Raw genomic sequence first — 113552 nt, forward strand, 5'->3', positions numbered from 1 at the left:
TAATCCAAGACCCAAACTGCGCCAAATGATCTGACGACGGACAGCTTCGAGCGATACCGAGATCGATCAGTTTGTTTGCCACCACGACCACCGTGACAACCAGCAGACAATGCAACAAGGGAACGTCGGGATAGAACATGGCGTCGCCCACGGCCGAGCCCAACGCGATGACCAGCAGAAACTCCACAGTGGAAAGCTGTCCGATTGCCCTGCTGCCGAGCCATCGCAGCAACGCGAGAGTGTAGCTATAGATAATGACCGTGCGGATGACAATTTCCAGGAGGAAGGTCGGCGGTTCATTCCCGATCAGCATGCCCTGCCAGTCAATTCCACTCATCGCTGCCCTCTACGTGATCGAGACTAGATGTTTGGCCGCCATATCTATGAAGGCTCGCTGATTTCGACCCACGCAATGGAGATGGATTGCAGCTGGGCCTAGGCCAGCAAGCGCCTCTATCTCATCACGATGGCAAGCGGGATCCGACGAGATTGCCACGCATTGGCGAAGGCGTTCCTCCGTGACCATCTTCCCAACAATATCGAAGTCGCGTGGCTGGCGCAGATCCCACGCAGCGTCACCGCCAACTGATGGCGCGCTCCATTGGTCCAATGCCTCAGCGATTGCTGTCTCCTCCTGCGGAGCCCAGGACAAGGCATGCTGGATGTGGACCGGTTTGCCCTCTCCGCCGTTTTCTCGAAATGCATCGACCACGCGACTGACGGTCTCGATGTCGCCACCTGTTGTAAGAAGCCCATCGGCCCACTGGCCGCAAAATGCAGCGGTCGCCGGTGTTACCGCAGCGCCCAGCAACGGAATCGGCTTCAAAGGTCTGGAATAGAGCTTGGCCTCAATCACTGTGACCCTCCCACGGTGGGTCACAGTGTCGCCGCGGAATAGGGAGCGAAAAATATCGACGCATTCACGCAGCCTGGCATTGCGTTCGGCTTTCTCCGGCCAATACTCGCCGGTGATCGCCTCGTTGATTGCCTCGCCGGTGCCGAGTGACAGCCAAAGGCGACCGGGGAACATTTCGCCGATGGTGGCGGCAGCCTGTGCCAGCACTGCGGGGTGATAACGATAGCCCGGGGCAGAAATCATCCCGAACCCAAATCTTGTTGCCTGCATTGCAGCCCCGAGCCAAGACCAGGCGAACCCCGACTGCCCTTGGTGCTCACTCCAGGGATGGAAGTGATCGGACGACTTGGCACAAGCAAAGCCAGCCCTTTCGGCTTCCATGACCAGGCTGAGCAGTTCACTAGGGGCAAACTGCTCGTGGGAGGCGTGATAGCCGATAAGCGTCATGCAACCTCCTCCCAGTTGTCGAGCAGTTCTTGAGTGGTGCAGGCCGTGAGCTGCTGCCCGAAGCGGCTGTGGAACACGGTAACTGCGGCGTCATGGGTCTGGTCTGCGGATCCAAAGACCGCATCCGTGCATAGGATAGTGCGGTAGCCCAGGTCTACCGCACCCAGAACTGTGGCCATCACGCAAACGTCCGTCTCACCGCCAGAAACGACGAGCGTACCGACGCCGTCTTCTCGCAGCGTCTGGTCCAGATCGCCGAAAAGCCAGGGGGAGTATCTGTTCTTGTCGAAATGCTTGGCCGGCGGCACATACCGGGCGAGCGTCGGCACAATCTGAAGCATGTCAGGACCCAGTCGCGAGGTCACCATGGAGGGCCAACGATCATAATACTCGCACCACGTTCCCGTCTCATCCTCCACACGAGCGGGGGGTATGAACCGGGTGAAAATGGTGCTGGCGGGGGCACGGTCGACGATGGCTTCAATGGCTGGAAGAACTTTGCTCAGCCATGGGGTGTGCCAAGCGGTATCGCCGGCGAACATGTTCTGTACATCGATGCAAAGATGGGCAAGACGTCCGTGTCTGTCAGACATGGTGCAGACCCACCGGGGAAGCGGGCAATGCCCTTTTGTGAGCAGTGGCGCGATAGCGGGCGAGAATGATGTCCGCAACTCTGGGCTCTATGGATTTGCCTTCAAGGAAGTCGTCGATCTGCTCATAGGTGAGCCCGTGCGCGTCCTCATCGGGGCGTAGCGGCGCGAGATCCTCCAGATCTGCAGTGGGTATCTTTTTGACCAAGCTCTCAGGCGCTCCAAGATGGGCAGCGAGGGCCCGAACCCGCCGCTTCGTGAGCCCCGCGAGTGGTAAGAGGTCAGCTGCGCCGTCGCCGAACTTGGTGAAGAAGCCCATAACCGCCTCGGCGGCATGATCGGTACCGATGACGAGCGCCTCTGTGCCGCCGGCGAGGGCATATTGGGCGATCATGCGCTGGCGGGCTTTGACATTGCCACGCAGGAAATCGGCTTGGGCGGCGCTGGCCGAGGCAAACCCTGCCCGGCGCAGTGAATGCCACGTCGCATCAGTGGCAGGTGCGATATCGACTTCGAAGGTCAAATCCGGATCTATGGTGGCGAGCGCGGCATCAGCGTCAGCGGCGTCGGCCTGCCTACCGTAGGGCAAGCGCACGGCGATGAAACGGGCATTGAAACCGGTTGCGCGCAGTTCTTTGACCGATTGCTGAGCGAGGATGCCGGCGGTAGTGGAATCTATGCCGCCGCTAATCCCAAGTACCAAATTGTGAAGACCGGACCGCAACAGATAGGACTTGAGGAAGGCGAGACGGCGGGTTGCTTCATGCGCAACGTCGAATGACGGCTCTACGCCTAGCTCGCGAATGATGTCGAATTGACTGGTCATGCTTCGGGATTGTTGCTGTGCGGCATCGGGTTGGCGGGATGATCGCAGTGGCAACGGGCGCCCGAGGCAAACGGTTCCTGCGGATGCACGTGGATGTTGGCGCAATAGAACATCGAACGCGGCGCCATCTTGATCGCCTCGATGCGGGAAACTCGTGACGGATAAAAACACTCGGAGACGAAACTGCCCCGGGGAACATCCGCGGGGCCATCAAACTAGGCAGCCTTCGCGCTGAGCGCTGCCTTGGCTACGTTGGAGAGCTTTTGAGCGGTGGCGACCTCCTCCTGCAGTGTCGCATCGAACAATGCGACGGCCCCGTTGGGGGCCTGCTACTCGGCCCAAGTTGTTAGCGATGCCGTGACGGGCGATCTCATAGTGTTCGACCGCCTGGGCCGCAGCCACTAGGCCCGCGTCAATCGCAACGGTAGCCCTGGGGATGGATTCCGAAACGATCCGAAAATGCAGCCGGGGCGGAACGTTTGCCCTCCATCGCTATTGGTGGTTGACCATCATGCGGAGGAGATCATGGCAAGACGTCCGAAAACGACCGGCCTCGAAGAAGTCACGTATGGCGACCAGCCCCTGCGCCGCGGCCAGGGCGGGGAGACCCATCAGATTGCCGAGGACGGTTACGATGTCCTCACCACCCAGCAGGGCATTCCAGTCGCCGATGACCAGAACTCGCTTAAGCAGGGCGCGCGCGGCCCGACGCTGCTTGAGGACGCACACTTCCGCGAAAAGATCTTCCACTTCGACCACGAGCGTATTCCCGAACGGGTCGTGCATGCACGCGGCTATGGCGCGCACGGGTTTTTTGAGACTTACAAATCGCTGAGCAAGCTCACCCGCGCCGATATCTTCCAGCGCGAGGGTGAACAGACCCCCGTATTCGTGCGCTTTTCTACCGTCGCTGGTTCGAAAGGTTCGTTCGATTTGGCCCGCGACGTGCGCGGCTTCGCGGTGAAATTCTATACCCGAGAAGGAAATTGGGACCTCGTCGGCAACAATATCCCCGTCTTCTTCATCCAGGATGCCATCAAGTTTCCCGACATCATTCACTCGGTGAAGCCGGAGCCCGACAAGGCGTTTCCGCAGGCGCAAAGCGCGCATGACAATTTCTGGGATTTCATCTCCCTCACTCCTGAATCAATGCACATGATCATGTGGGTGATGTCGGACCGGGCTATTCCGCGCTCATTCCGCTTCATGCAGGGTTTTGGGGTCCACACCTTTCGGCTGGTAGATGGCAAGGGCGCGTCCAACTTCGTTAAATTCATCTGGAAACCCAAGCTCGGCATGCAGTCGGTGCTGTGGAACGAAGCCGTCAAGATCAACGGCGCGGATCCAGATTTCCATCGCCGCGACCTCTGGAGCGCCATCCAGACCGGCAATTTCCCTGAATGGGAATTGTGCCTGCAGGTGTTCGACCAGGATTTTGCAGATAGCTTCGACTTTGACGTGCTTGATCCGACCAAGCTCATTCCCGAGGAACTGCTTCCCGCCCAACCGGTCGGTCGCCTCGTGCTTGACCGCATGCCGGAGAATTTCTTCGCCGAAACCGAGCAGGTCGCCTTCATGACGCAGAACGTGCCACCGGGTATCGAATTCTCGAACGACCCCCTATTGCAAGGCCGCAATTTTTCCTATCTGGACACGCAGCTCAAACGGCTTGGAAGTCCCAACTTCGCGCAATTGCCGATCAATGCGCCTAAGTGCCCCTTCCATCACCTTCAGCAAGACGGCCACATGGCCATCCAAAACCCGCGCGGTCGTGCCAATTATGAGCCCAATTCTTGGGGGCCGGATATCGGCGGCCCAAGGGAATCCAGAGAACAGGGTTTTGAAACCTTCCCACAGGAGCCCGAAGGTCCCAAAGTTCGCCTGCGCCCTGAGAGCTTTGGAGATCACTATAGTCAGGCACGGCAATTCTTCATTAGCCAGAGCCTCATCGAGCAACGCCACATTGGCGACGCCCTGGTGTTCGAACTGAGCAAATGCGAGTTCCCCGCTATTCGCGAGCGCATGGTTGGACACCTACGCAATATCGATGCCGATCTTGCTCAGACCGTCGCCGACGGGCTTGGCCTCAAGACTCTGCCACCTGCGGCGCCCCCTAACCAGAAACCACGCACAGACCTGCCGCCGTCAGATTTGCTGAGCATTCTCAAAAACCCGCCGGCCTCCTTTGCCGGCCGCAAGATCGGCGTTCTCGTCACCGATGGGACAGACGCAAAGCTGCTGGCGGGCCTTGAAGATGCCGCCGCTGCCGAGGGAGCCAGCGTCGAACTGATTGCCCCCACAGTAAGCGGGGTGACACTAAGCGACGGGACCATGAAGCTGGCCCATCACAAGATTGATGGTGGCCCTTCGGTGCTATTCGACGCGGTCGCTGTCATCCCATCCGAGGAGGGCATTCTCGCTCTCCTCAAGCTTCCCCCAGCACGCGACTTCGTCAGCGATGCCTACGCCCATTACAAGTTCATCGCATTTGCCTCGCCGGCCACCAAACTTTTCGCTAAGGTTGGGATACCGGAAGATCTCGATGACGGCTTTATGGCAATGGACACCCCAACAGCTGCCGACGACTTCGTCGCACTCTGTCGCAACCTGCGGTTCTGGGATCGCCCCGACGGCGCCTAGCGCCGGCAGAGCCGCTGCAATTCCAGGGCGTCGCCAATAGCGGCGCCCGAAGCGGTATTGTCGAATATACACCACGATCCGGTTGCTGCCCTACTCAGCATCTGCTCATAGGCGGCAATTTGGTCGGCCGAATAGGCCGAATAATAGATTCTGGGCGCACCATGCAGCCGGACATAGACGAACCCGTCCAGCTTTACTGCAGCCCGCAGTTCGTCCAGTTGCGGATCGGCATAGACTCGATCAATACCAAAGTCAGAGAGCATGGCAATTGCATAGGGCGCAGCCCAGCTCCGGTGTCGCGGTTCCACAACGATACGTCCCGCGACACGCCGCCTCAATTCTCGGAAGAATGCCGTATCTCGTGCAGTGTCGGTCGGTAGTGATGGCGGCAGTTGCACCAGAACCGGCCCAAGCTTGGCGCGTAGCGGCGCGACATCGCCTAAAAATATATCCAGTTCGGCCTCTCCTCCATGAAGCCGCAGGTCATGGCTGATGGCTTTGGGGAGTTTGACCGCAAACCTGAAATCATCCGGCACCGCATCGTGCCAGCGTCGCCACGTCGCCTCCCGATGCCGGCGATAGAAGCTTGAATTGACCTCAGCGCCCGAAAAGACCCTTGCATAACGTTCAAGGCCGCTACCTTCGGCCTCGAAGTGATCGGACAGTGCGGAGGGAATGCTCCACCCCGCGGTTCCTATGACGGCGCCCGCGCGATCAGGAGAAACGGGTCGCCTCCGGTTCCGTGGGCAAACGACCCTCGGGGGTCATCTGATTTACCGCGTCGGGCAGCGTTTCCGAAAGTCGCTTCAACAACTCCTCCCTCGACAGCCCTGTCTTTTGCGTCAATTCGACAATGGTGTCTTCACCTAGCGCTTCTTCGAGGTCGGATGCTTCGACGGGTGCGTTGTCGCCTGTATTGATCCAGCTGTCGGCTTTGTCGCCGCGACCTGTCTGGCGGAAGCGATCCACCAAATCCCCAAGCCCGCCGCTAAGAACGCTGCCGCTCGCGGCACCGCCCAGCATGCCGCTAAGCCCGTTGAGAATATCGCTCAAGCCACCCGACTGCCGATTGGGATCAGCCGGATTGCCGCTCTTGTTTCCGAGTCCACTCAGCAGCTCACCAAGCTTGTCACGGTTCTGGTATCCCGCGACGGCGAGCAGGCCGAGTAGCGCGACCATTGAGGGCATTCGTGCCATTTCGTTCCTCCTTGCGTTTGGATCAAGCGCGGCGACGGGCGATCATGCCCCAGACGAATAAAACGATGATCGCGCCGACAATGGCGCCAATCAGGCCTGCGCCGTCGTCCGGCCCATACCAACCCAGAGCCTGGCCGAGAAATGTCGCGACGAAGGCGCCGACGATCCCCAGGATGGTGGTCATGATGAAGCCCGAGGGCTCGTTACTGCCCGGCATTATGAACTTGGCGATGATGCCAGCGACGAAACCAATGATGATTGTCCAGATGATACCCATGCCACACTCCTGATGTTACTGCCTGCAACGTGCGCGAGAGCATGACGTTCCTGCCTCGGTTCACAGAAGAGCGCTAAATCTCGACGGTTGCACGACGACGCTACGGTCAGAAACGTCTCGCGCACCACCTAGGGCGTGCGGCTATCCACGGCATGCGATGCGTCCGCTGATCGGAGCTTTATCAAGAGAAGGTTCTCGACTTCGCAGAGACGGCGTTTGGTCACGCCGAGTTCCTCGCGAGCTTCCACGCCAGGCGGCGGACTTTTGTGGAGGTCGGTCGCCGCAAGGCGCTATTCAGACCATTCTCAAAATCGCCCCCGGTGTGCCAGATATCTATCTCGGTGGTGAAGATTGGGAGCAGAGCTTCGTCGATCCCGACAATCGACGGGCATTGGATTTTGCGGCCCTCGCCCGGCGGCTGGTCGACCCAACTGCGGAGACAGATGCCAACTCCTTCTGACGCAGAAACTTTTCCAAATCCGTCGCCTGTGGCCGGCACCTTCACTCAAGGGACATATGAGCCGATCGCTGCGGGCTCAACCGTCTTGGCTTTTCGCCGATCCCACGGCCGCGAAGCCTGACGGTGTTTGCCGGCCTCTCGCCTATGCACAAGTCTCGATTGTCCGCACTTAATTTGACCGGAACTACCCTGGGAGGATCTCAAGAGCATCCATTTTGGACTCTTGGAGGGAAGCAACGCCCTTGCGAGTGCTATGTATTAATAACAGGGACCGCGAACCCATTGATGGCGGCTGCGAAGGATTGGTCGTGATAAGCGCTGGCGCGCGGCGCCTGACTTAGCGGACCTGTTCACTGTCCCACCGGGTTCCTGACTATACATACCAAGCCCCCGCAATGGCGATTGTGATGAGGCAATGTCCGCTGGGCGCTTGCGAACAAAAGGGGAATAGCTTCCCTTGGAGGCTTACCTCTGGGGAAACGATTCGTGCCTGCCGACACAAGTTATCTCGATGTGCTCAACACCAATCAGCGTGCGGCCGTCATCCATGGTGTCGGGGATCCCGTCCCAAAACCGCTTCTCGTTATCGCTGGCGCAGGGTCGGGCAAGACCAATACGCTCGCTCACCGCGTCGCCCATCTCATCGCCAATGGCGCTGACGCCCGACGCATCCTGCTAGTGACCTTTTCTCGTCGCGCAGCGAGCGAAATGGCGCGGCGCGTCGAGCGGATTGCCGGCAAGACGCTGGGCATCACTTCGGGGGCAGTGTCGGACGCCTTGACTTGGTCAGGGACCTTTCACGGGATTGGCGCCAGGCTCTTGCGCGAGCATGCTCACCAGATCGGCCTCGACCCCGCCTTTACGATCCATGACCGCGAAGACTCGGCGGACCTGATAAACTTGGTTCGCCACGAGCTGAAATTCAGCGACGCGGCCACGCGTTTTCCTACCAAGGGTACCTGTCTCGCGATCTACTCCCGGGTAGTCAACGCAAAGGCTGATCTTGATGAGGTGCTGAAGGCGGTCTTTCCGTGGTGCGCGATGTGGTCGAGGGAATTGCGCACTTTGTTCGGCGCGTATGTTGAGGCAAAGCAGCAGCAAAACGTGCTCGATTACGATGACCTGCTGCTCTATTGGGCCGGCATGATGGCCGAGCCCACGATCGCTCGGCAGGTTTCGGATTTGTTCGATCATATCCTGGTCGATGAATATCAAGACACCAACCGGCTGCAGGCCTCGGTGCTGCTCGCTATGCGACCCGATGGTCGTGGTCTGACGGTAGTCGGCGACGATGCCCAGTCGATCTATTCGTTCCGGGCGGCTACGGTCCGGAACATTCTCGATTTTCCGGGTGCCTTCACACCCGCGGCGGATATTGTCACGCTCGACCGGAATTATCGCTCTACCCAACCGATCCTTGCCGCGGCCAATGCCGTTATCGAACAGGCGTCGGAGCGCTTTACCAAGAACCTTTGGTCGGAGCGCGCTTCAGAAGCAAAGCCACTGCTTGTGACCGTGAAGGACGAAGCCGATCAGGTGGGCTATGTGGCAAAATCGATTCTTGCAGCGCGGGAGGCGGGAACGCCGCTCAAACAGCAGGCAGTGCTGTTCCGTACATCAAGCCACTCTGGTCCTCTTGAGATTGAGTTGACGCGTAGAAACATTCCATTCGTGAAGTTCGGGGGCCTGAAATTCCTCGATGCAGCGCATATCAAGGATCTGCTCGCTATTCTTCGCTGGGTGGAAAATCCGCGCGATCGCGTTGCGGGTTTTCGTGTGTTGCAACTTATGCCCGGCGTCGGGCCTGGCACAGCGGGCCGCGCCCTCGATGCCGTCGGTGCGCATGCTGATCCAGTTTGGGCCTTCTCCGAGATGCCTGCCCCCGTTAAGGCGGGTCAACATTGGTCAGATCTTGTGGCGCTGGCCCGGCGCATTTCGGGCAAGGAGGTATCCTGGCCGCTGCAAATAGCCTATGTCCGGCAATGGTATGAACCGCTTCTCGAGGCAGCATACGAAGATGCGTCAGTGCGCGTCGCCGATATTGCGCAGCTTGAGCAGATTGCTGCCGGCTATGCCAGTCGCGAGCGGTTTTTGACGGAACTGACACTCGATCCGCCTGATGCAACCAGTGATCGGCCGGGCGTTCCTCTTCGCGACGAGGACTATCTTGTGCTTTCCACTATCCATTCGGCCAAAGGGCAGGAGTGGAAGTCGGTGCACGTTCTCAACGTGGTGGATGGGTGCATTCCTTCGGATCTCGGTACCGGTTCCACCCACGAGCTCGAAGAGGAGAGGCGTCTCCTTTACGTCGCCATGACGCGTGCCAAAGACGAATTGCATCTCATTGTGCCGCAGCGCTTTTATGTCACGCAACAGACCAGAAGCGGGGACCGCCACCTCTATGCGCAACGCACGCGGTTTATTCCAAGGTCGATGACAGCGCTGTTCGACGATATTCTCTGGCCGCCAGTAACCCCGATCCGTGACGACATTCGCCCGGCTCGTCCGGCCGTCGTCGACATCGCCGCCAAGATGAGGGGGATGTGGTAATTGCCAATGTTATCTCAGATTTAGAAAAATGCGGGACGGACCAATGCTGCCGATGGCAAATTCATTGGACCTCTGCCATGGTTTATCAGTTAGCGACGTTAGCTCTCATTAGCTGCGGTTAGCGAAGGTCCTATTTCATGGGCACTGCAAGACGACCAGAGACACTAACGGCACTTCTGCCGGCATTGCCGATGCCGTCGAGGCCGATGGTTAAGCCAAAGTCAGCGCCGCTCGGCATGCCGGCATCAATACTGGCTTTGAGGCGCGCCTGACTATTTTCAAGCAGAAGATTTGAGCCGAAATCGGCGACCCCTTCGAGCACTAGTCCCAGGTCGACGGCAATTTCGCCCGCTGCAAAGCGATATGAGACGGCAGGGCCGATCGCGATTTGCCCGACGCCGGTCGTAATGGAGGGAATGGCAATCCCCAGCGCGTCGAGATAAGCGTCGCTTGTCTCGCCAAAATAGCCCAGGCTGGCCCGCGGGGAGAACGTCCATGGCCCCGAGGTCCATTGCCCCTCGATGGCGGCGCTCAAGAGCCAGCGCGTCGCTCCGAAGCCGTCTTGGTAAGATCCGGAAGGACTAATGTAGTTGTCGGAACGGCCAAAGCCGGCCAGAAGGTCGAGATAAAGATGCTCGTATAGCCCTATGGTCGCATAGGGCCCAACTACCCAGCCTGAGCCAGATACAGAGCCCGGCAACCCTGCTTCGCCTTGTATCATATGATCAAGTTGCACAAAGCCGCCCACCAGCAGGTCGGAACCAACAAGATAATCAGCCCCTATGCTTGCCAGCACTAACTGGCCATCTCGGGGAGCGTTGATCTGAGTGAAGGTGCCTTCCATCCAGATGTCGAATGGACTCGACTCAATATTACCGGCTGCGGTCTGAATTGCGTTGAGGCTGGTCGATGACTGGAGCGTGCTTCCGCGGGCTATTGCAGGCAGGTAGTTCATAAGCATCTGGCCGATATCGGCTCCGGCCGAAATTCCGTTTAGCCGATTGATGCGGCGCTGCATGTCCGGTTGATTTGAAAGAATCATCGACGCCCGCATTTTGATGAAATCTTCGATAAGCGCCGTCGTTTCTTCGCGAGAGCTAATGAAGGTGAAGACGCATGTGAGGCTTTCGCTGGCATCAATGACAATATTTGCCGAGCGGCCGGGGATATCGACGCTGCTGTCACTGTCGTTGCAGGCAATCCCCGTCAGTGCAGTGCCGGCATCTCCCAGGTCATTTGCCGTGACGCGAAACGATCCAGCAGGCAGATCGATCGCGGTGCTGTTGCCGAGCCCCCCTGTTGTTGTGACAGTGAACGCATTGAGCAAAGGCTCAGGCGAGGTGAAGCCGAAAGTGCCGTCGACGTTGGATCGCACTGTGACGAATAGCCTGCCCGTGGCCCCTACAGTCAGGCTATAGGTTTGCGTTGCAGAAAAGGGACCGACGCCAGTCGATGTGTCCGTGGCCGTGACGGAAAAATTAAAGACCCCAGACGGGGTTGGCGTCCCGGACAAAGTTCCGGACGAAGACAGGTTCAGTCCTGGCGGAAGGGAGCCGGCAGAGACAGCAAAGGTATAGGGGGCTGCGCCACCGCTGGCCGTCAGGGTCTGAGAGTAATAGGATCCGGAATTGGCCGCCGGCAGGTTCGCGGGTGCTATTGCTATGGTGGGCGTAATAACCGTCAAGGGGAAATACCCTGCCACGCCGAACGGCGATCCCGAACCGGTCGTTGAATCTCGGGCAAGGATGGTTACGAAGAATGCCCCGGAGGTCGTCGGGGTGCCGGAAATCGTTCCGGCGGAAAAGGTCAGGCCGGTCGGCAGAGCCCCAGCAATGATTGAATAGGTATAGGGTGCTGTGCCGCCACCAGCGACCACTGTTTGCGAATAAGGCTGGCCCGCGGTGGCTGGAAGTAGGCTGGAGGGCTGCAGGGTAAAGTTCGGTGCGTAGATGTCGAGGCTATGGATCTGCGTACCCGTATGAGGCCCCGTTCCGCCGCTCGCATCCGTGGCTGTGACGCTGAAGGAAAATGAGCCGGTCTCGGTTGGCATGCCCGAGAGGAGGCCAGAGGGGGAAAGTGTCAGACCAGCGGGGAGCGAGCCTGCCACCGCATAGCTGTGAGGCCCCGTTCCACCGCTGGCGGCGATGGATGCGGAATAGAGGGCGCCCGCCCGCCCGTTTGGCAGGCTTGCCGGCGACAGCGTAATGGTGGGTGGGGCGACGGACAGGCTATATGCCTGGGAGCCGGTGATGGGGGTGCCGCCGGTGGAATCCCGGGCCGAGATGGTGAAGTTGAAAGTGCCGTCTTCGCGGGCCGTTCCCGAGATTGATCCGTTGGACGCCAGCGATAGTCCGTCAGGCAGCGCGCCCGAGTCGAGGCTGAAGGTGTAAGGCGCAGAGCCACCGGACGCTGAAATCATTTGCGCATAGGACTGCCCAACGGTTGCCCCAGGCAATGTTGGCGAGAGGCTCAGACTGGGTGGCGCGATCACCAGGGTATAGGGAATCGATGCCGAGTATGGGCCGTCGCCGGTCGTGGAATCCGCAACAATTACTGAGAATGTGTAGGATCCCGCCGAAAGAGGCACTCCCGATACCAGCCCGCCCGGCGTTATGGTGATGCCAGGCGGCAAGGTGCCGGAGACTGAGAAACTATAAGGTGCGGTGCCGCCGAACGCCGACAGACTCTGCGAGTATCCTGTGGCGACCACGCCTGGGGGGAGAGCGCCGGGGGAAACGGAAATCGTGGGCAACCCGATATTGAGGGTGTAGCTGTGCGAATCCGTTGCACCGACGAAGTCGGAAGCAAACACGCTGAAAATGAACGTGCCGCTTTCGGTGGGCGTTCCAGAAATCGTTTCGTTTGAAAATGACAGGCCTGCGGGCAAGGGGCCAGCAAGCGAGATGTGGTAGGGCGCGGTTCCGCCAAGCACAAAAAAGGACTGGTAATATGGGGTGCCAATAGTGGGATCGGGAAGGCTGGGTGGCGTTAGAGTGACCTGGGCCAAAGATGGGGCGATCAGGAGGAACGAGGTGACAAGGAGAGCGAACAGACGGACAAAACTGGCCTGGGTTGCGCTCTTCAAGCTCGCGAGACACAGCAAGATGTCCTCCCTCGAAGCCCGCGCACGGATTTTGGAATTTTCCGAAGCCCCCTCTGCCCTCCACAATCCTGCGATCATCAAATCGTTCTGCCCGGCTTCGTAGGGGTAAAGGCATATTCGCGCCAAGGTTGATAGTTCTGGCCGGCCGGCTAAAGTGCTGCCACCCCAAACTTTGCCTGTTTTTCGATGAGGATCATGCCTCCACGCGGCACAGAGGATGGCATGGGGGCGTTGGCACTCAGAGCCGATGCCCGCTTTCGCCAAACGGTAGTCCACTATTGCGAGAAGATGGTCGAACCTGCACCTGCAGGCTGGCCCGTGCGAAAACTGCTCAATCAGTTGGAGCGTTACTACTCGGCGTACATGCTGATCGGGCAATATTACGGCTGGCGTAACCATGGCGCTTCAGTCCCGAACCTGTCGCGATTACAGGCTACATCCGGCCAAAGTCCGCGACAGACCGCCAGCTTTTGCGCGACGCTGGAAGCGCGCGACCTCATTTGCGTCGAAGCTCTGGCGACCGATCGGCGACAGAAAATCCTCAGGCCTGCCGATAGCCTCATCCGTGAGGTGGGAAGATCGTGCGCTGCGTTCGTCGAGTCCTACGACGCCGTTACGGGAAGCGCCTTGGCCCCGCCGATTGAGCAAGATGCAGGCCTGCTGGGCGAGATGATTTACCTTTCGGCGACACGGGTGCGAGGGTCAGGAACCGTGATCGCCGAGTTTCCGATGGTCCTGGCTCTGTCCGGCTACGACTGCGGATATCCGCTGCTCGTCGCTTTAGTCCTGACCCACTACCGACGCAAATCGGGGAATGACAAGTTTTCTTTGACACACAGTGCTTTGGCGGACCGCTTTCAGGTTTCAGAGTCCCATGTCGGCAATGTGTTTGGCCGTCTGAGACAGGCAGGGGGCTTGGTGCCAGCGCGCGGAGCCGCGGATCCCGTCGTCACGGAAGAGCTTATCGACGAGTTTGAGCGTTGGTGTTCCGCGGAGATGGCGCACTATGCGCAGTTGGCTCAGAGGGCCAGGACCCTCTCCGATTCCAGTCATTTCCACGCTTAGCCAAGGCCCGCAACCGTAGGGCCTATTCGTTAGCTCGCCCAAACAGCAGCTCACTCCGACAGTCCCGGCGCGGTTGATACTTACCGATACAGGCTATTGAAGGGTGGTCGCCCTTGACCGCCGTTCGCCAGAAACCATCTCTTGCTTCGTCGATGTTTTCGACACTGAACCACATGTCGATCCAAATGTTTTTTGGTGAGAATAGCGATGGAAACTCAAGAGCTTAGAACTAGATCATCATACGCGTATGCGGTCGCCGAGTGGCAACCTGATATGGCTCGATACAGACGTGAAGTCGAGGAGGCGATCCGCACCCAAAAGGGCGATCCCCTTACCTTAGCCGAAATGGAATGCTCGCTGGATTTGGTAGATGCGGACTTGGCGGCGCTGCGGTCTGGAAAGCCAGACACCCGAACGTTGATGTCGGCCGACCTCGCGGCCGAAGTTCGAAGGGAGCTACAAGGCCTGATCACCACGATGCGATTGTATTGCAAACTGAACTAGGTGGGCTGCCTTCAAGCGGCGGCGCCCGAATAGGACGGGCCGCCTGTTCATGACATTGTTGCGAAGCTTAGAGCGGATACCACATTCCAAATATTGATCTGCGAAGGGTTGGATGCTCACCTTGATATTAACCGATATAGGTACGGCGCATCTTCCCATTATCTAGGCTTAGTCCTGAAATGGGGGGGAGCGACGGAACAATAGTCCCAGGGTTTTCATGTCGAAATCGCGTTTCACGGAGAGCTTCCCGCTATAGGCAGACCGCGCCAAATAGCATTTCGAAGGCGTGAGCAGATCCGGGATAAACTGTTTTGATCGTGACCGGGGAACCGGGCGGCGTTCCGCGATCTTTATGGTCGGTAAATGGAGATGACCATGAATCTGAACTGGACGACGCTATCCCCGGCTCAACGGACTGCCGTGTCATTGCTCTGTCGGCACCCGGTCTGTTCTCTGTCGCGGGAACTCGCGGAACAGCTGCTCAATCTGGGAATAGCGGAGGAAGCCGGCGACGGCAATTATTGCATCAGCGCTTTCGGCTCGACCCTCGCCCCACCGGCGCGCTGACCGCCAGAGAGCATACGGGCCTGCATTGCTGTTGAGGTGAGATGACCGTCATCGCAGAGGAAGTGGCAGTCGCATCTCAAGAGAGGCCGCATACCAGTGTGAAAAGTCTCCGGTCGGAGCGGGATGCTGGCGTTAGGCCAGCATCTCATTCATCGTTTCGATGATCTCGGCGCTCCGGTAAGGTTTGGAATAGAATACCGACCCATCGGGGATATCGGTGATATCGACGCTACGATGTCCAGAGACGACGATAATACGGATCGGTGGCCACCGATCTGCTACCGCCGCGGCAAGCATGAGCCCATCCATGGTGCCCGGCATATCTACATCGGTAATGATGATACGAATATCGCTTCGGGTTTCCAGAATCTTGACTGCTTGCGCCGCATTGGCCGTCTCGATCACAACAAAGCCCTCGGTCTCGAGATCGTCGACCAGCGCCATGCTGACAAGCGGTTCGTCCTCGACCACGAGGATGGTACTGGGGGATGTCATGGACCTTCCAGGGGTGTGAGGGGGGCCGGCAGTTGCAAAACTGACATCCTCGTCAACGGGCCTGGCTAGCTTACGATCCATCGCGTGACGATCACGATGAAATTCACGACCCTTCTGAGGGGACTGCATACGATGAACTCGGACAACCTTGAAGTTTGACCATGCCACACGACTTCCAGAATGACATCGACGCCATACAGAAAATTGCTGCCGTGCCAACCATTCTCGATGTCGTCTGCCGAGCCACCGGCATGGGTTTTGCCGCAGTCGCGCGCGTGACCGAAGAGCGCTGGGTGGCCTGCCAGGTCCTTGACGACATTCATTTCGGCTTGCCACCCGGCGGCGAACTCAAGGTCGAAACGACCCTCTGCCACGAAGTCAGGCAGCACCGTCGGGTCATCGCAATCGACAATGTCGCCGAAGATGCGACCTACAAGAGCCACCTCACCCCGCAAATCTATGGTCTGCAAAGCTATATTTCGGTGCCGATCATGCTGCCCGATGGACGGTTCTTCGGAACCCTCTGTGCCATCGACCCCAATCCACACAATGTCAACAACCCGCAGATCATTGGCACTTTCACGCTTTTCGCCGAGCTCATTGCCTACCATCTCGACGCAGAAGATCGGATCAACATAGCGGAGACGAAAGTCATTGATGGCGAGGCGTTCTCCGACCTCCGCGAGCAGTTCATTGCGGTATTGGGTCACGATCTGCGCAACCCCCTCGCGGGCTTGGAGGGTGGGCGAAGAGTGTTGGCTACGATGCATGACGACCCCAAGTCGGTTCGCATCCTTCGCCTGATGGGCGAGAGCGTGTCGCGCATGAGTGGCCTCATCGACAATCTGATGGATTTTGCCCGAGGTCGCTTGGGCGGTGGTATTGGCTTGCAACGCGTGGCCGATCAGCGGCTGGAACCTCTACTCGCCCAGATTGTCAATGAAATCAAAGCTGGCCATCCTGAGAGAGAAATCGAAATGCATTTCGACCTCTCGCGTGGGGTCGATGTAGATCGGGCACGCATTGGACAAATGTTCTCAAACTTGCTCGGCAATGCGATCACCCATGGTGCCCAAGACCAGCCAATTGTCGTAGAGGCAGCGATAACCGACGGTCGCCTCCTTCTGTCGGTGGCCAACGGTGGCCGGCCCATTCCTGCGGAGGCCCTCGATAGACTGTTTCAACCCTTCCAACGCGGCGAAGGCGAGAAGCGCTTCCATGGTCTGGGCCTTGGCCTTTATATCGCTTCCCAAATTGCCGCGGCTCATGGTGGCGCGATTGAGGTGTCATCCGATGCTCGGGAAACCCGCTTCACGTTCACCATGCCATTGTGACTGACACCTACGGGCCATGTGGATGCCCGTAGCGAGCAGCCAGCGGGCATTTCTTCCGACACTAAGGATCGGCTCCTCATCCTCATCATCAGCGACCACCCGTTAGACATAATCCGCTCGATCGAAAGCCGCGTAAATATCGGGCGGGACATTGCCATAATCGTATTGCTTTTCATCGGTTGGGAACCGCATCCACCGTCGCACCGGGGATGCCTGAGCGCTTCAAGTGCTAATGGTCAGTCTCTGGCGCCATGGCCGGTTATAGCAAATCGGTAATGGTCTCCAGACGACTGGAATAGGGGGCCCATCCACCGTTGGCGGTTCAAAAGCCGTCAGCCCGCCACCTACCCGGAAAGATTACTTCCACCTTCATCCTTGTTTGACGTTGACCGGTCTGGCGTTGCGGCTCCTACCCAGAGCATCTATCGGAGGCTGCGGTCGAGCGTGCCCCACCGTACCGGTCTGAAACCGATAGGCGATTGCTCTAGCAGCGGCGTCCTGGGGCGGTTGACTGGCAGGACTGGAGCGCCATCCTCGGGTGCTCTAACCGCCACTTCGTTCAAGGATCGAGGTGGCGTCAGCGACAAATGCCTGTGCGGCATCTTCGGGAGACCGAACGCCGAAAGCGATTTCCTGAGAGATAGTGCCGAGAGCCTTGCTGAACTCGCCCGCCGCTGGAGGCGGAGACGGCGGCAGGGAACCAACCAGATCACCGAGCGAGGCGACATAGTCCAGTGCAAGGCGGCTTGCCGGCGTCAGGTCGTTCGAGATGGCGTCACGCACAGCAGCGCTGCAGGGAATGCCACGCTCCACGCCGAGGACCTTGGCAGCTTCCAGATTGGTGACGAAGTACGAAATAAAGGCGACCGCCTGTTCCGCATTTTGCGACGTGCCGCTCACGGAGAAGAATTGCGACGGCTTGCGATAGTGACCGCCGGTCCCCTCGCCGATAAGGGGGTAGCTGGTCAAAGCCAGAGTGTCTGGGCTGATACCTTGATAGACGACCAGCTCATTGGAATTGATGGGTGTCGTCGCCGCCTTGTTCATGATGATCATGCTGGCCTCTGCCGATGCCGAGCTCAATGCCTGGTCTTCGGCCGAGACGATAATGCCAGCCTCGCGCAGGTCGGACCATAGCCTGAACCATTCGAGGAGAGACGCTTCGTCGAAGCCAAGCCCGCCTTCCGCCGTGAACAAGGCGGCGCCGCGCTGGCGCAGCCAGTTCTCGAACACGATGTCGCTGCCCGAGGAGTCGGAAAGGACCTTGATGCCGTTTCGGACATTGGCGCTGGCGAACGCCTCGCCCATGTCGCGATAGTCATCATAGGTGGTTGTCAGGTTCGGCGGCGCGATGCCGACTTCCTCGAATACCGTGGCGTTGTAGATCATGGATGCGGAATTGGCGCCAAGCGAGACGCCGTAAAGCTTGCCGCCGACCCGGCCGCCCGCGATCTGGTCCTCGTCGAAATCGGAGAGATTGAGCGTGCCGCCAAGATAATCGTCAAGCGGGGCGATCGCATTGCGCGAGGCGTATTCGACGATGTAGCGATAGTCCATTTGCAGGATATCAGGGGCATTGCCACCGGAGACCTGCGTTGCCAATCGTGTCCAATAGTCGTCCCAGCCGATGAATTCCCCTTCGATATCGGTGCCAGCTTCAGCACTGAACATATCGGCGACAGCATAGGTGCGGGTGGCGCGGTCCTGGCCGCCCCAGAATGTCAGGCGCAGCGGAGCCTGCTGCGCGAATGCCGGCTGGAGGCCAAGAGCGCCCGAAGCGGCGAGCATGGTGCTCCCGAGGAGAAACTTGCGACGGGGAATGCGAACAGACATGGAGACCTCCCAAATTGCTTGGGAGCTGCTCTCCGGCAACATCCCGTATCAACAAGCTTAGCACGGAGTTGCGCTCTAGAAAAATACGAAAAAGAGCGTTTAAGATAGATAAAACCTATCAGCGGGGACGAGGATGGATCGACTGCTGCATCAGTTCATCGCCATAGCCGAGACCGGCAGTATCAGGGCGGCGGCGGCCGTTCTCAATGTGACGCAGCCCACATTGACGGTGAATATGCGCAAGCTTGAAGAGGATATGGACGCCCGACTTTTCTCCAGGTCTTCGCGGGGGGTGCGGCTGACGCCATATGGAGAGGTCGTCTATGAGAACGCCCGTCTGATGCAGCGGCTCGACGACAATATGCGCAAATCCGTCAACGACATGCGGGCGCGATCAGAACGCGGGATCAGCGTGGGTAGCGGCTACTCGTGGTGGACCGTGTTCGTCCGCGACACGGTGCTCGATTACCAGCGGCTCAATCCCGGTGCACCGGTAGAAGTCAGTCTAGGCGACCAGATGCGCTGTCTGGACCAACTCCTGTCAGGCGATATTTCGCTTTTCGTCTCACACGAAATCCGGGGACTTAGCGCTAGTCTGGGGGCCCAATTCATCCGGCTGAGCCAAGTCTACAATGGTGTTTTCGTACGCAAGGAGCACCCTTTGCTGGGCAAGCCCCGCACCCGCACGGAAATTGAATACTATCCGATGGTCACCAGTTCATTGACTGAAAGCCGCCAGCAGCGGTTCTTTGACGAGCATTGGCGACGGGCGAGGGGCGAAACCTCGTTTGGCCAGGAGAACCATGTCTTTGGCTCCAACTCAATTTCGGCCTGCATCGACTACCTCACCCATACCGATTCCTTCCTGCGCATATCGAACGTCATCGCGCCATACTTTGCGGAGCGCGGCATAGCTGAGGTCTCGCAGTCCGAACCCCTGTCCATGATCCCGATGGGGATTTATGTTCTGGCGGAAAGGCGAGGCGAGAAACGGCTTGAAGCCTTGCTCACGGCGCTTATGGTCGCCAGCCAGGAAAAGCTACCTCCGCCCCGCGACTGAACGGCTGTGTTGGGGCCCAAGGCCGACCAACGACGCTCCTGACGCGGTTGGTTGAGGCACAGCGATAGCGGAAAGACCAAGCAGTCTATTTCCTCGTGCGGGGCCGGCTCGCCCCTTGGGGATGATCGATAAAGCCGATCTCGATCGTAAGGCTCGTCTTGGCGGGAATGGGTGAACGCTCTTTCTATTCGGCGCTGATCTCGGGCTAGCGGGCGGGAGGCGGTGATCCCGGGCAAGCCTCATTTTGAAAGCGCCTCAGATATGGACTAGTTTTATGGCTTGTCAGTGCTGGTCTTCGGCAATGGCCGGGGTGACCCGTGCAATGGCATCTGAGCGCCCTCAAAGACAGGAGTGACGCCGATATTGCTGCTCGCCCGACGCGGGGCAGGGGGAATGATCGATAACGCACCCTATCGACCGCACAACGGCTGATGCAGGCGATCGGCAGTCATGAAGGTGGTCGAGTGCTTTTCCTCGGTCTCGGCACACGGCTTGGCGCTGCCATGATCGTCGAAAACGTCGCCCAGACCATGGAACTTGCGCATCTGCCCTATCGCAAGGGGAGCACCATGACAAATGGCAAAAGCACGTCTTCGACGCCGGGGAACAGCTCACGGCGGGCCTTGGAGCCGGGCTATGTGGTCATCGGCGGCGCCAATGTCGCCAGGCTCGACAAACTGCCGCCAAAAGCCCGGCGCGGCGACAATACCAACGCTTTAAAGGGGCGGCTTCGCCCTGTGGTTGGACAGGACGCTCGTCGTCTAGGGTGGCGCCAAATGGCAGGCGTTGCCATCGATGCGTTCGACCCCATTTCGGCCGCTAGCGCCCGTCGGCTGGATATGAAATAGCTGACATTGTAGACGATGGCGGGATGGGGCAGAGTCCGAGGCAAATGCCGGTCTATGGAGATGCTAGCAATGCTGGAAACCCCTATTCTCAACACGGTATCGTTTCGTCGAACCGCTTACAGAGATCGAGATGCTATCGAGTTGACCCTGCCGAGCTCCGTCAACCAAGACCCGGCAACAGAGACACTAGTCGACCGAGACTTTATGGCTTGGTCTCGAGATTTCGACTTTACGGATGGCACTATCGAGCTTTCGGTGGCCAGTGTTTTGGCCAACCACGCCCCAGCTTATGCGCGTGGCTTCATCGGAGTGGCCTTCCGGATCGACGAGCAACAACGATTCGAGAGTATCTATCTCCGACCCGCCAATAGCCGCGTGGACGATCAAGTGCGTCGAAATCGATCGGTGCAGTACGTTTCCTACCCCGACTACACCTTCCCCCGGCTCAGGGCGGAAGAGCCTGGCCGATACGAAACCTACGTCGATATTCCAATGGAGGAGTGGATTGACCTGCGACTGGAAGTGGCAGGCTCGGCCGCTCGCCTCTTCGTCAACAGTTCGATTCACCCCGTCCTTGTCGTTACCGATTTGAAACTTGGGGCTGCGCAGCGTGGTGGTATCGGGCTTTGGATCGAGGCCGGGACAGTGGGATATTTCGCCGATCTTGTGGTCACCTCCATATAGGGCGTGAAGTGGGGCCGCTTTGGCTTGATTGTGTCCATTTGCAGACTGTCTGAATTTCCTGAAGAGTTTCGGCTGCCGCCAGGGGTGCGAAAGAGCCGAACGGAGTAGGACCGTTCTCGACCCCATCGTTTCCGTCAGCGCTTCGCTTCCGCAATCACAGCTTCTGGCCCGAAGTAGACGTCCACTCCTCGGCGCGCTAGCGTTTTAGGCTGAGCCAGCCATGTTTCTCCATGCTGTCGATTGTGTCGCGGACACTCCGGCGTTGGTCGGTGTACGCATATCGATAGACGCCGGGATATTTGGTCCGATACTCGTTTTTGTGGCCGAGCTTGCCGTAGATACCGCTTATGTCGGTGACGACAAAGCGCAGTAGCCCAAGAATCCAGGTGGGCATAACAAAGGTCGAGGGTTTCAGGCCACGCTCGCCATAGAGCTCGCGAATGATGCGGGGCAGCTCCACCATCTTGCCGGTAACGCCGAAGCAAAAATGGCGATGGCCATCGGTTGAAGGATTGTTCATCACCGCGATATGCATGAGAGCAACGTCGCGCACGTCGACCGAGTGACCCATCATGTCGAGCGAGAACGGCGGGTTACGATCGATCATTCCCTTGATTGTCTGGAGGCTATAGCGGGCCCAGGGCACAAGCGATGGCCCTAGAATGAAGCCGGGACAAACGGTGGTGAGGGGTACGTGGCGCGGGTTGCGGCGGGAATCGCGGGCCATTTCCCAAGCAAGCCTCTCTGCCAGCGTTTTCGACCGAAAATAGTCGATGCGGCCGGCCCCACCCGACAGATCAGTCCAATCGTCCTCGGTGTAGAGCGTTTTGGATCGCGGATAGCCATAGGCGATGGCGGCTTCGGAGCTGGTGACCACCACCTTGCGGACACTGGGCGTGGCAAAGGCCGCCGCGAGCACAAACTCGGTTCCGGATACGGCGCCACCCGTGCGGTCGGTCTCGGTGGGAACCGCCTGGGGGCTCGCGACGTGAAAGACCCAGTCGACGCCCTGCATTGCTTCGGCCCATCCGGAACGGTTGCGTAGGTCGGCTGCGGCCAACTCCACGCCGGGCAGGATGTCCAGCAACTGTCGGTTGCGCTCGTCGTAGCCGATATTGCGTACGGTGCCGCGAACGCGAAAGCCTTGGTCGAGCAGGTCCTTGGCGAGCCAGGACGCAACATAGCCGGAGACGCCGGTCACGAGGCACAAGTCCCCTGGTTTCATGAGGTTGGTCATTTTGGTGGTTTCCTTTCAGTTTGGGGGCGGCCGTCACCGGCCGCCCGAATGTTCATTTCAGCAGCGCCGCAACGGCCTCAGCCGCAGCCGCACCATCAGCGAGGCCGAGTTCGACGGCCTGCGGACGTAGGCTCGGATCGAGAGCGCCGGCGATCAGCGGTGCAGCGTTTTCACCGCCCGTGATGCGGACGACCTTGAGGCCCTTGGCTTCGAGTTCGGTCAGCGCAGTTTCCTCAACGGTGTTGGAGAGGGTCGGGGTCGGCAGGCCGATATAGATGATGGCGTTGAGCCCCTTTTCGGCGACGATTTCCGGCGAGAAGGGCGTGCGGGGCGCGTCCGTATAGTGGCGACCATTGATCTCGACGGCCGGCATAAAGCCGGGCACGGCGGCAGAGGAGGCGACGGCAGCGGCGAGAGACACGTTGTCGTCGCGGTCCCAGAGCACGGTCTTGCCGGTTTCGGCATCGACCGTCGTGACGCGCAGGTCAACCTGCTGCGGCCAGTCAGAACCGGACAACATGGTACCCACATAGCCAACAAGGTCAGCGCTCGAGATCGCCGTCTTCACCTCGACCGCGAGCTTGCCGATATGCTGGCCGCGCTCCTCGATCGTGCCGTCAGTGGAAAGAAGGGCCGCCATCAACTCGGGAGGAATGGCGGACATGCCTTCACCGGCCGGCACTGGTGCGGTGACGACCTGGCGGGTCCGCTCCTTCTCGACCTGGGCATCGAGGTCGATCCCCGAGGCGTAGTATTCGCCGGCGAACGCGCCAGCGGAGGTGCCGACGACGATATCGACCTTGTCGAAGGTGAGGCCGGCCTGGTCGGCGAGCGCGGCGAGAACGCCGGTCTCCCAGGCGATGCCAGTCTCGCCGCCACCGCCAAGGATGATGCCGATCCGTGGTGTATCAGCGGCGGCAACAGGAAGGGTGCCGAACAGTGCGGCGGCGAGCATTGTAGGGATGAGGTTACGGGCAATGGTCATGATTGGTCTCCGTTTTTCAGGCGAGCGGCATCGCGCTGCGAAACGCTGCGTTGATGGAACAGGGCGAGCAGGATCGCGCTCGAAAGAGCGGGATGCCTTCAGGCCTGCGAATGACGTGGAATTCAGTCTGGCGGTGTTGCCGCCGCTATAAGGTCATGTCTGTCAACTCGGTCTCCCTCTGGACACTGGTTGTTGCAATCGCCTAAGGTGGATAAAACCGCACTCAATACGATATTGCATGAAGTAAGAAAACACACTGAGTGCAGTTTTGCAATAGGTAAAGTTATGACGGATACAGAAGGACGAGAACCGCCCAAGGAAGGGCTCCGTGAGCGCAAGCGACGTGAGACTCGCAAGCGGATTGCCGTAGAGGCGTTCAAGTTATTCAGGGAGCGCGGCTACAATGCCGTCACGGTGGACCAGATCGCCGAGGCCGCAGATGTGTCCAAGCGCACCTTCTTCGACTATTTCCCCAGCAAGGATGATGTGGTTGGTACGTGGCAGGACAGTTTCGTCACAGCGCTTGCCGACGCGGTGGCTGCCAGGCCGGATGGCGAGCCCATCGGCAGAGTTGTAGAAGAGGCCATGATCGATGCGCTTATGGCGTCGATCCCGCCAGATGCGGAATTCATCAACGAACTCATCGAGAGCACCCCGAGCCTCAGAGTTAAGAATCAGTACAAGTACGTTGAGCTGGAATGGGCCCTGGTCGCTGCCCTGGCGGAGCGCTTCCCCGGTAAATCGGCACTCAAGATCAAGGCGTTTGGCATGGTGGCCGTTGGCATGCTCCGGCTCGGCGTTGAGGAGTGGCACGCCCGCCGTCTCGCGGTGGCGGGAGACCTCCGTAAGTTCAACGCGGAGATGTACGGCCTATTGTGGGAAGAAATCGATGAAATCCGTTCAGGGGGCAGATAGGGGCCTTTGTCGGCACAAGAGAAGTTCAAGAATGTCCGGCTCCTGCGCGAAGCGGCCAGTAAAGCCTCGAAAGTTGCCGGTCTGTCTTCACCTGCCATCGACGTTCGCGCACCAATAACGGCAGCTTCTTTATCGCGGTTTATGTCAAGGGTCGTACGGCGTCGTCTGCCGCCTAGAGGTGGCATGCCAGACCTGGAAGAACGCCGACGAACGGCACGCGTTAGAAATCAGCCGTTGCTGCTCGGCGTGAGGTCGTGCCGCACGGGGCTCGCGCTTCTCTTCGGGGTCGGCGCTTTGGCCGCCCCATGATGGGGTAAGAAAGGCGGAGTGGACCAATCTTTTGGGCGCCCTTACCGAGTGGGCAGGGCTGCTGCCAGTACGATCTCACGCCACCTTCGTCCCCGTGAGGACCTCTTTCCTGCCGAGGCAGAACCGCTAATGCTCCTGTAGATCGGCAATCAGGCGGCCGCGGCGGCGGGTTCACTACCCCAGCGAAAGCTGCGCAAGGTGCCGCGCAGATCGGCATCGCCATCGAGCATCTTGCGCTGCACCAGTTTGCGCGCCGTCAGCAGCATGCGCTTCTCCTGGCTGAACTGCGTCTTCACATGCACTGGTTGAACAGGCCCACCCGCATCATCTGAGCAATGCCGCGCGCGTCGTGTCGGCCAGACTTGTTGATCTGCTGCGCTTTCAGCAGCGACTTCATATGGCGTGTCTCGACGCAGATCACGGGCAGACCGGCTTCCGCCATACCGTTGACCAGCCACTGCGACAGCGGCCCGGCCTCGATCCCGACGCGGCCAGTTCACGCCAATTGACGTTAGCAGCGTGACGATGTCGTCCGGCTCGGACGGAACCTTCTGCTCGCATATTACCTTGCCGGCCTCATCGACGACGCACACCGCCGTCTCCACAACCGACACGTCCAGTCCAACAAAACAGGCCATCGCCGTTGCTCCTTCCCTCGATGTCGAGGCCAAATGCGACCTCGCCAGCATGTACATGAAGGGCTGCAGCCTTCCGATCTCAGATCTCGCCGCAGCCGCCGCGATACACCAGCTTTCAGGAAATCGGAATCCTGGCCTAGACGGCTGGATTGGGGCTGAATGCCGACCGTCAGCTGCGAGACTAGGATATGCAACATAACAAGCGGACGTCGGCGAGGTGCCCCACCCGACGATCACCCCCTACCAGCATTTTGCCCGTAGTCGACCGGTCGGAAGCACCGGCAGAGCATTGCGCCCAGCGCCACGATCACCCAGCCAATACCGATGCCAACCAGGTCGGGAGCGAGATCGGCGAGCCGCGGATTGTTGCCAATCGTGGGCATCTGCACCACCTCCCATCCGACACCCACCACGAACCTCAACAGCGCTGCCAGCCGGAGGCGGCCGGCCCCGACCGCTAGCACACCGAGCAGGAAGATCATGAGCATCGAGCTGATGTGCGGCATCTTGGTGGGCGCATTGGCAATAGCGAGCCAACTGATGTCCCAGTCGAAGATCAGTTCACGATAACCCCGGTGGTTCGCGCCGAAGCCGAACAGCGCGCGATGCTATGACAACGAAAGGCACCCAGCGTGCGGCGACCAAGATACTTCGCATGTGTTTTTCACTCGATTTGCCACGTCGTGAGTTCGGCGCGTTCTCGATATCCACGAATTCCCATTTCGTTCACCTTCGGCCACCAATCGCCAAGGAATATGTTCCGATGCAAGGACGCATGTAGGACGGCTCAGCGACAGGCCTGTTTATTCATTACGTCGCCGGAGCGATAGGGGAAGCAGAAGAAACCGTCGAATCGATCGGCAAAGAAATCGATGAATGTGCGAATATAAGGGTTGGCAAAGCGATGGGCGTGATGGACGACAGTAATCGAAGTCGGCGCGGTGGCCCAACCCGGTAGAACTTCAACTAGGTCGCCGGATTTCACGTGCTCTTGGGCAAAGAAATCTGGAAACAGACTGATACCCTGGCCTTGCATGACGCAGACCTTCGCCACCCAATCGTCGTTCGTACGGATCGGTCCGCTGGGTTCGAGCGTGAATACTTTGTCTTCGAAACACAGCTCCCAGCGCGCCTTATCGATGCCGGACGCGTTGCAGACGAGTTCATGGTCTTTGAGATCGTCGGGGCCGGTCGGCATGCGCTTCCGAGAGAGATAGTCCTGTGCAGCGTAGAGGCGTCGCCGATATTGGGATATCCCCCGCGCCACGAGATCGGCACCGTCTTCTATGCCCGGCAGTCCGCCGCAGACCATGCAGTCGAGATTCACCTCCTTCAAGAACAGGCGGGACGCTGGCATAACCTGCACGTCCAGCAACATGCCAGGATGGTCTCTCACGAACTGCAGGGCAAGCGGTGTCACGAGGTTTGTCGCCAATTGCTCGGTGACCCCGATCCGCAGTTCCGCCTTGTCCGATGGACGCAAGCCAGCAACAGCGTCGTGCGCCCTGGCGCAGGCGCGCTCCACTTCCTCCGCATGCGGGACAAACGCTCGACCCGCCTTGGTCAGTGCGATGCCCGTGCCGGAACGGGAAACGAGCGGCGTGCCAAGCTCGTCTTCGAGCCGCCGCAGGCGCTGGCTCAGTGTGGCTTTGGGCTGACCGCGGTCTCGCGCAGTCCGGGACAGTGATCCGCTATTGGCCATGTGGAGGAAGGCACGAATATCGTCGAGCTGCATGGGCGGTCCCGTTCAAATAAATGAACGAGATTCCATAAAATGAGCAGGCTGACAAGAAGCGGCTGCCGGAAATAGGCTCTTGGAAGACTGCATCGCGGAGTCGTTCGTTCGCAAAAATGAACGCTTGTTATTTGGAGGTCGTCATGAAATCCGTTCTGGCCATTGCCGCTTGCGGCATCATCACAGGGCTAGGCACATCGGCATTTGCAGCGCCGGCGAAGTTCATCCTGGACCAGGACTTCACCGGTCCGGGTGGCAGCGATGTTCAGCCCATTGTCCTGTTCCTCAACAACCCCGACATCGAACTTCTGGGCCTCACCGGAGTGACAGGGGACGACTGGGCGGCAAAGGGCGTCTCGCACGCGCTGCGCTTTCTGGAAATCGCCGGCCATTCCGAAATTCCTGTCTACCAGGGGGCCAGCATGCCCATCACGAATACCCCCGAGCGCATGGCGGGGTGGGAATCCCTCTATGGGCCGATCGGTTGGAAGGGTGCTTGGAACGATCCCGAAACCGACGGAAAATCCGAAACCTTCGATCCGATGACGGTTCCGACCCTGCCGGAGGGCAATCCCACTATCCCGCTGCAATCGGGGTCAGCCGTGACCTTCCTCATCGAGCAGGTGCACATGTTTCCTGGCGAGGTAACGATCGTCGCTGCCGGCCCGCTGACCAACATTGCCCTGGCTGTGCGCCAGGACCCCGAATTTGCTGGCCTGGTGAAGAGACTTGTCATCTCCAATGGGCCGCAGGCGGATTTCGACGCCATCACCGGGAAGGTCATGCCCACGGACGCATTCAACACCGTGTTCGATCCCGAGGCGGCACAGATCGTTCTCACGGCGGGCTTCAACTCCATTGTCGTTACCGGCCTTATCAATACGCGAGTTCCAGTAGACCAGGCTCTGGTCGACGAGATGAGCCAAAACGAATCCGAACTCAGCCGATATCTGGTAGAAAATGCCTGGATGGATTTGCCGCTCTGGGACGAGATCATCGCCGCCGTGGCTATCGATCCGACCCTAATTACAGGATCCTCGAACGCAAAAGCGGCGATCGAACTGGCCTTTGGGCGCTACTATGGGCAAATGATCGTGTTTCCAGAGGATGTATCGCCCGGCATCGGAACGGGAACGGTCGACATCGCTCTCGACTTCGATGAAGAGCGGTTTCGTACCATGTTCCTGGCAGCTGTTGCTGCCGTACAGTAGCAACAGCGGAAGAACTTTGGCCGGCGACACCCGCCGGCCAACCCATCAGGGACCGAAACTGCTTTTTGCAATTCGATGCTCAATACCTGCCTGTCCACTTTCCATCTGTGGACGCCCGGTTTTTGAAGGATAGCTCGTAGTCGGATGCTGCCATCTGTCCGGCCTCTGATGCAGCGCCAGAGGCTGCGGGCCCGCATGGGAGTTCGCGGACCGGACTCACCCACGGCGTGCTCAAGGCACAGTGGAAAGCCCTGGTTTTCCGACCCCGTCTCGCCGACTGTTGCACTATACCTTCCTTCGACCGACTCCGTCCCTGACGACCTCTGGTCCGCCTTGGCCTATGCCGCGGCTTCAACCGGAGCTTTGTATTCCTCTTGTTTGATGAGTAGTGCCCAGATGATGCACGCCGTCTTGTTGGCCAGGGCCACGGTGACCAACATGCGCGGCTTTTCGGGCCATCATCTGCTCAAGCCACGATCCTGCCGGCGCACCATGTCTACTCGCCCGCAGGACGACTGCACTACACCCGATGATCATGATGCGCTTGAGTGTTCGTTCGCCCATTTTGGAGATCGATCCCGGAATCCGCGACCCGCGATGGAACGGCGAACGTGTGCCACGGGGCATTCGCATCCCCCATGGTGGTTCCTGCATCGAACTACCGAGCTAACGTAGCGCTCAGATAGTCGACCATGCGGTCCAACGCTTCCTGACCTGCAGCCGTGTCTAGATTGAACTGATACTCATGCTCCAACGGCGCGTGATCCGGGGGGAAAAATAAGGCGTCGACCGGCACGCCGAGAGTTTCGAGCTTTGTGGCGAGCGCCACTGCCTGCGGCCCCAGAGGATCGGCATTGCCGCTGGAAATGAAGGCCGGCGGAAAGGCCGCCGTCGCGTATTGGGTGACCGAGACGAGCTTGAACTGCTCGTCGTTGAGGAAGTCCTTGACACCCGAATAGGCCCACAGAACCGTATTTATGAAGCCGCCAAACGGGCCGTCAAGCTTCAGGCCGTTGATATCATAGGCACCCGACACCAGAATGATGCCGCGAAGCTGGGCCCGAGTCAGCGCCGGTGCGATGCCGATCTTGCCGGAATAGTCCGCATCCGTGGAGAGGAGGGCCAGCTGCGCGGCTATCTGCGCCCCAGCCGAATCTCCTGCCAAAATGATGGCGTTCGGATCGATGCCGAGTTCGGCCGCGTGGGCCAAGAGGTATTTGAGGGCGTAGTTGACCTGGCGGACCGGAGTTGGGTAGGTAGCGCCAGGCGCGGTGGAATACTCCACGCCGACAGTTACATAGCCATAGCCGGCCAAAATCCTCAGATAGTTTGCGACCCCTTCCTTGCTACCGGCCACCCAGCCGCCGCCATGGACCCATATGATGGCGGGCAGTTGTGAGGCAGCGCCGGGCGGGTAATTGATGTCGAAAATCTCGTCCGGCCCTAGGCCGTAAGCCACATTGCCTACTGAGACGATCCCCGGTGGTACGTGCTTTTCAAGCGCGGCCTCGGATGCGGTATCGCCTCCGGCGAATGTCCTTTGGATAATGAGCACTGACGGCCACGGGCTCACCACGAAAGCAATGGCGATCGCGGCCGCCAGCACTACCAGCACGCCCCCTGTCCAGATCAGGAGTGGAAATACCCGCATCGTCCCCTCACATATCCCTCATGTAGCCAAGCATGGACAGCGGAAAATGGAAACAGTGGAACAGGACTGCCCGGTGCTGGCACGCTGCATGATGGCAGGCGTCCCCGCTTCCTATGCCGCGTTGGGCACGGCTGCGCCGGACAGGCTCGGCATCGGGCGCGGGAGCCGAGCTGCCGAGGGGCATGGCGGCGGATCGTCGTCATCGTCGTCGCTGCGCCGGCTGTCGATCAGCCGCCGCAGCCTCCTTGCAAGCGAGGGACGATGGCGGCGCTCATGGCCTTCCCCGCGCCGCCGGGGCTGCGGCCGCTCGGGAGCAATGCCATCGAGCCGCTTGAGGGCATCGAGTATGGAGTCGATATCCACGACATCGCCATTGTCGAGCTGCCGCAATGCCGGGGCGTCGATGACGGCCCGCGCGTCCGAAGCCCAGGACGCCAGGATGGCGCGCTTCTGGGCAAGCGTCAGGGTCGTGTCATCCACGACATCGTCGGGCCGTTGACCATAGCCAGAGATTGTGGGCTCAGGTGGCGTTTCATATTCGTCGGATGGATAGAAGTCGTCCTGCATTTCAGTGCACCTTCAATTCATCGTTCAGGTGGCAATGGAGAAAGCCTCGGGACTGGCGCCGGCCTCCCGGCGAAAATCCGATAATCCCTCGGATCGATCATGCGCGGGGTGCCTCTCGGCTTGGTCGAACTCTTCCTCGACCTTCTTCAAGGTATTGATCGCAAGCATTACCTCGGTCCGCATCGCCTTCAGCCGGCGCAGCGAGGCTGAAACGGTTTCGCCTCGCCGTTCCCGCTCTGTAAGCGCCGCCAGCTCGGCGTCGATCAGGTCGATCACGCATTCGGCCTCGACGATGGTCCAGGGATCGGGCGCTCCGCTCTTGAACGACTCGGCGGCGGCCCGCGAGATTCTGTCTGTATCGACTGGCCAGTCGACGAACGGGTCGGTTTGCTTCGATGCGTCGATCGCTATGGCATTCATATTGTCCTCCTGTAGCGAGAGGGCTTGTCTCCTTCAGCATTGGCGTTCGTCATCACCGGGGATGACGCTTGGTAGCGGCGCCCGGGTATCCCGGGCGCCACCGATGGGCTACAAGTCCATGCCGGCTCCGGCCGGCAGGGCAGGGGCGGCGTCCTTCTTCGGCTTTTCGGCCACCAGGGCTTCCGTGGTGATCAGCAGCGAGGCCACGGAGGCAGCGTCCTGCAGGGCGGTGCGCACGACCTTGGCCGGGTCGATGACGCCCTTGCTGACGAGATCCTGATACTCGCCGGTGGCGGCATTGTAGCCCCAGTTATACTCGTCCTTTTCCAGCAGCTTGCCGACGATGACCGAGCCATCCTCGCCCGCATTGAGGGCGATCTGCTTGGCCGGCACCTGGACGGCCCGCCGAATGATATCGACGCCGGCCTTCTGGTCAGGATTGTCGGGTTTCACCGCCTCCAGTGCCTTGAGGGCACGCAGCAGGGCCACGCCGCCGCCGGGCAGAATGCCTTCCTCGACTGCGGCGCGGGTCGCATGCAGCGCATCGTCGACGCGGTCCTTCTTTTCCTTGACCTCGACCTCGGTGGCGCCGCCGACCCGGATCACCGCGACGCCGCCGGCAAGCTTGGCAAGCCGTTCCTGCAGCTTCTCGCGGTCGTAGTCGGAGCTGGTCTCCTCGATCTGCTGGCGAATCTGGGCGACGCGGCCGTCGATATCGGACCGGGCGCCGGCCCCGTCCACGATGGTGGTGTTCTCCTTCTCGATCAGCACCTTCTTGGCGGTGCCGAGCATCTGGAGCGTCACATTCTCGAGCTTGATGCCCAGGTCCTCGGAGACGACATTGCCGCCGGTGAGGATGGCGATGTCTTCGAGCATGGCCTTGCGGCGGTCGCCGAAGCCAGGCGCCTTGACCGCGGCGATCCTGAGCCCTCCGCGCAGCTTGTTGACGACGAGCGTGGCCAGGGCCTCGCCTTCGACATCCTCGGCGATGATCAGCAGCGGCTTGCCGGACTGCACCACGGTCTCCAGTAGCGGCAGCATGGGCTGCAGGCCGGAGAGCTTCTTCTCGTGGATCAGGATATAGGGGTCTTCCAGCTCGACCCGCATCTTGTCCTGGTTGGTGACGAAATAGGGCGAGACATAGCCGCGGTCGAACTGCATGCCCTCGACCACTTCCAGCTCGGTCTCGGCTGTCTTGGCTTCTTCGACGGTGATCACGCCCTCATTGCCGACCTTGTCCATGGCCTCGGCCAGGAACTTGCCGATCTCCGCATCGCCATTGGCCGAGATCGTGCCGACCTGGGCGATCTCGCCATTGGAGGTGACCTTGCGGGCATGGCTCCTGAGATCGGCGACCACGGCGTCGACAGCCAGGTCTATGCCCCGCTTGAGGTCCATCGGATTCATGCCGGCGGCCACCGCCTTGGCGCCCTCCTTGACGATGGCCTGTGCCAGCACCGTAGCGGTGGTGGTGCCGTCGCCGGCCAGGTCATTGGTCTTGGAGGCGACTTCGCGGACCATCTGGGCGCCCATATTCTCGAACTTGTCCTCCAGTTCGATTTCCTTGGCGACGGTCACGCCGTCCTTGGTGATGCGCGGCGCGCCGAACGACTTTTCGATCACCACATTGCGTCCCTTGGGGCCGAGGGTCACCTTGACCGCATTGGCCAGCGTATCGACGCCGCGCAGCATTTTCTCGCGGGCGTCACCAGAGAACTTGACTTCTTTTGCAGCCATTTTCTGCTTCTGCTCCTTCAAACAAGAAAAGCGCCTCAGGCGGCCTTGCGGGCCGGCTCGACGCTCTCGATCACACCCAGAATGTCGGATTCCTTCATGATGATGAGGTCTTCACCATCGATGCGGACCTCGGTGCCGCTCCATTTGCCGAACAACACACGATCGCCGCTCCGCAGATCGGGAGCGACCAGTTCGCCCTTCTCGTTGCGCGCGCCGGGGCCGACGGCAATGACCTCGCCCTCCGAAGGCTTTTCCTTCGCAGTGTCGGGGATGATGATGCCGCCGGCCGTCTTTTCATCGGCCTCGATGCGGCGAACGACCACGCGGTCGTGCAGGGGACGGAGAGCCATCCATTCCTCCATGTCGAAACGTTGATGACAGAGCTTCCCCCGGCATCCCGGAGGAAGCGAAAAATGAATTAGGAGCGGCTCAAGCGGCTTCAAGAGGCTGAGGAAGATTTTTTAGCACTCACTTTCGTGGAGTGCTGATTTGTCGCCAACCCGTTGTTCGCGTTAGCCTAACTCGGCGTAAACTGATGGTGTGAGGACATGATCGACAAGGACTTCATCCGGCAGATCGACGGGTATGGGCTGACCACGGCGGAAATCCACTACAGGCTGCCCGATCAGCCTTCCTTGCTCCAGCTCTATGTCTGGCAGGACTACGACCTGGCGCCCGATTTTCCGACGCTGCAGGGGTTCCTGGACTTCTGGAAGCGCGAACTGGAAGGAGCCCTGCATTCGGTGCGTGTGGCCCATCAGCGACTGATCCGACCCAGTGAGTTCCGCGCCGTCAACGGCATCATAACGGTCCACTGACGCAGATATTCATCGCTACAGCGTCCGACATGCTGTGGCCCTGATCAAGATGCTCTCCTGCTCGAACTCGCTCTCCAGTCGGTGGCGATAGTCACTCCACCATGCATCGTCGACGTGTTCGACCATGACTTCGATGACAATGATGCGGTCGCGTTCGATCGTGGTCGCGCGCTTCCATAAGCCGTCGGCCGGCTCGCGCGTATAGGCGGTCGCCCCTCCAAAGCGGTCGGCAAGGCCTGCCACCAATCCTTCGATCGTTTCGACCGGGATAGGCTCGCCGCGGCCAGTGTCGAGCGGCAGAAGCACTTCGATAACATGCATGGATATCTTCTCCTCTTTTACGGGTCTTGGCTGTCGCGAAACGCCACTATCCTTCTCCAGAGTTCCGCCGCGAGCCGTTCTTCCTGATGAAATCTGGCCAGGAGTTCGTCCTCCTAAGCGTCCCAATGTCCGGCGAGGCGCATGCGGCGACAGCCCGGCCGCATGCCAGATGCACTTCCGAAGAAAGTTCGAACAGTTCTTCCCCATCGTCCGGACGAAGCGGATTGCTCATGGATGCCCGACGCGGCCGGCCGAAAAAGGCTCGTTCGATCGCGTCAACTCCCGCTCGCCGTGCGAAGCGAGGCTCATGCTTGGTGGAGCGAGGAAGGTGCAGCCATCCATCACGCGCGGAATATTGAGAAATTTTCTGCCGAACCTCTTGAAACCCGCTTGGCCTCTCCAAAATCAGTTCTGCCGGTGGCCCGATCGGGCCCGGCAAGTCTGGGAGGCGTTTCTCTTGGGCGCCTCTAGTATCCATGTTGCTCAAGGAGGATATGGCTATGAGGACTACCCTCGATTTTGCACCGCTCTATCGGTCGAGCATCGGCTTCGACCGTATGTTCAACCTGCTGGAAAATGCCAGCCGCGTTCAGACCATCGACAACTGGCCGCCCTATGACATCGTCAAGACCGGCGATGACGATTATCAGATCACCATGGCGGTAGCCGGCTTCGCCCAGAACGAGCTGACTCTTACCCATGAGCCCAATCTGCTCGTGGTCAGCGGACAGAAGGCCGGCGAGGACGATCGACAATACCTGCATCGCGGCCTGACCGGTCGGAGCTTCCGGCGCCGGTTCGAGCTGGCCGATCACGTCAGGGTCGCTGGGGCCAGCCTGGTCAACGGCCTACTGACCATCGATCTCAAGCGCGAGATTCCCGAAGCCATTAAGCCGCGCCGGATCGAGATCGGCACCGGCTCCGCAGCCACTGCGGCCGAACCGCGCCGGATCGAGGCCGAGCAGAAGGCCGCCTGATCGGAACACGTTGATGTTTCAAGCCAAACGCGCGCCGATGTCCAGTCCTCGGCGCTGCCGGAGGCCATGTCATGCAAAGGAGAAACCAAGATGAGTGTACGTGACCTGATCCCCTGGGGTCGCATTGGCTCTAGCCGGACCCCCTCGACCTATCGCGAGAGTGAGCATAACCCGTTCCTGTCGCTGCATCGCGAGGTCAACCGGTTGTTCGACGATGTCTTTCGCGACTTCGATGCGCGGCTGCCGGCGTTCGGGCGGTTTTCCGCCCTCGGTGCAACCTGGCCCAATGTCGAGATCTCCGAGAGCGACGGCGCGGTCAAGGTGACCGCCGAGATTGCCGGCCTGGACGAGAAGGACATCGAGGTTCTGCTCGACGATGGCATCCTGATCCTGCGGGGCGAGAAGCGCTCGGAAAGCGAGGACGGCGACCGGCAGTTCTCCGAGCGCTACTATGGCCGTTTCGAGCGGCGCATTCCGCTCGGCCAAGAGGTTGAAGAGGACAAGATTGCCGCCTCGTTCAGGAACGGCGTGCTGACCGTGACGCTGCCGAAGTCGGCGACCGCTCAGGCCAAGGTCAAGCGTATCGCCATCAATGGCCAAGGTCAGGTGCATTGATTGAACGAAAGGAGCCGGGCGCCTCGCCCGGCTCCCCCTAGTCTAGGGTCTATGGGATTCACAAATCAGCTTTGATGTGATTCACGCTGTGGATGGATCGCTTTGTGTTGACGGACGTCCAATGGGCGAAGCTCGAGCCTCACTGCCTTGGCAAGCCAATGGACCTGGGCGGAGCGGGAGGAATAAAAGGCCATTTCTGGAAGCGGTGCTTGGATTGTGCGCACCAGAACTGGCAGTCCGAGTTTCTCTCGACGGCGTTGCTCGTCGTCTTGTCGATATCCCTTCGCTCGCGGTTCGCCTCTCAGAGCCTTCGACATCCTTGGAACACATGAAGCTCTGATTACTCGCCCGGCTAATCCGAGGTCCTTTTATGGAAGATGTGCTCCTCCTCCTGATCCCTGATGTGGGGGTTGCATTGCGACTTTAACGGCACCTCATGAAGTCGCATGGGCGCCGCGTATATATTCGATATTGGCCTATTGCGCCGCAGGATCGATTATGATGCGCGTGTGTAGGCGAGAGTTTGGCACACTACCCCCAAACGGCAACCTTGGATTTCTATAGTATCGGGACCTGTTTGAGTAACCGTTGCGTCAGCGCTCATCCCACCTGCCGCAAGTGATCCCTTCCACTGATTGGCTCCGGTCTGTGGTGCCTGCATGACCTGCTGTCCCACGAAGGCCAAGTTCTCCGCTGTGGCGGATTCGCCTTCCAAGGTTATCAGTGTACCGCAGAGATCTGTCCCTGTGTCACCGCAGAGAGAGAACATAAAGGATGTGCCGAATTCGTCGATGAAGGTTCCGTTGGGGCCCTCCTCGGCAACCGTTACAGCAATACCAGTTTCCGCGGCTGCTGATGGCAGCGCTTCTGTGGACTCCTGAGCGAGAGCAGAGATCATTGCTGAGGAGAGTAGCGCGCCAGCGGTGAAAGCGACTGTCAGATTGTGCATGGAGACTCCGTTTGACGACGTCTGACGCACGCAGTCGAATTTGGTTGGGTGGGCTACTGCAACGAACCGAATAGCAAGGGGTTGCGTGGCAGATCGGTTACACGCCCATCGCCGGAAGGAAGGGCTCACTGAAATGCCGGTGGATTAAAACGGGGGAGATGGGAGCTTCTTGAGGCGCCGCATAAACCTGAAGGGCGCGATGCGGGGCGAAGAGCATGAGGAGCGACACCTCTGGGTGCAAGGCCTTGGCGCCGAGGATGACCCAGGGCGTTCGAGTGTCAGTGGCGAATAATAAAGAGGAACGAGTAGGGCGGGGCCCGTTTCCACGACAGCTTCCAATTTCGGAACAGAGTATCACCCATGGCCGACAAAACCCTCGACGACTTGTTCCTCGATACACTCAAAGACATCTATTATGCCGAAAAGCAGATTCTGAAGGCACTGCCCAAAATGGCCGGGGCAGCGCAGTCCTCCGAGCTCAAGGCGGGGTTTGAAAAACATCGCGACGAGACGGAAGGCCAGATCGAGCGCCTTGAACAAGTGTTCGAAATGCTCGGCAAGCGGCCCCAGGGCAAGACCTGCGATGCTATCCTCGGGATTTTGGAGGAAGGCAAAGAAATCATGGAAGAATACAAGGGCACGCCGGCCCTTCATGCTGGCCTGGTCGCTGCTGGGCAAGCTATTGAACACTACGAGATGGCACGTTACGGCACACTCAAAACGTGGGCGGGCCAGCTTGGCCTTTCAAATGCCGTAACCTTGCTGGACGCAACGCTGGCCGAAGAAAAGGCCACTGATAAGGCATTGTCCGGTATTGCTACGCAGAGTGCGAACGCAAAAGCCGCGTAATACGTCAACGCTGCCGTGTCAGCGGCGGCGTTCACTTTCCGACGCGGCGCTGGACGTCCACGCGACTGGCCTGTCCCGATGAGGTGGTCCGGTTTCAGTCTTTAATGAATGATCGGCTTATCGGCCATCGCCTGGGCAGATGATGGCACCGATCCGTGCGGCGGCGCCGACCAGATAATGTCTCCCGGTGCCGGCGGGGAACCCTGAGCCCCTCCCGCCGCCAGATGCGCTCGACACGTTAACCTCACCGTCCAGCTTTCGGACCGCAGCATCGCCGTGATCCGGCGATAGCCATAGCGGCCATATCGGGAAGCGAGCCGGATGCTGTGGGCGGTCAACGCCTCTTCATCAGGCCGCGTGGCTTCTTGCGATGGGTCGAACGGTGCTGGCCGAGAACCTTGCAGGCAAAGCGTTCCGAGATGGAGAACTTCGCCATCACGCAGCGACGACGGCGAGAAGGGCTCAGAAGTTTCCCGAGGCAGCCTCTTTCAGGATCAGCTTCTCGAGCGTCAGGTCCGACGCCGCCTTGCGCAGCCGGTCGTTCTCTTTCTTGAGTTCCTTCAGCCGCTTCACCTGGTCGTCCTTCAGGCCGCCGAACTCCTTGCGCCAGCGGTAATACGTGAACTGCGTCACGCTGATCGAACGAATCGCTTCTCCGACTGATCGTCCTTGCGACAACAATACATCGACCTGACGCAACTTCGCGACAATCTCTTCGGGCTTGTGCTTCTTCTGGGGCATTCCAACGTCCTCTCTCAGGCTCAATAGCCTAGTTAACGGAGGACCACTTTCCAGCGTGCAGACCAATATGACGCGATGTATCCGCCAAGCAGAGCTTAAGTGGAAGCTATTGGTCAGGCGTCGTGGGCCCCGACCTAGTCAGTGACAAAAAGCGACATTGTTGGGTGATCGACAGGCCACTGCCCATCTTGAATCCTCTGTCGGCAAGGCGGTGGAGCACCCCCGCTTATCTACTTTTGGGTGTTGACGAACTCGCCTACGAAAGCACCAAAGACCTTCGCGACTTCGACCGCAAATCCTTTGCGCTTGGGCGGCCCAGAAGGAACCTGAAGCTTGAGGTTCTCCGCTGCGCCGACTGCTCTCTTGCCAACTGCCGTCGCGGTGAGGCCGATCACAGTGCTTTCGCCATTTGCGCCCAATGGGAGTGCGTCGAAGGAGATGAGTCCTTGGTTGCCTAGCCAGGTTAGCGACAGGACAAAGTCTTCATCGAAGTCTGCGAAATCGTCATAGTCCTCGGAGAATGCATCGAAGATGTCTTCGGACGAAAAATGTTCATTCTTCGTCGTTACCGCCTGGGCTAGGAGGTATCCGCGGAGCGCTCCACGCTTGTCAGCTGTCGCTGCCACAGGAATTGACTCGTCACAGTTCTCGACATATTGAACACCAGCAGCATGGCTCGCGCCAGACCCAAGAAGAGCTACGCTTCGTTTCCTGCACTAATCGGTCGTTGGGACCGTCTCACCACATCTTTTGTCTCGCTAATCAAGCGGCCGGACTCCTTGGCGGTCTGTCTTGGGGCCGTTGAACGAACTTGATGTAGTCGCGGGAACGGTGGCCACTGGCGATGTCGTGGCGGACCTTTGTCGGTTGGCTGTCCCTGATGGGATGAAGAACGAGCTCACGATTGCAACCGTGCCAAGCGCCGGACGAAGTACGGCCATGAAGCGCTATATTGGTCTCGACGTCTCCATAAAGGAGACGGCAATGTCGATCCGGCAGGACGATAAGAGGATTTGGCGGGGCAAGCGCGTGTCCGACCCGCAACTGCTCGCGGCAGTGGTCCGCAAACGTACGCCGTGAATTTGGGCAGGGTGAAGACAGGCTGGCGCGCAATCAGCGGAGATAAGCAAACAACTGATGGCGATGGCTCGCCAGCGCTGTTCTTCTGCTCATGTCGGTACAGGGTGCCCGTTTCCTGCCAACACATCTAGTTGTGATATTTACACAGGAGTCGATCGCACCTTAAGGCGAGACTTGCCACGGATTAATGGTGTTCAACCCCACCGCCTCGAACGGACTTGTGTCGCGCGTGGCGACCATGAAGCCCCACGCTGCTGCCGAGGCGGCGATATAGCCATCTGCAATGCCGACGGATCGCCCTGCTGCCTTGGCCCGAGCCATGAGGTTCGCATAAGCTTGCGAAGCTTCCAGATCGAAGGGCAGAACGCGGTTCTGGAACAGGGGCAGTACCTCCTGTTCCAGACGACGGCGGAGCGTTTCTTGGCGCTTGCCGGCCGGCATCGCGGCGATGCCGAAACACACCGAAACGAAGTTCGGCCACGGTGACGGCTGACAAGTAGAGCGTGTCGATGGCCTGATCGTCGATCCACGCCAACACGCGCCAGTCCGGCGTCGGTTTCCACGGCTCGGAAATGACGTTGGTATCGATGAGGATCACTCAAACCTCATGGGCTCGGCCGGGGCCTTATCGCGGATCTGGTCGAAGTGCTTTACTTCCGCGGCGCTCAATCCGCCGGCCTCGTGGGCAATGGAGGCAAGCAACGATCCAAGCTTTACCCGGTCCGCCGGCCGCACCGCCAGTTCGAGGATATCGCGTATTTCGGCCTCGGTGCTGCGGCCGTGATGCGCAGCACGAACCTTGAGGGCACGATGCGTCTCTTCGGACAGGTTGCGAATGGTGACAGCGGGCATGATAGCACCTTTCGGGTTTTGATGATGTTGATAGCGATATCGTAGATTTGCTATCAGCTTTCAAGCCTGAGCCATAGGCATTTCTTATTGAATGTACATCGGAACCGGACGGGCGTGATCCTGGATTTACAGCAGTCTCAGCCTCTCTTCCTTCGAAGCGATCTATGTCAACTTTCGCGGCTGATCGCCCTATCCTGCTCTTCCTGGTCGACGCTGTTGTGGCCCTGCCACGGCTGCACGCCCCCTTGCAGCCTATGACCGTTCCTACGCCTGGGAGGGCGAGGGCTATGCGATTGCCGCTGGTGTCTATCGTCTGAGCGTCGAACCGAGCCGGCAATGGATACAGCATTCAACCCGTCGGAATTCGCGACCGCGGTCACGATGTGATCGCGCTCCGTTTGCCGTCATGCGTCTTGCCGCCATGTCGGCGAAGCGCAACCGCGATGGCCGAGACGGGTAGGGCGATCAACCGGACGCGAGAGCCCAGGTCACACCCTGCTATCTTTCGGCACTGGGCCGGTTCCAGGTTCGGTATCCCATTTGCGGAATGCCAGCGACCATAGGTTCTGCATCTGAGGTCATTGTCATAGTTCTCGTTTGGGCGGAACCGGCCGGGAGGGATCACGCGGCCGGGGCAGGGTAATCAGCGGCCGCCTTCGATCTTGCGGTTGCGCTGGTTAATGCCACCCGCGCCATAGGGATAATCGCCGACCGCGGGCTTGCTGGCTGCGTTCAGCTTTTCAATCTCTTCGGTGCTCAGCGCCAGATCGATCGCCCCTAGATTGTCCTTGAGCTGTTCGGTCGTACGGGCGCCGAGGATCACCGAGGTCACCGCCGGCCGCTGGGCAACCCAGGCCAGCGCCACCTGCGCCATGCTGACGCCGCGAGTCTTGGCGACATCCTCGACCACGCCGATGATATCCCAGGTCGCCGACTTGGCATTGCGGCGTTCATAGGCCTCGCCACCACGCTTGGGATTCTCGCCCAGGCGCGTGGCTCCGGTCGGCATCTCGTCGCGCCTGTATTTGCCCGAGAGCCAGCCGCCGCCCAGCGGTGACCAGGGCAAAAGTCCTATCCCGGCATCGAGCGACGCTGGAACGATCTCGTGTTCAATGTCGCGCACCAGCAGATTGTATTGCGGCTGCAAGGTCACGGGCGGCTGATAGCCATTGGCTCTTGCGATCCACACTGCCTTGGTCAATTGCCAGCCGAGAAAGTTGGAAAAGCCGTAATAGGCGATCTTGCCATTGCGGATCGAGTCGTCGAGAAACCGCAGGGTCTCTTCCAGCGGCGTCAGCGCATCGAAGGCGTGCATCTGGTAGAGATCGATATGTTCGACCCCGAGGCGCTTGAGCGAGGCGTCGAGCGCCTCGCGCAGGTTTTTACGCGACAGGCCCAGATGGTTAGGCCCGTCGCCCATAGGGAAACGGCCCTTGGTGGTGATCACCAGGTCGCGCAGGCCAGTCGGCTTGGTCTTGAGCCAGCGACCGACGATCTCTTCGGAAACGCCGGCGCTGTAGACATTGGCGGTATCGAGGAAATTTCCGCCTGCGGCGACATAGTCGTCCATCAACCGGAACGAGGTCGCTTCGTCAGATTCCGCGCCGAAGGTCATCGTTCCCAGGCAATAGGCCGAGACGACGGCACCGCTATTACCGAGCTTACGGTATTTCATGATCATACTCCACGTTTTGACGTTCGAGGCCTCTACATTGCGTTCAGCAGATGAGCGGCACGCCTCCGCCAGCCCTTGGGTGAGCCGAGGAACGAAGACCTCTTTGCGGTCACAGTGGACGACGAGATTTCATCGGGCAAATTGATTATATAGATAGGATTGATCTATAATGATGCACAATGAGGGGCGGACGGTGGACCTTCGGCAACTACAATATTTCGTGGTTGCGGCAAGAGCGGAGCATTTCACACGCGCTGCAGCCCAGCTCAATGTCGTGCAATCGGCCCTGTCGAGCGCCATCAAGGCCCTTGAAGAAGAACTCGACGCGCCCCTATTCATCCGCAGCACGCGCAAGGTGCGCTTAACGGCCGCCGGCAGGGCGCTTCTCGAAAGGCCGAAACGGTGCTGGAAGCGGCTCAGGATGCGCGCCGGACTGTTCATGATGTCACCCATGCCAAAGGTGGCAGGCTCACGATCGGAACCGTAGAGGGACTCCCGGCCTTTCTGGAACTGCCAGCCCTTCTGGCGCAATTCCACGATATCTATCCTCTTGTCGAGGTCCGCCTGATCCAGGGCGGAACGGTTCATCTTCTTGACGAGCTTCGAGCGGGCCTTATCGACTTGGCATTGCTGCCGGTGATTGACCCCGCCGAGGGCATCGCCACAACCATGATCGCCTGCGAAGATCTCGTGGTGATCTGCGCGCCGTCCCATCCGCTTGTAACCTCGGGCACCGTCACACTGGCGACCATCGGGGTGTTCACATTTGTTGACTTCCAACCCGACTGGGGTACGCGCCGTCTGATGGACGATGCCTTCCGTTCTGTTGGGATCGAGCGCAAGACGGCTTTTGAAGTCAGCGATCTCAATACCCCGTTCGAGTTGGTCACGCGGGGGCTGGGCATCGCCCTCGTGCCAGAGTCGGCGGCGCGCAATTATGGGCCAGCAGTGGTATGCCGCCCTCTGAACAGCCCAGACGTCTGATGGGAAGTCGTCGTTGCGCACCTGACCGACACCGTTGGGGATGCGGCGCCGGCGCGGTTTCTTGAGTTGCTAGCCTTGCAGCATCCGTTCTGACCAGAACGCTTGCCAACTCAAAGTGGCCTCTCGGCCGGACCGGTCGACGGGGGACCTGGGTTGGCTGCGGTATTTCGCCTGTAACTTTCATCGCCTCTATCTGAGCTTCTTGCGCTCCTTGGAACTAATCTACGCCTGCAAAGAGGCCGACAGCCTCCGACAGAAATCCCTCGGGCCTAGGCCTTCCGGCCAGAGATAGTGACAATGGCGCATGGGTTAAGGTCTATATGCAGGCGGAGGCCCCACGCTCGCGTCAGGCCTGCGAAACTTGCGCAGTTTACGCGGTCAATAGAGTTGATGGCTCCTATAGCTTTCGGCCCATCCAAATCGCCTCGCCTCTGTCGATCTCATCAAGACCGATGTGCGTGTAAAAGCCATAGGCACGATGATTAGTGAGGCTCAGTCCGAGGTGTAAGGCGGGAGCGCCGGCTCGGCGCAGCGACTCAAGCTCGATTTCGATCATCTTGCGCCCCCAACCGCCTGACTGCGCGGGCCGCAAGAGATTGATGTGAAGGTGCGCTGGATGAGTATGGGAGATTTCCGCATCGGAATGCTTGGGCTGCCGGATGCGGCTGAGGACCATCTCGTCGAGTTTTGCTTTAGGTTCTCGCCCTGCATATTTTTCGGCAAGCATCGGCCACCATTCCTTATCCAGGCGCTGCTCAAAAATGCGCGTGTCAGGCACACCAACGACGTAGCCCAGGATGTTGGTACCGTCGGCGAGGACAAAAGCGTGATCCGGCGCAAAATCCAGGTAGGGAACCGACCAGACCAAGCCAGGATATTCGGGATCAGAGTAGAGCGCCGTCGCATCCGAACCGGCATTGGCCGTCAGGAGGCAAATCGCGGAAAGGGCGTCGCGATCCTCGGGGCGGGCGGAACGTATCTCCAACGACATGGCAATGGCTCTCCTTTGCGTAAGAGCATAACCATCATTGCCATCACGCGGCGCGGTAAGTGTTATTCGAGATGAGGGACCATCCTGGGGGCGGTGCTGTCCACAAGCGCCGCGATCAGGGCGTTTGCAGCTCGGTGATGTCGACCCGGTCCGAGCGCGACGAATTCGACTTCTCCCAATGGGGGAAGGGTGGGAGCGTCCTCGACAACAACTAGTCCTTCCGGAATGAGCTTGGCGGAATGAGCAGCGATGCCGAGGCCTGCCATTGTCGCCGCCCGCAGTCCATTTAAGCTCCCGCTCGAACAGGCCATTCGCCAAGGACGACGTGCCTCTTCGAGTGCGGCGACCGCAAGGGTGCGAGTGATTGAAGGCGGTGCATAAGCAACCAGAGGTACTGGCGCGTCTGGATCGATCTTGAAGCCGGGCTTGGAGATCCAGGCGAGCCGTTCGGTCCAGGCCACTTCGCCGCGCGCATCGCCATTCCGTCTCTTGGCGAAGATTACATCCAGTTCACCGGAATCATAGCGATGATAAAGCGCGCTCGAGAGGCCAACTGCCAATTCCAAATCTACTTCTGGATGTTCGCTACGAAACGCGGTTAGTACGTCAGCAAGTTGAGACATGGCGAAATCCTCGGAAATACCGAGGCGCAATTTCTCGCGATGCGCATTGTCAAAGAAGTAACTCGCCAAACGATCATTGGCTTCCAAAACGCTTGTCGCGAAATCGCACATGGCATCGCCATCGGCGGTCAAGGTCACTGTGTGGGTATCACGCACGAAAAGGCGCCGCCCGACCAGTTGTTCCAGCTTTTGGACGTGTTGGCTGATGGTTGACTGGCGCACATTGAGGCTTTTGGCAGCCTCGGTGAAACTACGTTGCTTGGCCACGGCCAAAAAGGATTTCAGCAGGCTAGGCGGTACTTCCAGTGCCGACACGGCAACGTCTCTCGTCTTCTAATCGCGGATCGTGATGATCGATATAGGCGCACATGCGCTATCGATTATGGCCCCATTCCTTTACGCCGGAAAGCCTGTCTCCACGATCCGACACGGCATTATGTCCCTCGCTCAACGCCTGAAGCGCTTCGGCCTCGATTATTATCTCCTCCTGCTGCTCGGCACCGTGGTGCTGGCCACGCTATGGCCTGCCTCCGGCGCCGGCGCCGATATCGTAGACCAGATCGCCTATTTTGCGGTCGCGCTCCTATTCTTTCTCTACGGAGCCAAGCTCAATACGAGCGCCATCCTAGCGGGCGTCGCCAATTGGCGACTGCAGGGACTGGTCTTCGGCTTTACCTATGTGGTGTTCCCGCTCTGCGGTCTCACATTGGCGGCCTTGCTGTCACAATGGATTGAAGAAGAACTGGCAATCGGCATCGTCTACCTGTCCATCCTGCCATCCACGGTGCAGTCGTCCATTGCGTTCACCTCGATTGCGCGGGGCAACGTGCCGGCCGCAGTCTGCGCGGCATCATTGTCCAATATACTTGGCGTTTTCCTCACGCCCGCGCTGGTTGCCATTCTTCTGCATGCCTCGGGCGACGGCATTTCCCTATCGTCAATCGTAGACATAGGGCTGCAGATTCTCGCGCCCTTCATCGTGGGACAATTGCTTCGCCCGCTTATTGGGAGTTTCATCGGCCGTCACGCCGTCCTGACCCAGATCGTAGATCGCGGCTCAATTCTCATCATCGTCTATTCTGCTTTCAGCGCTGGGGTCGTCGCCGGCATCTGGCAGGAAGTGGGCGCCAGAAGCTTGACCATTATCGTACTCAGCGATGTTGTGATGCTCGCCTTTGTTATGGTGGGCACTGTGTGGGCAGGTCGTCTGGTAGGACTTGATCGGGCCGACAGGATTACCCTTCTGTTCTGCGGCTCCAAGAAGAGCCTGGCCAGTGGCCTGCCCATGGCCAACATTCTGTTCGCCGGACAGGCCGTGAGCATGATCATTCTGCCCCTCATGCTATTTCACCAAATCCAGCTCTTCGTCTGCGCGATCATTGCGCAGCGCGCCGGCCACCTCGCGAGCGAACGCGAATTACAGGCAGTCAGCCCCTGAGTGGGATGCAGGTCCGTGATGAGTGTTATCGCGTGCAACGGCAAGAGAGCTGCTGTGTACTGAAATCAGGCAAGCGACGGACCTGCACAATACTTCAGCATCCGTCCTCGAAAGGAATTAGGCGTGCGGGACTTCCATCTGACGGGGCGATCAGTGGCAATGGGTATGCGCGGCGCGGCGGCGTCATCGCATCAACAGGCCACCACAGCCGCGATCGATGTCCTACGCAACGGCGGCAATGCCGCAGACGCGGCCATTGCGGCTTCGGCACTATTGGGCGTTATCGAACCGCTTAGCACTGGCATCGGTGGCGACTGCTTCGTGTTGTATTGGAGCGCCCGGGATCAAAAACTCTATGGCCTCAACGGTTCGGGTCATGCACCAGCCGGGCTGTCTGCGAAATGGCTGGAGGCGCAAGGGTTCAGCAGTATTCCGGGCGACAGCGTCCATGCTGTCACCGTACCCGGCGCCGTGCGCAGCTGGGACCTGCTGCTGAGGCGCTTCGGCACACGCTCGCTTTCCCAGATGCTGGAGCCGGCGATCGAAGCGGCGCAGAACGGCTTTCCAGTCGCAGAACGGCTCGCCTGGGACTGGCGCATGTTTGCCGCAAAGCTGCTGCGCAACGACGCCGCACGCGAGCAGTTCCTTGTGGATGGCAAGGCGCCCGAGCCTGGCCGGGTGCTTCACTATCCGCTTCTGGCCGAAACGCTGCGGACCATCGCCCGCGATGGCGCAGATGCATTCTATTCGGGGCCGCTGGCCGAAAAAATGGTCGCCTCGCTCAATGCCTTGGGGGGACGTCACGACCTCTCGGATTTTGCCGAATGGCAGCCGAACATTGTCGAGCCCGTTAAAGTCGAATATCGCGGTGTCGACGTTTGGCAGATTCCGCCCAATGGCCAAGGTGTGACCGCGGCCATGATGCTCAATATCCTCAAGGGGTTCGGCCATTCCATGCTGGACCCGGTCGGAGCCGACCGCTTTCACTTGCAGATAGAGGCGTACCGCCTGGCCGCGGCTGCCCGTGATGCCTATGTAGGCGACCCCAATTTTGGCACGGTGCCGACCGCAGAAATGTTGTCGGAGGCTTTCGCCGAGAAGATGCGGGCACGGATCGACTTCAAGCGCGCGATGACGGACGCCGTGGCCGAGCCGATCGGGCCCAGCGACACAATCTACCTGACCACGGCCGATGCGGAGGGCAATTTCTGCTCCTTTATCAATTCGATTGCCGGGGCTTTCGGATCATTCATCGCCTGCCCCGAAACGGGCGTCCTCTTTCAGAACCGCGGGGGCAATTTCACCCTCGCGGCGGGGCATCCGAACCAGATTGCCCCGCGCAAACGGTCACTTCACACCATTATCCCGGGCTTTGCCACCAGGGACGGCAAACCCTTCATGAGCTTCGGTGTGATGCACGGCTTCTATCAGCCGATTGGCCAGGTCCAGGTGCTGCAGAACGTAGTCGATTTCGGCATGGATGTTCAGCAGGCGCTCGACATGGGCCGCGGCATGCGGACGCCGTCGGCCTTCGAGGCCGAGCGGTCTATCCCCAATACCACCCTGGCCGGTCTCATGGAGCGTGGACATGCCGTGCGCATGGCCGACATGGCCTGGGGCGGCGGGCAGGTCATCATGCCGGTCAATGGCGTGCTGCATGCGGGTTCGGACCCGCGCAAAGATGGTGTCGCCCTCGCATTTTAGGGCGGCTCAAGACCAGGGAACGACGGGCGTCTGAGGGGATGCCCGCCAACAAGTGAGGCAGGAATGACTTTTAAACGCTCTATATTGGCACTATTGGCGGCCACCTCTGTGCTGGCCTTCGCGCCAGCCGCCATAGCCGCAACGCTGACGGTCGGGATCCAGGAAGATCCCGATACGCTCGATCCGGCAACCGGGGGCACATATGGCGGTCGCCAAGTGTTTGCCGGATTGTGCGACAAGCTCGTCGACATCGACGCCAACCTCAACGTGCAGCCCATGCTGGCAACGAGCTGGACGTGGAATACGGACAGCACCGCGCTAACTCTCAACCTGCGCGAAGGCGTCACCTTCCATGACGGCACGCCATTCGACGCCGAAGCGGTAAAGTTCAATATCGAACGCGCGCAGACGCGCGAGGATTCGCGGCGCCGCGCCGAACTCGTATCGGTGGAGAGCGTCAGCGTGGATGGCCCGCTCACGGTCACTCTCAACCTGTCTAAGCCAGACGTCACCGTGCTCGTGGCGCTGACCGACCGCGCCGGCATGATGATTTCGCCCACCGCTGCCGAAACAGAAGGCGACAATTTCTCGGCCAGCCCAGTTTGTTCCGGGCCCTTCCAGTTCGCCGAGCGCAGCCAGCGCGAGTTCATCCGCCTGACCAAATTTGCTGACTATTGGAACGCGGACAACATCTTCTACGACGAGATTGTCTACACCTATGTTGAGGACGCTACGATCCGTCTGGCGCGCCTTCAGGCGGGCGATATCCAGGTAGCCGAACGCATCGCGCCGACCGACATCTCGGCGATAGAATCCAGCAACAACCTCTCCGTCTACCAGTCGAGCGGTTTGGGCACCTCATATCTCTCCGCTGGCGGACGGGACACCCCCTTCTCGACCGACCTTAATGTCCGCAGGGCCTTTGAGCTAGCCATCGACCGCAACGTCATTAACCAGGTTACCTATGCCGGTCTCTACGTGGCCGACAACCAGCTCGAGTCCAATGCCAGTCCCTATCACATCGCCGAATTCCCGATGCCGGAACGCGATGTTGAGGCAGCCAAGGCTCTGCTCGCCGAAGCGGGTTATACCGCACCTGTCCCCGTCGAAATTACTCTGGCCAATACCCTGTCGGACACGCGCGTCGGCCAGATCATCCAGTCGCTTGCCAACGAGGCCGGCTTCACGGTGACGGTGCTCCCACTCGAAAGCGCCACGGCGACCCAGCGCGTTTTTGCCGGTGAGTTCGACGTCTTCCTTTCCAATTGGAGCGGCCGGTCCGATCCTCATCTCAACATCGACACCCTGATCGGCTGCGGCCGCCCGGCGGTCGAGCAGTACGGCGGCTGGTGCACCGAGGAAGTTCAGGAATTGATCAACGCCGCGCAGGGCGAAAGCGACCAGACGGCACGCTACGACCTCTATCGCCGGATCACCGAACTCTATCTCGGCGATGTCGGCGTGATCGCCCTCTATCATCCGACATGGTTCTATGGCGCCGCCTCCAATCTTGACGGGATTGCGATCTACCCCGACGGCATCTTCCGCCCGACCGGCGTGAAGCCCGCCTCCTGAGCGGTTGTCGTCTAGGTCAAGATGGCCGGCACTTTCGTCGGCCGTCCACAGGAAGGTGTGCTGATGGTCGAGACTCAAGCCAGCGGAGCAAGTTCGTCTTCTCCCTTGAACGAAAAGGCTGCGTTGGCGGTGAGGGGTCTCACCATCAGCATTCCTACCGCCCGGGGCCCCTTGCACCTCGTTGAGAAGCTCGACTTCTCAATTGCCCCAGGCAAGACGCTCTGCATCGTGGGCGAAAGCGGGTCGGGGAAATCGATCACGGCCCTGGCGTTGATGCGCCTCTTGCACAATGCTCTGGACATTACGGCGGGCACTGTCGACCTCAACGGCACAGAACTTCTCGGCCTGTCCAACAAGGAAATGCGCAAGGTCCGCGGCGCGGGAATGTCTATGATTTTCCAGGAGCCAATGACCAGCCTCAATCCCGCTTACACGGTGGGCAATCAGATCGTCGAAGCAATCACGACCCATCGTTCCTTGTCGGCCGAGGCCGCCCGCACCGAAGCCGTTCGGCTCCTGCGCGAGGTCAATATTCCGGCGCCCGAACAGCGGCTCGATGCTTATCCGCATCAGCTTTCAGGCGGCATGCGGCAGCGCGTGATGATTGCGCTAGCGCTAGCCAACAATCCATCCGTGCTCATCGCAGACGAGCCCACGACTGCGCTCGACGTGACCGTGCAGGCGCAGATTCTCGAACTCATGCGTAACCTGCGCAGCAGATACGGCGCTTCGGTGATCTTCATCACCCACGACCTGGGCGTTGTCCGTGAAATCGCAGACGATGTCCTCGTGCTCTATGCTGGTCGCGTGATGGAATATGCCAGGGCGCAGGACATTTTCGAGAACCCCCAGCACCCCTATACGCTCGGCCTTTTCGCTGCCTTACCCAACGGGCGTTCCCGCGAACCCCTGACCGTCATTCCCGGCCTCGTGCCGATGGTCGGCCAGTTCCCTAAGGGCTGCCGGTTCTCGACGCGCTGTGCGCTGGCAACGGAAAAGTGCCGCATGGAGCAGCCCTTGTTGGAGGACTTCGGTAAGGGCCATCGCGTCGCCTGCTGGTATGCCCCCATCGAGAGTACGCGCCCATGAGCGACATGCTTTTCATGAACGTCCACGATCTTGTCAAACACTTCAAGGTCGCCAACAGCAGCGACGTCGTGCATGCGGTCGATGGCGTCAGCTTTTCCATCTATCGCAATGAAACCCTTGCCGTAGTCGGGGAAAGCGGGTCGGGCAAGACGACGCTCGGCCGTCTGCTCATCCGCCTTGTAGAGCCCACCTCCGGTGCCATCGAGCTCGACGGTCAGGATATTTCCAACCTCTCCGACGCGCGGATGAAGCCATTGCGGCGCCGAATCCAGATGATTTTTCAGGACCCTTATTCGTCGCTCGATCCGCGCATGAGCGTCGAGCAGACCTTGGGCGAAGCCCTTGCCATCCATGGTCTCGCCAAGCACAGTCGCAAGGAACGAATTGCCGAATTGTTGACTCTGGTCGGGCTCGACCCGTCGCTGGCTGGGCGGTTCCCGCACCAGTTCTCGGGTGGGCAGCGCCAGCGCATCGGAATCGCAAGGGCATTGTCGGTGGAACCCGAAATGATCGTCGGCGACGAACCGGTCTCTGCCCTCGATGTTTCAGTGCGCGCGCAGGTGCTCAACCTGCTGTCCGACATACGTGCCAGACTCGGCCTCACCTTCGTGATGATCACCCACGATCTGGGTGTGGTGCGGCACTCCGCCGATCGGATCATTGTATTGTACCTTGGTAAAATCGTGGAGATCGGAGCCGCCGACGATGTCTTCACCCAGCCGCGCCATCCTTATACGCGCGCCCTGATCAAGGCCACGCCGGACCCGTTCCGTCTACGAAGGGAGGCAACGGAAATCCTGGGCGGGGAGGTTCCGAGCCCAATCGCTCCGCCTTCGGGCTGCCGTTTCCATACGCGTTGCCCGATGGCGCGGGACATCTGCTCAAAAGAGGAACCTGCGCTGGAGACGCGCAAGCCGCGACATCTATCGGCCTGCCATTTCGCCCATGAAGTGGTGCCGCCGATAAGCCAGGAGCCGCCGCCCCGCCTCTACCAGCAAAGGCTCGACATCATCCGCGCCGCTTATGCCGGGAAGGACACGTGATGGTTCAATTCATCCTTCGTCGCATCGCGATCGCCATTCCTACGCTCCTCATCATTTCCTTTCTGATTTTCCTTTTGCAGGTCATGCTGCCCGGTGACCCGGCCCTGGCACTTGCTGGTGAGGATCCAAGTCCCCAGGCCATTGCGGCAATTCGCGAGAAGTTTCAGCTCGACCAGCCCATTCCCATGCGCTACCTCACCTGGGTGGCCAACGTCCTCCAGGGCGATTTCGGCATGTCGATCCGCACTGGCCTTCCTGTGCGTGACATGTTAATCCAACGCTTGCCTGTCACGTTCCAGCTGGCGCTCATGGCTATGATCCTGGCCGTGTTGATCGCCATCCCCGGTGGTATCATCGCAGCGCTGCGGCCCAATTCGCCGCTCGACTATACGGTGAGCAGCTTTACTCTTGCCGGCGTGTCGGTGCCCAATTTTTTCCTCGGCATCATGCTCATCCTACTGTTTTCGGTGACATTGGGATGGCTCCCATCGGGCGGCTATGTGCCCTTTGCCAGCGACCCTCTGGGCAGCATCCGCTCTCTGATCATGCCCTCGATCGTCCTTGCCTTTGCGACGTCCGCCGTGCTGATGAGCCATACACGCAGCGCCATGTTGGGCACGCTCAACCAGGACTATATCCGAACCGCTCGCGCCAAGGGGGTGTCCGAGCCATTGATCGTCATCAAGCATGCTCTGCGCAACGCGCTTATTCCGATCATCACGCTCGGCACCATCCAGTTTGGCGAGTTGCTTGGCGGTGCCGTTCTCACCGAGCAGGTCTTCGGCATTCCAGGCTTCGGCAAGATGCTTGTCGATGGGGTTTTCAGTCGCGACTATTCCATCGTCCAGGCCGTGGTTCTGGTGCAGGCCATAATCTTTCTTATCGTCACCGTGACGGCGGACATCCTTTATGCCGTGGCCAACCCCAAGTTGAGACACCAATGAATACGCTCACTCCCACGGTGCCGCCCGCCCGGTTCAATGTCTGGTTTGCGTTGCGTCGGATGGTCTCGGGCGCCAATATATATGTTGGCGGGTTGATCGTCGGACTCGTTATTGTCATGGCGGTCTTCGCGCCATGGATTGCGCCCTACGATCCGGCGGCGTCGGACTGGCTGGCCATTCGACAAGAACCGAGTTGGGCACACTGGATGGGCACGGACGATCTTGGTCGCGACACGCTGAGCCGGATTATCTTCGGTGCGCGCGCCTCGCTTTCGGCGGGTGTCATCTCTGTGCTTTTTGCCATGGTGGTCGGCGTGCCTCTAGGGCTGATATCGGGCTATTTCGGTGGCTGGATCGACGCGGCCATGGCGCGTGTCACGGAGGCCATGCTGACCTGCCCCTTCCTCGTTTTAGCCATTGCCCTGGCTGCATTTCTGGGACCCGGCTTGCAGAACGCGATGATAGCAATCGGAATCTCTGCCTCGCCGCTCTTCATCCGCCTCGCCCGTGGGCAGGCCATGGTTGTCAAGCAGGAGGACTATGTCGATGCAACACGCGCTCTCGGAGCATCCTCCTGGCGCATTATCGTTCGGCACATCCTCCCCAATTCAATGCCTCCTCTGATCGTACAGGGTACATTGACTATAGCAACCTCGATCCTGGCGGAATCCAGTCTTGCCTTTCTTGGTCTCGGGCAGTTGCCGCCCGCCCCCTCGTGGGGCAGCATGCTGGATGCTGCCCGGCAATTTCTGTCGGAATCGTCCGAGATGGCGGTTTTTCCAGGACTTGCGATAATCCTGACTGTTGCGGGGTTTAACCTACTCGGCGACGGCCTCAGGCGCAGGCTTGATCGACGCTAATCGTTGGCCCTAGACCAAGGCTAGATTTGGGCAATGCGAAAAGCATGAGCGGGTGGTCGCGTTTCCACCACCGAACGGCGACTACTGGGCTTTTTCCCAAAGCATCTGGATGACCGAGAAGGTTAAGGGTTCGGGATGCCTCTTGGCGTCGCAAAGCCATTCATGCAGGAACTCGCGTCGTGGTCGAGCGCTTGGCATGAGCCGCTGCTCGTGACTTTATGACCCTGTCGGCTAGTCGTCGGAGACGCAGGCTTCGAGCATCAGCGGCGACTATGTTGATGAGATTGGCCTGTGTGAGGATGACCGTTACGGGGCCAGCACGCACCATCCATTCGGCCCGTGATGTGGCGCGATCGTTTCGATATCAAGTCATGCCGGCTCATGCCGATCTGCCGCTTGGTGGTGGGCGGCGGCGGGCCAGGGACCATTCAGCGAAGGTCTCCGTGATTGGTGCCGCTGCAGCAGGGCGAGACGGCGCTGGTCTGATGTCTTTTCGGCTGCCGGCTCGTTCGGAACTGGCGCCACTCCAGGCCTGTCGAGGGCCTTGGCGAGGTAGTCTTCGCCGGCGGAGACGACGAGCAGGCCGTCATATCGCATATTGTGGAAGCCGCGGGCTGAACGTGGATCAGGAGGCAGCGAATGAACTCTTCGACGGCCAGAGTCATGGCGCACCCTTCGCGGAGCGGGTTGATGCATGGGGCGCATTCCTGTCTACGACTGCCGATCTCGCCATAGTCGTCCCGGCCTGGCCGTGCAGCAGCCGTTTAGGGCCGGAAGAGGAACACCAGCCTTGCCATTAGGGATCGTGATGATGAACGAAGCGGGTCTGTCTTATGGGCGAGACCCTCTTAGGGCGCGCGGCCGCTCGAGCCACGCAGGATGAGTTTGGGGACGAGCCCGATCCGCTGCGGCGGCAAGTCGTTGTTTATGCCGGTGCCGCCGATGCGGCCGAGCAACTGGCGCATGGCGACGGCGCCCATTTGGCGGAAGGGTACGCGCACGGTGGTCAGGGCCGGGGAGGTGTGCTGCGCCACGACATAATCAGCATAGCCGACCACGGAGGCCTGTTCCGGCACGTGAATACCCATGCGCAATAGTTCGGTTAAGACGGTGACAGCGACATAGTCCGACCCGCAGAAAAAGCCGGTCGGTCGAACGCCGTCTCTGTGTAGCGCTACGAGGGCTTCGCTGAATTCACCGGGTGCGCTGTCGTCGCTCAGCACCAGTTCCCGCACCCCGACGCCCTCGTGTCCCTCGATGACCTCGAGGAAACTGCGATAGCGAGCCATGCGACGGGGAAAACCAAGCTTGCCATGGACATAGACGAAGCTTCGATGCCCCTCGGCGAGGAGATACTGCGCCACAGCGCTCGCGCCCTCCTCGTCGACGCCGGATACATAGTCCATTACGTCGAGCGGGGGCAGGGGATCGCCGACACGAATACAGGGCCTGCCTGTGTTGCGGGCAGCCTCGAGAATAATATCGTCATGCGGGCCGAGCAGCATGAAGCCATCTGCGGTCCTGCCGAGTTCGGCAATCACGGCGGGATCGTCGGTCAGGCGCACCGCAGCGTTCACCTCGCGCTGCGTCGCTTCGATCTGGGCGCCGGCCTGCACCTCGGTCCAGAGGTTGCGATACATCACATCGGGGTCGTGGTAGATAATCTCGATGCTGGTTTTTTTCGCTTGAGGCCGGCTGCGGGGGTTGTAGCCAAGGCGCTCGGCCAGTTCGACCACGGCGGCACGCGTCGTGGCGCTGACGCCGGAATGCCCACTCAGGGCGCGCGACACTGCGAATTTCGACAATCCCAACTGGTCGGCTATGGATTGAACGGTGACGCGCGCCATTAGGCCCTCGGAGTTTCCCCGAGGGTGAGGTGTACGCCTAGTCCTTGGCGCCGGATAGTGCGCCAAACACTTCGATCAGCGCCGAGTGGTCCTTATCCCCAAGTCCCAGGCCGACTGCGGCGTTCATCAATTGCTGGGTGAGCGCCGTTGCGGGAAGGGCCAGATCCATGGCTTTGGCCGCGTCGGCGGCAAGCGACAGGTCCTTGCGATGAAGGCGAATGCGGAACCCGGGATCGAAGGTCTTGTCGATCATGCGCTGACCGTGCACTTCGAGAATGCGCGAAGAGGCAAAGCCGCCCATCAGCGCCTGGCGCACCTTGCCGATATCGGCGCCGGCCTTTTGGGCAAAGGTCAGGGCTTCGGCCACCGCCCCGATGGTGAGGCCGACGATGATCTGGTTGGCGACCTTGGCGGTTTGTCCGTCGCCATTGGCCCCTACATGGGTGATGGCCTTGCCCATTTTTTCGAGCAGCGGCAGGGCGCGGGTGAAGTCCTCATCGCTGCCGCCGCACATGATGGTGAGCGCCGCGTTGCGCGCCCCCACTTCGCCGCCCGATACCGGCGCATCGAGATAACCCACACCCTTGGCGCGCAGCCTCTGCGCAAAGGTTTTGGTGGCAACCGGGGAGATCGAACTCATGTCGATGACGAGCTTGCCCTCCGTCAACCCCTCGGCCACGCCATTGCTGCCGAACAGCACATGTTCGACGTCAGGCGTATCGGGCAGCATGAGAACGATGATCTCGGCCTTCGCAGCGACGTCGCGGGCGCTGTCCACCGCAATGCCGCCCTGGTCGACCAGGAACTGGCTCTCGGGCTTGATGCGATGCAGAAAGACCTTCTGGCCGGTGGCGACAAGATGCTGGGCCATGGGGCGTCCCATGACGCCGAGGCCGATGAATCCGATCATGTTCAGATCTCCCGTGGGTTCAATATCCCGCCTGTTTGTCGACGAGGTTGATCATGTGCTGGTCGGCGCTGTAGCGCCGAAGGTTTTCGAGAAAAATCTGGAAGCCGCGTTCCCTCGTGCCCGGCGTCGTGGCGCCGTTATGCGGCGTGACGATGGCATTGGGCAGGGTCCAGAATTCTGAATCAGGCGGCAATGGTTCGACGCCATGGGCATCAAGACCCGCCCCGGCAATGCGCCGCTCGCGCAAGGCGACGATGAGAGCATTATCGTCGATAATGCCGCCTCGCGAAAAGCAGATGATGAACGCCGATGGCTTCATGGCTGCAATGGCCTCGGCATCTATCAGGCCGCGCGTGTCATCGGTCAAAGGCGCGGTAATCACCACGTGATCGCATTGGCCAAGAAAGTCGGGCAGGCGGTCTTGGGGATAGAATTCGTCATAATTCTCTGCTGGCAGGTTGCGGCGACGCAGGCCAATGACGCGCATATGGAAAGCCTTCGCCTTGAGCGCCAGGTCGGTGCCCGAATGACCGGCGCCGATAATGCCAAGGGTCTGGCCGTTGAGTTCGCCATGGGTGTGGCGAGCCCAACGCCGTTCACGTTGTGCCTCGAACCAGCGCCCCGCATCGCGATTGAGCAGCATCATCAACATCATGGCGTGTTCCGCCAGCGGAATGGCCCCATTGCCCGCCGACGATGTCAACAGCGCGCGGTGATCGACAAATTCAGGATAGAGTTGCGCATCAGGTCCGGCTGCCCAGCTATGTACCCATCTCAGCTTGACGGCCTTCGCCAGAAGATCGGCGGAAACCTGGCCGCCGATCACTTCGGCTTCAGACGCCAACGCGGCCAATTCTGCCAGCGAACCCGCGCGCTTTACCTTGGCGTCGGGCATGGCCTCGGCCACTTCGCCAAGGCGGGCTTCGTCCACATCGCTCGATACGACCACCAATCGCTGCGCCATTCATTGGCCCTCCACCGTCGAGATTTCCGGTGCGCCGCGTAGTCGGCTGCGCCAGGACCGGGTCGAGGCTGGCCCCGATGACTGGCGCTCGACCAACTGCGGCACAAGGCTGACCCGTTGCGCGGGCAGGCCTTCGAGTTCCGAACTGCCTCCGGCACGGCCGAGCAGGATCCGCACCGCCGCCACTCCCATCTGTCGATGAGGCATTTTTACCGTGGTCAGTTGCGGAGAGATCTGGGTGGCAATGCCATAGTCGGCATGGCCGATGACCGAGACATCCTCCGGCACGCGCAGGCCCATCCGCATGAGTTCTGAGACGACGGTAACGGCGACGCCGTCGCTGCCGCAGAAGAACGCCGTCGGTTCGAAATCGGCGTTCACCATGGCCAGCAGCGCATCGCGCAGATCGCTCGCGGCCTGGTCATCCGCAAAGGCGATTTCGCGCAGTTCCATGCCCTCGATGGCATTGATCGCTTCGGCGAAACCGCGCAGGCGCGCATAGCGGCCGGGATAGCCCATCCGGCCGTGGGCATAGACGACCCGCCTATGCCCCAGATTGGCGAGGTAGCGCGCCACATAGACGCCTGCCTCGATGTCCGTAGCGCTGATCTGGTCGATGTCGAGCAGCGGCGGCACCACATGATTTACCACCACGGCCGGCAGCGGGCTCTTGCATATGGCATCGAACATAGTCGGGCTTTGCGGGCCGATGAGTACGAAACCGGCCGTATTGGTCTCAAGGCGCTTCAGGATCGATGCATCATCGGTCCAGCGCACCGCCATGTTGTAACCGTTGAGCACGGCTTCGCTGTCGACCCCGTTCTGTACGTCGATCCAGAGTTCGCGGCTTGCGACCGTCCGATCCCTGAAGATCACCTCGATCGTGGTGCCGATCACCGGCGTGCGGCGGCGATTCTGATAGCCCAGTTCGGTTGCAGCATTGTGGACCTGCAGACGCGTCGCTTCGCTGACGCCCGGCTTGCCCGTCAGTGCCCGCGAAACCGCAAATTTCGAAATGCCAAGATGATCGGCGATGCTTTGTATGGTGACGCGAGACATGATCCGTGCCTTGGCACGCTCCCTCTGATCGCGTGTTTGGTTGTTTTTCATTTGTTATGTTGCTTTTGTTTCGTTTGTCAATGAGCGCGAAACTGCCTTCCAAACGAACTACCAAATTTTCGAAAGCTTTGTGTGGGCGGAAATCGGGAAAAATGCCAGAAAACGGGAGGTAATCCGCTAAATTCTCCCATCCAAGGGAATTGGTGAGCCAAAATATCGGCACATATGTGCTTGACGCTTTGCATGTTGCGTGCTCATTGTTTGGCTAAATTGTTGCAAACAAATGGTGCAAAAGCACCTGCAACGAGAGAGGAGGACGTGCAAGTGAAGCCCCGTGCTTTGCCCGCCTTGGCGCGCGCTTTGTGCCGTCGTGGGCCGCCATGACGATTGCGACACAAGAGAGCGAGACCATCGCCCAGAACGAACCGTCGTCCGTCGGCATGGCCACCCAGCGCCAACTGATCTGGACAAAATTCACCGAGCACAAACTCGCGCTCGCCAGTCTGGTCGTGATCGGGCTAATCTATCTCGTCGGCATTTTCTGCGAGTTCGTCGCGCCGCGCAGTCCGGAACATTACGACTCCGCCTATACCATGCTGGCGCCTCAGCCCCTGAAGCTGTGGTACACGGATGATGCCGGCCAGACTCAATTCGGCCTCCATGTCACGGGCTTTTCGTCCCAGCGCGACCCCAACACACTGCGCCGCATCTTTGCGCCCGATGAATCCGTCATCATTCCCGTCAGCTTTTTCGTGCAGGGCCAGGACTACAAGCTCTTCAACCTGATCCCGGCCAATATTCATCTCATCGGCGCAGTCGATCCCTCCCAGCCCTTCTATCTCCTCGGTGCCGACCGTCTAGGTCGCGACGTGCTCAGCCGTGTCGTCTATGGCACGCGCATCTCGACCTCGATCGGTCTTATCGGGGTCGCCATCAGCCTCGTGCTCGGCGTCATCCTTGGGGGCATTTCCGGCTATTTCGGCGGCTGGGTCGACAATTTCATCCAGCGCGTCATCGAATTCATCATGTCGGTGCCTACCATTCCACTGTGGATGGGTCTGGCCGCGGCCATCCCGGTCACCTGGTCGCCGATCATGGTCTATCTGATCATTACGATGATCATCTCGCTGATCGGCTGGACGTCCCTGGCGCGCGAAGTGCGTGGCCGCTTCATGTCCTGGCGCAACGAGCCCTTTGTGGTAGCCGCCCGGCTCGATGGCACCAGCCAGATGACCATCATCGGGCGCCATCTGGTGCCCGGCTTTGTCTCCCACATCATTGCCTCGGTGACCCTGGCCATCCCCGCCATGATCATCGCCGAAACCTCGCTGTCCTTCCTTGGCATCGGTCTCCGCCCGCCCGCCGTCAGCTGGGGCGTGCTGCTGCAGGAAGCGCAGAACATCCGCTCCCTCGCCGAAGCACCGTGGCTCCTGACACCGGGCGTTCTCGTCATCATCACCGTCCTCGCCCTCAATTTTCTCGGCGATGGCCTGCGCGACGCTGCGGATCCCTACACATGAGCGACAAACCCCTCCTTTCCATTCGCGATCTCCAGGTTCAATTCGCCCTGCGTGAAGGCACGATCCGGGCAGTGGACGGTGTCGATCTCGACGCTCATTCAGGCAAGACGCTTTGCATCGTGGGCGAAAGCGGCTCGGGCAAGTCGATGCTGGCCCGCTCGCTGCTGCAGATCGTGGCCTCGCCCGGCCGGGTCACCGGTGGCGAGATCCTTTTTACGCGGCCCGGCCAACCCACCGTCGACATCGCCAGGCTTGATCCAACGGGCAAGCCCATCCGTGCCGTGCGCGGTCGCGACATCGCCATGATCTTCCAGGAGCCGATGAACTCGCTCTCCCCGATTCACAGCGTCGGTGACCAGCTGGTGGAAAAGATCCTGCTCCACCATCGCATCGGCAAGGCCGCCGCAATCGATCGTGCCGTCAACGCGCTCGACAAGGTGGGCATCCCCAACCCGCGCCAGCGCCTTAACAGCTATCCCTTTGAATTGAGCGGTGGCATGCGCCAGCGCGTCATGATCGCCATGGCGCTCGCTTGCGAACCGGCCTTGCTCATTGCCGACGAGCCGACCACGGCGCTCGATGTGACCACTCAGGCCAATATCCTCGATCTCATCGCGGATCTGCAGCGCGAACTGGGCATGGGCGTGGTGTTCATCACCCACGATCTCGGTGTCGTCGCCGAGATCGCCGATGAAGTGGCCGTGGTCTATCTCGGCCGCGTCGTCGAACGCGGTCCGGTCGAGGAAATTTTCTACAATCCTCAGCATCCCTACACGCTGGCGCTGCTCTCCTCCATTCCCAAGCTCGGTGCCCGTCGGGCGAGGGGGCAGCGCCTGCGGGCCATCGAGGGCATGGTGCCCCATCCGCTCAACCGGCCCAAGGGCTGCCCGTTCAATACACGCTGCGCCGAAGCGCGCGCGGGGCTCTGCGATCAGGTCGATCCGCGCAACCTCGAATTGGCGCCCGGGCATTTCGCGGCTTGCCACATGCGTGATCCGGCCATTGTCGGCGACGCCGTGGGAGTATCGGCATGAACGTTCAGCCCACCCTCAACGCCGCGCCCGGGCCGGAACTGCTCATGCGGGTGAAGGACCTCAAGGTCCATTTCCCCATCAAGCGCGGCATTCTCAAGCGCACGGTCGGCCATGTCCGCGCCGTCGATGGCATTAGCCTTGATATCCGCGCCGGTGAAACCCTTTCCATCGTGGGCGAAAGCGGCTGTGGCAAGACCACGCTCGGCCAGGCGCTCGTGCGTGTGCTCGAACCCACCAATGGGTCGATAGATTATTTCGGCAAGGATCAGACCGGCACAGATATTGCCCATCTCGGCGAAACCGAGCTCCGGCCCTATCGCTCCGATATCCGCATGATCTTCCAGGATCCCTTTGCTTCGCTCAATGCGCGGCGTCGGGTCATCGACATCATCGGCGAGTCGATGCGCAATTTCGGCGTCCGCGACGAGCGCGAACTCGAGAGCCAGGTCGCCGCGCTCTTACGCAAGGTGGGCCTGCGCCCCGAATATATGAACCGCTTCCCCTATGCCTTTTCGGGCGGCGAGCGGCAGCGCATCGGCATAGCCCGGGCCCTCGCGGTACATCCGCGGCTGGTCGTCGCCGATGAATGCGTTTCGGCGCTCGATGTGTCGATCCAGGCCCAAACACTCAACCTGATGCAGGACCTGCAGGAAGAGTTCGCGCTGACCTATGTCTTTATCAGCCACGACCTGAGCGTTGTTGAATATATCTCGGACCGCGTGGCGGTCATGTATGCCGGCCGCGTCGTTGAGCTCAGCGATACCGAGCAGCTTTTCGCCGCACCACGCCATCCCTATACGGCTGCGCTTCTTGCCGCCGTGCCAAGGCCCGATCCGCGTAGCGCCCGTGCCAAGCGCCCGGCCCGCCTCAAGGGCGAGGTCGCCGACCCCGCCAACCGGCCTACCGGTTGCGCTTTCCATCCGCGCTGTCCCTACGCCACCGACCGCTGCGAGGCCGAAGACCCGCAATTGCGCTCGGTCGGTAGCAGCCTCGTTGCCTGCCACCACGCCGAAGAATTGATGCTCAAGGGAGTTACTGTCGATGCTGCATGAACAAGAGGCCGGCGCGGGTGTCGCTGCCGATACCAAGAACTGGTGGAAGCGGCCCTATCGCATGGTGCAGACCAACCTGCGCCAGACCGACGCGCTCTATGATCAGAAGGCGCTCGCCCGCGAGGTCAAGGCTTTCGGCGCCGACGTGCTGCTCTACAATATCGGTGGCATCTACGCCTTCTACCCCACCACGCTCGACCTCCATGCCATCAACCCGCATATGAAGGGCGATGCTCTGGGGGATGCCATCGAGGCTGCCCATTCCGAAGGCATCGCGCTTGTCGGACGCTATGACATGTCCAAGGCCACCCGTCTGGGCTACGAGGCCCACCCCGATTGGTTCGTGCACAATGCCAGAGGCGAGGCGCTCGAATATAACGGCACTTACCAGGCCTGCGTGAACGGGGGCTGGTATCAGGACTATTCCCTCGAGATCATCTCGGAATCTCTGGGCAAATACGACGTTGACGGCGTGTTCTTCAACATGTTCGGCTACACCAATTTCACCTATTCGGGGCACTATTTCGGCACCTGCGTGTGCGACAATTGCCGCCGCCGCTTCCACGACATGTATGGCAAGGCCCTCCCGCTCAAGGAGGATTTCTCCGATCCATCCTATGCCGATTATCTGGAGTTCAAGGACCGCACTTCGCTCGCACTGCGCGCCAAGGTCTACAAGCACATCAAGCAGGTCGCCCCGCAGGTCGCCATGACCGGCCATCGCGGTGACAGCGATCTCATCCGCATGGAAACCCAGCGCGCCGTCGACCGGCCGCAACCGGAATGGCCTTATCAGGCCGGGGAACAGGCGCGTTGGGGACAGGCCTATGGTCAGGGCAAGACGGTGTCCTCGACATCGGCCAATTTCATCGACTTTGCCTGGCGCTTCGTCTCCGAGACCGGGCCCTATCAGCTGGCCCGCGCCGCCCAGCAACTGGGTAGCGGGGCCACGCTCGACTATTATCTGCTCGGCGTGATGGAGCAGGACGACAAGACCGCCTTCCCGGACACTTCAAGGCTCTTTCATTGGCACAAGGCCAATGAGCGCCACTATACCGGCCTCAAGCCGGCCTCGAAAATTGCGCTCTATCATTCCCATGCTGTCGTACCCGGACATGGGGCAGGGGGCTATTCCAAGCGCCCGGCCAGCGGCCATCTCGCCGAGGCCGCCTTCCGCGGCGCCTATCGGGCCCTTGTCGAAGCGCGCCTGCCTTTCGATCTCGTCGTCGACGAGGTCATCACAGGCGACAAGGGCGCCGATGTGCTCGCGCGCTACGATGCGCTGGTCCTGCCCAATGTCACCTGCATGTCCGATGCCGAAGCCAAGACTATAGACGCCTGGGTCAAGGCCGGCGGCGTGCTGCTCGCGACGGGCGAAACCGGGCTCTATGACGAAAAGGGGGCGCGGCGTGAAACGCCTGCGCTCAAGAGCCTGCCCATTACCGACCGGCCGATGGCACGCCCCAACATGAAGGGGGCCTATTTTCGCGTCACGCCGGGCGAATTGCCGATCAGCGACGACGTCAAGCTCCTGATGCTCGATCACACCTATTACGTCGCAGAGGCTGCGCAAGGTTCGGAGACGGTTCTGAAACTCCTGCCGCCGCAACGTTTCGGCCCGCCCGAACTCTGCTTCCCCGACTATGAAAGCGACATGCCCGGCGCGATTATCGGCGCCCATGGCAAGGGCAGGGCGATCTATGTGCCCTGGCATGCCGACGCGCTCTACTATCGCGACAGCCTGCCCCATACCCGGACCTTCCTCACCGATCTTGTCGTCCGCCACATCGCGCCGGCGCCGGTAAAGGTGGAGGGTCGCGGTTCGCTCGAAGTGACGGTGCAGAGCCAGCCCGCCGAGGGCAATGTGTTGGTCCACCTCATCAATTACAGCGGCCAACGCAACAATCTCTACGAGGACGCGCCGGCTCTGCATGGCCTGCGCCTCGGTGTTCGCGGGGTCACGGGTGCGGCCCTCGCCCTTGTATCGGGCGAGACGGTCCAGCCTGCGGGCCCCGCCGATAGCGAAGGCTATCTCTGGTACGCGCTGCCCCCGGTCGAGGCCTTCGAGGCCATCCAGGTCCGCGCCCACTGATTTGGGGAGCCGGCGTGCCCCGCCGGCTCCAGACCAAGGCGGATACACCGCCATAGACCTGAACATGGAGGAGGAGAAACTCATGCCTGATCTATCGAAGCTGGCACTGACCGTGCCCAAGTTGACTCTGGTTGCCCTGCTGCTGTCGTCGGCCGCTGCGCTCGCGCAGGATTATCACGAAGCCCCGGTCCTGTCCGATCAGGTCGCGTCCGGGGCGCTGCCACCGGTCGAGGAGCGCCTGCCCGCCAATCCAATGGTGGTGGAGCCCTTTGAAGCCGTCGGTCAATATGGCGGCACCTGGCGCATGGTGATGAGTTCACCGAGCGATATCGGCACCCTGGCGCGCACCATCGGCTACGAGAACTTCGTCCGCTCCGTGACCTGGCAGCCCGATATCGAGCAGGCCGACATCGTCCCCGATGTCATCATGAACGTCGCCGAAGACGTCGAGATCAACGAGGACGGCTCGGAATATACCTTTCATCTGCGCGAGGGACACAAGTGGAGCGATGGCGAACCCTTCACTGCCGATGACGTGATGTTCTGGTACGAGAACGTCTATTCCAACACCGCGCTTTTCCCTTCCAAACCCACCTGGACCGTCCGCAATGACAAGCCGCTGGTCGTCGAGAAGATCGACGACACCACCGTCAAGTTCGTCTTTGGCGGACCCAATGGGCTCCTGCTGCAATATATGGCGACCCCTGCAAATGACGCCGAGCAGAACCAGCCCTTTGCCTATCCCAAGCACTATCTCGAACAGTTCCATCCGGATTTCAACGCAAGCGCCGGCGGCACTGACTGGGTGCAGAATTTCCACGCCAAGGCGGATATGTGGCGCAATCCCGAAATGCCGCGGCTCCACCCCTGGATCATCACCCAGGGCATCGGGCAGGGCAGCGGCTCGCAGGTCATCGCCGAGCGCAATCCCTATTATTTCAAGGTCGACACCGAAGGGAACCAGCTGCCCTATTTCGACCGGGTCACAGTAGATATCATCACCGACGCGCAGGTCACGACCCTCAAGGCCGCCAATGGCGACTTCGACATGCTCGACTCCTATGTCGGGTTTGTCGCCACGCCGGAAAATCGCGGCACCTTCTTCGACAATCAGGAAGCGGGCGGTTATGAGTTCTACGAGGTGCTGCCCAACCGCGCCAACCTCATGATCGTTTCGCTCAACATGACCCACAAGGATCCCGTGTTGCGCGATTTGTTCGGCAACAAGGTCTTCCGCCAGGCACTGTCGACGGCCATTAACCGCGAAGAGGTCATCGAGCTTGTCTGGCTGGGCCAGGGCCTGCCCTACCAGACGGTGGAACGTCCCGAATCCCCGCTCTTTGACGAGGAGATGGCGACCCAGTTCACCGATTTCGATATCGCCAAAGCCAATGAAATGCTCGATGGCCTGGGGCTCACCGAGAAGGATGGCAATGGCATCCGTCTCATGTCCGATGGCCGGCCGCTGCAATTCACCATCGATATCTCGGTCATTCGCCAGCCCTGGATCGATAGTGCCGAACTGATCAAGGGCTATTGGCGCCAGATCGGGGTTGATCTGCTCGTCAATACCTCCGACACGACGGCCCTTAATCAGCGGGTCGAGTCCAACGACCACGATGCGGCGGTCTGGTCTGCATCGGGCGGCGCTGACTCTATCTTTGATCCGAAATACTACTTCCCCTCGTCCTGGGCCGCCTTCTACGCCACGACCTGGGGACAGTGGTTCACCAATGACACCAATCCCGAAGAGCCGTCCGAAGCTGCCAAGCAGCAGATGGATCTTTACCAGCAGGTTTTTGCCGAAGTGGATGCCAGCGAGCGCCTGCGGCTGATGCAGGAAGTGCTGCGCATTTCCAAGGACGAGTTCTATACGATCGGCGTGATGCAGCCGACCTCGGACTACGGCATCGTCAACAAGCGTATGGGCAATTTCCCATCCGTGCTGCTTGCCAGCTCCGAATACGCCCATCCGGGCGCCGCCAATCCCGAGCAGTTCTACTACGAAGCCGAATAGACCTTGTTCCCTCGCCCGGCCCGAGGGCCGGGCGAGGCCCGTTTCGGAGAGTTCGATGACCGCCTTCATTCTGCGCCGCTTGCTCTACATGATCGTCACCGTCGCTGCGATTTCGCTGATGACCTTCGTCATCATTCAGCTGCCGCCCGGCGACTATGTGACCGCGATGGTCGCCCAGTTGAACCTGCAGGGCACGACGGTCGATCCGGCGGAGATGGCTGCCATCCGGTCACGCTACGGGCTCGATGATCCGTTCTGGGTGCAATATTGGAAATGGATCTCCAATATCATCTTTGCCGGGGACTTCGGCTATTCGCTCGAATGGCGCCGCCCGGTCGCAGATCTCCTCTGGAACCGGCTTGGCCTTACCTTCGTCCTCGCGCTCATCACCCTGCTTTTCATCTGGGCCATCTCCCTGCCCATCGGCATCTACACGGCCGTGCGCAAGAACACGATTGGCGACTATCTCGCCACGTTCGTCGGCGTGCTTGGCCTTGCCATCCCCAATTTCCTTTTTGCCCTCGTCCTCATGTATATCGCCTTCCGCTATTTCGGCACCGGTATCGGCGGTCTGTTCTCGGCCGAATACGAGAATGCGCCCTGGAGCTGGGGCAAGCTCTTCGACATGGGACAGCACCTGATCATCCCCACCATCGTGCTCGGGACCAGCGGCACGGCATCTCTCATCCGCATCCTGCGCGCCAACCTTCTCGATGAACTGGGCAAGCCCTATGTGACGACGGCGCGGGCCTATGGCCTGTCGGAAAGGCGCATGCTGCTCAAATATCCGGTCCGCATTGCGCTCAACCCGTTCATTTCCACGGTGGGCTGGGTTCTGCCCACGCTCGTCTCGGGCGCGACCATCACCGCGGTAGTGCTCAACCTGCCCATGACCGGTCCCTTGCTGCTTCAGGCGCTGATCAGCCAGGATATGTATCTGGCGGGCAGCTTCATCATGATGCTCAGCGTCCTCACGGTGATCGGCACGCTCCTTTCCGATCTCCTACTCGCCTGGCTCGACCCTCGCATTCGTTACACCTAGTGGAGGGATAGAGTGCAGCAGCGCGATAATCTTGGCGCAAACCTCGATCCTTGCCGTTGCACACCCTCGTCTATGCCAGTAAGTCCCAAGCCCCGCGCGGGGACAAGACCCACATTGGCGCCACATCGGCCGGGCCGGGATAGGGGGCCGAGGGCGAAACAACGCCTATGACATAGACGGAGGCCGGCGCGCGGGCGCGGTATGATCGATAACGCCCGATCTCGATCGTATAAGGCTCGTCTTGGCGGGAATGGGTGAACGCTCTTTCTATTCGGCGCTGATCTCGGGCTACCGGGCGGGAGGCGGTGATCCCAGGCAAGCCTCATTTTGAAAGCGCCTCAGATATGGACTAGTTTTATGGACCAAGTCCGCTGAGGCAAAAAAAATGGTAGAGACCGTCAATATCCACGAAGCCAAGATCGATCTCTCCCGTCTCGTCGACAAGGCTGCATAGGGCGAGAGTTTTCCTCATCGCCAAGGCAGGCAGGAGGCTCGGGGGACGGCCCGAAGTGATTTCGATGGCGAGCGATAGGCAATGCCCCGGGCCACCTCCGTGACCAGGGTTTCGAGGATGACGCCATAGCCACCAGTTTACCAGCGCGGCTCAAGGCCGATCTGCGCGTGCCGGAGGCCTATGCGTCGGCTCGACTCGACGTACTTGCCATCGTGCCAAGCCGTTGCGATCGAATGCCAGTGGCCAGTTGGCTCGACTGGGCCCGGTTCATCTGGTCCGACCCAGAGAAAACCGGGAAACGACAGGAACCGTTGCGAGCTTTTTGCAGAAGCGGGCGAGCGTCGGGCAGATGTTTTGCAATCAATGTCTCGACAGAGCAAAGCGCGTCCTTACCCTTCGTGTCGAGACCGATGAAATCGAGGCGGGCTGCAATATCTCCGGCGTTTGCGGAATTCTCCACGGGCTCGCTCCTGCGCAGCATAGACGGCAATGGCCGGCCAGATTGGACTGTCTCGAGAATAGCCGCGCCCTGCATCGATCAAGACTGCGTATGCAAAAAGCCCTTAAGTTCTACTAAGTGTTTTAATAATTGCGATAGGAGGATTTGCATGAGCGGATATGGCAGTGGCTTCAGCCCGACGTCTGCGTTCAGCGCCCTTACGCCAAATCGCCGGGAAATTCGAAGTCAGCCTGTAGCGTGCAACTCCAGCGTGCGGTCTCCGAAGCGGTTCAGACGGTTGGGTTCGCGTATTTTGTATTTGCCTCTTCGGTGTCGGCGGACGAGGGCTCGGCATTCTATCCAACGATGCACACCCTGCCGGCGGCCGTGGTGGATGCCATGTTGACCAGGGGGGGGGCATCGGGCCAATCCGGTCTTGGCTGGCCCGCGGCAGACCAATGAGGCCGTAGTGGTATCGATGAATGTCTCCGCCCCCAACCCGGTGATCGCGGCGGTGAGCCAATTTGTGGCGCCATACGGCATTGTAAGCGCTGTCTTCGTACCTGTCCTATCTGCCACCGAGGATCTCTCGATTATCGGCGGATACTCATGTGGCGGAACGCCGTCTCCCGACGAAGTTTCATAATTGATGGTGATTGATACGGCGACGTCGCTGCGACTGCTCGAACTGCACTATCTTCCCGAGCCGCCGACGCATACGAATAAACAGGCTAGCGTCCTGCGGTGGGCTGCGGCGGGGAAATCAAATGGCGACATCGCCGAGATCACCGGGCTAACCCGGCGAAACTGCGAATGCTACAGGGGCGAGATCTTCCGTAAGCTGGGCGTTGCAACTCGTGGGCAGGTTCAGAGTCCCATGTCCGCCGCGTCGCGAGAAAAATAGCGCCGATATATCGGCATCAGCGCGGCACCCATGGCCGGCGCCCGTCCACCCAGATTTCCCTGTAGAACGGGTGGATGCTCCGATGTCAGCGTCGGCTTGTTTGCCAGGCGCTCGCGAACCTTCAGGACGAGCCGCTCACGTATGGTGTCAGGCAGGGCGCTATCGACGATGGCGAGGTCTGACTCGAGCATCGCATGGGCGTTGATAACCGCGATCGCTATCGCTCGGGAAGCGGCATCCAGCCATTCCTCGGTATGCGGGGCAAAGGCGTCCCAATTCCAACTCTCCGGCATGCCGGGAGGAATGGTCACGCCAGCTTTGGTCAGGCGTGCTTCGAAGGCGTGAATGGAGGCGACCAGATGTACGAAAGTGGGCTTTCCATCGTCCCCGGAAATGAGCATGCCCCCCATATTTGCGGCGTTTCCCCGAGCGCCCTCCCACAGCTTTCCGTCGGCAATCACGCCCGCGCCAATGAAGGTGCTGACCAGGAAGTAGGCGATGTTCCTGGGTCGCGGCGCCCCCATGGCCACGAGCTCGCCCCAGCACGCGGCATTGCCGTCATTGAATGGAAAAACCTCGAGGTCCGTGGCTTCGTTGAGAGCGGCCGCGACGTCCAAGTCTTTCCATTTGGCAACCTCTGACCTGGGTGCTCCAAGCAGATCGAGATTGCGGAAGATATTCGTTGGCATGGCGAGGCCGATGCCGATCAGACGGTCGCGAAATTCTTCTGGCACGAGGGTGCTCAGAATCCGGACCAGCGACGCGATCTCGCTGAAGATGGAGTCTGCCGCCGGAAAATCGTAGTGGCGGCTGTGCTCGCCCAGGACTTCCCCGGCCAGGTTCCGCAGGACGATGCGATAATGTTGCCATCCGAGCTCGCAGCCGATGGCGAAGACACCGTTTGGGTTAAGGTAGATGGGAACCGCCGGCTGGCCGCGCAGCCCTTTCCGGGCCTCACCTCTGGCAATCAGGCCAACACGCTCCAGATCGGCAAGCATCCGGGCGACCGACTGCGGTGCGAGATGGGTGCGCCGGGCAATCTCGGCAGCGGACGAACCGGCCTGGGTTGCTATCGCAGTCAGGACTGCACGTTCGTTGTTTTGGCGAAGCTCCGCTACCGACATGCGCCTCGCGCTGGGATCGAAGACATCCTGATCGGTCATGCGTTCTATCACTTAATCTTGCAGTGAGCCTTGATCCGCCCAATACGCATGTACCGCTTTAACGCAGCGCTAATCAACGAACCAGCGATCTCTTTTGTGCCGTAGAGAGATTTAATATGTGTGGGGCAACAGGAGGCGCAGATGCGTGTCGTGATCGTTGAGGACAACCGCACCAATCTAGAGGTGCTTACCCAGTTGATACGTCGAATGCCGGCGATCACTGTGGAAGGGTATTCGGAGGCGGCTACTGCGCTCGCCGATGCCCGAAGCCAAAGCTGTGATCTCATGATCATCGACAATATCATGCCAGGTATGTCGGGCCTGGAGCTTGTCGAGGCAGTTCGCGCACTCCCCAGTCATCGCTATGTGCCCATAATCATGATCACCGCCGACGCCGATCGATCGACGCGCCTCGCCGCCATCGACGCGGGAGCCACTGACTTTCTTGCAAAGCCCGTTGACCCGATAGAATTGCGGTCGCGGCTGACCAATCTCCTCGCGCTGCGCAGTGCTCAGAACCAGTTGGAAGATCGTGCTGTCCACCTAGAGGCCGAAGTTGATCGAGCGACCGCCCATCTTCAGCAACGGGAAGAGGACATGATTTATCGCCTGGCCCGCGCGATCGAGGTTCGTGATCATGAGACCGGGGACCATGTCGAAAGGGTTGCCCGCGTGGCAGGCATAATGGCTAGGGCCATGGGTCTTGGTGCCGACTTCATCCAAACGCTATGGCTGGCCGCTCCGCTGCACGATGTTGGCAAAATCGGCATTTCCGATGCAATCCTGAACAAGCCGGGTCGGCTCAACGGCGCCGAGTTGGCTCACATGCAGCTACACCCGATGATCGGTGCAGAAATTCTCGCCGGTGGTGCCTCCGACATGCTCAGGATGGCCGAGCAGATCGCTCGTTGCCATCATGAAAAGTGGGATGGGAGCGGCTATCCAAATAGGCTTGCTGGCGAGCAGATCCCGATTGCGGCCCGCATAACGGCCGTGGCCGACGTGCTCGACGCCCTTTGCAGTCCACGCAGCTACAAATCCGCCTGGCCGGCCACCGACGCTCGCGACGAAATCCTTCGCGGCGCTGGAACACATTTCGATCCCGCCTGCGTCTTTGCGCTCGATCAAGCCTGGGCCGAGATCGCTCCTATCTACACTTCGCGTTTCGACGCTGTCGACGCTGCCTGAAAGGTTGAAAATGAACAGAATGATGTCTGCGACTGCGCTCTTCCTGATAACCTTGGCGCCGGCCACTGCCGTGGAAATGGCATTGCCCACAGGAACCGAAATCCTCGAGGTCAACGGTTCCATTACCAGCTCCAACGCTGACGGAAAGGCCATCTTCGACCTCGAGATGCTGGACACCCTTCCTCAGCGCGTCACCAAGGCAATAACGCCCTGGTACACAGGCGAGCGTGAATTCAGCGGCGTCATCATCAGCGATCTTCTCGAATACCTGGGTGCAAGCGGTGACAACGTAACCTTTACCGCTCTCAACGACTACGCCGCGGAAATCCCCATGGAGGAACTGGAGAACCTGCCGATCATCCTGGCAACCCGGGTCGACGGTCAGGAGCTCTCGGTTCGCGACAAGGGGCCGCTCTTCGTGATCTACCCATTCGACCTGGATTCGGCCCTCTACAACGAGGTCATCTTCGGTCGATCCGTCTGGCAGGTTGCCTCGGTGACGGTTCACTGAAATGCCACAGGCGACCATCAGGGTGAGGCGTGCCGTCTCGCGAAGGATTGGATTGGGGATCGTCATCCTCACCATCCTGAGCGTAGCTCTGCTGACTTCTGTGATCTGGTTGTTCGTCGGCCTCAATGAAAGGCAGAATGCAGTCCGGGCCAGTGTCAGGGAGGACACGGTCTGGGCAGCGTATCAGGCCGATCGCGAGGCTGCCCGTCTTATCGAAGCGACACACGATGCCATGGCAAGCGGGGATGTCGCTCAGGTCAGCAAGCGTTTTGATATCCTCTTCAGCCGCACGCAGCTGCTCATGCAGGGGTCCTACGCCGAGATGTTCGGTGCGTCATCAGCTGCCCAGGAACTGGCAGCGGCGGCCGGCGATCGCATAAGCGACCTCGTTCCCATAATGGATATCCTGGTCGCCGACCCGTCGCTCTTCTGGGATCGGCACGAGGAAATTCTCCAGCGGGCAGAGGCCACCAGGAAGGCCACCGGCGAACTTTTGGTCGCCACCAATGCGGCCATCAACCTGTTGCGCCTCAACGAGCGCGAAGGAACGCTGGCGACCTATTGGCGTATAGGCGCGAGTGTGGCAGCCCTAACATTTGCTCTGGTTTTGATCGTCGCCTTGCTGGGGGTTCAACTCTTCCACATCTCCCGAAGCGGGAGGGAAGTGGAGCTGCTCAGCCGACGCAATGCGCGTGTGGCCAAGCAGGCCAAAAGTGCCAGTGCGGCGAAGTCGGCATTCCTTGCGACGATGAGCCATGAGATACGGACGCCGCTCAATGGCATTATCGGAATGACGGAGCTCCTGAAGACATCGAGACTGGATGCCGACCAGGCGTATCAAGTTGAGACCATCCGACATTCCGGCGACATGCTGCTCGACGTCATCAATGACATCCTGGATTACTCGAAGTTGGAAGCTGGCGCCGTCCGCTTCGAACCCAAGTCAGTAGACTTGCGCGAGATTATCGGGCCGATCGAGTACATGATGCGGCCGCGGGCCGAGAATGCCGGGCTGAAACTCACCTTTCGGTATTCCGATATCCGGGTGTCGGCAGACGCGAACCGCGTTCGTCAGGTGCTCGTCAACCTGATCGGCAATGCGATCAAGTTCACCACCATCGGTTCGGTTGAGGTTCTCGCGCGCGTATTGGACCAGCGGCTCAGGCTTGAAGTGAGGGACACCGGTCCGGGCATTTCCACTCAAGATAGTGGCCACCTGTTCCGAGAGTTCAGGCAGCTCGATAGTTCCAGTACCAGGTCTTTCGGTGGCACTGGCCTGGGCCTGGCGATATGTCGTCGGCTGGTTGAGGTGATGGCAGGTGAGATCGGCGTCGATAGTGTCGTAGGGGCGGGCAGTACGTTCTGGTTCGAAATCCCCGTTGGACCGATTTCGGGTGCGACCAGCCCACATGCGCCCAGTCAGACTACGCTGCAAAGCACCTTTTTGGGGCACGTTTTGGTGGTCGACGATAATGCCGTCAATCGTGACGTCGCCATCGGCTTGCTCAAGACGCTCGGCATCACGGCGGAGGGAGCGTCCAACGGTCATGAGGCCATAGCGACGATTGGGGAATCCAACTTCGATCTGATCTTGATGGACATGCAAATGCCTCAGATGGATGGACTTGAAGCAACACGGGTTCTGCGTGCGTCTGGGTTGAGAACGCCGATTGTGGGGCTAACGGCGAACGCATTCGAAGCTGATCGCGTGGCCTGCATTGAGGCAGGGATGAATGACCACGTCGCCAAGCCTGTGACCAAGGAAAAGCTCGCCACACAGCTGTCAAAGCACGTCGACTTGGCAACCCCCTCAACCAGCAAGCGGTGGGATCTCATCGTAGATAACGATTATCAGACTGCACTGAAAGAAGCTTTGGGCGAGCAAGAGTTCAGGCGACTTGTCGAGGATTTCGTTTCCTCCTGCGGTACACTGCTGTCGCAGGCTGAAGCCACAATTTCGACGGGTACGGCAGATGAACTCGATCGGGTGTTGCACACGCTGAAGGGCGCGGCGCTAACGCTGGGTTTCATCTCGATTGCTGACGCCTCTCAGGCAGAACGTTCGAAGGAATTCGGATCGGTCAGCTTATCTGGGTTGCGGGCGGCCGTCGGGGCTTTGGTCTGACCATGATCCGAATAGACGGGCAAACGCCGAGTGCCAGATATAGTTGGATCTGCACCGGCCTCCCTCTGATCGAGCTAACGCCGGCCCAAACGTGACTTACCCGGCAGTAAATCCGCGCGGCAGGGGCGAACTGCATGCTATGTTGCTATGCTTGGCGTTGCGCTTGGCCTCGCCATCATGGGCACTGCCGCGGCACTCGGTGCAGCCACATGATCAATGCTTCTCCCGCTTTGTTTTCAGCCTTCGTTGGGGCGGTGTGGCTTAATCGCTAGCGTGGCTAACCCCTCGTAGTTTATGGGTTGACATAGCCGTCCTGAGGCATACGGGCATTTGAAACTGGTATGTGTCACCGACCCCGATAAGACAGGTATCTCCCCACAGGACGGCGGCATCAATATCGTGCTTTATGAAGCCGATGGCCGCTTTTGGCAGAGCGAGAACTTTAGCAGAATGACCGAAACGGTGAAGGGTTTGGGATGCCGTTCGGCGTCGCAAAGCCGAACAAGAACTCTATCGGCGATAGAGTCGAACATCATCAACGACGTCTATAGCTTCGCGACTGTGGGCGAGGTTGCTTCAATTCCCCCGCTTTCGAGCGGTTACCTCGATCTCGACTTTGATTTCCTCGACAGGGAAACCACAGATAATCGTCGTGTTCGTGGGGCGAGGATCCGAGAAAGTCTCTCCCAGGACCTTCGAGACGGTCATCACGTCCCGACGATCAGCAACGTAGACATTCAGTCGAACGATATCAGCAAGACTTGCGCTGGCTTGCTCCAGGGCCTTGGCGATGGTGCGGACCGACTGACGCGTCTGCTCCTCTGGGTCGGGTGAGATAGAGCCGTCGGGATTGTGTCCTGCGGTGCCGGACACGAAAACCCATTCGCCATCGACGAGCGCGCGCGAATAGCCGGCGATCTTTTCAAACTTCGATCCAGAGGAAATCGCCCAACGGTCCGCTGACATCTTTTGTACTTTCATTTTTGGTGGTCGGCATTTCCGAAGACCACAATGCTGCAAACCCACACGGGTGGTCCTAAGACGCGTCGCGCGCGCCGTCTTCTGTTGCGAGAATTTCCAGCAGCAAGTCCTGCGAGGCCCGGATATCGGCTTCGCAGGCAACTCCTAGCGCATCCCAATCGCCGCTTTTGATTGCGTCGATCATCGCAGCGTGCTGGTCGGTAAAGCCCGACCGGCGCTCGGTCTTGAGCAGTTCGCTCATCCGGTCGGAGAGAAAGCGCACATAGGGCCCTGATCGCAGCCAGAGGTTTTCAATCTGGCTCATCAGCACGGCGCTGCCCGCCGCGCGATAGATGTGGAAATGAAATGCCCGGTTTGCGGCGGTCATCTCGGTGTTGTTTCCGGCGCTGGCGCTCGCCCTGTGATGCTCGAGTATCTGTTCGAGCGCGGCTATGTCCGCCTCGGTGAGCCTGGGTCCGGCTATGCGGGCGGTCGCACCTTCGACGATCATGCGCGCGAGAGTGATGTCACGCAGTTCCGGCGCCGTGATCGCGGGAACGTAGGCTGTGCCCGCCGCGGAAATGCTCAGGGCATTCTCAGAAGCAAGGCGCCGCAGGGCCTCGCGAACAGGCATGTGCGATGTATGAAATCGCTCGGAAAGGGAGGCAATCGTGAAGGTTTTCCGCGCTTCGAAAGCCCCAGACATCAAGGCATCGCGCAATTGCTCATAGACGAGGTCATGCACAGTCTTGCGCGAAGAAACTGGTTTCAGCTCACCGGTCGAGAATTTGCTTTCGAGCAATCTAGTACCCTTTTGCATGTGCTGAAGACCGCCTGTTCTTTGCTAGTATGATCAAAGGACGTCTGCCGCAACACGGAAATACCGGTCAGCCAAGCTGCCGGATGAAGCCCGCCACGCGGTCCATGGCGCGATCGATGTCGTCCAAAGACAGCGCTCCAAAGCAGAAGCGTAGGCGCCCCTCGCCAGCCGGTCCGTAAAAACTGCCTGCCTCGACGACGACCCCGGCTTCGTCCATCAGCCTTTCTGCCAGGGTTTGCGCCGAAAGGCCGAGCTGCGAAATATCGGGAAAGGCATAGATGGTCCCCTGCGGCCAGGGGCAGGTCACGCCGGAAATCTGGTTGAGGCGGGTCACGACGCGATCACGCTTCTCCCGGTCATCGGCAATCAACTCAGCCAGCAGCGCCGGATCGCCACCCAACGCCGCCAGAGCGCCCTCCTGTATGAAGGTGTTCACATGCGTCACGTCATTCGCCGTGATCTTCAAGATCGCGCCGATTGCCGCCTTGGGGGCCGCCAGGTAGCCGATGCGCCAACCGTCCATGGCATAGCTCTTGGTGAAAGCGAAGAGGGTTACCGTGCGCTCGGCCATGCCGGGGAGCGCGGCAATGGAGATGTGCTGGGCCTCGTCATAGACGATCTCCTCATAGACCTCGTCCGAGACCACGATCAGGTCGTGGCGGATGGCAATGTCCGCCAAAGCCAGCAATTCCGCGCGCGAATAGACGCGACCGGTCGGATTGCAGGGATTGATCAGCACGATCATCTTGGTGCGCGGGGTGACGCTGGCCTCGATACGCGCCGCATCGATGGCGTAATCCCTAGCGGCGTCGAGTGGCACCGGCACCGCTATGCCCCCGGCCAGCTCGATCTTGCCGATATGCTGGGGGTAATAGGGTTCGAGCAGGATGACTTCGTCGCCATCGTCGATAAAGGCCATCAGTGCCGCATAGGAGCCGTGGGTCAGGCCATTGGTCACGACGATCTGGTCGGGCGAGACGTCCATGCCGTTCTGTCGGGCCAGCTTGGCGGCGGCGGCCTCACGCAGTGGCAGAATGCCCGGCAGGTCCGAATAGTGAACCTTGCCAGCCTGAATGGCGGCAATTGTCGCGTCCTTGATGTGCTGCGGCGTGTCGGCAAAGGGCTTGCCCAGTTCCATATGGATCAGGTCGTCGCGGCCGCTGGCTGCGGCGCGTGCATACATGCCGAAGGATTTTTTCGAAGTGCCGGTGATGCGGCGGGCTAGTTGCTTCATGTCACTGATATCCTGACGGCGTTCATGGTCGCTTGTTGTGCGATCATCGGGCCAATCTGTCCTTGAGGCGGGCCTGGAGGAGGGCGGCCGAGGCCACGATTGGCGTAAAGCGATGGAAGGGCAGCGGGCGCAGGGGCCGCAGCGGAATAGGCAATTGCTCGGGGTCTTCGCCGAGGGCAGCGCGGGCCAAGACGCGGCCGAGCTGCGCCGTCATGGCGATGCCGCGACCATTGCACCCAATGCCGCCGAACCAGCCCTCGCCCAGTTTATGAATGCGCGGCATGAAATCGGGCGTCATGGCGGCGACGCCGGTCCACACCACTTCGGGCGTCACGGCCCGGGGCAGGCCGAGCTCGCTGCTGAGCCGTTCGGCAACGGCGCGACCGAGGCGCTCGAAAGCGCCAAGGGGAATGGCTGCCATGCCGCCGCTGATCAGGCGATTGTCGCGATCGAGCCGATAGGTGAAGAGGTTCTGGCGCGTATCGCCGACGGGGCGCCCATCGGGGGCGATACGCCGGACCGTTTCGGTATCGGCCGGGGAGGTGGCGATTTGATAGACGCGCAGGGGCACGGTCGAACGGCCCATGCGCGCGGCAGCGCCGGTCGTGAAGGCATTGGTGCAGAGCAGCACCTTGCTCGCAATGAGAGCAGCGCCCGAGCGCATCGTGAGGCGCCAGCTGGTGCCGTCGCGCGTCACCTTGTCGACACTTTGCCCCTCATGCACGCTACCGCCGCGGCGGCGCACGGATTGCACGAGGCCACGCAGATAATCGAGCGGATGGATGGTGCCGCCTTCGGCGTCGAGCAGGGCGCCGGAATAGATGTCCATACCGGTCTGTTCGCGGATCTCATCAGCACCGAGGAAGGAGACGGGACGCCCGAGATCGCGCCAGAGGGCAGCGCGGGCTTTGAGCGTTTCGGCGCTGGCGGCGCCGAAGGCCGGGTTCAGCCACCCGGTCTGGCGCGCATCGCAGGCGATGCCCTCTTCCTCAATGGTGCGGAACACCGCATTGGCACCGTCACCGACGAGGCGCAGAAGGGCATTGCCGCGTTCGGTGCCGAGTTTGGCGCGTACGGTGTTGGGATCAGCCTTGGCAAAATTGGGGACGACGAAGCCGGCATTTATGCCGCTGGCGCCGGCGCCGATGCGGCCCGCTTCCAGCACGGCGACGGAGCGTCCGGCGATGAGCAGTTCGCGGGCTGCGGTGAGGCCGGTGAAGCCGCCGCCGATCACTGCGACATCAACGGATTGAGGCAGCGTGGCGTCGGTTTCTGCCGGTAGCCGCGCCGTGCGTGTCCAGAGCGTGTCCGGGGGGGGAAGAGGCATGGTCAGGTCCGGATCCGTGGATCGAGCAGGATGTAGAGGAAATCCACGATCAGGTTGGCGATGACGATGAAGAAGCCGGCGAGCATGACCACGCCGATGATCACCGGCCGGTCCTGCGTCTGCACCGATTGCACGGCCAGCGAGCCGATGCCCTGGAGGCCGAACACCTGTTCGGTGACCAGCGCCCCGCCCAGCAGCGCGGCGATATCGGCACCAAGCTGGGTGGTGAGGGGCGAAAAGATCGAGCGCACGCCGTGCTTGTAGACCACCTTGCGTTCGGAGAGGCCCTTGGCGCGGGCGGTGCGGATATAGTCCTCGCCCAGCACTTCGAGCAACTGGCCGCGGGTCAGGCGGGCATAAATGGCGGCGGAGGTCAGCGCCAGGGTGAACCAGGGCAGCATCAAGTGCCAGGCCCAGAGGCCGGGATTGGGCAGGAAGGGGCGGAAGCCGCCGGGCGGGAAGAGGGTGAAGCCGGCCTGACGTGGCACGAAATAGAGGAAATAAAGCGCGGCCATGCCCAGAACGAAGGATGGGAAGCTGACGCCGATCAGCACGAAACCCTGGCCCAGCCGATCGACAAGGCTGCCCGGCCGTCGCGCCGACATGATGCCAATGGGAATGCCCATCAGCAGCCATAGGATGACGGCGCCGACGCAGAGCGAGATGGTTGCGGGCATGCGGTTCTTAATCAGCTCCAGCACCGGCTGCTGATTGCGGTAGGAATAGCCGAGATCGCCGCTGAGGCTGCGGCCGACAAAGCTGAAATATTGCTCGATGATCGGGCGGTCGAGGCCGAGATTTTCGCGCACCTGCGCCACCTGGGCCTCGGTGGCGCGTTCACCGGCGACGATACGCGCAGGGTCGCCGGGCGCGACGAAGAACAGGGTGAAAACGAAGCCGCTGAGCATGATGAGGACGAGCGCGGCAAAGCCGATGCGGCTGGCGATGAAGCGGATCATGACGCGGTCCCCACGGACGTCTTCTTTTTCTTCTTCTGCACCTTGTTGCGCATGCTGGCGGGATCGAGCGCGTCGCGCAGGGCGTCGCCCAGGATATTGAAGGACAGGGTGGTGAACAGCAGCGCCAGGCCAGGGAACAGCACCAGCCACCAGGCGAACATGTAGATCGAGTTATTGGCCGCCTCGGCCAGCATGCCGCCCCAGCTCGGGGCTGGCGGTACGATGCCGAGGCCGAGGAAGGAAAGCGTCGCCTCGAAGATGATCGAGGTGGGCACCATCATGGTCGTGTAGATGATGATCGGTGCACCCAGATTGGGCAGGATGTCGGTGAACATGATCGAGAGATGGCCGGCGCCCATCGAGCGGGAGGCGAGGACGAATTCGCGCTCCTTGAGCGAGAGGACCTGGCCGCGGACGACGCGCCCCATCGTGGTCCAGGAGAAGAAGACGATCACCGACAGGCTGAGCGGCAGGCTGGGGCCGAAGACGGCAACCAGCGAGAGCATGCAGAGCAGCACAGGGATGCTCATGACAAGGTCCATCAACCGGCCCAGTACGACGTCAACCCAGCCGCCGAAATAGCCGGCAACAAGGCCGATGGTGACGCCGATCACCGCGGCCAGCAGCGAAGCGACGACGCCGATGGACAGCGAGATACGGGCGCCATGGGCGAGACGGACGAGCACGTCGCGGCCCAGCTGATCGGTGCCGAAAGGGAACCTGCCGCTAGGCGGCACGGGCAGGCCGGTGGGGGTGAGGCCCACATCGAGGAATTGCGCGGTGGGGCCATGGCCTGTCAGCGCCGCGATGCCATCAGCGCCGATGGCTGTTGCCACCAAAGCAATGATGAAGAGCATGGCCACGAGGCCGGCGCGGTCGGCGAGAAGGCGGCGCAGGGTAAGCTCCAGCGAGCCGCGCTGCTTGATCTCGGTGCTCATGGCATGGCTCCCGACGACTGGGGATCGGCAAAGCCGCCGCCGCTCTTGCGATAATGGGGATCAGCCGCCGCCAGCAATTCGCGCGTATAGGGGTGCTGGGGGTGGTGATAGAGCGTCTCGGTCTCGCCACGCTCGACCACCTGGCCGGCCTTCATGACGAGGATCTCGGAGCTGACATGGCGCACGACAGCGAGGTCGTGGGAGATGAAGAGATAGGAGAGGCCCAGCTCGCGCTGCAGCCTGGCGATGAGATTGAGGATCTGCGCCTGGATGGAGACGTCGAGGGCAGAGACCGGCTCGTCGAAGATGATGATCGAGGGATTGAGCGCCAAAGCGCGGGCAATGCCGATGCGCTGGCGCTGGCCGCCGGAGAATTCGGACGGGAAGCGATTGTAGTGCTCGGGGTTGAGCCCCACGATTTCCATCAACTCGCGCACCTTGTTCTTGCGTGCGGCGCCATGGGCTACTTTCTGGATGCGGAAGGGATCGCCGATGATCGAGCCGACGCGGCGGCGTGGATTGAGCGAGCCGAACGGGTCCTGGAACACCATCTGCACGCGCTTGCGCATTTCGACCCAGTCGCGACGGTCGAGGCCGAGGACACTCTGGCCCTCGATGATTACATCGCCCGAGGTGGGCGGCAGCAGGCCGGCGATGATGCGGGCGAGGGTCGACTTGCCGCAGCCGCTTTCCCCGACAATGCCGAGCGTCTTGCCACGGGGCAGTTCGAGGCTGACACCCTTGAGGACTTCGAGATTGATGCTTTTGCCGAACAGCGACCGGCCGCCATAGGTCAGGCGCACATCGGAGACCTTGACGACGATGTCGGAGCTCTGCGCCACGACCGGCGGCTCTTCCGGGATGGCGGGAACGGCAGCGGCAGTGTTCGACGCCTTGTCTTCGAGCCAGCAGAGCGAGCGCGTGCCATCGGCGAAGTTGCGCAGCGGCGCACGCTCCTGGCGGCAGATGTCCATGGCGGCTGCGCAGCGGGGCGCGAAGGCGCAAGCTTTCTGCTCGATGAGGAGGCTCGGTGGCTGGCCGGGAATGGAGGGCAGGGCTCCGCGGCTCTCGTGACTGGGCGAGGAACGGAGGAGGCCAAGCGTATAGGGATGAGCCGGTGCCGTCAGCACCGCTTCGCCGGGGCCCAGCTCCATCCGATTGCCGGCGTACATGACCATGGCGTGGTCGGCGATGGAGGAGAGCAGTTCGAGATCGTGCGTGACCATGATGATGGCGGTGCCGAGCTCGCGCCGCATCTGGTTGAGGAGGCTGATGATCTGGGCCTGCACGGTGACGTCGAGTGCGGTGGTCGGCTCGTCGGCGATCAGCAAAGCCGGGCGGAGCACGATGGCCATGGCGATCATGACGCGCTGGCGCATGCCGCCGGAAAACTGATGCGGGTAGTCGCGGACGCGCTTGTCGGGATCGTGGATGCCGACGCGTTCAAGAATGTCGATTGCCTCCTGCAGCGCCTCGGCCTCGCTCACCTTGCGATGGGTGCGGATGGCCTCGGTGATCTGAGCGCCGACAGTGTAAAAGGGATGGAGGCTTGAGAGCGGATCCTGCGAGATCATGGCAATGCGATTGCCGCGCAGGCGCTGCATCTCCCTCGGCGGGAGGTCCAGCAGATTGCGGCCCTCGAAAAGAATCTCGCCCGAGATGATAGCGCCGGGCAGAAGGCCCATAATGGCCTGGGACAGAACGCTCTTGCCCGAACCGGATTCGCCGGCAATGCCGAAGAGTTCTTCAGCCTCGACATCGAAGGAGACGTCGCGGGCGGCGTGGACATGACCGTCGCCGCTGGGCAGATCGATGTTCAGGTTGCGGACGGAAAGAACGGTCATAAAGAACTATGTCGCCATGGGGCCGGTATGAGGAGGCCGGACATGCCGGCCTCCGTCGAATTCACTGAGCTCAGCGGCTCAGCCAGACATTGGTCCAGTCGCCATTGCCACCAGCGGCATAGGGCAGGAAGTTCTGAACGGCGATGCCATGGTAGAGAACCGTGGTCTGAGAGATCAGCGGCACGGTCGGGGGATCGGCCATGACGATCTCGTCGACCTCGTTCCAGAGCTTCGCCGCCTCCGCCAGGTCGGACGTGGCCAGCGCGCGGGCGGCGACTTCGTTGGCGGCCTCGTTGTTGTAGTCCGAGAAGTTGAAGGTGCCGTGGGTGCCGTCATAGGTATATTGCGGCTGGAAGATGGAGCGCGCGGCCCCGCCCGGCCAATCTGGCGACCAGCCCGATGGCACCAAGTCCCACACGCCATTGAGGGCGTTGTCGAAATTGGTGATCAGGCGCGGATAGAAGTCGGAAGCTGGGGTCGGTACCAGCTCGATCTTGAAGCCGGCGGCTTCAAGACTTGCCTGCAGCACCTGGGCTTCGGCGGCGCCATTTCCGGCATTCCGGAACGGCATTTTCAGCGACAGGCCATCGGGGTAGCCGGCTTCGGCCAGCAGTTCCTTGGCCTTGGCGATATCGCCTTCGCTGTTATTGGTCGGATAGGGCGCGAAATCGTGGTGGCCCAGGATGCCGAGCGGGAAGATGCCGTTGAGCGGGGTGGCGAATTCCGGCCCACCCAGCTGCTGCACGATTGCCGCCTTGTTGACAGCATAGTTCAGCGCCTGGCGCACCAGCGGATTGCGTAGGGCGCCGTCATTGTTCTCGGAGACGGTGTTGATCCAGATCATGCGCGAGGAACCCTCGGCCAGCGTCGAGATCTTATCGTCGCCCTGCATGCTCAGCATCTGCACCGTTACCGGCGGAACATTGATGTCATAGAGCATGTCGCCGTCGCCGGACTGCAATTGCTGCATGGCGGCGTCCGGCTGCACGCCGGCAATCACCTCGATCCTGTCGACATAGGCCTTGCGCAGCGGATCGCTTTCCGCCTGCCAGGCGGGATTGCGAACCAGGGTGATCTGCGTGTCCGGTACATAGGCTTCGATCGTATAGGGACCGTTCGAAATGTAGTTCTCGCGGTATTCCGGGCTATCCGGCAGGTAGTCGAGCACTTCCACCGGCGCAGGTGTGGTGACTGGCAGGGTCAGCAGATAGATGAAGTCATTGGCCGCATATTTCAGCCGGAAGACGACGGTGTCGTCCGACGGCGTTTCGATGCCTGCAACGTCGCCTGCCTCGATATAGGCCTTCATCGCTTCCACGGTGGGTTCTACATCGGCAAAGCCTGCGCAGAAATCGGCAAAGCCGACTATCAGGTCTTCAAAATAGGAAACCGCCGGGGCCGGAAGGGACGGGTTGCAAAGACGCATAAAGCCGCGTTCCACGTCGCCTGCAACGATCTGGCGCGGACCATCCGGGGCATCCCAATTGGCGCCCTGACGCAGCTTGAACGTATAGGTCAGGCCCTCGTCGGTCGGAACAGGCACGCTGTCTGCAAGGTCGGCCTGTGGCGCGATCTGCTCGTCGGGATCGGTGGACGCGGCGAAATTGATCAACTGCCGCGTCGTCGCACGAAAGAAGCTCCCGGTATCAGCGGTTGCCGGTGGCACCGTGTCAAACCGGTCTACTTCGGCCGTGCCCAGAACGCGCAATGTGCCGCCGGTCTGGGCTTCCTGTGCAAAAGATCCTGCGGAACTCATCAAGGCGAGCGTCAGCCCGGCCAAGGCCATCTTGGCAGATGTCCGATGTGTCATTTTTTCCCTTTCTGCCAATCCGGCAGTTCCCTTCAACCCGACGATTCCCCGGCAATGCTTCCCCTAAAGCCCGAAAATCGATGTCTGAGCATTTGATCAAACGATAGGATACTAGAAGGCGATTTGCTGCCCTGTCAACGACCCCAGCTGTGCAAAGCCTCGTTGAGGCACTTGGAAAAGCACGAAAAGGGAAGCTTGTGATTTTTTGATCAAACGACTTTACAGCCGCAGACGATGCCGACACATTAACGCCGAAAACTGGCTGGTCGCAGCCGGTAGGCACCTGTTCGGCCGGAGGAAAATACCATGGCAGCCATCGCTTTCATCAATGCCACGCTCTTTGACGGGCGCAGCGACGAGGCCATTCCGGGCATGAACGTTCTTGTCGTCGATGGCCGTATCGAGGCCGTCACCGACCATTCGATTTCCGGCAAGGGTGTCACCGAATATGACGTTGGCGGGCGTACCCTGATGCCTGGCCTCATCGACGCCCATGCCCATGTTTTCGCGATCAATCTTGTCGCTGAGCACGACCGCAATATTCCACTGACCGAGATGACGGCCCGTGCCGTGCCCCGTATCCGAAAGATGCTCGACCGCGGCTTTACCAGCGTTCGCGATGTGGCCGGCGGCGATGTCGGCATCCGTAACGCCATCGCCCAGGGCTACATTCCTGGCCCGCGGCTGTTCGTCGGCGGCCCGGCGCTAAGCCAGATTGGCGGCCACGGCGACCATCGCAGTTCGACCGATGAAAGCCTCGACATCGATCTCAATTCAAGCGCCTTCTACTTCACCTGTCGCATTGTCGAGGGCACCGACAATCTCCGCAGCGTCGTGCGCAACGAGCTGCGCAAGGGTGCGGACCATATCAAGGTGCTGGCTTCCGGCGGCGTCGGCTCGCCCAATGATGCCATCGAAATCCCGCAATATAGCGAAGAGGAACTCCGCACTGTCGTGCGGGAAGCTGCTGTGCGCGGCAAATATGTCTGCGCTCATGCCTATGAAAGCGCCGCCATCGCCCATTCGATCCGCGCCGGCGTGCGCACCATCGAGCATGCCAACCTGATCAATGCTGAGACCGCCGCCATGGTCGCCGCCGCCGACGCCTTTGTCGTACCGACCCTCGTCGCCTACGAGGTCACTGCCCAGCATGGCGAGCGGCTGGGCCTGTCGCCCTATGTCATGCAGAAGCTCAACATGGTCAACGATGCCGGCATCGTCATGCTGGGCCTCTGCGAAGATGCCGGCGTAAAACTCGGCTTCGGCACCGACCTCATGGGCGACATGGAATTCGCCCAGCTGCAGGAACTGACCATTCGTGCCCGCGTGCAGCGCCCGGTGGACGTGCTCAAGTCGGCGACCTCCGTCAATGCTGAGATCGTTCAGCGCTCCGGTGACCTGGGCGTCATCGCGCCCGGCGCCATTGCCGACATTCTCGTTGTCGACGGCGACCCGCTCAAGGACATTTCCGTGCTCACCGACCCGGAAAAGAACCTGCGCCTGATCATGAAGGACGGCGAAATCTACAAGACCGATCTCAATCCCAAATCGGCCTAGTTCTACACACTGCCCATTCATCGAGAAACGTCCATGTCCATCGAGCCTTCTATCGCCCCCCTGACCTTTGAAACGCTCTACAGTGAGCCCAGCATCATCGGCACATTGCCGGTGGTCGCTCGCTGGTCGGCGGATGGCAATAGCCTCGGATTCCTCTGGAATGATGCCGGGCATACATTTCGCGATATCTGGATCTGGGAGAAGGTTGCAAAGACCCGGCGCCCCCTGACCCATCTCGGCATCGGTCGTACCAGCGGTGAGCCCACCGGGATTTCCGAACTGGCCTGGTTGAGCGAAGGCCGCGTGGCCTTCGTTCTGCAGGGGCAGCTCTACCTTGTCAGCAAGGACGGCATTGTTTCGCCGCTTGCCATTGGTACGCAGGGCGTTAGCGCCATTGCCGCCTCTATCGATGGCACAGCGCTGGCCTTCCTGTCCGGCAATGCACTCATGACGGTCGCCGCCGACGTCGCGGCGCAACCAAAGACCCTGGTGGTCGGCTCGAAATTCGTTGGTGTCGAGTCCTTCCAGTGGGCCGCCGATGGGAGCCTCGTCTTCGTCGAGGCCGACGACACCAATACCCGCAAGATCGAGATCCCCTACGATTCTCACGGCGAGGCGCGCAAAGACCGCTTCGTGCGCTCCTTCCCAGGTGATCTCCTCACACGCCGTCGCGTCGGCCGCGTCCAGTCCGATGGTGGCGCTGTGTCCTGGTTCGATCGACCCGACGCCGAAGACGCCATCTGGGGCTATGGTGTCTCCCCCGATGGCAACGCGCTCTTCATCAGCAGCAGCGATCTGTCGATCAAGAACCACACCATCTTCATGTTCGACACGCGCAGCGGCGCCCGCAGCGTCTTTTATGCGGCGCACGATCCGGTCAAAATTCGCCCCGATTGGCAGGTGGCGTTCGCGCCCGACGGCAAGGGTCTGATCGTCCTCACCGATCGCGATGGCTATAATCACCTTCATCGTCTGCCGGGGCAGGGCGCCGCACTTCAGCCGATCACTTCGGGCGCCTGGGAAATCGCCGAATTCTCCCTCGATGCGTCCGCTAGCAAGATTTACTTCATTGCCAACGAAGCGCACCCAGCCGAGCGCCACATCTATTCCGTCGCTCTGACTGGCGGCGCCGTGACGCGTCTGACCGGACCTACCGGCATCCACGTCCCCACCTATGCCCCGGATTTCAGCGCCTTCGCAGATCTCTTCAGCGACGACATGACCCCGCCCGAATATTTCGTGCAGTTCTTGGACGGCGCGACTGAACCGATGCAGGTGACGCACTCGCCTTTGCCGGCCTTTGCGCAAAGGCGCTGGGCGGATGTGCGCTACATCCCGTATAAAAGCCATGTCGATGGCGCCGAACTCATGGCGCGCGTCACGCTGCCACCTGATTTCCAGCCAGATGGCACCCACCCGATGGTGGTCGGATCGGTCTATTCCGATGGCCTTCTCAACCAATGGGGCGGCCGTGCGGCCCACCCGAGCTGGGGCATCGACCAATACCTCGCCTCCCGCGGCTTCGTCGTGGTGAGCCCGGAAATCCGTGGCAGCTTCGGCCGTGGGCGCGATTGGAACCGCGCGATGCTGAACAGCTACGGCACCCAGGACATCGAAGACATCGCCGATTGCGTCACGACCCTGATCGGCCTCGGCTATGCCGATCCCAAGCGCGTGGGACTCTGGGGCTCCAGCTATGGCGGCCTGATGACGCTCATGTCCCTATTCAAGAAGCCAGGCTTTTACGCCGCCGGTTTCGCCGGGGCGCCGGCCACTAATGTCTGGCACGCCTATCCCGAACAGGGCTGGATCATGGGCCTCACCGGAGGTCAGGACTATATCGAGCGCTACCGCGCCCAGTCCGCGCTTTTCCACAGTGCAGGATTGGCGGATGCCTTGACCATACTCCACGGCACTAAAGATGAAGTCGTGCTCTATGCCGACACAATGGCGCTGGTCGAAAAACTCATCAGCCAAGGCAAGAGCTTCGAACTCGTCACTCTGCCGGGCACCGGCCACGCCTGGGCCAAGCAGGACCGCACACTCACCCGCTTTGCCTATGGTAAACTGGCGGCGTTTTTTGAACGGCACTTGAAGTCTTAGTTACGTTTATGCTTGTCGGTGGAATGGTAAAGTGCATTTGGTTTGGTCACTCTGTAGGCGGGGATCGCCAGACCGAGCTATTCGCATCTACTGGTGGGCAACGGCAGCTTTGTGATTTCGGCAACTGCGCTTTAATGGCACGAATGGTGCGCGTTTCAGATAGGCCGCCTTCTACCCCCATTCGTTCGTTGGGATCGGAGTTGCCGGATGCCCCAAGCCGCCGTCTTCCGGCTCATCATCGGCATGGGGCGATCTGGCAAAAGCCTGACCGTTGGAGCCGAATTTTGCCTAGCCGTTCGGGAACGTGAGCGTGAGCCTTAGATAAGCCTCGAACCGGCAATACTGTTGCTACACGCGTTTCATACGCCTTTGGCCTCCGGCTCTAGCTCCGTTTCCCATAGATCATGAACGTTGCGCCCCGCGGCGCTCGACCCCGCGTGATCAAAGGACACGTTATGACCGACTACAATGCTTCGGCAGAGTTGTACCCTGGTAGACACTACAAGCATCTCCGCGTTGCTCGGTATCAGCGCTTTCCCTCACTCGCAGAAGCCGTTCAGTACGCGATCGAACAGTTGCCCCTTAACGTACAGCCGAGTTCCCTGGTGGAAAGCGATGAGGTTCGCTACGACGGTGGCGCCATTCGCCAACTCTATTTTTCGGATGACTATCCCTTGCGGAGGGCTTTTGCCAACAGACCGGCTACGGGTGGCACTGGTTGACAGCGGAGAGAACGGGTGGGCCGGTTAGATGAGCAGGTCTCATGCCTTGTTCCGAACACCGTTAGATGCAATAAGTTCACCATACGTTTTCAGCCGCACTCGGCTCGCTGCTTGCTGGCGCCTTTCCAGCCCTTAGCTCTCTGATCTGTTTTGCGAACGTTTTAGACCTCTGAGCATGTTGCTCTGGGGAACTGCTCGCTTGCATTTGCTCCGAGCTATAAGGAAATTCCCATGTCCAGACTGAACGGTACCGTCAAGTTTTTCAACGCCACCAAGGGCTTTGGTTTCATCACCCCGGAAAGCGGCGGCAAGGACCACTTTGTCCACGTCTCGGCCGTTCAGAACTCGGGCGTCGATGGCCTCTACGAGAATGACAAACTCAGCTACGATGTAGAGTCCGGCCGCGATGGTCGTGAATCCGCGATCAACCTGATCCTTGAGAAGTAAATCTGCCTTTATTGGCAAGGTTTTGGAGGTCGCCCTTTGGGCGACCTTTTTTGTTCTAAAGGTAGCCCCGAGCTCCGGTCTAAGTACGGGGAGGGTAAGACTGGGTGATGGCAGTCAGCTCACAGCCGGTTACGGCCCGGCCGTCAATCCAGACGCGGACCAATTCGACCTCTGCAGTTGGAATGAACTTAAGGATCCATTCGCGAGCTTCCCGGACGGTGTCGAAAGCACGGTTAGAAAACGCGCTGAAATGCGTAGAAGTATCAAGTTTCAAGTGGTCTATGCGGATTGTCATGGCCCGTTCATATACGGCAATACGGGCTATTGAGAGGCGGCGTGGACGGCTCCCAGCGAGTTTGGGCTTGCCATCCTCATGCCCGCAAGGCAGCGTTTTGCTTTACGGGCTTTAGTGGCGTAGGGTTGGGCTTGAACACAAATAAGACAGCCCTGGAAAGGGCATTTGAACTCGCTAAAAGTGGCAAGTACGCCAACGTCTCGGACATCAAAAATGCCCTCTTGGCACCGACAGGCAAAACCTCTCACTACGGTCATTCTCACGACCATTGAAGTGGTGGATAGCCGGCCGCTTTGGCGGCCGGCCTGGCTCTACCCTAAATCAAGCTGTCATCGACGACCATCATGCCATCGAAGCTGTCATAGAGGCTGACCTGAGCGGCTGGCAGCATTGCCTCGGCATGTGCCAGCTGTGCCGCAAGGTCATCGGCGATATCGGCAGGCACACCGATCTTTTCGAGTTCAGCAGCGTCTCTCAATCCAGCACCGGCGCAAAGGTGAATACCCCATCCCTTGTCAGTCTTGCGCAGCAACGCACGACCGCCCATGCCGGCTTGCGCCCAGTCGCTGATCGCGTAGTCGCCAGCGATCACGACTGGGATATCTACGTCATGGTGGCGTTCGGTATAGTCGGGTTCATCCTGCGAGAAATGAAATACCCGATGGCTCCGCTGGTGCTGTGCATTATCCTCGGAGACCTGCTCGACCTCAACCTGCGACGAGGGTTGTTACTGACAAACGGAGACCCTAGCCCGTTCTTCACGCGACCGATCAGCGCCGTAATCTGTCTCGTCATTGTGCTCACCATCTTGATGTCCATCCCCGCGGTAGCGAAACGCGTCCGAGCAGTCTTTGGTCGTGGCAGGGTTGGCATCGAACCCTAGACGATTTTTGGGCCCGGCGACGTAGCCATTGAGGCGTTGGTAGAACGGCGAACCGGCCACTGTCGCCTGACTGCCCTACAAAAAGGCCAGCCCCTTAACGCTCACGAATTCGTTCCGGCGCCTCAACGTGGATTGCAGCTTTCGGGATAGCCGAATGCTTGTCTGGATGGCCGAATTTGGCGCATCGCTGCCTGGCCGTTGCCGACCCCAGAGCGGGCACTCACGGCGCCGCTAGAGCACCGGCGTCTGCCTTAACAGCACCCCCTGGTCTTGCTGGAAGGCGCGCTGCATGAAGCTGCCGCGGCCTCCTGCTCTGCACGATGACGCGGTTTACAGATGGCGGCTCGAACGCCTAGCGAGAGAACTGCTGCATCTTCCCCGATGGACAGGTGTGCAATGTCGAAGACCTGCATGGCCTCGCCAGGGCGCCCGATCTCGATCGTGAGCCTTGCGTCATGGTCGAGACGAACCTTATTTTCGACCTGTGCGAGGATCGCCCGGAATTTCCCTGCCGTCATCGCCCGACGATCATCATTAGCCGGGATATCCTCCACCTGCAGAACCGTCTCCTGCCACGCGTCGGGATTGCCGCCGCAGTCCAGGGTAACGAAGGAGCCGGCCTTCACTTCGGTGATGTGATAGCCGGCCTGAACGACACGCTCGCCATACTCGATGGAGAGCGGAAGCTCATCGCGGCCCGCCAATCGGGCGAGCACCGCACCAAGCGTGGATTCTACCTCAACGTAAGGGGGAGTTGCATGAGCGTTCATGTTCGGCTATCCATTGTTTCAATAATTATTGAGATATTGAGATGAAACTCGAAGAACCGCAAGCCCTGAATGCATTCGGCGCTTTGAGCCAGGAAACCCGCCTCCGCATGGTTCGGATTCTGGTGCAGGCAGGGCCGGAGGGAATGGCGGCTGGCGCCGTCGGCGAAGCCGTTGATGCGTCGTCATCCAGCGCCTCCTTCCATCTTGCCCACCTCGAGCGTGCCGGCCTGATCCAGTCCCGCCGCGAAAGCCGCTCGATCATCTACAGCGCCAATTTCGAAGGTTTATCCGGCCTCGTCGAATTTCTCATGCGCGACTGCTGCTCCGGCCATCCCGAGGTTTGCATGCCTGCAGCCGCCGTCGCCGCCGAATGCTGCACACCCGCCAACACCAAGGAGAACGCCTGTGCCTGCTGATCGCGTCTACAACGTCTTGTTCCTGTGCACCGGGAACTCCGCCCGCTCTATTCTTGGAGAAGCCCTGATCAATCACGTCGGCAACGGTCGCTTCCGTGGCTTCTCGGCCGGATCGATGCCGCGTGGCGAGGTGCACCCGATGACCCTTGCCACGTTGAAGAATGCGGGCATTTCTATCGAGGGCCTACGATCAAAAGCTTGGGACGAGTTCGCGATATCTGATGCCCCGAAAATGGATTTCGTCTTCACGGTCTGCGACAACGCAGCGGGCGAAGCCTGCCCGGTCTGGCCCGGCCAGCCCATGACTGCGCATTGGGGCATCGAAGACCCCGCTGCCGTTACCGGCCCGGAATTCAAACAGCAGGCCGCCTTCGAGGATGCGCTCACCTATCTGCGCAATCGTGTCGCCGCCTTCATGAGCCTGCCGCTCGAAAGCATCGACCGCATGGCCCTGACGTCAAAACTCCGCGGCATCGGCGCCATGGAAGGCAGCACGTCGAAGTCTGCCGGGGCAGCATGATCGATCTTTCCCGCCGCCTGACTGCCGAAGCACTCGGCACCGGGCTGCTGGTTGCGGCAGTGGTGGGTTCCGGCATCATGGCCGAGACCCTAAGCACCGATGTCGCGCTGGCACTGCTCGCCAATACCATCGCCACCGGCGCCATCCTCGTCGTGCTGATCAGCACGCTCGGGCCGATTTCGGGCGCCCATTTCAACCCGGCTGTGTCGCTGGTCTTTGCGCTGCGCCGAGAGCTGCCGGCGCGGGACGCAGGGCTTTATGCCCTGGTGCAGATCGTCGGCGGCGTGCTGGGAGCGATTGCTGCTCACGCCATGTTCGCTCTACCCCTCGTGCAGGCTTCGAGCACGATCAGGACTGGTGGCGCGCAGTGGTTCTCGGAGAGCGTCGCCGCTTTCGGGCTCGTAGCTATCATCCTCGCCGGCGTCCGTTTTGAACGGAAGGCAGTGCCCATGCTGGTCGGCCTCTACATCACGGCTGCATACTGGTTCACCGCGTCGACATCCTTCGCCAACCCGGCCGTCGCGATCGCGCGGTCCTTCACCGACACTTTTTCCGGCATTCGTCCGCTCGATCTGCCGGGCTTCATCCTCGCCCAGGTGGTTGGGGCGCTCGTGGCCCTTGCGCTGATGACCTGGCTGCTTCGCGTGCCCTCCGGCAGCGACCTCCCCATCAACCCGGAAGACCAATCATGACCGTTACGATCTATCACAACCCCGAATGCGGAACCTCCCGCAACACGTTGGCCATGATCCGGCAGAGCGGCGTCGAGCCCAGAGTGGTCGAATATCTCAAGAACCCGCCGAGCCGCGAACGCATCGTTGAACTGGTCTCCGCTGCCGGCATGGCGCTGCGCCAGGCCCTCCGCCAGAAGGACACACCCTATGAAGCGCTTGGCCTTGGCGACACCAGCCTGACCGACGACGCGCTGCTCGACGCAATCGGTCAGCACCCGGTTCTGCTCAATCGGCCCTTTGTCGAAACGCCGGTCGGCACGCGCCTTTGTCGGCCTTCCGAAGTGGTGCTCGACATTCTCGAAAACCCCGATATCGGGCCCTTCACCAAGGAAGATGGCGAGGTCATCATCGACGCCGAGGGCAAGCGCATTGTCTGATCTGCCCAATGTCGTTCCCGCCGCCTTCGAAGTGCCTGAGCTGGCGCGGCTGATCGCCCCGGAGCTTCAACACAAGCCGCGCATTCTGATGCTTTACGGCTCCTTGCGGGAACGCTCCTATAGTCTGCTCCTCACGCTTGAAGCCCAGCGGCTCCTCGAAAGCTTTGGCGCGGAAGTTCGGATTTTCCATCCACACGGCCTGCCTCTGCCCGGCGACGCGCCGGACGACCACCCGAAGGTGCAGGAATTGCGGGAAGCGATGGTCTGGTCCGAGGGCCAAGTGTGGACGAGCCCTGAGCGCCATGGTGCCATGAGTTCCGTACTGAAAGCCCAGATCGACTGGATACCGCTTCCGGGCGGCGCCATCCGGCCGACACAGGGGCGAACGCTTGCCGTGATGCAGGTTTCGGGCGGGTCGCAATCGTTTAATGCTGTCAACCAGATGCGTATTCTCGGCCGCTGGATGCGTATGGTGACGATCCCCAACCAAAGCTCTGTGGCCAAAGCCTTTCAGGAGTTTGAGCCCGACGGTCGCATGAAACCGTCATCCTTCTACGATAGGGTGGTGGACGTCATGGAAGAACTGGTCAAGTTCACGCTGATCAACCGTGGCGTTTCCGGCTACCTCACCTCCCGCTACAGCGAACGCAAAGAGGCCGCGACCAAACTCGAGGAGCGGGTCGGCCTCAAGGCGATCTGACACGACATGCCGAAATCGACCCCCTCCAACGCTGCTGCGATCTGGGCACTCGGTGTTACTCAGATCATCGGCTACGGGACGCTCTACTATAGCTTCTCTATCCTGGCGCCGGGTATTGCCGAGGAATTCGGTATTGCCGTCGAGTGGGTTTATGGGTCGATTTCCCTGGCGCTTCTGGCAGGTGGGCTGATCTCTCCTTATGCTGGCGGGCTCGCCGACAAACATGGCGCTGCCCTTGTGCTGTCGATCGGGTCGGTTGCCGCGGCGATCTCACTTGTCGTTTGTGGTCTTGCCGTCAATGCTTCGGCTTTTCTTGCCGGGCTGATCCTCGTCGAGCTCGCTTCGGCCTTTGTGCTCTATTCGACAGCGTTCGCGCTTCTGGCGCAGGCGACGGGACCGCAGGCGCAGCGCAGCATCACCTATCTGACGCTGATCGCCGGGTTTGCCTCGACAATCTTCTGGCCGCTGACGACCTGGATGCTGCAAGGATTGGACTGGCACCAGGTCTATTTCGTCTTTGCCGGCATGCATGCCCTCGTCTGTCTGCCGCTGCACCTTTGGCTCACGCGCTTTGCGCGCATGGCGGCCCAGAGGCCCGCAGAGAAAAGCCCGGTGCCGGCCATGGAAACGGGAGGCGCCAGCCATTCTACCTTCGTGCTGGTGGTGCTCGGCTTCTCGCTGGCCGGCTTTGTCTCGGCGGCTACGCTGTTTCATATCGTGCCGATGCTGGCCATGCTGGGGCTGGGCGGGAGTGGCGTTCTGGTCGCAACGCTTTTTGGGCCAGCACAGGTTGCCAGCCGCCTCGTCAATATGGCCTTTGGCAAGGACCTGCCGGCGCCAACGTTGGCGGTGATTTCTGCGGTGCTGATGCCGGCAGCGCTCACGGTGCTCGCCTTGACCGCGCCGGCGATCGGCGGTGCTGTCGCTTTTGCGATCATCTTTGGTCTTGGCAGTGGGCTCTTCAGCATCGTCTCCGGAACTTTGCCGCTGGCGCTCTTCGGCAAGGCGGGTTTTGGAAAGAGGCTGGGCTGGATTAGCCTTGGTCGACTCGGCGTTTCGGCAGTCGCACCATTCGCACTTTCGGTGGCGCTAGGCGCCATCGGGCCGAAGCCTTCGGTCTGGCTCTTGACGGCGGCAGGTCTGAGCTGCGTTGCTGTATTTGGTGAGATACTGAGGCGCTCGAGATCGAGCGCAACTCTTATCGTGTCTTCCCAGACCGTCTAGACCTGATTGCCGAACCCGAGGCCAATCATGCCCGACCTGCTTGGATTTGCCCTGGCCTCGCTGATCATCGAACTCACGCCAGGCCCGAACATGACCTATCTGGCCGTGCTCTCGGCGCGAGAAGGTCGGTCGGTTGGCTATATAGCAGTGGCAGGCGTAGCGCTTGGCCTCGCCATCATGGGAATTGCGGCAGCGCTTGGTCTCGCCACCCTGATCGGCGCGTCCCCTGCGCTTTTTGCAATCCTGCGCTGGGGCGGCGTGGCGTATCTCCTCTATCTGGCCTGGGACGCCTGGCGTGAAGCCGACCTGCCGCCCGAGCCCGTCGAGAGCAGCCGTTACTTCGTTCAGGGTCTCGTGACCAATCTGCTCAATCCCAAGGCAGCCTTGTTCTATGTGACTGTCATGCCCAACTTTCTGGCTGCGGGTGGCGACGGCCCGCTCTCCTGGACACTGCTGGCAGCGGTCTATGTGGGCGTCGCCACGCTGATCCATCTGGCGATTGTCACCGCCTCGGGCATGCTCGAACCGGTGCTGACGCGCGGCATGGGGCGGGTCGTGGTGTCGCGCGCCTTTGCGCTCGTCCTGGTCGGGGTTGCCGCATGGATGCTCTGGTCCACGCGGTCGAGCGGGGCCTGAGGGCCGCCTTTTCAGGCGGCCGTCTGGGTGGTGTTGGCGACCCGGCTTGCCAGAACGCCGGTCGTTGCCTGATGCTGGCTGAGGTAAACTCCGCCGGAGAGGTTCTTGAGGAAATGAGTGTGGGCGAGCCTGTCCATCACCGGCCCCTTGACCTCCGAAAGGTGCAGCCGCACGCCTGCATCTTTGAGCCGGTGCTCGATGGCTTCGAGACTTTCGAGGGCCGACATGTCGATTGCATTGACGGCCGAGCACATCAGCACGACGTCAGTGATCCCGGCATTGGCCGCGACTTGTTCGAAAACCAGATCCTCGAGGTAGCGCGCATTGGCGAAGTAGAGGCTTTCATCGATGCGGATGGAAAGCATGCCAGGCACGGTCTCGACCTTGTGCCGCTTGACGTTGCGGTAGTGTTCGGTGCCTGGAACCTGACCGACGATAGCGGCGTGCGGTGTCGACGACCGGTAGAGGAAAATCAGGATCGAGGTACCGACCCCGAGGGCAATACCGGTTTCGACGCCAAGCAGCAGCGTGCCCGACATGGTGATCGCCACCGCCGCAAAATCGGCCTTCGAGTATGCCCAGGCGCGCTTGAGGATCGAAAAGTCGACCAGGGTCAGCACGGCGAGGACGATTGTCGCCGCCAACGTCGCCTTGGGCAGGATGGCAAGGAACGGGGTCAGCAGCAGCGTAGCCCCGGCAATGCCGATGGCGGTGAAGGCGCCGGCCGCTGGGGTGGCGGCCCCGGCATCGAAATTGACCACCGAACGGGCAAAGCCGCCCGTCACCGGATAGCCTCCGCCAATGGCGGCCGCGATGTTGGAGGCGCCAAGGCCGATCAGTTCCTGGTTGGGCGTGATGCGTTCGCGGCGCTTGGCAGCCAGGGTCTGGGCCACGGAGATCGATTCCACAAAGCCGACGATGGAGATGATCAGCGCCGGCAGAGCCAGTTGCTGGACCAGATCCAGGCTCACATTCGGGAGCGCGAGCATGGGCAGTCCCTGCGGGACGTCACCTACCAGCGACACGCCCTTGGATGCGAGGTCCATGCCGGCCGACCAGCCCATGGTCAGGAAGACGACGAGCACGGGACCGGCGCGGACGATGGTCGTGGCGACGGCCTTGCTCAGCCCGAAACGGGTCAGCCAGTTCTTGAGATCGAGCCGGATCCAGAGCAGCAGGACCAGAGCAACCGCGCCGACCGCTACTGTATGGAGATTGATGTTCCCGACATTCTCGTAGATCGAGACCAGCAGCTCGGGCAAGGCATGCCCTTCGGTCTTGATCCCCAAAAGGCCGCCGACCTGGCTGGTGGCAATGATCAAGCCGGAAGCGGTGATGAAGCCGGAAATGACCGGATGCGACAGGAAGTTGGCGACAAACCCCAGACGAAAGAGCCCCATGAGCGTCAGCATGACACCAGACAGCAGAGCCAGAATGATGGTGGCGCTGGCATAGTCCACCGACCCTTCCGCTGCAACGCGTCCCACCGCGGTCGCGGTCATCAGCGAGACGACCGCGACGGGGCCGACGGCCAGGGCGGAAGACGTGCCGAAGATGGCATAGGCGACGAGCGGCAGGACCGATGCGTAGAGGCCCACTTCAGGCGGCAAGCCGGCCAGCAGGGCATAGGCAAGCGATTGCGGGATCAGCATGATCGTCACGATGACCGCAGCCATGAGGTCGCTGGTCAAGGTCTGGCGATTGTACCGTCGCCCCCAGTCGAGGATGGGAAAGTAGGATTTGAGGCGCATCGGAAACTCTATCTGGCCTTGGTCCGGCCGCCACCGGCCGGACGCGACGTTCACTTGTTCAGCGTGGCATAGAGGCTGCCGGCGCGAGCGCCGGAGCGGCAATAGCCGAGGACAGGCTTGGGCACCTCTTCCCAGGCTTGGTGGAAACGAATGATCTGTTCTTCGCCAAGCCCCCCTGAAACGGGGATATGAACGATCTGCAGTCCTTCGGCCTCGGCGGCGCGTGCCACCTCGGCGAAACTGGGCTGGCCAAATTCTTCATTGTCGGGGCGAGCGCAGACGATCGACCGATAGCCTGCTGCGGCAACGGCCTTGACCTGGTCTGGCATGATTTGGGCGGTGGCGGAGAAATTGTCGTCGAGCTTGCGGATATTCACGGGATTGCTCCGGGATTTGAAAAGAGAAAACATCGCAGGGCCGGTAGTCTCAGAGGCCGTTGACGGGCACCTTGAGATAGGTTTTGCCGTCCTTGTCCTTTGGCGGCAGCTGGCCGGCGCGCATATTGATCTGCAGCGAGGGGATGATTAGCTTGGGCATGGCGAGCGTTGCGTCGCGCGCTTCGCGCATCGCAACGAACGTGTCTTCGTCGGTGCCATGTCCCACATGGATATTGTGGTCGATCTCATCGCCCACCGTGGTCTCCCACTGAATGTCGCGGCCATTCGGGCCATAGTCGTGGCACATGAAGAGGCGCGTTTCGCGCGGCAGCGCCAGCACGCGCTGGATCGAGCGATAGAGCGTGCGTGCATCCCCGCCCGGAAAGTCGGCACGGGCCGAACCGCCATCGGGCATGAACAGCGTGTCGCCGACAAAGGCGGCGTCGCCCACCACATGGGTCATGCAGGCCGGGGTATGGCCCGGCGTGTGCATGACGTGAACCGTCATTCCGCCGATCCGGTAGCTGTCGCCATCGGTGAACAGGCGATCGAACTGGGAGCCGTCGCGCTGGAATTCGGTGCCTTCATTGAAGATCTTGCCGAATGTGTCTTGGACCACGGTGATGTTCTCCCCAATGCCCAGCTTGCCGCCGGCCTTGGACTGAATATAGGGCGCGCCCGAGAGGTGATCGGCATGGACATGAGTCTCGATCAGCCACTCGAGCTCAAGACCATTGGCCTTGATGAAATCGATGATCCGATCGGCGCCATCGTAGGTGATGCGCCCGGCCGCATAGTCGATGTCCATCACCGAGTCGATGACGGCACAGGCATTTGAGCCGGGGTCCCTGACGACATAAGAAATCGTATTGGTCGGGGCATCGAAGAAGGCGGTGACCTCAGGCTTCAAGGCCAGATTGGGGGTGAAGGGAATGGTGCTCATCTCGAGCTCCTTTCAACGTTGAGGGTCAGGTGGCCGGCGCGAGGCGCTGGCCGTGTGCGAGGCGAATGGAGCGGGCTGCGAAAATGCCGACCAGCATGGCGCCGACAAAGGCCCAGGCCGAGGCTTCGCCCAGCCCAAGGGCCGGAATGGCGCCACCCGGGCAGAAACCGGAAATTCCCCAGCCGATGCCGAAGACGGCGGAACCGGCAATCAGGGGGAGGTCGAGCTTGCGATTGGTCGGTACGTGGAATTTGGCCTCGCAAACCGGTTTTGCGCTTCGAAGCACCAGGCGGTAGCCGATCGCGGTAATCAGCAGGGCCCCGCCCATTACGAAGGCCAGGGAGGGGTCCCAGGTGCCGGCAATGTCGAAGAAGTTGAGAACCTTGGCTGGGTTGGCCATGCCGGACAGGGCAATGCCGGTACCGAAAATGAGACCGACCACCCCGGCAAGAAGAGTACGCTGCATCAGAAGCCGCCCGAGAGATGACGAATAACAAAAACGGTGACGATGGCTGTCGCCATGAAGGTGCCGGTGGCCGCTATCGAGCGCGGCGAGAGACGAGCCATGCCGCAAACGCCGTGACCGGAGGTGCAGCCGGAGCCGAAATAGACGCCGCCCCCCACGATCAGGCCGCCGATGATCACCCAGGGCAGGGGGACGGGGCTGGAAAAGGCGATCGAATGGTCCGAAAAACTCAGAACTAGGCTGGGGGCGATGATGGCGCCGGCAATGAAGGCGGCACGCCAGGTCCAGTCAGAAGCGACGGGCGGCAGGAGTCCGGTCAGAATGCCGGTCATGCCGGCAATGCGCCCATGAAACGCCATGAGCAGGACAGCCGAAAGGCCGATCAGTGCGCCGCCGAGCAGCGAGAGCACCGGGGTAAACTCAGTCATGAAATTATACCTTACTGGTAGAAACGCCAATCAGGCGGTAGAGCGGGCAGAACCGCACGACGGCGGTCAGCAGGAGGACGAGGCCGACAATGAAGGCGATTGCCTGCAGCACCGGCGCGCTGGCCAAAGGAAGAGAGGGTATGAAGGTCCCAACGATGAGGACCAGTCCGATGATCGCTCTGAGGATGCGATCGGCAGATCCAATATTGGGGCGCATCACGAACTCCTTGAAAACCGGGCCCACAGGGGGCATAACCGTCATCAACGAACATTCGTATATACGCAAGTGCTAATATGATCAACGTGAATCTTGCCGCCATGGAGCGGAACGCCGACCGGGCGTCTCAGCTCCTAGCCGCCATGGCCAATCCGAAGCGGCTGCTCATCTTGTGCAACCTGCTCGAGCATGAAATGAATGTCGGGCAACTGGCCGATCGGGTTCAGCTCGGCCAGTCCCCGCTATCTCAGCATCTTTCCAAACTGCGCGCCTGGGGATTGGTGGCAACGCGGCGGGATGGTCAGCAGATCAACTACACCTTGGCTTCGGATGAGGTCAGGCGTGTGTTGACGACGCTCTACGAGATCTATTGTTCTGACACGAATTGAGATGCTCGCAACGCGAAGTCGATATCGACGACATTATCTGACGGGTGTGAGCCGCCACACGGGGGGAAGCCTCAGCGATTGACCATCCGCGGAAGGCTGTTGATAGCAATATCGCACATTTGCTATCAATTTCCATGCCTGAGCGCCTAACGGCCGCCGGCAGAGCGCTTCTCGAAAAGGCTGAAACGGTGCTGGAAGCGGCTCAGGATGCGCGCCGGACTGTTCATGATCTCGAGCGCATAACGGCCTCTACCTCTAGGTCCATGACATTCCAAGGCTCAGTTGAATGGCTCTCAACGCTTAGCTTGTCCAAGGCTCAGATTCACGGCGGGCAATTTGTTGTGCCCCATGACGTCGACAGCAGGGGAGAGCCCGAAATTGGCTCCTTTTTTGGAACGGGCTCGTGAACACTCTGGGATGTGGGTGGTGAGCCGATCGTCTCCCCCTGATCGCGCGGGAAGCTTTCAGGTTGCCCGGCGCTTATTGCAGAGGAGGACTCGGTAACGGCCATGCAGAACTTGCCATCGCCGTCGAGCGCGCCGCCGCGGTCCTCAATCTTCCTCAACGGAAAGCCCGGGTCACTTCCTCCTGGATTGCGTTTGGAGCCAGGCCGCCAGCTGGGATCGTCAGAAACGTCTCCCTTGGTTTTGGCTCGGGACGACATGAACGAAATGGGCTTATTGAGGTCAGTTGGGGCGGACCCGACGACGTTCTGCCCCGGAACAATAACACTTTTCTCGAAACCTATAACGCATCGGGATCAACGGATAACGCCGAAAGATAATTTTGTGACAATTCACCACGACCTGCCAATGACCTGCCAATGACCTGCCAATGACCTGCTGGCGGATTTCGTAAAGAATCCCAAGAGGGAGTTTGCAGAGCGAGATGAACGGTTTGACAAATGTCCGTGTCATTTCCCCGGAAGGACTGCACTATGGTTTGCGTGGTAAGCCGGATCGACTTTTCTTGTTACTATGTCTTTGATTTCGCACCAGGCGATCCACGTTGGCTTCAATCTCGTCGGCCCGAGCCTCAAATATAGCCCGCGCATCAATGCCGCTTGGTACGACGGCCGGCTTTGCTTGAGGCGTTGGGAAATCCTCATAGACAAAGTCAATTTGCGCAACGCCAACGCCTGATCGAGCGGAAGGCTCGGCCGTGTCAGCCCCGGTTCTGCTGACGTTCTCCCCGACGGAAGGAGAAGCAAGATCTTCGGATGGCGAGGGTTTGAGAGGACTGACAAGCGCTATCTCATCTCGCCATCCATGGCGACCTGAGGCGTAATGGCCGGCGCCCCTTAGATCCAGGTGTCCTGCCATAAGAGCGATGTCGGCGGCAGAGAAGCCATTGGCCTTCCAGGTCGCGAGCGCCACATGCCGAAAGGAGTAGAGGCTCAACCGTCGGCCGGCAGCGGCTTTGCTCGCCCGAGCGAGCGCCTCTGCTATGGCATTACGCCAGGATTCGAAGCGCTCTTCGGGGTCTGAGCTAGGCGCGGCATCGGTCCCGGCCTGGGCGAGGACGCAGAGCCATTTCAACGCCTCTATGAATGTCGGGGAGAAGCGGGTTAGTCGCAAACCCCTGTAGAACTTTCCGTTGCGGCGCTTTGCGGTTTTTATCTGCACCGTTTTTTCGGTTACGACGGCGTCGAGTAGTTCGATAGGTCGTATACCGATCCTGGGTGCAACAAGCACATATAGACCTGCCGCCATGGCGCTTCTTCCCTCGCGCTTGAGAACGAGGCGTTTGAGATGCTGGAAGGTTGCCGCGGCCTCGTCGCGTGTGGCATCGGTCACCTTGTTGCTTGATGTCTGAGGCTTAAGAGGCTCGCCGCCCCGCTCAGTTAGTCTGCGACACAAGCGCTTGAAATCGGCTTCAGGACTGAGCGAGCCCGCGGCAATGAGGGCCCTGTGATAGCTTGGCTTATAGCGCCGCAGCGTCGACCACTTGATGGGTGGAGGTGAGCCCGCTTCAACAATCAGAGCTTCGACAGGGGGCAGGTCAGGGAAAAGCTTCTTGGCCCGGTTGAGTAGGCGTGTCGCTTCGCGCTGATACTGACCTTCACTCTTGCCGGCTCTGCCAGGATTGGATGGTTTTGCTGGCATGGCGTTTTTGACGTCAGTCCGTAATGGAGTTTGATACGATTGATAATGTTTGCCGCGACGCAAAGGAAAAAAACAATTGGCAGCAGAAGTTGGGTCGTGCTGCCGCCACCCTCTCCAGCGTGAAAGCTCATAGCGGGCTAAGGGTAACTTTTTTGCTCCATTGACGCGGAAGGGGGACGACAGGTGGTTCTGAGGGGTCTTGGGACTCGCGTCGAAGTTCTAACGCTTGGCTTCACGCCGATAGGCGCACATTGCCGTTCATGAAATAGCGATCGAAAAGGGGACTGGCGGCGGCGCCGATAGCGCGGGCGTTGAAGCCGACGGTTGCAGCCTCGACACGCGGGGCGATGAGGCCGCGCATGTCCTGGTTGACGAGATAGCGGCGAGTTCGTTCGACGAGCTCGTGTTTGACCGAGGTCGGGAAGGCGCCATCGATCAGGATGGCCTCGAAGTCGATGACAGCGCAGACCGAGAGGCTCGCGCGCGCAAGTTCCTGGGCGGTACGGCCGATCCAGGGGTCGACGAAGCGGGGGAAGCGGCTCCAATCCTGCGGGAGCGTCCAGAGATCGGCCGGGTCGTGGCCGTTTTCGATGAGGCGGGTTTCGAGCAGGTGGATCGAGGCAACGTCGATCAGCTGCTGGCTTTCGCCCTGCGGACCGAAACTGCGGAGGGAGCCCAGGGCGCCCGCATTGCCGCGATGGCCGGGATAGACCGAGTTGTTGAGGACAATGCCGCCCCCGATGAAGGCGCCGACGAAGAAATAGGCGTAGTCGCGAAACTCCTTGCCGCGCCCATAGATGTGCTCGGCCTGGCATCCTGCCGTAGCATCGTTGACGAGGCTGACCGGCAGGTCGGTGAACTCGGCAAGCTCAGAGGCGAAGTCGACATCTTTCCAGAGCAGAAATTCCTCCGCCGGAGCACCGACCAGTTCATTCCATTTCCAGAGTTCGAAGGGGACGCCGATGCCGATGCCGCAGATGCGGGTGCGCTCGTCCGGGGAACAGGAGGCGAGAATCTGCGTGAGGCCCTCGCGCAGGAAGGCGAAGATTCGCTCGGGGAGGGGATAGGCATAGGTGATCTGCAACTGCTGGCGCACCGTGCCGCGGAAATCGGCAAGCAGCAGAACCGCGCTGCGCCGCCCGATCTTGCAGCCGACGGAGAGCACCCCGCCTTCGGCCAGACTCATGGGCACGGAGGGTTTTCCAACCTTGCCCTTGACTGGCGCCCCGCGTGCCAGAAGCCCCTCGGCCTCCATCTCGCGCAGAATGATCGAAACCGTTTGCGGTGAGAGGTTTGCAAGGCGCGCCAGGTCGCTGCCGGCGAGGGCCCCATGGCGCTGCAATAGGGTCAGCAGCAGCCGTTCGTTGTGATCCCGAACCCCACTCTGATTGACCCCGCTGCTGACGCTTCTGATGTTTGCCGTAGTCATGGCGGCACCATAGTTGGAGCTCTTCCGAAGCGGAAGATAGCGCATCTCGAATAAATAAATAAATGAGATTTATATATTGACGACCGATCCTCTTCCGCGCAACGATGGAAGGGTGAAAACACAGGGAACCAGCCTTCCGCCTGTGGAGGAGCCGCTTTGGCGGGGCTGTTTCAAGGGAGAGAAATCCGTGAAGAAGCTGCTTATGGGCACGGCATTGAGCCTTGCCGTCATGTCGTCCGCTGCAATGGCACAGGATGCCGTCAGCGCCTGCCTCATCACCAAGACCGACACCAATCCCTTCTTCGTCAAGATGAAGGAAGGCGCCGAAGCCAAGGCGCAGGAACTGGGCGTGACGCTCAAATCCTTTGCCGGCAAGATTGACGGCGATCATGAAACCCAGGTTGCGGCCATCGAGACCTGCATTGCCGATGGCGCCAAGGGCATTCTCATTGCCGCGTCTGATACCTCGGCCATTGTGCAGTCGGTGCAGAAGGCGCGCGACGCGGGCCTCCTGGTGATCGCACTCGACACCCCGCTCAATCCGGTCGATGCGGCCGACGCGACCTTTGCCACCGACAATTTCATTGCTGGCGAGCTGATCGGCAAATGGGCCGCGGGCAAGCTCGGCGCTGAGGCCGCCAATGCCAAGATCGCCATGCTCGACCTTGCCGTCAGCCAGCCCAGCGTCGACGTGCTGCGCGATCAGGGTTTCCTCTCCGGCTTCGGCATTGAACTGGGTGATTCCAACAAGTGGGGCGACGAAAGCGATCCGCGCATCGTCGGCCATGACGTGACGGCCGGTAACGAGGAAGGCGGCCGCAAGGCGATGGAAAACCTGCTCGCCAAGGACCCGATGATCAACGTCGTCTACACGATCAACGAACCCTCCGCTGCCGGCGCCTATGAAGCGCTGAAATCCTTCGGCCGCGAGAACGATGTCACCATCGTTTCCGTCGACGGCGGCTGCCCGGGCGTCGCTAATGTGAAGGACGGCGTCATCGGCGCGACCTCGCAGCAGTACCCGCTGCAGATGGCGGCGCTCGGCGTCGAGGCGATCAAGGCCTGGGCCGATAGCGGCACCAAGCCGACCCCGACCGAAGGCAAGGACTTCTTCGACACCGGCGTGAAGCTCGTGACCGACCAGCCGGTCGATGGCGTCGACTCCGTCGACACGACCGAAGGCGCCAACCTCTGCTGGGGCTGATAGGCTAGTCGTCGGCTCGGGGCGGTGGAGGCCGCCCTGAGCCACAGGGAATTCGGGCGAGGAGAAACGCAATGACCAATCCAACCGAGGCCGAAGCCGGCCTCGCGCGCCGCAACGAGTCGATTGCTAGTTTTGAGCAGCAGATCACCCTGCTCTCGCGCCTGCAGCATGCGCTGCACAGCAATCCCGCGCTCGTACCGCTGATCGTGCTGGTGCTCTCGATCGTGGTGTTTGGCGCGCTGCTCGGCGGCAAGTTCTTCTCGTCCTTCGCGTTGACGCTGATCCTGCAGCAGGTCGCCATTGTCGGCATTGTCGGGGCGGCGCAGTCGCTTGTTATCCTCACCGCCGGCATCGACCTTTCGGTCGGGGCCATCATGGTTTTGAGTTCGGTGGTGATGGGGCAGTTCACCTTTCGCCTCGGCATGCCGCCGGCCGTTGCCATCGCCTGCGGCCTCGTGCTCGGCACCTTTATCGGCTTCGTCAATGGCTGGCTGATCGCGCGGGTCAAACTGCCGCCCTTCATCGTCACGCTTGGCGTCTGGCAGATCGCCCTTGCCAGCAACTTTTTGTATTCTGGCAATGAAACCATTCGCGCCCAGGAGATCGAGACACAGGCGCCGTTGCTGCAATTTTTCGGGCAGTCGTTCTCGGTCGCGGGTGCCGTGTTCACCTATGGCGTCATCGCCTTCATCGCGATTGTCCTCGTCCTCGCCTATGTGCTGCGGCATACCGCCTGGGGGCGGCATGTCTATGCCGTGGGCGACGATGCGGAGGCGGCAAAGCTGGCCGGCGTCAATACGCGGGCGGTGCTGATCTCTGTCTATATGCTCTCGGGCCTCATCTGCGCCTTTGCCGGCTGGGTGCTCATCGGCCGCATCGGGTCGGTTTCGCCGACCTCGGGCCAGACGGCCAATATCGAGAGCATCACGGCCGTGGTGATCGGCGGCATTTCGCTGTTCGGCGGGCGCGGCTCGATCATGGGCATGCTGTTCGGCGCGCTGATCGTCGGCGTGTTCTCGCTGGGCCTGCGCCTCCTCGGCGCCGACGCGCAGTGGACTTATCTCCTTATCGGCGTTCTCATCATTGCCGCCGTTGCGGTCGACCAGTGGATCAGAAAGGTGTCGGCATGACCCAACCGGTTCTTTACGCGCGTGGCCTCAACAAGCGCTATGGCAAGGTCACGGCCCTCGACAATTGCGATTTCGATCTCATGCCCGGCGAAATCCTGGCGGTGATCGGCGACAATGGCGCGGGAAAGACTTCGCTGATCAAGGTGCTCTCGGGCGCCATCCAGCCCGATAGCGGCGAGATGTTTCTCGAGGATCGCCAGGTCAGCTTTCCCTCCCCGATCGCCGCGCGCCAGGCGGGCGTCGAAACCGTCTACCAGACGCTTGCCATGTCGCCGGCCCTTTCTATTGCCGACAACATGTTCATGGGGCGTGAGCTGAGGAAGCCTGGTTTCATGGGCTCGGTGTTGCGCCAACTCGACCGACCTGCCATGGAGCGAATTGCACGCGAAAAACTGTCAGACCTGGGCTTGATGACTATCCAGAACATTAACCAGGCGGTCGAAACCCTCTCCGGTGGGCAGCGGCAGGGTGTGGCGGTGGCGAGGGCCGCGGCATTCGGCTCGAAGGTCATCATTCTCGACGAGCCGACGGCGGCGCTCGGCGTCAAGGAATCCCGGCGCGTGCTGGAATTGATCCAGGACGTTAGAGCGCGTGGCATTCCGATCATCCTGATCAGCCACAACATGCCGCACGTGTTTGAAGTGGCCGACCGCATCCACGTGCATCGCCTGGGCCGCCGGCTCTGCGTCATCGATCCTAAGGACTATACCATGTCGGACGCCGTGGCCTTCATGACGGGAGCCAAGGCTGCGCCCCTTCAGGTTGACGCATAGCGCGAAGGGAGAGCTGGTGGCAGGTACGGTCCGATGCCCGGCCACCGATTGGATTTGATCGCCGCCATGATGAGGGAAGGGGTACGTGCCGGCGGATTGATCGTCCGAGATACCGCGACGCAAAGTCCGACTTTGCGGCCTTTGTTGTTAGTCCACGAATATTGCCCGCTTACCCACTGGAATTCCAAGGCAACCATGGGACTTGGTGCAACTCAATCGAGCGGGATTTGAGTGGAAAGAGGGTAGCGAACGCGGGGGGGAGCCTCATTGCGAAGCGGAATCACCTGAACCGCCGAACTGCGACCTTGTTGTTAGTCCACGGAACGAGGCAGTGCTGCGCCCAGGTTGTTGAGAGGGAAATTGGGGTGCAAAGCTACGAATTTTCCTGCTTTTCAGCAGTTTTTGCCTCTCGGGCACTGAGACCAAATTGCGGGCAAAGGCCGGAATGAAAGGGCTCTCACCCCAATAAGAGCGTTTTCATCGTCGCCGATAACTATGGCCCCCAGCTATCTGGAACCGAATTTCCACGGCCAATAACGCTAATATCGAAAAGAAAAACACCGTCCGCGTTTCCGATAACGCCGGAGCGGCATCTGATAACGCTAAAATAGAACTTTGTGGCAAAATCTCATGACCTGCCAGTGATCTATCCATGACCCTATTGCGATCCTCACGCAGGTCATGTGCAGGTTTTTTTGAGAAAATGGGGACAGGATTGAACCGGAACGCTCAAAAACCGCCGAAGCGAGCGGCTGCTTTGTCATGGCACCAGCGAGACGGGTTTCGGAAGCGTCCTGAAAAAATGCAGCGTGTCTTCTGACCTTGATCTGTTTTCTTGCGAGCGCCAGTGGCCGCAACAAAGAAGGCTACGCTAACAAGCGCAATGCTGGCGACTAGCCATGGCGCTCTCTATGCCGGCTCATGATCCGGTGCGAGAGCTCGTTCCACCGGCGAGTGTCTTCGGAACGTCCGTCGCGCAATTTTGGGCCCAAGAGCGTGATGGGTTGGCGCCGACCATCCGCCAACGCGCTTTATTCTGACCCTTGTCAAGTATCATCAGCTAACTTATGACATATGACTTATGACATAAGTTGGAGCGATAGATGTCTGACCTTTTCAGCGTCGCTGGCAAAGTGGTGGTCCTGACCGGGGGTCTAGGGCAGCTTGGTCGCGAATTTACCACTTCGCTGGCCAAGGCTGGTGCCAGGGTGGCGGTTTATAGCCGCCGTTCGATCACCCAGGAAAAGTTTGACGAGCTGTTTCCCGGGCTCGGCGAAAACGTTCGCATCTATGAAGCCAGCGTTACCGACAAGGCGGCCATCGAAGCTGCGACCGACAAGGTGATCGCCGATTGGGGCGTGCCGGATGTGTTGGTCAACAATGCCGGCATCGATTCCAAGCCCGATGGCGGCGCTGAGCAGAATGCGCCCTTCGAAGTCTACCCGCAGAAATTCTGGGACGAGATCATCGATACCAACCTGACCGGCGTGATGCTGTGCAGCCAGGTGGTCGGCGCCAAGATGGCAGAGAAGGGTCGCGGCAGTATCATCAATGTCGGCTCGATCTACGGCATCGTCTCGCCCAACCAGGCGCTCTATGCCTATCGCGAAAAGCGCGACGGCGTGCCCTTCATCAAGGCGGTGTCTTACGCCGCTTCGAAGTCCGGCCTCGTCAACCTGACGCGCTATGTCGCGACCTATTGGGCCGAGAAGAATGTCCGCTGCAACCTGATCTCCTTCGGTGGCGTAAAGACCGGCAGCTTCGACAAGGAGTTCGTCGACAACTTCCTCGAGCGCGTGCCGATGCGCCGCCAGGCCGAGAAGGGCGAATATAACGGCGTCATCCAGTTCCTCGCCTCGGATGCCTCGTCCTACATGACCGGCTCCAACGTCGTGGTCGATGGCGGGTTTACCGCATGGTGACCCCAGGCGCGTCAGATCGGGAAAAACTCCACGCTTCGGTCGTTGCCGCCATCGAGGCGGACATCCTCTCGGGCGAATTGAAGGTCGGCGAACGCCTGCCTTCAGAAGCCGAATTGGCGCGCCGCTTTTCCATTTCGACACGTTCGGTGCGCGAGGGGCTGCAGATCCTTGAAACCAAGGGCCTGGTCCGTCGCCGCCACGGCGAACGTGCCGAGGTCGTCCGCGACGACGTGGAGCAGTTCCTCGGCTCGCTGGCTACGAGCGTGAAGACGCTTTTCGCCGAAGACCCGGCCTATCTCGTGCAACTGATGGACGTGCGCCGCATGTTCGAGCTCGAGGTCGTCGGGCGGCTGGCGGGCGGCGAGGGCAAGGTTTCGGACGCGGTCGAGGCGGCATTGGCCGATCTCGCAGCGGCAAAGGATTTTGGCCACTATGCCGAGGCCGACGCAAAATTCCACCTCGCGCTGGTGCAGTCGCTGGGCAACGAAATCCTCTCCAGCGTCTATGCCAATCTCTATGGGCTGATCACCGATGTGATCCGGCTGACGAGCCGCGTGCCGAGCAAGACGCAGGCCGAAGGCGTTGCCGAGCACCGGGCCATCTACAAATCCATTCGCAGTGGCGATGTCGAACAGAGCCGCGCGCTGATGCGCGAGCATATCGACAACTCCACCACCTATCTCGAACAGGCGATCGACGCCGCAAAGAAGGGACGCTGAGACAATGGCGGCTTATGACTACAACAATACCGACTGGGCGGCGATCAAGCGGCTCTCCCAGTGGTATTCGGGCGATATCCACGACGTGCTCGATGGCCGCGGCCCCTATGGCTATCTCAAGGGCATTTCGCAGTTCGGCGTGCTGGCACCAGGCCAGGTGGTGTGCGGGCCAGTCTCCACCGTGCTCTATGAAAAGAGCAGCCGCGTGGGCCAGCCGCAGGACGTCTATCATGGCGCCATCGACGCCGTGGTCAAGGGCGGTATCCTGATGGTCGACAGCTCCTGCGCCGAAGGTTCGGGCACGGGCGAACTGATGTCGAGCGGCGCCAAGACCAAGGGCGCGGCGGCAACCGTCGTCAATGGCACGGTGCGCGACCTCGCCGAGGTCCGCAAACTCGACTACCCGCTCTTTGCCAAGGGGATGAGCCCGGTGGGCGTATCGGGCCGCATGGAAGCGACCTATTTCCAGACCGAACTCAATATCGACGGCGTGCGCATCCGCCCCGGCGACGTGATCTTTGCCGACGTGACCGGCGTGGTGGTCATTCCCTCTGAGCTGGTTGGCGTGATTGCCGATGCGGCCGATGAACTGGGGAAAAACGAAGTCGTCTGCCGCCAGCGCATTCTGGCAGGCGAAGACCTGCAGAAGATCTGGCCAGTGGGCAAGACCGGCGGACCGGTCTGATCTGCAAATGAGAGAGCGCCGGCGGCACGAAATGCCACCGGCCTCAAAACCTAAAAGAAGCCGACCGGAGGAGGGAGGCGATGACGCGGTTAGCGCACGTATCCCAGACGCTGGGAAATCAGGTTGGCGTGGTAGATGACGACCTTGTTGAGTTCGTCGACCTCGGTCATGGGCAATTGCCATGCGGGGGAGCTGATGCTGATGCCGGCAAAAACCACGCCCGACTGGTTGCGGATCGGCGCGCCGATGCAGCGCAGACCCGGCTGGTGTTCGCCATTGTCGATGGCGTAGCCGCGCTGGCGAGTGAGGTCGAGTTCGGCGCGGAAGGCATCGGGCTCGGTGAAAGTCGTCTCAGTGAACCGCTCAAGGCCTGCGCCGATGACGCGTGCGATGATGTCTTCGGGCTGATGGGCCAGAATAGCCTTGCCGACGCTGGTGCAGTGGACCGGCGAGTTTTCGACCATGGTATTGCTGAGCATCGGCTCGGCTTCGGTGCGCTGGATGACCACCGCGCGGTGGCCGTCGAAGACAGCCAGGTGCACAGCGCGGCTCGTCAGGCGGTGGAGGGCATCGACGATGACGCGACCCTCGCGATTGAGCTCGAGATTGGCAAGCACAGTATTGCCCAATTCGAAGAGCCTGAGGCCGAGACGATAGGCGTCGCGTTCGCGCTCCTGCTCGATAAAGCCGACCTCGCGCATGGCGGCGAGCAGCCGGTGCGCGGTGGAGCGAGGATAGCCGGTTCGGGCGCAAATCTCGGCCAGGGTCAGGGAGCGATGCGCGGTGTCGAAACAGTCGAGCACGCGCGAAACCTTAGTCAGCGACTTGAGGCTCTCGTCGCTGCGGGCGGGTTTGGCTGGCGCCAGTGCTTGATCGGTATCGGTCATCGGCTGGGTCTCAACACTTTGGCTGAACAGTCGCGCACGACCGTAAAGCCTGATCCTCTTATTTCACTTCCTGGCCGCTCTCAAGCAACGGGCTTTGCGCCATGCTGAGAGGTTTTGGCAAGACTGCGAACGATTTCGGCCAAAGCCAGCATGCCGGGGTCGTCAAGACCAACGCTCTTTTCGGCGAACATGCGGGCCCGGCCCATGGCGGATGGGCGGTTGCGGAATTCGGCGAGGACGGCGTCCATAGCCTTTTCGGCCGCAGCGGCAGCGCTGGCAGCGTCCGTCTTGCCTTCGACGCCGCTGGCGAGCGCGTCGAGGCCGTCGATGATGGTTTTGGCGCCCAGTTCAGCCTTGCCGCGGGCCATGGCGGCGTAGCGGATGGCGGCGAGGAGGCCGGAGAGATCTGTCCATGGCAGTTCGGCCTTGCCAGCGGTGGCTTTGCCGGCCGTCATCATGGCGGTGATGATGAGCGTGCCGAGGCTGGAGCCGGTCGAGGCCGCGCCGGCCTTGGCGAGGGCCATGAAGCCGGCGCCGAGGTTTTCGGCATTTTTGACGTCCACCGCAGCAAACGTGCCGATGAGGCGGGCCAGCATGGTGCCGGTGTCACCGTCGCCCAATTTGGCGTCGGCGGCGTTGAGCACGTCGGTCAGGCTGGACATGGCGGCATTGGCGCGGGCGATGGCGTCGGCCAAGGTTGCAAGCGTGATGGCCATGGTTCAGCCAACCTTCCAGAAGGGGCACTCGGCGGGAGCTGCCAAGAGGGATTCGGTTTCGTCGTCGAGGAAGCAGAGGCTGATCGAGGCGCCGCCCATCTCCATCGACGTCACATAGGGCCCGATCAACGGATTGACGATCGTGAGGCCCGCCGCATCGAGCCGCTGGGCGGCACGACGGTAGAGAATGAAAAGCTCCTCGAAGGGCGTGGAGCCGAGGCTGTTGACGAGCACGGCGACGCGGCTTGCACCCTCGGGCTTTTCGGCAAGGATCAAGGAAATCATCTCGTCTACGAGTTCGTCGGCGGGGCGGATCTTGTGGCGCCAGATGCCGGGCTCGCCATGGATGCCCATGCCGAATTCGATCTCGTCGTCGGCAATGGTGAAATTGGGGCTGGCGGCGCCGGGGATCTGGCAGGAGGAGAGCGCAACGCCGATGGTGCGGGTGCGATCGACGGTCTTCTGCGCGATTGTCGCGACCTCGTCGAGGCGGGCGCCCTGTTCGGCGAGGGCGCCGGCGGTCTTGTAGGCAAAGATCAGGCCGGCGACGCCGCGACGCTTCTGGCTCTCTTCGGGCTTGGCGCTGGCGATATCGTCGGTGCCGAGGACAGTGCGGGTTTCGACCCCGTCCATGGCGGCGAACTCACCAGCCATTTCGAAATTCATCTTGTCCCCGCCATAGTTGCCGAAGAGGCAGAGGACGCCCGCGCCACCATTGGCGGCTGCGATCGCGTCCTGGCAGGAATTGATGGTCGGGCCTTCAAAGACGTTGCCGATGGCACAGGCATCGAGCAGACCCCGGCCCACATAGCCGGTGAACAGCGGGAGGTGGCCCGAGCCGCCGCCGGAAACGACGCCGACCTTGCCCTGGCGCATTTTCGTGCTGCGGGCGATGGCGCGGCGATCATCGCCGACGCGAACAAGGCCCGGATGGGCGAGGCAGAGACCGTCGAGCATCTCGTCGACATAGTTGGCGGGGTCGTTGATCAGCTTTTTCATGTCGTCCTCCCAGGCGTCGTGGTGGGGGGCGGGCCGCTTTTGCGGCGGCCCGCCTCCGGTCAATCAGGCGGCCGACTTGGCGCGCACATTGGTCAGTTCGAGAACCGGACCGAGCACGGCATCGATCGCAGCCTTCTGCGCTTCGGTGACGCGTTCCATCGGGGCGCGCGGGTGGAAGAGCGGCAGGCCCTGGCGGTGCTGGATGTACTTTACGCAGGCCGGCAGGTTGTCGTGGCGAAGGGCATTCCAGAGCGCGTTGAGGCGGAAGTGGATATCCTTGGCGGTCTTGTGGTCGCCCGCCTGCACGGCGTCGAAGAGCTTTACGGTGACGCCGGGAACGGCACAGGTGAGTGCGCTGATGGCACCATGAGCGCCGAGGGCGAAGCTCGGATAGAGCAGTGCGTCGATGCCGGTGAGGACGATATTTTCGGGCTTGGAGCGCAGCATGAGGTCGGAGACCGACTTCACATCGCCCGAGGACTGCTTCATGCCGACGACGCCGGGAACGGCTTCCATGATGGCGAGCATGTCATCGATGGAGAGGTAGTTCCACGGAATGACGTTGTAGATCAGAATCGGAACCTGGGTCTCTTCCCAGATGGCGCGGAAGTGCTCGATAGTGGCTTCGCGGCCGGGCTTGAACAGGTAGTGGACCGGGGTCACCTGCAGGGCGTCGATCTTGATGTCGCCCAGCGCCTTGACGCGGTCGATAGCTTCGCGGGTCGACTGTACGATAAGGCCGACGACGAAGGGCACGCGACCGGCATTGGCGTCGTGCGCCTCGATCATGGCTTCGGTGAATTCGGTGGAGGAGAGCGTGTGGCCCTCACCGGTCGAGCCGCCGACGACGAGGCCGCGCACGCCGGAATCGATCATGAAGTCGACCTGAGCCTTGAGCGCACCTTTGACGAGGTTGCCCTTTTCGTCGAACGGCATGGAAAGGGGCGGCAGGATGCCTGTCAGGGTGTTGCGCAGCTTGAGCGCGATGGGGTTGCTCATCGAATTCCTCCAAGGCCTGGACGGCCGCCACCATGGCGATACCAGTCCGAAATTTTTCCACCATGCGAGGCGTCATCTACATCTCGCAATCATGAAATTCCACAATACGGAACATCATTCCTGCATTTGATAGGTGTGGTGGTGTTGCCCTGTCAATATATTTGGGCTGATTTGCGCATAAATGCAGATTCAGCGCTCGGGGAGTTGACATGTTAGTTCCGGAATGTGGTACAGAAGTTTGCAATACGGCAAGCAATGTTCGTATGTCGGAACATCCGACTTTCCTGGGAGGACAGAAATGACCCATTTGAAGACGCTCGCTGGCGCTCTTGCGCTCTCGGTCCTGGCAATTGCGCCGGCGGCTGCGCAGTATCCTGATCACGCCATCAACCTGATCGTGCCGTGGGCTGCCGGTGGCGGCACCGACGCAACGGGCCGCATCATCGCGACGCTGCTCGAAAAAGAGCTGGGCCAGCCGATCAACGTCATCAACCGCACCGGCGGCGGCGGCATTGTCGGCCACACCGAAATTTCCTACTCGCCGCCCGATGGCTATACGCTGGGCGTGATCACGACCGAACTGTCCATGTATCACTGGACCGGTGTGTCGCCGCTCAACTACGAGAACTACGAACCGATCGCGCTGTTCAACGCCGATCCGGAAGCCGTGTTCGTGCGCACCGATGGCCCGTCGATCGAAGACCTGCTCTCCGAAATCCGCGCCAATCCAGGTTCGGTGAAGGCTTCTGGTGCCAACCTCGGCGGAATGGCGCATCTGGGTTGGGCAGGCGTGCTCGTGACAAACGAGATCGATCCGGCGGCTGCGCCCTGGGTTCCCTCGGAAGGCGCCTCGGCCAGCCTTCAGTTGCTTGCTTCTGGCGCCATTAGCGTCGTGACCACCACCATGCCCGACGCGCGGCCCATGGTTGATGCGGGCGAAGTAAAGC

At 60.5% G+C, this 113552-nt stretch carries 107 protein-coding genes and 6 pseudogenes (1 of these 113 running past the window's edge); 54 read left to right on the forward strand and 59 right to left on the reverse strand.

Annotated elements, in window-relative coordinates:
* The 6 genes from JP75_RS09180 to JP75_RS27005 form a co-directional block, all read right to left on the reverse strand.
* Positions 1-337, reverse strand: a 337-nt coding sequence (locus JP75_RS09180; protein WP_201772918.1) for a DUF421 domain-containing protein, incomplete at its 3' end; no start/stop codon positions are given.
* 9 nt (positions 338-346) lie between these two features.
* On the reverse strand, positions 347-1303 hold the full coding sequence (locus JP75_RS09185) for a TIGR03885 family FMN-dependent LLM class oxidoreductase (RefSeq protein ID WP_035082131.1): 957 nt from the start codon (positions 1301-1303) through the stop codon (positions 347-349).
* Positions 1300-1896, reverse strand: a complete 597-nt coding sequence (locus tag JP75_RS09190; RefSeq protein ID WP_035082135.1) for a cysteine hydrolase family protein — start codon at positions 1894-1896, stop codon at positions 1300-1302. Before JP75_RS09190 ends, JP75_RS09185 begins: the two co-directional genes overlap by 4 nt.
* Positions 1889-2719 carry an ammonia-dependent NAD(+) synthetase gene (gene nadE, locus JP75_RS09195; protein ID WP_035082138.1) on the reverse strand — a complete coding sequence of 277 codons (831 nt, stop codon included), beginning with the start codon at positions 2717-2719 and terminating at the stop codon, positions 1889-1891. Before nadE ends, JP75_RS09190 begins: the two co-directional genes overlap by 8 nt.
* Positions 2716-2847: a hypothetical protein gene (locus JP75_RS27210; RefSeq protein ID WP_280113989.1), complete on the reverse strand. Its 132-nt coding sequence runs from the start codon at positions 2845-2847 to the stop codon at positions 2716-2718. Before JP75_RS27210 ends, nadE begins: the two co-directional genes overlap by 4 nt.
* Before the next feature lie 82 nt (positions 2848-2929).
* Positions 2930-3184: a DUF892 family protein gene (locus JP75_RS27005; protein ID WP_084587571.1), complete on the reverse strand. Its 255-nt coding sequence runs from the start codon at positions 3182-3184 to the stop codon at positions 2930-2932.
* 60 nt (positions 3185-3244) lie between these two features.
* On the opposite strand from JP75_RS27005, the gene JP75_RS09200 reads away from it, so the two are divergent.
* On the forward strand, positions 3245-5359 hold the full coding sequence (locus tag JP75_RS09200) for a catalase (protein WP_035082141.1): 2115 nt from the start codon (positions 3245-3247) through the stop codon (positions 5357-5359).
* On the opposite strand, the gene JP75_RS09205 is transcribed toward JP75_RS09200, so the two are convergent.
* The 3 genes from JP75_RS09205 to JP75_RS09215 are packed head-to-tail and all read right to left on the reverse strand — an operon-like array spanning position 5356 to position 6833.
* Positions 5356-6057, reverse strand: a complete 702-nt coding sequence (locus tag JP75_RS09205; protein ID WP_035082145.1) for a DUF72 domain-containing protein — start codon at positions 6055-6057, stop codon at positions 5356-5358. The two genes, JP75_RS09200 and JP75_RS09205, sit on opposite strands and share 4 nt — an antisense overlap.
* Before the next feature lie 16 nt (positions 6058-6073).
* Entirely contained in the window at positions 6074-6556 is a 483-nt protein-coding gene (locus JP75_RS09210) for a YidB family protein (RefSeq protein WP_035082149.1), read from the reverse strand.
* Positions 6557-6578: 22 nt separating this feature from the next.
* On the reverse strand, positions 6579-6833 hold the full coding sequence (locus JP75_RS09215; protein ID WP_035082152.1) for a GlsB/YeaQ/YmgE family stress response membrane protein: 255 nt from the start codon (positions 6831-6833) through the stop codon (positions 6579-6581).
* A gap of 946 nt (positions 6834-7779) precedes the next feature.
* Here JP75_RS09215 and JP75_RS09220 point away from each other — a divergent pair.
* On the forward strand, positions 7780-9843 hold the full coding sequence (locus JP75_RS09220; protein WP_035082155.1) for an ATP-dependent helicase: 2064 nt from the start codon (positions 7780-7782) through the stop codon (positions 9841-9843).
* A 130-nt stretch (positions 9844-9973) separates the two neighbouring features.
* Here the strand turns inward: JP75_RS09220 and JP75_RS25815 are convergent, their stop codons facing one another.
* The gene (locus JP75_RS25815) at positions 9974-13024 is read right to left on the reverse strand and encodes a putative Ig domain-containing protein (protein WP_160194665.1); all 3051 of its coding nucleotides are present in this window, start codon (positions 13022-13024) and stop codon (positions 9974-9976) included.
* A 153-nt stretch (positions 13025-13177) separates the two neighbouring features.
* Here JP75_RS25815 and JP75_RS25820 point away from each other — a divergent pair, with 153 nt between their 5' ends.
* Positions 13178-14011 (forward strand): hypothetical protein, encoded by an 834-nt coding sequence (locus JP75_RS25820; protein ID WP_160194666.1) that lies wholly within the window; start codon positions 13178-13180, stop codon positions 14009-14011.
* Between the two features lie 879 nt (positions 14012-14890).
* Positions 14891-15082 (forward strand): hypothetical protein, encoded by a 192-nt coding sequence (locus tag JP75_RS26205; protein WP_152565784.1) that lies wholly within the window; start codon positions 14891-14893, stop codon positions 15080-15082.
* 132 nt (positions 15083-15214) lie between these two features.
* Here JP75_RS26205 and JP75_RS09240 read toward each other — a convergent pair whose 3' ends face one another.
* A complete protein-coding gene (locus tag JP75_RS09240; RefSeq protein WP_035082161.1) occupies positions 15215-15577 on the reverse strand; it encodes a response regulator in 363 nt (120 codons plus the stop codon).
* A gap of 161 nt (positions 15578-15738) precedes the next feature.
* Between JP75_RS09240 and JP75_RS09245 the strand changes: the two genes are divergently transcribed.
* On the forward strand, positions 15739-16911 hold the full coding sequence (locus JP75_RS09245; RefSeq protein ID WP_035082165.1) for a GAF domain-containing sensor histidine kinase: 1173 nt from the start codon (positions 15739-15741) through the stop codon (positions 16909-16911).
* Between the two features lie 543 nt (positions 16912-17454).
* Here the strand turns inward: JP75_RS09245 and JP75_RS09250 are convergent.
* Positions 17455-18744 (reverse strand): ABC transporter substrate-binding protein, encoded by a 1290-nt coding sequence (locus JP75_RS09250; protein WP_035082168.1) that lies wholly within the window; start codon positions 18742-18744, stop codon positions 17455-17457.
* A 133-nt stretch (positions 18745-18877) separates the two neighbouring features.
* Between JP75_RS09250 and JP75_RS09255 the strand changes: the two genes are divergently transcribed.
* From JP75_RS09255 to JP75_RS09265, 3 genes and pseudogenes are all read left to right on the forward strand, one after another.
* The gene (locus JP75_RS09255) at positions 18878-19804 is read left to right on the forward strand and encodes a LysR family transcriptional regulator (protein WP_035082171.1); all 927 of its coding nucleotides are present in this window, start codon (positions 18878-18880) and stop codon (positions 19802-19804) included.
* Between the two features lie 428 nt (positions 19805-20232).
* Positions 20233-20569 (forward strand): annotated as a pseudogene (locus tag JP75_RS09260) (ROK family protein); the annotation flags it as partial.
* A 152-nt stretch (positions 20570-20721) separates the two neighbouring features.
* Positions 20722-21336 (forward strand): hypothetical protein, encoded by a 615-nt coding sequence (locus JP75_RS09265; RefSeq protein ID WP_035082174.1) that lies wholly within the window; start codon positions 20722-20724, stop codon positions 21334-21336.
* Between the two features lie 196 nt (positions 21337-21532).
* On the opposite strand, the gene JP75_RS09270 is transcribed toward JP75_RS09265, so the two are convergent.
* Together JP75_RS09270 and JP75_RS09275 are read right to left on the reverse strand one after the other, a co-directional pair.
* Positions 21533-22573, reverse strand: a complete 1041-nt coding sequence (locus tag JP75_RS09270) for an NAD-dependent epimerase/dehydratase family protein (RefSeq protein ID WP_051960540.1) — start codon at positions 22571-22573, stop codon at positions 21533-21535.
* A gap of 52 nt (positions 22574-22625) precedes the next feature.
* Positions 22626-23558: a patatin-like phospholipase family protein gene (locus tag JP75_RS09275; RefSeq protein WP_035082177.1), complete on the reverse strand. Its 933-nt coding sequence runs from the start codon at positions 23556-23558 to the stop codon at positions 22626-22628.
* Between the two features lie 285 nt (positions 23559-23843).
* Here JP75_RS09275 and JP75_RS09280 point away from each other — a divergent pair, with 285 nt between their 5' ends.
* On the forward strand, positions 23844-24473 hold the full coding sequence (locus JP75_RS09280; RefSeq protein ID WP_035082180.1) for a TetR family transcriptional regulator: 630 nt from the start codon (positions 23844-23846) through the stop codon (positions 24471-24473).
* A 494-nt stretch (positions 24474-24967) separates the two neighbouring features.
* On the opposite strand, the pseudogene JP75_RS09285 reads toward JP75_RS09280, so the two are convergent.
* From JP75_RS09285 to JP75_RS09295, 3 genes and pseudogenes are all read right to left on the reverse strand, one after another.
* A pseudogene (locus JP75_RS09285) lies at positions 24968-25420 on the reverse strand (IS110 family transposase); the annotation flags it as partial.
* A gap of 233 nt (positions 25421-25653) precedes the next feature.
* On the reverse strand, positions 25654-25908 hold the full coding sequence (locus tag JP75_RS09290; protein WP_152565786.1) for a hypothetical protein: 255 nt from the start codon (positions 25906-25908) through the stop codon (positions 25654-25656).
* Positions 25909-26207: 299 nt separating this feature from the next.
* Positions 26208-27155 (reverse strand): LysR family transcriptional regulator, encoded by a 948-nt coding sequence (locus tag JP75_RS09295; RefSeq protein ID WP_035082182.1) that lies wholly within the window; start codon positions 27153-27155, stop codon positions 26208-26210.
* Positions 27156-27298: 143 nt separating this feature from the next.
* On the opposite strand from JP75_RS09295, the gene JP75_RS09300 reads away from it, so the two are divergent.
* Positions 27299-28366, forward strand: coding sequence for a nucleoside hydrolase (locus JP75_RS09300; protein ID WP_035082185.1), 1068 nt, complete (start codon positions 27299-27301; stop codon positions 28364-28366).
* 658 nt (positions 28367-29024) lie between these two features.
* On the opposite strand, the gene JP75_RS09305 is transcribed toward JP75_RS09300, so the two are convergent.
* The 5 genes from JP75_RS09305 to groES all read right to left on the reverse strand — a co-directional run bounded on the left by JP75_RS09305 (position 29025) and on the right by groES (position 33091).
* Positions 29025-29981, reverse strand: a complete 957-nt coding sequence (locus tag JP75_RS09305) for an alpha/beta hydrolase (protein WP_244446286.1) — start codon at positions 29979-29981, stop codon at positions 29025-29027.
* A gap of 147 nt (positions 29982-30128) precedes the next feature.
* A complete protein-coding gene (locus tag JP75_RS26210; RefSeq protein ID WP_051960542.1) occupies positions 30129-30584 on the reverse strand; it encodes a hypothetical protein in 456 nt (151 codons plus the stop codon).
* 24 nt (positions 30585-30608) lie between these two features.
* A complete protein-coding gene (locus JP75_RS09315) occupies positions 30609-31004 on the reverse strand; it encodes a hypothetical protein (RefSeq protein WP_035082190.1) in 396 nt (131 codons plus the stop codon).
* Between the two features lie 108 nt (positions 31005-31112).
* Positions 31113-32741 (reverse strand): chaperonin GroEL, encoded by a 1629-nt coding sequence (groL, locus tag JP75_RS09320; protein ID WP_035082194.1) that lies wholly within the window; start codon positions 32739-32741, stop codon positions 31113-31115.
* Positions 32742-32776: 35 nt separating this feature from the next.
* Positions 32777-33091, reverse strand: a complete 315-nt coding sequence (gene groES, locus JP75_RS09325) for a co-chaperone GroES (RefSeq protein ID WP_035082197.1) — start codon at positions 33089-33091, stop codon at positions 32777-32779.
* Between the two features lie 198 nt (positions 33092-33289).
* Here groES and JP75_RS09330 point away from each other — a divergent pair, with 198 nt between their 5' ends.
* On the forward strand, positions 33290-33559 hold the full coding sequence (locus JP75_RS09330; protein ID WP_035082200.1) for an usg protein: 270 nt from the start codon (positions 33290-33292) through the stop codon (positions 33557-33559).
* A 15-nt stretch (positions 33560-33574) separates the two neighbouring features.
* On the opposite strand, the gene JP75_RS09335 is transcribed toward JP75_RS09330, so the two are convergent.
* Positions 33575-33880, reverse strand: coding sequence for a hypothetical protein (locus tag JP75_RS09335; RefSeq protein WP_051960543.1), 306 nt, complete (start codon positions 33878-33880; stop codon positions 33575-33577).
* A 500-nt stretch (positions 33881-34380) separates the two neighbouring features.
* Between JP75_RS09335 and JP75_RS09340 the strand changes: the two genes are divergently transcribed.
* From JP75_RS09340 to JP75_RS27295, 3 genes and pseudogenes are all read left to right on the forward strand, one after another.
* Entirely contained in the window at positions 34381-34857 is a 477-nt protein-coding gene (locus JP75_RS09340) for an Hsp20 family protein (protein ID WP_035082202.1), read from the forward strand.
* A gap of 90 nt (positions 34858-34947) precedes the next feature.
* Complete coding sequence (locus tag JP75_RS09345) at positions 34948-35472, forward strand: Hsp20/alpha crystallin family protein (RefSeq protein WP_035082205.1); 525 nt, start codon at positions 34948-34950, stop codon at positions 35470-35472.
* A 194-nt stretch (positions 35473-35666) separates the two neighbouring features.
* A pseudogene (locus JP75_RS27295) lies at positions 35667-35804 on the forward strand (DUF6766 family protein); the annotation flags it as partial.
* A gap of 164 nt (positions 35805-35968) precedes the next feature.
* On the opposite strand, the gene JP75_RS25260 reads toward JP75_RS27295, so the two are convergent.
* Positions 35969-36421: a hypothetical protein gene (locus JP75_RS25260; RefSeq protein ID WP_051960544.1), complete on the reverse strand. Its 453-nt coding sequence runs from the start codon at positions 36419-36421 to the stop codon at positions 35969-35971.
* Between the two features lie 360 nt (positions 36422-36781).
* Here JP75_RS25260 and JP75_RS09355 point away from each other — a divergent pair, with 360 nt between their 5' ends.
* The gene (locus tag JP75_RS09355) at positions 36782-37270 is read left to right on the forward strand and encodes a YciE/YciF ferroxidase family protein (RefSeq protein ID WP_035082208.1); all 489 of its coding nucleotides are present in this window, start codon (positions 36782-36784) and stop codon (positions 37268-37270) included.
* Positions 37271-37460: 190 nt separating this feature from the next.
* Here the strand turns inward: JP75_RS09355 and JP75_RS25835 are convergent.
* Together JP75_RS25835 and JP75_RS09365 are read right to left on the reverse strand one after the other, a co-directional pair.
* Positions 37461-38011 (reverse strand): annotated as a pseudogene (locus JP75_RS25835) (transposase); the annotation flags it as partial.
* 230 nt (positions 38012-38241) lie between these two features.
* On the reverse strand, positions 38242-38637 hold the full coding sequence (locus JP75_RS09365; protein ID WP_035082214.1) for a hypothetical protein: 396 nt from the start codon (positions 38635-38637) through the stop codon (positions 38242-38244).
* 313 nt (positions 38638-38950) lie between these two features.
* On the opposite strand from JP75_RS09365, the pseudogene JP75_RS26220 reads away from it, so the two are divergent.
* Positions 38951-39088 (forward strand): annotated as a pseudogene (locus tag JP75_RS26220) (IS110 family transposase); the annotation flags it as partial.
* A gap of 165 nt (positions 39089-39253) precedes the next feature.
* Here JP75_RS26220 and JP75_RS09375 read toward each other — a convergent pair.
* From JP75_RS09375 to JP75_RS09385, 3 genes and pseudogenes are all read right to left on the reverse strand, one after another.
* A pseudogene (locus JP75_RS09375) lies at positions 39254-39689 on the reverse strand (PIN domain-containing protein).
* On the reverse strand, positions 39686-39943 hold the full coding sequence (locus JP75_RS09380) for a FitA-like ribbon-helix-helix domain-containing protein (protein WP_035082221.1): 258 nt from the start codon (positions 39941-39943) through the stop codon (positions 39686-39688). The pseudogene JP75_RS09375 and the gene JP75_RS09380 overlap by 4 nt, the downstream one beginning before the upstream one ends.
* A 643-nt stretch (positions 39944-40586) precedes the next feature.
* The gene (locus JP75_RS09385; RefSeq protein ID WP_035082466.1) at positions 40587-41618 is read right to left on the reverse strand and encodes an aldo/keto reductase; all 1032 of its coding nucleotides are present in this window, start codon (positions 41616-41618) and stop codon (positions 40587-40589) included.
* A gap of 172 nt (positions 41619-41790) precedes the next feature.
* Between JP75_RS09385 and JP75_RS26225 the strand changes: the two genes are divergently transcribed.
* Both JP75_RS26225 and JP75_RS09390 read left to right on the forward strand, forming a co-directional pair.
* On the forward strand, positions 41791-42105 hold the full coding sequence (locus tag JP75_RS26225; protein ID WP_244446295.1) for a LysR family transcriptional regulator: 315 nt from the start codon (positions 41791-41793) through the stop codon (positions 42103-42105).
* Entirely contained in the window at positions 42021-42602 is a 582-nt protein-coding gene (locus JP75_RS09390) for a LysR substrate-binding domain-containing protein (RefSeq protein ID WP_160194667.1), read from the forward strand. Before JP75_RS26225 ends, JP75_RS09390 begins: the two co-directional genes overlap by 85 nt.
* A 397-nt stretch (positions 42603-42999) precedes the next feature.
* On the opposite strand, the gene JP75_RS09395 is transcribed toward JP75_RS09390, so the two are convergent.
* Together JP75_RS09395 and JP75_RS09400 are read right to left on the reverse strand one after the other, a co-directional pair.
* On the reverse strand, positions 43000-43593 hold the full coding sequence (locus JP75_RS09395; protein WP_035082224.1) for an N-acetyltransferase: 594 nt from the start codon (positions 43591-43593) through the stop codon (positions 43000-43002).
* Between the two features lie 62 nt (positions 43594-43655).
* Entirely contained in the window at positions 43656-44531 is an 876-nt protein-coding gene (locus tag JP75_RS09400; RefSeq protein ID WP_035082226.1) for a LysR substrate-binding domain-containing protein, read from the reverse strand.
* A gap of 121 nt (positions 44532-44652) precedes the next feature.
* On the opposite strand from JP75_RS09400, the gene JP75_RS09405 reads away from it, so the two are divergent.
* From JP75_RS09405 to JP75_RS09435, 7 genes are all read left to right on the forward strand, one after another.
* A complete protein-coding gene (locus JP75_RS09405; RefSeq protein WP_035082229.1) occupies positions 44653-45654 on the forward strand; it encodes a bile acid:sodium symporter family protein in 1002 nt (333 codons plus the stop codon).
* 123 nt (positions 45655-45777) lie between these two features.
* On the forward strand, positions 45778-47358 hold the full coding sequence (gene ggt, locus JP75_RS09410) for a gamma-glutamyltransferase (RefSeq protein WP_152565790.1): 1581 nt from the start codon (positions 45778-45780) through the stop codon (positions 47356-47358).
* Positions 47359-47421: 63 nt separating this feature from the next.
* The gene (locus JP75_RS09415) at positions 47422-48933 is read left to right on the forward strand and encodes an ABC transporter substrate-binding protein (protein ID WP_035082234.1); all 1512 of its coding nucleotides are present in this window, start codon (positions 47422-47424) and stop codon (positions 48931-48933) included.
* A gap of 63 nt (positions 48934-48996) precedes the next feature.
* Positions 48997-50022, forward strand: a complete 1026-nt coding sequence (locus JP75_RS09420) for an ABC transporter ATP-binding protein (protein ID WP_084587596.1) — start codon at positions 48997-48999, stop codon at positions 50020-50022.
* Positions 50023-50027: 5 nt separating this feature from the next.
* Complete coding sequence (locus tag JP75_RS09425) at positions 50028-51065, forward strand: ABC transporter ATP-binding protein (protein WP_425277278.1); 1038 nt, start codon at positions 50028-50030, stop codon at positions 51063-51065.
* On the forward strand, positions 51065-52009 hold the full coding sequence (locus JP75_RS09430) for an ABC transporter permease (RefSeq protein WP_035082238.1): 945 nt from the start codon (positions 51065-51067) through the stop codon (positions 52007-52009). Before JP75_RS09425 ends, JP75_RS09430 begins: the two co-directional genes overlap by 1 nt.
* Complete coding sequence (locus JP75_RS09435) at positions 52006-52869, forward strand: ABC transporter permease (RefSeq protein WP_035082240.1); 864 nt, start codon at positions 52006-52008, stop codon at positions 52867-52869. The genes JP75_RS09430 and JP75_RS09435 overlap by 4 nt, the downstream gene beginning before the upstream one ends.
* 848 nt (positions 52870-53717) lie before the next feature.
* Here JP75_RS09435 and JP75_RS09440 read toward each other — a convergent pair.
* From JP75_RS09440 to JP75_RS09455, 4 genes are read right to left on the reverse strand one after another with little or no spacing between them, the layout of a single operon-like run.
* Complete coding sequence (locus JP75_RS09440; protein ID WP_035082242.1) at positions 53718-54716, reverse strand: LacI family DNA-binding transcriptional regulator; 999 nt, start codon at positions 54714-54716, stop codon at positions 53718-53720.
* A gap of 37 nt (positions 54717-54753) precedes the next feature.
* Positions 54754-55626, reverse strand: coding sequence for a 2-hydroxy-3-oxopropionate reductase (locus tag JP75_RS09445; RefSeq protein ID WP_152565791.1), 873 nt, complete (start codon positions 55624-55626; stop codon positions 54754-54756).
* Between the two features lie 19 nt (positions 55627-55645).
* Complete coding sequence (locus tag JP75_RS09450; RefSeq protein ID WP_051960546.1) at positions 55646-56590, reverse strand: D-2-hydroxyacid dehydrogenase; 945 nt, start codon at positions 56588-56590, stop codon at positions 55646-55648.
* Positions 56591-57649: a LacI family DNA-binding transcriptional regulator gene (locus tag JP75_RS09455; protein WP_035082246.1), complete on the reverse strand. Its 1059-nt coding sequence runs from the start codon at positions 57647-57649 to the stop codon at positions 56591-56593.
* 380 nt (positions 57650-58029) lie between these two features.
* Between JP75_RS09455 and JP75_RS09460 the strand changes: the two genes are divergently transcribed.
* The 6 genes from JP75_RS09460 (at position 58030) to JP75_RS09485 (ending at position 66406) form a co-directional block, all read left to right on the forward strand.
* Positions 58030-59169 carry an ABC transporter permease gene (locus JP75_RS09460; protein WP_035082248.1) on the forward strand — a complete coding sequence of 380 codons (1140 nt, stop codon included), beginning with the start codon at positions 58030-58032 and terminating at the stop codon, positions 59167-59169.
* A complete protein-coding gene (locus tag JP75_RS09465) occupies positions 59166-60203 on the forward strand; it encodes an ABC transporter ATP-binding protein (protein ID WP_051960547.1) in 1038 nt (345 codons plus the stop codon). Before JP75_RS09460 ends, JP75_RS09465 begins: the two co-directional genes overlap by 4 nt.
* Positions 60200-61255, forward strand: a complete 1056-nt coding sequence (locus JP75_RS09470) for an ABC transporter ATP-binding protein (protein ID WP_051960548.1) — start codon at positions 60200-60202, stop codon at positions 61253-61255. Before JP75_RS09465 ends, JP75_RS09470 begins: the two co-directional genes overlap by 4 nt.
* The gene (locus JP75_RS09475; protein ID WP_035082250.1) at positions 61245-63347 is read left to right on the forward strand and encodes an alpha-amylase family protein; all 2103 of its coding nucleotides are present in this window, start codon (positions 61245-61247) and stop codon (positions 63345-63347) included. Before JP75_RS09470 ends, JP75_RS09475 begins: the two co-directional genes overlap by 11 nt.
* Positions 63348-63429: 82 nt before the next feature.
* Positions 63430-65364 (forward strand): ABC transporter substrate-binding protein, encoded by a 1935-nt coding sequence (locus JP75_RS09480; RefSeq protein WP_051960549.1) that lies wholly within the window; start codon positions 63430-63432, stop codon positions 65362-65364.
* 55 nt (positions 65365-65419) lie between these two features.
* Entirely contained in the window at positions 65420-66406 is a 987-nt protein-coding gene (locus tag JP75_RS09485) for an ABC transporter permease (protein WP_035082252.1), read from the forward strand.
* A gap of 591 nt (positions 66407-66997) precedes the next feature.
* On the opposite strand, the gene JP75_RS26235 is transcribed toward JP75_RS09485, so the two are convergent.
* Complete coding sequence (locus JP75_RS26235) at positions 66998-67240, reverse strand: protoglobin domain-containing protein (protein WP_152565792.1); 243 nt, start codon at positions 67238-67240, stop codon at positions 66998-67000.
* A 708-nt stretch (positions 67241-67948) separates the two neighbouring features.
* On the opposite strand from JP75_RS26235, the gene JP75_RS27350 reads away from it, so the two are divergent.
* Positions 67949-68203, forward strand: coding sequence for a helix-turn-helix domain-containing protein (locus tag JP75_RS27350; RefSeq protein WP_084587579.1), 255 nt, complete (start codon positions 67949-67951; stop codon positions 68201-68203).
* Here the strand turns inward: JP75_RS27350 and JP75_RS09500 are convergent.
* Positions 68167-69366 (reverse strand): ROK family transcriptional regulator, encoded by a 1200-nt coding sequence (locus JP75_RS09500; protein ID WP_035082257.1) that lies wholly within the window; start codon positions 69364-69366, stop codon positions 68167-68169. The genes JP75_RS27350 and JP75_RS09500 overlap by 37 nt on opposite strands.
* A 141-nt stretch (positions 69367-69507) precedes the next feature.
* Here JP75_RS09500 and JP75_RS09505 point away from each other — a divergent pair, with 141 nt between their 5' ends.
* The 3 genes from JP75_RS09505 to JP75_RS09515 are packed head-to-tail and all read left to right on the forward strand — an operon-like array spanning position 69508 to position 73190.
* Positions 69508-70554 (forward strand): HD domain-containing phosphohydrolase, encoded by a 1047-nt coding sequence (locus JP75_RS09505; protein WP_035082258.1) that lies wholly within the window; start codon positions 69508-69510, stop codon positions 70552-70554.
* Positions 70555-70573: 19 nt separating this feature from the next.
* Complete coding sequence (locus JP75_RS09510) at positions 70574-71065, forward strand: putative pterin-binding protein (protein WP_051960550.1); 492 nt, start codon at positions 70574-70576, stop codon at positions 71063-71065.
* Positions 71066-71117: 52 nt separating this feature from the next.
* Positions 71118-73190: a hybrid sensor histidine kinase/response regulator gene (locus tag JP75_RS09515; protein ID WP_160194668.1), complete on the forward strand. Its 2073-nt coding sequence runs from the start codon at positions 71118-71120 to the stop codon at positions 73188-73190.
* 576 nt (positions 73191-73766) lie between these two features.
* Here the strand turns inward: JP75_RS09515 and JP75_RS09520 are convergent.
* From JP75_RS09520 to JP75_RS09555, 8 genes are all read right to left on the reverse strand, one after another.
* Positions 73767-74171 carry a RidA family protein gene (locus tag JP75_RS09520; protein WP_244446287.1) on the reverse strand — a complete coding sequence of 135 codons (405 nt, stop codon included), beginning with the start codon at positions 74169-74171 and terminating at the stop codon, positions 73767-73769.
* Positions 74172-74226: 55 nt separating this feature from the next.
* A complete protein-coding gene (locus tag JP75_RS09525) occupies positions 74227-74895 on the reverse strand; it encodes a GntR family transcriptional regulator (protein ID WP_160194669.1) in 669 nt (222 codons plus the stop codon).
* A 142-nt stretch (positions 74896-75037) separates the two neighbouring features.
* Positions 75038-76204: a pyridoxal phosphate-dependent aminotransferase gene (locus tag JP75_RS09530; RefSeq protein WP_035082266.1), complete on the reverse strand. Its 1167-nt coding sequence runs from the start codon at positions 76202-76204 to the stop codon at positions 75038-75040.
* A gap of 43 nt (positions 76205-76247) precedes the next feature.
* Positions 76248-77531, reverse strand: a complete 1284-nt coding sequence (locus JP75_RS09535; protein WP_035082268.1) for an NAD(P)/FAD-dependent oxidoreductase — start codon at positions 77529-77531, stop codon at positions 76248-76250.
* A gap of 2 nt (positions 77532-77533) precedes the next feature.
* The gene (locus JP75_RS09540; protein ID WP_035082269.1) at positions 77534-78490 is read right to left on the reverse strand and encodes an ABC transporter permease; all 957 of its coding nucleotides are present in this window, start codon (positions 78488-78490) and stop codon (positions 77534-77536) included.
* Positions 78487-79428: an ABC transporter permease gene (locus JP75_RS09545; RefSeq protein ID WP_035082272.1), complete on the reverse strand. Its 942-nt coding sequence runs from the start codon at positions 79426-79428 to the stop codon at positions 78487-78489. Before JP75_RS09545 ends, JP75_RS09540 begins: the two co-directional genes overlap by 4 nt.
* Complete coding sequence (locus tag JP75_RS09550; protein WP_051960552.1) at positions 79425-81272, reverse strand: dipeptide ABC transporter ATP-binding protein; 1848 nt, start codon at positions 81270-81272, stop codon at positions 79425-79427. The genes JP75_RS09545 and JP75_RS09550 overlap by 4 nt, the downstream gene beginning before the upstream one ends.
* Before the next feature lie 70 nt (positions 81273-81342).
* Positions 81343-83082 carry an ABC transporter substrate-binding protein gene (locus JP75_RS09555; RefSeq protein ID WP_035082274.1) on the reverse strand — a complete coding sequence of 580 codons (1740 nt, stop codon included), beginning with the start codon at positions 83080-83082 and terminating at the stop codon, positions 81343-81345.
* Positions 83083-83388: 306 nt separating this feature from the next.
* Between JP75_RS09555 and JP75_RS09560 the strand changes: the two genes are divergently transcribed.
* The 4 genes from JP75_RS09560 (at position 83389) to JP75_RS09575 (ending at position 87911) form a co-directional block, all read left to right on the forward strand.
* Positions 83389-84639 (forward strand): metal-dependent hydrolase family protein, encoded by a 1251-nt coding sequence (locus JP75_RS09560; RefSeq protein ID WP_035082276.1) that lies wholly within the window; start codon positions 83389-83391, stop codon positions 84637-84639.
* Between the two features lie 33 nt (positions 84640-84672).
* Positions 84673-86742: a S9 family peptidase gene (locus JP75_RS09565; RefSeq protein WP_035082278.1), complete on the forward strand. Its 2070-nt coding sequence runs from the start codon at positions 84673-84675 to the stop codon at positions 86740-86742.
* Positions 86743-87197: 455 nt separating this feature from the next.
* A complete protein-coding gene (locus JP75_RS09570) occupies positions 87198-87464 on the forward strand; it encodes a hypothetical protein (protein ID WP_035082280.1) in 267 nt (88 codons plus the stop codon).
* Between the two features lie 231 nt (positions 87465-87695).
* Positions 87696-87911, forward strand: coding sequence for a cold-shock protein (locus tag JP75_RS09575; RefSeq protein ID WP_035082282.1), 216 nt, complete (start codon positions 87696-87698; stop codon positions 87909-87911).
* 611 nt (positions 87912-88522) lie between these two features.
* On the opposite strand, the gene JP75_RS09585 is transcribed toward JP75_RS09575, so the two are convergent.
* Together JP75_RS09585 and JP75_RS09595 are read right to left on the reverse strand one after the other, a co-directional pair.
* Positions 88523-88798 carry a copper uptake system-associated protein gene (locus JP75_RS09585; protein WP_051960553.1) on the reverse strand — a complete coding sequence of 92 codons (276 nt, stop codon included), beginning with the start codon at positions 88796-88798 and terminating at the stop codon, positions 88523-88525.
* A gap of 542 nt (positions 88799-89340) precedes the next feature.
* Positions 89341-89859 carry a DUF6428 family protein gene (locus tag JP75_RS09595; protein ID WP_035082288.1) on the reverse strand — a complete coding sequence of 173 codons (519 nt, stop codon included), beginning with the start codon at positions 89857-89859 and terminating at the stop codon, positions 89341-89343.
* A gap of 41 nt (positions 89860-89900) precedes the next feature.
* Here JP75_RS09595 and JP75_RS09600 point away from each other — a divergent pair, with 41 nt between their 5' ends.
* From JP75_RS09600 to JP75_RS09630, 7 genes are read left to right on the forward strand one after another with little or no spacing between them, the layout of a single operon-like run.
* Positions 89901-90275 (forward strand): ArsR/SmtB family transcription factor, encoded by a 375-nt coding sequence (locus JP75_RS09600; protein ID WP_035082290.1) that lies wholly within the window; start codon positions 89901-89903, stop codon positions 90273-90275.
* Positions 90265-90795: an arsenate reductase ArsC gene (locus JP75_RS09605; RefSeq protein ID WP_035082292.1), complete on the forward strand. Its 531-nt coding sequence runs from the start codon at positions 90265-90267 to the stop codon at positions 90793-90795. Before JP75_RS09600 ends, JP75_RS09605 begins: the two co-directional genes overlap by 11 nt.
* Positions 90792-91487 carry an aquaporin gene (locus JP75_RS09610; RefSeq protein ID WP_035082294.1) on the forward strand — a complete coding sequence of 232 codons (696 nt, stop codon included), beginning with the start codon at positions 90792-90794 and terminating at the stop codon, positions 91485-91487. The genes JP75_RS09605 and JP75_RS09610 overlap by 4 nt, the downstream gene beginning before the upstream one ends.
* The gene (gene arsC, locus JP75_RS09615; RefSeq protein ID WP_035082296.1) at positions 91484-91906 is read left to right on the forward strand and encodes an arsenate reductase (glutaredoxin); all 423 of its coding nucleotides are present in this window, start codon (positions 91484-91486) and stop codon (positions 91904-91906) included. Before JP75_RS09610 ends, arsC begins: the two co-directional genes overlap by 4 nt.
* Complete coding sequence (gene arsH, locus JP75_RS09620; protein WP_035082298.1) at positions 91863-92606, forward strand: arsenical resistance protein ArsH; 744 nt, start codon at positions 91863-91865, stop codon at positions 92604-92606. Before arsC ends, arsH begins: the two co-directional genes overlap by 44 nt.
* Positions 92607-92612: 6 nt before the next feature.
* On the forward strand, positions 92613-93830 hold the full coding sequence (arsK, locus tag JP75_RS09625) for an arsenite efflux MFS transporter ArsK (protein ID WP_035082300.1): 1218 nt from the start codon (positions 92613-92615) through the stop codon (positions 93828-93830).
* A gap of 27 nt (positions 93831-93857) precedes the next feature.
* Positions 93858-94466, forward strand: a complete 609-nt coding sequence (locus JP75_RS09630; protein WP_051960554.1) for a LysE family translocator — start codon at positions 93858-93860, stop codon at positions 94464-94466.
* A gap of 11 nt (positions 94467-94477) precedes the next feature.
* On the opposite strand, the gene JP75_RS09635 is transcribed toward JP75_RS09630, so the two are convergent.
* The 6 genes from JP75_RS09635 to JP75_RS09660 are packed head-to-tail and all read right to left on the reverse strand — an operon-like array spanning position 94478 to position 98648.
* On the reverse strand, positions 94478-96217 hold the full coding sequence (locus JP75_RS09635) for a SulP family inorganic anion transporter (protein WP_035082302.1): 1740 nt from the start codon (positions 96215-96217) through the stop codon (positions 94478-94480).
* 50 nt (positions 96218-96267) lie between these two features.
* Complete coding sequence (locus JP75_RS09640; protein ID WP_035082478.1) at positions 96268-96594, reverse strand: protein tyrosine phosphatase family protein; 327 nt, start codon at positions 96592-96594, stop codon at positions 96268-96270.
* 49 nt (positions 96595-96643) lie between these two features.
* On the reverse strand, positions 96644-97537 hold the full coding sequence (locus JP75_RS09645; RefSeq protein ID WP_035082303.1) for an MBL fold metallo-hydrolase: 894 nt from the start codon (positions 97535-97537) through the stop codon (positions 96644-96646).
* A 25-nt stretch (positions 97538-97562) separates the two neighbouring features.
* Complete coding sequence (locus tag JP75_RS09650) at positions 97563-98003, reverse strand: YeeE/YedE family protein (protein WP_035082305.1); 441 nt, start codon at positions 98001-98003, stop codon at positions 97563-97565.
* Positions 98003-98431: a YeeE/YedE family protein gene (locus JP75_RS09655; RefSeq protein ID WP_035082307.1), complete on the reverse strand. Its 429-nt coding sequence runs from the start codon at positions 98429-98431 to the stop codon at positions 98003-98005. The genes JP75_RS09650 and JP75_RS09655 overlap by 1 nt, the downstream gene beginning before the upstream one ends.
* 4 nt (positions 98432-98435) lie before the next feature.
* Entirely contained in the window at positions 98436-98648 is a 213-nt protein-coding gene (locus JP75_RS09660) for a YgaP family membrane protein (protein WP_035082309.1), read from the reverse strand.
* Positions 98649-98725: 77 nt separating this feature from the next.
* Between JP75_RS09660 and JP75_RS09665 the strand changes: the two genes are divergently transcribed.
* Entirely contained in the window at positions 98726-99037 is a 312-nt protein-coding gene (locus JP75_RS09665) for an ArsR/SmtB family transcription factor (protein ID WP_035082311.1), read from the forward strand.
* A gap of 935 nt (positions 99038-99972) precedes the next feature.
* Here JP75_RS09665 and JP75_RS09675 read toward each other — a convergent pair.
* Together JP75_RS09675 and JP75_RS09680 are read right to left on the reverse strand one after the other, a co-directional pair.
* Positions 99973-101142, reverse strand: coding sequence for a hypothetical protein (locus tag JP75_RS09675; protein ID WP_152565795.1), 1170 nt, complete (start codon positions 101140-101142; stop codon positions 99973-99975).
* Between the two features lie 232 nt (positions 101143-101374).
* A complete protein-coding gene (locus JP75_RS09680) occupies positions 101375-102571 on the reverse strand; it encodes an ROK family transcriptional regulator (RefSeq protein ID WP_035082480.1) in 1197 nt (398 codons plus the stop codon).
* Positions 102572-102758: 187 nt separating this feature from the next.
* On the opposite strand from JP75_RS09680, the gene JP75_RS09685 reads away from it, so the two are divergent.
* The 6 genes from JP75_RS09685 (at position 102759) to JP75_RS09710 (ending at position 109004) form a co-directional block, all read left to right on the forward strand.
* Positions 102759-103775, forward strand: coding sequence for a sugar ABC transporter substrate-binding protein (locus JP75_RS09685; protein WP_425277274.1), 1017 nt, complete (start codon positions 102759-102761; stop codon positions 103773-103775).
* A 71-nt stretch (positions 103776-103846) separates the two neighbouring features.
* On the forward strand, positions 103847-104905 hold the full coding sequence (locus tag JP75_RS09690; protein ID WP_035082319.1) for an ABC transporter permease: 1059 nt from the start codon (positions 103847-103849) through the stop codon (positions 104903-104905).
* On the forward strand, positions 104902-105678 hold the full coding sequence (locus JP75_RS09695) for an ATP-binding cassette domain-containing protein (protein WP_035082320.1): 777 nt from the start codon (positions 104902-104904) through the stop codon (positions 105676-105678). Before JP75_RS09690 ends, JP75_RS09695 begins: the two co-directional genes overlap by 4 nt.
* Before the next feature lie 1103 nt (positions 105679-106781).
* On the forward strand, positions 106782-107600 hold the full coding sequence (locus JP75_RS09700; protein WP_035082321.1) for an SDR family oxidoreductase: 819 nt from the start codon (positions 106782-106784) through the stop codon (positions 107598-107600).
* A complete protein-coding gene (locus JP75_RS09705; RefSeq protein WP_035082322.1) occupies positions 107594-108319 on the forward strand; it encodes a FadR/GntR family transcriptional regulator in 726 nt (241 codons plus the stop codon). The genes JP75_RS09700 and JP75_RS09705 overlap by 7 nt, the downstream gene beginning before the upstream one ends.
* 4 nt (positions 108320-108323) lie before the next feature.
* Positions 108324-109004 carry an RraA family protein gene (locus JP75_RS09710; protein ID WP_035082323.1) on the forward strand — a complete coding sequence of 227 codons (681 nt, stop codon included), beginning with the start codon at positions 108324-108326 and terminating at the stop codon, positions 109002-109004.
* A gap of 89 nt (positions 109005-109093) precedes the next feature.
* On the opposite strand, the gene JP75_RS09715 is transcribed toward JP75_RS09710, so the two are convergent.
* The 4 genes from JP75_RS09715 to JP75_RS09730 form a co-directional block, all read right to left on the reverse strand.
* Complete coding sequence (locus JP75_RS09715; RefSeq protein ID WP_051960556.1) at positions 109094-109891, reverse strand: IclR family transcriptional regulator; 798 nt, start codon at positions 109889-109891, stop codon at positions 109094-109096.
* An 80-nt stretch (positions 109892-109971) separates the two neighbouring features.
* Positions 109972-110607 carry a DAK2 domain-containing protein gene (locus JP75_RS09720; protein WP_035082324.1) on the reverse strand — a complete coding sequence of 212 codons (636 nt, stop codon included), beginning with the start codon at positions 110605-110607 and terminating at the stop codon, positions 109972-109974.
* A 3-nt stretch (positions 110608-110610) separates the two neighbouring features.
* Positions 110611-111606, reverse strand: a complete 996-nt coding sequence (locus JP75_RS09725; RefSeq protein WP_035082325.1) for a dihydroxyacetone kinase subunit DhaK — start codon at positions 111604-111606, stop codon at positions 110611-110613.
* Positions 111607-111669: 63 nt separating this feature from the next.
* Positions 111670-112605 carry a dihydrodipicolinate synthase family protein gene (locus JP75_RS09730; RefSeq protein WP_244446288.1) on the reverse strand — a complete coding sequence of 312 codons (936 nt, stop codon included), beginning with the start codon at positions 112603-112605 and terminating at the stop codon, positions 111670-111672.
* A gap of 298 nt (positions 112606-112903) precedes the next feature.
* Here JP75_RS09730 and JP75_RS09735 point away from each other — a divergent pair, with 298 nt between their 5' ends.
* A protein-coding gene (locus JP75_RS09735; protein ID WP_035082326.1) for a tripartite tricarboxylate transporter substrate binding protein crosses the window boundary here: on the forward strand, positions 112904-113552 show its 5' portion. The gene runs 311 nt beyond the window's last position; 649 of the gene's 960 nt are visible here — the first part of the coding sequence; it begins with the start codon at positions 112904-112906; its stop codon lies beyond the right edge, outside the window.

The sequence above is a fragment of the Devosia riboflavina genome (assembly GCF_000743575.1).
Taxonomy (GTDB): Bacteria; Pseudomonadota; Alphaproteobacteria; order Rhizobiales; family Devosiaceae; genus Devosia; species Devosia riboflavina.

Bases quoted from the DNA above. Each gene is read 5' to 3' on its own strand.
- JP75_RS26210 (WP_051960542.1), bottom strand. From the start codon at position 30,584: ATGCAGGACGACTTCTATCCATCCGACGAATATGAAACGCCACCTGAG.
- JP75_RS09275 (WP_035082177.1), bottom strand. From the start codon at position 23,558: ATGACCATTGCCCGTAACCTCATCCCTACAATGCTCGCCGCCGCACTG.
- JP75_RS09440 (WP_035082242.1), bottom strand. From the start codon at position 54,716: ATGGCGCGCGTCACCGTTCAATCCATAGCCGACCAGTTGGGATTGTCG.
- JP75_RS09600 (WP_035082290.1), top strand. From the start codon at position 89,901: ATGAAACTCGAAGAACCGCAAGCCCTGAATGCATTCGGCGCTTTGAGC.
- JP75_RS09610 (WP_035082294.1), top strand. From the start codon at position 90,792: ATGATCGATCTTTCCCGCCGCCTGACTGCCGAAGCACTCGGCACCGGG.
- JP75_RS09290 (WP_152565786.1), bottom strand. From the start codon at position 25,908: ATGCTCATGATCTTCCTGCTCGGTGTGCTAGCGGTCGGGGCCGGCCGC.
- JP75_RS09725 (WP_035082325.1), bottom strand. From the start codon at position 111,606: ATGAAAAAGCTGATCAACGACCCCGCCAACTATGTCGACGAGATGCTC.
- JP75_RS25815 (WP_160194665.1), bottom strand. From the start codon at position 13,024: ATGATCGCAGGATTGTGGAGGGCAGAGGGGGCTTCGGAAAATTCCAAA.
- JP75_RS09265 (WP_035082174.1), top strand. From the start codon at position 20,722: ATGCTGGAAACCCCTATTCTCAACACGGTATCGTTTCGTCGAACCGCT.
- JP75_RS09435 (WP_035082240.1), top strand. From the start codon at position 52,006: ATGAATACGCTCACTCCCACGGTGCCGCCCGCCCGGTTCAATGTCTGG.
- JP75_RS09630 (WP_051960554.1), top strand. From the start codon at position 93,858: ATGCCCGACCTGCTTGGATTTGCCCTGGCCTCGCTGATCATCGAACTC.
- JP75_RS09565 (WP_035082278.1), top strand. From the start codon at position 84,673: ATGTCCATCGAGCCTTCTATCGCCCCCCTGACCTTTGAAACGCTCTAC.
- JP75_RS09420 (WP_084587596.1), top strand. From the start codon at position 48,997: ATGGTCGAGACTCAAGCCAGCGGAGCAAGTTCGTCTTCTCCCTTGAAC.
- JP75_RS09690 (WP_035082319.1), top strand. From the start codon at position 103,847: ATGACCAATCCAACCGAGGCCGAAGCCGGCCTCGCGCGCCGCAACGAG.
- JP75_RS09380 (WP_035082221.1), bottom strand. From the start codon at position 39,943: ATGCCCGCTGTCACCATTCGCAACCTGTCCGAAGAGACGCATCGTGCC.
- JP75_RS09190 (WP_035082135.1), bottom strand. From the start codon at position 1,896: ATGTCTGACAGACACGGACGTCTTGCCCATCTTTGCATCGATGTACAG.
- JP75_RS09480 (WP_051960549.1), top strand. From the start codon at position 63,430: ATGCCTGATCTATCGAAGCTGGCACTGACCGTGCCCAAGTTGACTCTG.
- JP75_RS09650 (WP_035082305.1), bottom strand. From the start codon at position 98,003: ATGCAGCGTACTCTTCTTGCCGGGGTGGTCGGTCTCATTTTCGGTACC.
- JP75_RS09200 (WP_035082141.1), top strand. From the start codon at position 3,245: ATGGCAAGACGTCCGAAAACGACCGGCCTCGAAGAAGTCACGTATGGC.
- JP75_RS09280 (WP_035082180.1), top strand. From the start codon at position 23,844: ATGACGGATACAGAAGGACGAGAACCGCCCAAGGAAGGGCTCCGTGAG.
- JP75_RS09395 (WP_035082224.1), bottom strand. From the start codon at position 43,593: ATGTCGTTGGAGATACGTTCCGCCCGCCCCGAGGATCGCGACGCCCTT.
- JP75_RS09660 (WP_035082309.1), bottom strand. From the start codon at position 98,648: ATGCGCCCCAATATTGGATCTGCCGATCGCATCCTCAGAGCGATCATC.
- JP75_RS09300 (WP_035082185.1), top strand. From the start codon at position 27,299: ATGAAATCCGTTCTGGCCATTGCCGCTTGCGGCATCATCACAGGGCTA.
- JP75_RS27210 (WP_280113989.1), bottom strand. From the start codon at position 2,847: ATGGCGCCGCGTTCGATGTTCTATTGCGCCAACATCCACGTGCATCCG.
- JP75_RS09210 (WP_035082149.1), bottom strand. From the start codon at position 6,556: ATGGCACGAATGCCCTCAATGGTCGCGCTACTCGGCCTGCTCGCCGTC.
- JP75_RS09655 (WP_035082307.1), bottom strand. From the start codon at position 98,431: ATGACTGAGTTTACCCCGGTGCTCTCGCTGCTCGGCGGCGCACTGATC.
- JP75_RS09505 (WP_035082258.1), top strand. From the start codon at position 69,508: ATGCGTGTCGTGATCGTTGAGGACAACCGCACCAATCTAGAGGTGCTT.
- JP75_RS09255 (WP_035082171.1), top strand. From the start codon at position 18,878: ATGGATCGACTGCTGCATCAGTTCATCGCCATAGCCGAGACCGGCAGT.
- JP75_RS09295 (WP_035082182.1), bottom strand. From the start codon at position 27,155: ATGCAGCTCGACGATATTCGTGCCTTCCTCCACATGGCCAATAGCGGA.
- JP75_RS09530 (WP_035082266.1), bottom strand. From the start codon at position 76,204: ATGAAGCAACTAGCCCGCCGCATCACCGGCACTTCGAAAAAATCCTTC.
- JP75_RS09700 (WP_035082321.1), top strand. From the start codon at position 106,782: ATGTCTGACCTTTTCAGCGTCGCTGGCAAAGTGGTGGTCCTGACCGGG.
- JP75_RS09675 (WP_152565795.1), bottom strand. From the start codon at position 101,142: ATGCCAGCAAAACCATCCAATCCTGGCAGAGCCGGCAAGAGTGAAGGT.
- JP75_RS09215 (WP_035082152.1), bottom strand. From the start codon at position 6,833: ATGGGTATCATCTGGACAATCATCATTGGTTTCGTCGCTGGCATCATC.
- JP75_RS09535 (WP_035082268.1), bottom strand. From the start codon at position 77,531: ATGCCTCTTCCCCCCCCGGACACGCTCTGGACACGCACGGCGCGGCTA.
- JP75_RS09510 (WP_051960550.1), top strand. From the start codon at position 70,574: ATGATGTCTGCGACTGCGCTCTTCCTGATAACCTTGGCGCCGGCCACT.
- JP75_RS09475 (WP_035082250.1), top strand. From the start codon at position 61,245: ATGCTGCATGAACAAGAGGCCGGCGCGGGTGTCGCTGCCGATACCAAG.
- JP75_RS09550 (WP_051960552.1), bottom strand. From the start codon at position 81,272: ATGACCGTTCTTTCCGTCCGCAACCTGAACATCGATCTGCCCAGCGGC.
- JP75_RS09520 (WP_244446287.1), bottom strand. From the start codon at position 74,171: ATGAAAGTACAAAAGATGTCAGCGGACCGTTGGGCGATTTCCTCTGGA.
- JP75_RS09635 (WP_035082302.1), bottom strand. From the start codon at position 96,217: ATGCGCCTCAAATCCTACTTTCCCATCCTCGACTGGGGGCGACGGTAC.
- groES (WP_035082197.1), bottom strand. From the start codon at position 33,091: ATGGCTCTCCGTCCCCTGCACGACCGCGTGGTCGTTCGCCGCATCGAG.
- arsK (WP_035082300.1), top strand. From the start codon at position 92,613: ATGCCGAAATCGACCCCCTCCAACGCTGCTGCGATCTGGGCACTCGGT.
- JP75_RS09570 (WP_035082280.1), top strand. From the start codon at position 87,198: ATGACCGACTACAATGCTTCGGCAGAGTTGTACCCTGGTAGACACTAC.
- JP75_RS09715 (WP_051960556.1), bottom strand. From the start codon at position 109,891: ATGACCGATACCGATCAAGCACTGGCGCCAGCCAAACCCGCCCGCAGC.
- JP75_RS09340 (WP_035082202.1), top strand. From the start codon at position 34,381: ATGAGGACTACCCTCGATTTTGCACCGCTCTATCGGTCGAGCATCGGC.
- JP75_RS09245 (WP_035082165.1), top strand. From the start codon at position 15,739: ATGCCACACGACTTCCAGAATGACATCGACGCCATACAGAAAATTGCT.
- JP75_RS09430 (WP_035082238.1), top strand. From the start codon at position 51,065: ATGGTTCAATTCATCCTTCGTCGCATCGCGATCGCCATTCCTACGCTC.
- JP75_RS09645 (WP_035082303.1), bottom strand. From the start codon at position 97,537: ATGAGCACCATTCCCTTCACCCCCAATCTGGCCTTGAAGCCTGAGGTC.
- JP75_RS09465 (WP_051960547.1), top strand. From the start codon at position 59,166: ATGAGCGACAAACCCCTCCTTTCCATTCGCGATCTCCAGGTTCAATTC.
- JP75_RS09415 (WP_035082234.1), top strand. From the start codon at position 47,422: ATGACTTTTAAACGCTCTATATTGGCACTATTGGCGGCCACCTCTGTG.
- nadE (WP_035082138.1), bottom strand. From the start codon at position 2,719: ATGACCAGTCAATTCGACATCATTCGCGAGCTAGGCGTAGAGCCGTCA.
- JP75_RS09595 (WP_035082288.1), bottom strand. From the start codon at position 89,859: ATGAACGCTCATGCAACTCCCCCTTACGTTGAGGTAGAATCCACGCTT.
- arsC (WP_035082296.1), top strand. From the start codon at position 91,484: ATGACCGTTACGATCTATCACAACCCCGAATGCGGAACCTCCCGCAAC.
- JP75_RS09450 (WP_051960546.1), bottom strand. From the start codon at position 56,590: ATGGCGCAGCGATTGGTGGTCGTATCGAGCGATGTGGACGAAGCCCGC.
- JP75_RS09720 (WP_035082324.1), bottom strand. From the start codon at position 110,607: ATGGCCATCACGCTTGCAACCTTGGCCGACGCCATCGCCCGCGCCAAT.
- JP75_RS27350 (WP_084587579.1), top strand. From the start codon at position 67,949: ATGGTGATTGATACGGCGACGTCGCTGCGACTGCTCGAACTGCACTAT.
- JP75_RS09330 (WP_035082200.1), top strand. From the start codon at position 33,290: ATGATCGACAAGGACTTCATCCGGCAGATCGACGGGTATGGGCTGACC.
- JP75_RS09560 (WP_035082276.1), top strand. From the start codon at position 83,389: ATGGCAGCCATCGCTTTCATCAATGCCACGCTCTTTGACGGGCGCAGC.
- JP75_RS09385 (WP_035082466.1), bottom strand. From the start codon at position 41,618: ATGAAATACCGTAAGCTCGGTAATAGCGGTGCCGTCGTCTCGGCCTAT.
- JP75_RS09545 (WP_035082272.1), bottom strand. From the start codon at position 79,428: ATGAGCACCGAGATCAAGCAGCGCGGCTCGCTGGAGCTTACCCTGCGC.
- JP75_RS09575 (WP_035082282.1), top strand. From the start codon at position 87,696: ATGTCCAGACTGAACGGTACCGTCAAGTTTTTCAACGCCACCAAGGGC.
- JP75_RS09705 (WP_035082322.1), top strand. From the start codon at position 107,594: ATGGTGACCCCAGGCGCGTCAGATCGGGAAAAACTCCACGCTTCGGTC.
- JP75_RS09485 (WP_035082252.1), top strand. From the start codon at position 65,420: ATGACCGCCTTCATTCTGCGCCGCTTGCTCTACATGATCGTCACCGTC.
- JP75_RS26225 (WP_244446295.1), top strand. From the start codon at position 41,791: ATGCACAATGAGGGGCGGACGGTGGACCTTCGGCAACTACAATATTTC.
- groL (WP_035082194.1), bottom strand. From the start codon at position 32,741: ATGGCTGCAAAAGAAGTCAAGTTCTCTGGTGACGCCCGCGAGAAAATG.
- arsH (WP_035082298.1), top strand. From the start codon at position 91,863: ATGGCGAGGTCATCATCGACGCCGAGGGCAAGCGCATTGTCTGATCTG.
- JP75_RS09665 (WP_035082311.1), top strand. From the start codon at position 98,726: ATGATCAACGTGAATCTTGCCGCCATGGAGCGGAACGCCGACCGGGCG.
- JP75_RS09460 (WP_035082248.1), top strand. From the start codon at position 58,030: ATGACGATTGCGACACAAGAGAGCGAGACCATCGCCCAGAACGAACCG.
- JP75_RS26205 (WP_152565784.1), top strand. From the start codon at position 14,891: ATGAATCTGAACTGGACGACGCTATCCCCGGCTCAACGGACTGCCGTG.
- JP75_RS09335 (WP_051960543.1), bottom strand. From the start codon at position 33,880: ATGCATGTTATCGAAGTGCTTCTGCCGCTCGACACTGGCCGCGGCGAG.
- JP75_RS09540 (WP_035082269.1), bottom strand. From the start codon at position 78,490: ATGATCCGCTTCATCGCCAGCCGCATCGGCTTTGCCGCGCTCGTCCTC.
- JP75_RS09315 (WP_035082190.1), bottom strand. From the start codon at position 31,004: ATGAATGCCATAGCGATCGACGCATCGAAGCAAACCGACCCGTTCGTC.
- JP75_RS09710 (WP_035082323.1), top strand. From the start codon at position 108,324: ATGGCGGCTTATGACTACAACAATACCGACTGGGCGGCGATCAAGCGG.
- JP75_RS09240 (WP_035082161.1), bottom strand. From the start codon at position 15,577: ATGACATCCCCCAGTACCATCCTCGTGGTCGAGGACGAACCGCTTGTC.
- JP75_RS09470 (WP_051960548.1), top strand. From the start codon at position 60,200: ATGAACGTTCAGCCCACCCTCAACGCCGCGCCCGGGCCGGAACTGCTC.
- JP75_RS09270 (WP_051960540.1), bottom strand. From the start codon at position 22,573: ATGACCAACCTCATGAAACCAGGGGACTTGTGCCTCGTGACCGGCGTC.
- JP75_RS09455 (WP_035082246.1), bottom strand. From the start codon at position 57,649: ATGTCTCGCGTCACCATACAAAGCATCGCCGATCATCTTGGCATTTCG.
- JP75_RS09355 (WP_035082208.1), top strand. From the start codon at position 36,782: ATGGCCGACAAAACCCTCGACGACTTGTTCCTCGATACACTCAAAGAC.
- JP75_RS09555 (WP_035082274.1), bottom strand. From the start codon at position 83,082: ATGACACATCGGACATCTGCCAAGATGGCCTTGGCCGGGCTGACGCTC.
- JP75_RS09250 (WP_035082168.1), bottom strand. From the start codon at position 18,744: ATGTCTGTTCGCATTCCCCGTCGCAAGTTTCTCCTCGGGAGCACCATG.
- JP75_RS09345 (WP_035082205.1), top strand. From the start codon at position 34,948: ATGAGTGTACGTGACCTGATCCCCTGGGGTCGCATTGGCTCTAGCCGG.
- JP75_RS09185 (WP_035082131.1), bottom strand. From the start codon at position 1,303: ATGACGCTTATCGGCTATCACGCCTCCCACGAGCAGTTTGCCCCTAGT.
- JP75_RS09730 (WP_244446288.1), bottom strand. From the start codon at position 112,605: ATGAGCAACCCCATCGCGCTCAAGCTGCGCAACACCCTGACAGGCATC.
- JP75_RS25260 (WP_051960544.1), bottom strand. From the start codon at position 36,421: ATGCACAATCTGACAGTCGCTTTCACCGCTGGCGCGCTACTCTCCTCA.
- JP75_RS09425 (WP_425277278.1), top strand. From the start codon at position 50,028: ATGCTTTTCATGAACGTCCACGATCTTGTCAAACACTTCAAGGTCGCC.
- JP75_RS09695 (WP_035082320.1), top strand. From the start codon at position 104,902: ATGACCCAACCGGTTCTTTACGCGCGTGGCCTCAACAAGCGCTATGGC.
- JP75_RS09405 (WP_035082229.1), top strand. From the start codon at position 44,653: ATGTCCCTCGCTCAACGCCTGAAGCGCTTCGGCCTCGATTATTATCTC.
- JP75_RS09445 (WP_152565791.1), bottom strand. From the start codon at position 55,626: ATGATCGGATTCATCGGCCTCGGCGTCATGGGACGCCCCATGGCCCAG.
- JP75_RS09500 (WP_035082257.1), bottom strand. From the start codon at position 69,366: ATGACCGATCAGGATGTCTTCGATCCCAGCGCGAGGCGCATGTCGGTA.
- JP75_RS09680 (WP_035082480.1), bottom strand. From the start codon at position 102,571: ATGACTACGGCAAACATCAGAAGCGTCAGCAGCGGGGTCAATCAGAGT.